Origin of the sequence: Mycobacterium sp. P7213, from assembly GCF_900604305.1 — a bacterium.
GTDB lineage: Bacteria > Actinomycetota > Actinomycetes > Mycobacteriales > Mycobacteriaceae > Mycobacterium.
Window position 1 is genome coordinate 1 of the sequence record NZ_UWOA01000007.1, and the last position, 99,601, is coordinate 99,601.

The following is a 99,601-nucleotide window of genomic DNA, read 5'->3' on the forward strand; positions in this document are numbered from 1 at the left end:
TGACCCGCGGCTGCGCTATGAACGATGTCGCTGCCCTGCAACGCATTACGCTCGACCTTAGATAGCGGCCAACTCCGACTCGAAAGTCCCGTCCTGCGGTAACCAACCCGCGAATATCAGACTTGATACGCGTCGATACGACACGCTCGACAACCCACATTCACCTGGTCACGAAGCGGCGGCCATGACGACGGTCGTGGCCGCCGCTTCACCCTGGGACTTGACAAACATCCCTACATATCAGCGCAGTACCGTGCCGTACGGCGTTCCGAACCGGGCCGCAACAGGCTGAGTTTTTGGCCGCCCCGCCATGCCCAGCCGCCAGCTGCCTCGACTCCCCGAGCGAACCGGGCGGTGAGGTGGTCTTCCAGCTCGCACAACTGCCCGCTGTCGAGGGCTCGGTCGAACAGCAGCGGGACGTGCAGGTGCACATTCCAGCCGCGGTCCAGATGGTGGACCACCTCCGTGATCCGGACGTAGCCGCGAAGGCCGAAAGCCTCCCGGTCGGTCCGCCAGCCCGAGCCCCGCACCAGTGCAGCCCAACCGGCCTCCAGGCGGCCCCAGAGCACTCCTAACCCATCGCCGGCCGTGTGCTGCTGGGTCAAGGTCAGAAGGCCGATTGAGCCGCCCTGAGACGCCCACCGACTGAGCGTGTCGGCCAGGCTTCGCGACTTCGCGCTGGCATCCCGATACCCGCAGACCGGGCACAACCAGGCACGGCCGCAGGAGAGGACCGTGTCGAGGACCTCGTCGGCGGCACCGACGCTGCCACGTCTGATCTTTCGCCCGCATCCGCGTAAGCGTTCATCGTCACTCAGGGCCTGCCCGAACTTCCGCAACTCGATGAGTCCGGCGAGGTTGGCACTGCCTGAGAGCGCCAGTCCGGAACCCTTGCCTACCGACACGAGCATGGGTTCGGCTAATCATGGCCGCGGTGGCGCGTACCGGATTCGATGTCGCCCGATCCCCGTGAACACCTCGACCGCCGCGGCGGCCACCTAAACGCCTGCAATGTTTCGACGGCTGGTGGGGGTCAAACCGGTCACCGGGCTGAACGCGGGCTCGCCGGGGTCGGACGGGTTGAACCGGCATACTTCAAGCGCCGCGATCACGTCCTCTTCGGTCAGCCGCCAGTTCCGACCGATCTTCCTTCCGGGGAACCGACCGGAGCGCAGCTGCTCGATCACCCAGCGCTGACTCGGCGCACCGATTTGTTCGGCGACTTCGGCGGCGGAGTAGGTGGTGATGCTCATGCCGATTCCTCGCTGGAGGCCAAGAGGCCCATGATCCGGTTCAGCAGTGCAGAATTGAGCGGCATGGCGTTGGTGAGCGCCTTGGCCACAGCATCGACCAAGACCTCCTCGCGCATGCGCGTGCGCGCAGCTATCAACTCGGGGTCACTGGGGTCGCGGTAGCGACTGAGCACGGCGACGCGGGCACGTTCGTGGCGAAACTTCGCAGACAAGGCGAGGCCTCCGGTGGCAGTAGGCGTGAACTACGCGAGACAGATGCGTTGGTTATGCACATGAATCGGCGCTGAGCTGAGTGCGCCGGTCTCGTAATCACGCCACCCGGTACCCCGCTGCGCTCCTCGGCCCGGATGATCTGGTGCTCCCGCCGATGTCTGACGCATCCGCACGGTTTCCCACTTGCCACCTTAAGCGTCAATGCTCGGTAGGTCAAGAATGTAGAACTGAATTAGTCACTGCCCCAACTGATTACAGCCTATAGTCGTCCTCTAGTCGATATCTGGGATCCCGCACCGTTGAAGGTCGAGCAGAACCAGTCCGATCTGCCGCGACGCCGCTCAGTCGTCCAGCTCGCTTCGGCGAGATCGCATTTCACTACAGCTCCACTACACGTCGCGCGCCGAGTGGCTTCGCCTCACACCGCCAGGGCCGCCGCGATCGCTTCCGCCGCCACCTCACCGCTGCGCCGGTCGAGGTGGGTATACAGGCCGACGGTGGTGTTGATCGACTCGTGGCCCAGGTGCGCCTGGATAACCGGCAGAGGCACTCCAGCGACAACCATCCACGACGCGCAGGTGTGCCTCAAGTCGTGGATACGGGGGCGGGGCGGCATCTTGGACTTGTCGATGGGCTCACCTTCGGCGTTCGTCGACGGCCACAGCCGCTCGACGGCGGGCTGCCAGACGCGGTCGTGGAAACCGTTTCCCCGCACGGGCTTGCCAGCCCGATTGGTGAACAGCCACTCCCCGGAGTAGTCCAGCTTGTCCAAGACCGCCTTGGGGACGTTGATGGTGCGCACGGACCGCTTGGTCTTCGGCGGCCCGATCTCGTAGCCCCCGCGGTCGTAGGTGCGCTTCCACGCCCGTGTGATGCGCACGGTGCCCATGTCGCGGTCGATGTCGGAGGGCCGCAGCGCGGTGGCTTCACCCCAACGGCACCCGGACGCGACCAGGAACTCGACCAGTGGCCGCCAGTGCTCGGTGACGGCACCGATCAGCCGGACGACATCCTCTCGGCTGAGGCACACCATGTCTGCCCGTTCGGAGGTCGGCAGCCGCTGCCCAGCGGCGGGGTTCGACGGGATATGCCCTGCCCGCACCGCCGAGTTGAGTGCCGAAGACAGGAAGCCGTGCTTGTTGGCGATGGTCTTGCCCGATGCGCCGCTCGCCGACATCGCCTGGGTCCACCGGGCGACATCATCGCGGGACAGTCCCGTCAGCGGCAGTTCGCCGAGCACCGGCGCGATGTCGTTCTTCAAGTAGGACCGGTAGTCGTAGAGGGTGGACTTGCGCAGCCCCGTGAGGTGGTCGATGTGATGCTGCAACCACTCAGCGACCGTTATCACGTTCGGCCCCGGTTCGACGGCGGTGGACTCCAGCGCCCTGGCCGGGCCGAACTGATCCACCAGCTTTTTGAACTTGCTCGCCGACTCAAAGTCCTCGAAGGAGGTCGAGGTCTGCCTGCCGTCGAGTCGGTAGAGCACGGAGAAATACTCGGTCCCGTTAGCGCGGGTGCGGGAGCGCAGCGATGCCATGTCCGCCGATGGTAGCGCGATTGTTGACGAGAGTGTTGACGGGAAACAAAACAGGCCAGGGCTTATAGCCTCTGACCTGCTTTGATACTGGTGGAGCTGCCGGGAATCGAACCCGGGTCCTACGGCATTCCCTCAAGACTTCTCCGTGCGCAGTTCGCTATGCCTCTACTTGGATCTCCCGGTCACGCGAACCAGCCGAGATGACGATCCCAGTCGCTGTTGGTGTCCCGATAAATCCCGCGACCGGACGTATCGGTGGATCCCTCTAGTCGATGCCAGGGTCCGGGCCGAGGGAGGTCCCGGTCTGACAGGCCCGCTATCGCTTAGGCAGCGAGAGCGAAGTCGCTCTGAAGAGCGACCTTAGCCGGAGTAAGTGCAACCTTGGCGCTTACTTGGTTACAGCGACGCTTAACGGTGGTCTCCTGCCTGCACCGGCACGCTTCCCTTGATTCGACACACGCAGTCGAAACCTTTCAGCCCCCTGTCTTGGGTGATTGCCGCCGACCGTCGGCGGACACTTCATGGTACGCGGTTCCAACGACTGACCGACGCCCGTTCATTCCATCGGCGCCGCACCGTCACCGCGCGGTGATCATTGCCACCGCCACCGCCGCCAGCACCATGCCGAGCACCTGTCCGCGGTGCACCCGCTCGCGCAGCACCACGATGGCCAGCACCACCGTCACCGCGGGGAACAGCGAAATCAGCACGCTGGCCAACGCCAGATCCGAACCGCGCAGCGCGAGCAGCATCGCGACATTGGCTGCGGTGTCCGACAGCCCCGCCACCAGCGCCAGCCTCAACGGCCTGCCCGTGGGCAACCGCAACTCACGCGCCCCGGTCGCCGCGGTGAACACCAGCACCGCGGCGCCACCCGCGCGAACGCCAACGGCCACAGCCCGGAGTCGTCCGGCGCCTCGTGGATGAACACGAAGTCCAACCCGAACGCCATACCGGCGCCCACGGTCAGCCAAGCCACCTTGCAGGTGAAGCGGTGCGGCCGGACGTCCTCGTCGGTGGCCTGCCGGCTCACCAGGGCCACCGCCAGCAGTGCCAGCACGATCCCGCCGTCGGCCACCGTGCCGGGCCGCTCCCCCTGGATCAAGCCGATCCCCACCGGAACCCCGGCCGTCAGCACCGCTGAAATCGGAGACACCACCGCGATGGGCCCGGCACCCAGCGCGGCGTAGAACCACCAGCCGCCTAGCCCCAGCGCGACTCCGGAGGCCAGTCCCCAGCCGATCGCGCCCGGCGGAATCGGTCCGCCCACCGCGATGGCGAGCGTGCCCAGCAACACCAGCGCCACCGGGTAGGACACCAACACCACCCGCAGGGCGGGTACGCGACGCGCGGCGAGGCCACCGGCGAAATCGCTGACCCCGAAACCGGCCGCTGACAACAGCGCCAGGACGGCGCCGGTCACATGCCCTTGGCGCGCCGGCCCAGCGCACGGGTCACTTCGCGCTGCGCATCACGCTTGGCGAGGTCCTGCCGCTTGTCGTGGGCCTGCTTACCGCGTGCCAATGCCAATTCGACCTTGACCTTGCCTTCGGTGAAGTACACCGACAGCGGCACCAGGGTCAGGTTGCCGTCGCGGATCTTGCCGATCAGCATGTCGATCTGGCGTCGATGCAACAGCAACTTGCGCGTGCGTCGCGGCTCGTGATTGGTCCACGTCCCGTGGTGGTATTCGGGAATGTGCATGTTGCGCAGCCACACTTCGCCGTCATCGACGGTGGCGAACGCATCAACGAGTGAAGCCTGCCCGGCCCGCAGGCTCTTCACCTCGGTGCCCACCAGCGACACGCCCGCCTCGTACACGTCGAGAATCGAGTAGTTGTGGCGCGCTTTGCGATTCGACGCAACGATCTGCTTGTCCGGCTTCTTCTTGCTGCCCTTGTCCGCCGCTTTCTTAGCCATCGCTACCGCCGCACGTACAGCCGAAGCGTCACGTACGCGGTCGCTCCGGCCATCGCCGCGCCTAACAGCAGCAGGATGGGCGAGATGTAGAGGATGTCGGCGTAATCGATCCGCGCGATCAGATGCGCTTGATAGAACTGGCTGAGCGCATTGTCGAGGAACGCCGCTCGCACGATGATCAACCCGATGATCGCGATGATCACCCCCACCGTCGCGGCCAGTACCGCCTCCACCAGGAATGGCAGCTGCGTGTACCAGCGGCTGGCACCCACCAGACGCATGATGGAGACCTCGGTGCGCCGGGTATAGGCGGCGACCTGAACCATGTTGGCGATCAACAGCACCGCCCCCACCGCCTGCACCAGGGCGACCGCGAACGCAGCACTGCTCAGGCCGTCGAGCACGGCGAACAGCCGGTCGATCAACTTCTTCTGATTGAGCACGCTGAGCACACCCGGCTGGCCCTGCATCGCGGCGTCGAAATCCTTGCTCTGCTCCGGATTCTCCAGCTTGACGATGAACGACGCCGGGAAGGAATCCTTGCTCGCCACGTCCTTGAACTCGGGGAACTTACGGATCGCGTCGGCATAAGCGTCGTCGGAGTTGAGGTAGCGCACCGACTTCACGTCATCGCGGGTCTCGATCTGCTCGCGCAGCGCCTTGCACTCCTGGCCTTCGCAGTTCGGGTCGTCGGCAGCGACGTCGGGGTTCAGAAATACCTGCGATTCCACCCGGTCCAGGTAGATGTTGCGGGACTGGTCTGCCAGGCGCAMCACCAGCAGGCCGCCGCCGAACAACCCGATCGAGATCGCCGTGGTGAGGATCATCGCCACCGTCATGGTGACGTTGCGGCGCAGGCCGGTGAGGACTTCGTTGAACAGGAATCCAAAGCGCACGTCAGCGGTCCATCCCGTAAACACCGCGCTGTTCGTCACGCACCAGCCGACCCAGTGACAGTTCGACGACGCGCTGGCGCATCGAGTCGACGATGTGGTGGTCGTGGGTCGCCATCAGCACCGTGGTTCCGGTGCGGTTGATCCGCTCCAGCAGATCCATGATGTCCTCACTCGTCTCCGGGTCCAGGTTTCCGGTCGGCTCGTCGGCTAGCAGCACCAGGGGCCGGTTGACGAAGGCCCGGGCGATCGCCACCCGCTGTTGCTCACCACCGGACAGCTCACCGGGCAGCCGGTTCGCTTTGCCGGACAACCCGACCATCTCCAGAACCTCGGGAACGACCCGGTTGATCATCTCCGGCTTCTTGCCGATCACCTCGAGCGCGAACGCGACGTTCTCGAACACGGTCTTCTGCTGCAGCAACCGGAAGTCCTGGAACACGCATCCGAGCACCTGCCGCAGGCTGGGGATGTGGCGGCCGGGCAGCTTGTTGACGTGAAACTTCGACACCTGAATGTCACCCGAGGTGGGTGTCTCCTCGGCCAGCAGCAGCCGCATGAACGTCGACTTGCCGGAGCCGGACGGCCCGATCAAGAACACGAACTCGCCCTTGTCGATCTTGACATTGACATTGTCCAGCGCCGGACGGGCCGACGATTTGTACTGCTTGGTGACATGGTCGAGCGTGATCATCACGGCACGAAGTTTAGCCGGGTGAGGCGCCCGGACCGGGCGGGGACGCGGGTGTGGGCGGCACAGGCACGGGCTGGCGAACATCCGGCGGCGCCTCGGGAGCCGGTGGGACCGGTCCGGCTTCCTCCGGCGGCGCCGGGGCGGGCGGCGGACACAGCGGCGGACAGAACGGGAATCCCGGCACCGGCGCCGGCGGCGGTGCACCGGCCGGCGGCTCCGTCGGGGCGGGCGCCTCGGTGGTGGTTGGTGTCGGTGTGACGGTCTCGGTGACCGTCACCGGCGGCTGTTGCAGCTTGGTGCGCGGCACCCACGTGTAGGCCGGGTCGGGGATGAATCCCGGCGGCACCACCTGCGGGGCGGGCGGCGGCGTCGGCTCCGGCCGGTAGGTCTCGTAGACCCACCACACCGCGACGAAGGCGATGATCAGCGCCGCCGTGGACGTGCGGACCCGGCCGCCGAACAGATGCGCCGGCAGTTTCAGTCGCCTGCCGTCTGCCACCTCTGGCTTCTCCGGAACGTCGTCGGGCCTTCTGATGCTGAGTTTCACAGTGTCTCCACCGGCTTCACATCGCCGGCGGTGACCACGCCGGCCGCCGCCAGAGCCCGCACCACCTGGATGCGCAGCCGGCGACCCACCTCGAATTGTTTCCCGGGAAGGGTGCGAGCCACCATCCGCAGATTGACGACGCCGAGCTCGATGCTCTCCACGCCCATGATCGACGGCTGGTCCAACAGCAGGTCCCGCAGCGGAGCGTCGGCCTCGCGTGCGTTCTCACACACCTGGTGCAGCACCTCGTTGACGCGGGTCAGGTCGGCGGTGGTGGGTACCGGGATGTCGACGACGGCGCGCGCCCAGTCCTTGGACAAGTTCAGCGACCGGACGATGTTGCCGTTCGGCACGTTGTAGACCTCGCCGTTGGGGGTGCGCAGCTTCGTCACCCGCAGCGTGACTTCCTCGACCGTCCCCAGCGCTTCGGTCGGTGCTCCCACCATGGACAGCTGCACCAGATCGCCGAAGCCATACTGCTTTTCGGTGATGATGAAGAATCCGCTCAGCAGGTCCTGCACCAGCTTTTGGGCGCCGAAACCGATCGCGCCACCGAGCACCGCGGCCGGCCCCACCAGGGAGCCGACCGGAACGTCGAGGATGCTGGTGATCTGGACGGCGACCATCACGCACAGCAGCACCACCGACAGCCACGAGATCACCGAGGCAACGGCCTGGCGGTGCTTGGAGGCTTCAGACCGCACCAGCGCGTCGCTGGCCGCGAAGCCGCGTTCCAGCCGCCGGGTGACGCGGCGCGCCGCCCAGGTGATGAACCGCGATGCCAGCGCCGCCCCGATCAGCAGCAGGACGATTCGCAAGCCCTTGGTGATGACCCACTCGCCGATCTCACCGCGCCACAAGTCATGCCAGCGCTGCCCCGGAGAGAAAGCCAAGACCATCCGCTTAGTCGCCTTCCGGCCTGTTGCGCCACCGGATTCCGGCTTCGAGGAATCCGTCGATGTCACCGTCGAGCACCGCGGCCGGGTTGCCGACTTCGTACTCGGTACGCAGGTCCTTGACCATCTGGTAGGGGTGCAACACGTAGGAGCGCATCTGGTTGCCCCACGAACTGCCACCATCGCCTTTGAGCGCGTCCATCTCGGCTCGCTCTTCGGATCGCTTGCGTTCCATCAGCTTGGCCTGCAGCACCCGCATCGCCGAAACCTTGTTCTGCAACTGCGATTTTTCGTTCTGGCAGGTGACCACGATCCCGGTGGGGATGTGGGTGAGCCGCACCGCCGAGTCGGTGGTGTTCACCGACTGTCCGCCCGGCCCGCTGGAGCGGTACACGTCGACCCGCACATCGCCCTCGGGGATGTCGATGTGGTCGGTGGTCGCCACCACCGGCAACACCTCGACCTCGGCGAACGACGTCTGCCGGCGCCCCTGGTTGTCGAACGGGCTGATCCGCACCAGACGGTGGGTGCCCTGCTCCACGGAGAGGGTGCCGTAGGCGAAGGGGGCGTGCACCGCGAAGGTGGCGCTCTTGATCCCGGCCTCTTCGGCGTAGGAGGTGTCGAACACCTCGACGCCGTACTTGTGCTGCTCGGCCCAGCGGATGTACATCCGCATCAGCATCTCGGCCCAGTCCGCGGCGTCCACGCCGCCCGCCCCGGAGCGGATCGTGACCAGCGCCTCGCGCTCGTCGTACTCCCCCGAGAGCAGGGTGCGGACTTCCATCGCGTCGATGTCCTCGCGCAGCCGGGCCAGTTCGGCGTCAGCCTCGGCGACCTCGTCAGCACCGCCTTCTTCAGCCGCCAACTCGTAGAGCACGGGAAGGTCGTCGACGCGCTGGCGCAACTCCTCCACCCGGCGCAGCTCGGCCTGAGCATGCGACAACTCGCTGGTCACCTTCTGGGCGCGGGCTTGGTCGTCCCACAGGTTCGGGTCGGATGCATCGCGTTCGAGATCGCTGATACGGCGGCGCAGGCCGTCGACATCGAGCACCCGCTCCACCGTGGTCAAGGTGGCGTCGAGGGCATCGATATCGGGCTGGCGGTCTGGTTCCACGTTTATCGAGGTTACCGGCGGCCATTGGCGTGCGACCTCTAGCATCGGGGTTACGCGGGTGCATGAACGACTTCCGACTCCGAAAGAAGGTTCGAGGATGCGGCCCTACCACGTGGCCATCGTCGGCTCCGGTCCCTCCGGCTACTTCGCTGCGGCATCGCTGCTCAAGCTTGCTGCCGGCGGTGAGGTCGACGTGCGCGTCGACATGCTGGAGATGCTGCCGACGCCGTGGGGCCTGGTGCGCTCGGGTGTGGCGCCGGATCACCCGAAGATCAAGTCGATCAGCGCCCAGTTCGAGAAGACCGCCGCCGATCCACGATTCCGGTTCTACGGCAACGTCACCGTGGGCGAGCACGTCATGCCCGAGGAACTGGCCGAGCGCTACGACGCGGTGATCTACGCAATCGGAGCGCAGTCGAATCGGCAGTTGGGCATTCCCGGGGAGGACCTTCCCGGCAGCGTCGCCGCGGTCGACTTCGTCGGCTGGTACAACGCCCACCCGCACTTCGCCGACCATGCACCCGACTTGACGTGCAAGCGCGCCATCGTGGTCGGCAACGGCAATGTGGCCCTGGACGTGGCCCGCATTCTGGTCAGTCAACCCGACGAACTGCGCCGCACCGACATCGCCGACCACGCGCTGGATCTGCTCGGCCCGCGCGGTGTCGAGGAGGTCGTGATCGTCGGTCGGCGCGGCCCGCTGCAGGCCACGTTCACCAGCCCCGAGCTACGCGAACTCGGCGACCTGAAGGGTCTCGACGACGTCGACGTGGTGATCGACGCCGCCGAGTTCGCCGGGATCACCGACGAGGACATCGAGGCGGCCGCCAAGCATCCCCGGCAGAACGTCAAAGTGCTGCGCACCTACGTCGGGCGCGAAACCCGTCCTGATCACCGCCGGATCGTCTTCCGGTTCTGCACGTCACCGATCGAGATCCGCGGCAACGGCCGGGTTGAGGAAATCGTGTTGGGACGCAACGAGCTGACGACCGACGAGAACGGTTGGGTCAGCGCCAATGACACCGGTGAGCGCGAGGTTCTGCCGGCCCAGTTGGTGGTGCGCTCCGTCGGGTATCGCGGGGTTCCGATGCCGGGATTGCCGTTCGACGATCGCAGCTGCACCATTCCGCACACCGACGGCCGCATCGAAGGCACCAGCAATCAGTACGTGGTCGGATGGATCAAGCGTGGACCTTCCGGGGTGATCGGTTCCAACAAGAGCGATTCGCAGGCCACCGTCGACACGCTCGCCGCAGATCTGGCCTCCCGGGCAGCGCAAGGCGGCCTACCCGACGTCGACGCCGACTATGAAGCGCAACTGCACCGTTGGTTGCTGTCTCGCCAGCCGGAACTGGTCACCGCCGAGCACTGGCAGCTGATCGATACCCACGAGCGCTCCACCGGCGAGCCGCACGGCCGCCCCCGGGTCAAGCTGACCAACGTCGCCGAGATGCTGCGGGTCGGGCACGGACCGGGCGCGACCGACTCCTGCCCGGATTGTGATGACGCGGGCCTGACGTCCTACCCGGTGGCATTGCCGGAGTCGCAGTCGCACTGACCGGGAACGTCAGTCGCCGATCGGCCCGATCAGATTCCAGTTGTCCGGATTGCGCGGCGAGTAGCGCACCGGCAGTAGATCGCCCACGCTCGGCCATTTGCTGACATCGACGGCGTAGCGCTGGTAGACCTCGTGCTCATCGACGGTGGGCCCATGCAGGACACCGGTGATGGTGACGTATTGCGGGCCGGTGGCCTCGGGCCGCGGGCTGACGCCGGTGACCAGCACGGTGCCGTCTTGGGCGCCCGAGCCCGGCCCCGAGCGCAGAAAACGCGGCGCGAGGAACACCGCCAGAACCGCCAGTAGCAACAGCAGTGCCCCAAACTCCCACATGTGGTCATGGTAGGACTTTCGCCATGGCGCAGATCAACGACAATCGCGACTCGCAGCTTCATCAAGACCTGACCCTGGCCCTGGGCCTGGCCGACCGGGCGGACGAAATCACCTTGGCGCGGTTCGGTGCGCTTGACCTGCGGGTCGACACCAAGCCCGACCTGACCCCGGTGACCGACGCCGACCAAGCGGTGGAAACCGCCCTGCGCGAGGTCCTGGTCGCCGAGCGTGCCGACGACCAGATCCTCGGCGAGGAATTCGGTGGCACCGCCACTTTCACTGGGCGCCAATGGATTATCGACCCGATCGACGGCACCAAGAACTTCGTGCGCGGGGTGCCGGTGTGGGCCACTCTGATCGCGTTGCTTGAAGACGGCGTCCCGATTCTGGGGGTGGTCAGCGCCCCGGCGTTGCACCGGCGGTGGTGGGCGACGCGCGGTCAGGGCGCGTTCGGGTCCGTCGCCGGCGGCCCGGCCCGGCCGCTGTCGGTCTCCTCGGTGGCCGATTTGGGCTCCTCCAGCCTGACGTTCGCCGGGCTGCCCTACTGGGCCGCGCGCGGCCTGCGGGAGCAGTTCCTGGGGCTGACCGAGGCGGTGTGGCGGGCACGCTCCTACGGCGACTTCTGGGCGTACTGCTTGGTCGCCGAGGGAGCTGTGGACGCAGCCATCGAGCCGGCAGTGTCGGTCTGGGATCTGGCGGCCGTCGACATCCTGGTGCGCGAAGCGGGCGGGGTGTTTACCGACCTGGCCGGTAACCCGGGCCCGCACGGCAACTGCGCGGTGGCCGCCAACCCCGCCCTGCACCAGCAGGTTTTGGCGGCTTTGGCCCCGGAATAGGCGGGCGTCCGGCGGGGGCCGTTGGCGACTTGGTCACACCTTACTTCTGAGTCATCTTACTTCGGAGTAAGGTGGTCTCATCGATACCTTCCCATCGAGTGAGGCCCTGACATGACTGATATCGCTCCCGCCACCAACGGCTCAAAGGTTCGGTTGAACAGCCGCGCCAGCGGCGTCGGGTCGGTTCCGCACAAGCGCAGCCCGATCGCAACCGCACTGTCATTCGTCACGCCACTGGTCAGCCAGGAATTTCTGGACCGCTACGGTTTGCGGCAACCGCTCAACCGAGGCCTGAACTACGGCGTCAAGACGGTGTTCTCCGTCGCCGGAGCCTCCMCCCGCCAGTTCAAGAAGGTCCAGGGCCTGGGCAAGGCCCCGGCCCGGCTCGGCGCCCCCGCCCGGAGCAAGGGTGGCGACTACTTCGACCTGACCCCCGATGATGACCAGCAGATGATCATCGACACGGTCGAGGAGTTCGCGGCCGAGCTGCTGCGCCCGGCCGCCCACGACGCCGACGAAGCCCTCGACTACCCGCGCGAGCTGCTCGGCAAGGCGGCCGAGTTGGGCATCACGGCGATCAACATCCCGGAGGACTTCGACGGGATCGCCGCACACCGTTCCGCGGTCACCAACGTGCTGGTCGCCGAGGCGCTGGGCTACGGCGACATGGGCCTGGCGCTGCCGATCCTGGCCCCCGGCGGGGTGGCTTCGGCGTTGACTCACTGGGGCAGCGCCGACCAACAGGCCACCTACCTGCCCGAGTTCGCCGGCGAGAAGGTCCCGCAGGCCTGTGTCGCGATCGTCGAGCCACAGCCGTTGTTCGACCCGACCAACCTCAAGACGACCGCGGTGCGCACCCCCAGCGGCTACCGGCTCGACGGCGTGAAGTCGTTGGTGGTGGCCGCCGCCGACGCCGAGTTGTTCATCGTGGCCGCCCAGCTCAACGGCAAGCCCGCGCTGTTCATCGTCGAGTCCTCGACGCCGGGCCTGACGGTGAAGGCCGACCCCAGCATGGGCCTGCGCGCCGCCGCCTTGGGCCAGCTCGAGCTGAACCAGGTGTCGGTGCCGCTGAGCGCCCGCCTCGGCGAGGAAGCCGCAACCGATTCCGACTACTCGCAGGCCATCGCGCTGTCCCGACTGGGCTGGGCCGCACTGGCGGTCGGCACCAGCCACGCGGTGCTCGACCATGTGATGCCCTACATCAAGGAGCGTGAGGCGTTCGGAGAGCCGATCGCCAACCGCCAGTCGGTGGCGTTCATGTGCGCCAATATCGCCATCGAACTCGACGGCCTGCGGCTGCTGACCTGGCGCGGTGCCTCGCGCTGCGAGCAGGGCCTGCCCTTCATCCGGGAGGCCGCGCTGGCCAAGCGCATCGCAACCGACAAGGGCATGCAGATCGGCCTGGACGGTGTGCAACTGCTCGGCGGCCACGGCTACACCAAGGAACACCCGGTCGAGCGCTGGTACCGCGATCTGCGGGCACTCGGTGTCGCCGAGGGCGTCCTGGTCATCTGAGTCATCGAAGACATCAAGCAAACTCCGCTGCGAACACGAAAGTCTGATCATGGCAATCAATCTGGAACTGCCCCGCAAGCTGCAGGAAGTCATTGAGATGACCCATGCCGGGGCCGCCGAGATGCTGCGCCCCATCTCGCGCAAGTACGACGAGCGCGAGCACGCTTACCCGGTCGAGCTGGACACCCTGGAAACCCTGTTCGACGGGGTCTCCGGGGCCGGCGGCAATGCGATGGCCGGCGCCGAGGCCTTCCGCGACACCGGCGAGCAGACCGGTAACCGCAACGCGGCCAACATGGCGGCGATGCTGCAGGTGCTCGAGATGAGCTGGGGCGATGTGGCTTTGATGCTGTCGGTGCCCTATCAGGGCCTCGGCAACGCGGCGATCTCCGGTGTGGCCACCGATGAACAGCTCGCCCGACTGGGCAAGGTGTGGGCCGCCATGGCCATCACCGAGCCGAGCTTCGGCTCCGACTCGGCCGCGGTCACCACGACGGCCACCCTCGACGGCGACGAGTACGTGATCAACGGCGAGAAGATCTTCGTCACCGCCGGATCGCGCTGCACCCACATCGTGGTGTGGGCCACCCTGGACAAGGCGCTGGGGCGGGCGGCCATCAAGTCGTTCATCGTGCCGCGCGAGCACCCCGGCGTCATCGTCGAGCGCCTTGAACACAAACTCGGCATCAAGGCCTCCGACACCGCGGTGATCCGGTTCGACAATGCCCGCATCCCCAAGGACAACCTGCTGGGCAGCCCGGAGATCAACACCGAGAAGAGCTTCTCCGGGGTTATGGAGACCTTCGACAACACCCGGCCGATCGTGGCCGCGATGGCCGTCGGGGTCGCGCGCGCCGCACTCGAAGAGCTGCGCAAGATGCTCACCGCCGCGGGCATCGAGATCTCCTACGACAAGCCGGCCCACGCCCAGAGCGCACCGGCCGCGGAATTCCTGCGCATGGAGGCCGACTGGGAGTCGGCGAACCTGCTGACGCTGCGCTCGGCGTGGCAGGCCGACAACAACATCCCCAACTCCAAAGAGGCGTCGATGGGCAAGGCCAAGGCCGGCCGGGTGGCCAGCGACATCACCCTCAAGGCCGTCGAAATGGCCGGCACCCTGGGCTACTCCGAGCAGATGCTGCTGGAGAAGTGGAGCCGCGACTCGAAGATCCTCGACATCTTCGAAGGCACCCAGCAGATTCAGCTGCTGGTGGTGGCCCGCCGGCTGCTGGGCCTGACTTCGGCCGAGCTGAAGTAGCGCACCCGCCCCCTTCCCGCCGAGCAGACGCACAGGCCCCCATCTCCCGCCCGGAATGGGGGCTTTTGCGTCTGCTCGCGCACTTGCCCCGGAGATAAACAAAAAGTAATATTACTTTTACTTTCTTGCGCCTATCCCCGGGAGTCGCCGATGGAATCCTTCGTCCACCTGCGCAAAGGCACCACTCCGCATCGCCTGCACGCCGACCTCGACGGCCTCAAGGACGATGAACTCGGCCGCGGTGGCTTCATCGGCCGCACCGCCAACATGTACCGGCGCAACGACCCGACCGCCTACCGTGCCGAAGGACCACTGCGGCCCGTCGATGTGCTGGCCGCGCTCCTGCAGCCGACCGACGCCACCGACGCCGCCGGCGATCCGCTGCTGCTGTTCAGCAACGCCGACTGCCGCATCCGGCTGTCGCGGCGCTCGGTCCCGATGCCGTTTCACATCCGCTACGTCGACGGCGACCTGCTCTGCTTCGTCCATGCCGGGTCCGGACAGCTGGAAACCGAGTTCGGCCCACTGGACTACCGCGAGGGCGACTGGCTCTACCTGCCCAAAGCGACCACCTGGCGACAACTACCCGCGGCCGAAACGACGCTGCTCATGATCGAGGCCACCGACGAGTTCCGGGTTCCACCGCCCGGTCCGCTGGGCCGGCACTTCCCGTTCGACCCTTCCCTGATCGTCATCCCGGATCCAGCCCCCATCGACGACGATGGGCAGGACAGCTACGAGGTCCGGCTGATCCATGACGGCGGCCCGACAACGCTTCACTACCAACACAATCCGATTGACGTCGAGGGCTGGCGCGGCGACAACTTCGCGTTCTCGTTCAACATCGCCGACTACAACGTGGTGACGTCTGACAGCGTGCATCTGCCACCGACGGTGCACCTGTTCATGCAGGCCACCGGGGTCTACGTGATGAACTTCCTGCCCAAACCCGCCGAAGGGGTGGCGGGCACCGAACGCACACCGTGGTATCACCGCAACGTCGACTACGACGAAATCGCCTTCTTCCACGGCGGTTCGCTCTACGGGATTCCGATGCCACCCGGACTGATCAGCCACGCCCCGCAGGGCGTGCATCACGGTGCACCGGAGAAGGCCCGCGAGCGCGCGCGCCGGAAGTTCGACGACTATCAGCGGGTGGACTGGCAGGTCATCGCCATCGACACCCGGCGCCGCCTCATCCCCTCCCCCGAAGTTTTGGCCGCCGACCTAGGACAGCACGCATGACCGCCAAGCACGACTACGACCGAATCCCCTACCTGATCGCCTACCAGAACAACTCGGGCGTCCGTGACGTCTACGGCGGAGTCGCCGAGCTGGTGGTGTTGGAGAGCTACCTGCTGAAGCCGAAGGATGCGCCGAGCGACACCGTGCTGGTGTTCATGCACCCGATCGGCGGCGGCGCCTACCTTCCGATGGTCAATGCGCTGGCCCGCGCCGGTCACCACGTCATCTACTGCAACAGCCGATTCCGCGGCACCGACTCGGCGTTGCTGATGGAGAAGGTGGTCGAAGACCTCGGTCAGTGCATCTCCGACGCCAAGAACCGGCTCGGCTACGCCAAGGTGGTGCTGGCCGGATGGAGCGGCGGAGGTTCGCTGTCACTGTTCTACCAACAGCAGGCACAGCACCCGACGGTCACGGCCAGCCCGTCCGGTGACGGCCCCGACCTCACCAAACTGAACCTGATCCCGGCCGACGGCGTGATGCTGCTGGCCGCCCACATCAGCCGCCACGGCACGCTGACCGAATGGCTGGACGCGTCCATCCTCGATGAGTCCGACCCGACCAAACGCGACCCGGAACTGGACCTCTACAACCCGGACAATCCCAACCAGCCGCCCTACAGCACGGAGTTCCTGGACCGCTACCGGGCGGCCCAGATCGCCCGCAACCGCCGGATCACCGCTTGGGTCAAGGAGAAGCTGGCCGAGTACACCGAGGCCGGCCCGCCCGATCAGGAGTTCGGGTTCGTCGTACACGGCACCATGGCCGACCCGCGCTGGCTGGATCCCACCGTCGATCCCAACGATCGCACCCCCGGCAGCTGCTATCTGGGCGAGCCCGCGGTGGTGAACATGAGCCCGGTCGGATTGGCGCGATTCTGCACGCTGCGCAGCTGGCTGTCGCAGTGGAGCTATGACGACGCCCACGGCGACGGACTGGACTGCGGAGCAGACATCGCGGTGCCCACCCTGGTGATCGGCAACCTGGCCGACGACGCCTGCACCCCGAGTCACACCCGCCGGCTCTTCGAGGCGATCGGCACCAGCGACAAGGCGATGCACGAGATCCCCGGAGCCAACCACTATTACGCCGGGCCGGATCAGCGTGACGCGCTGCGACAGGCCGTAACGATCGTCACTGATTGGCTGGCCCAGCATGATTTCGTAGGCTCGTCGGCATGAACACCGCTGGTGCGCTCGACGGCATCCGGGTGCTGGAGCTCGGCACGCTGATCTCCGGGCCGTTCGCCGGGCGGCTGCTGGGCGACATGGGTGCCGAGGTCATCAAGATCGAGCTGCCCGGCAAACCCGACCCGCTGCGCACCTGGGGACAGGCCGAGCTCGACGGGCACCACTTCTTCTGGACCGTGCACGCCCGCAACAAGAAGGCCGTCACCCTCGACCTGCGTACCGAGCGCGGCCGCGAGCTGTTCCTGGAGCTCATCGACAAGTCCGACATCGTCGTGGAGAACTTCCGGCCCGGCACGCTGGAGCGCTGGGGGCTGGGCTTCGACATCCTGTGTCAACGCAATAAGGGCATCATCCTGGTGCGGGTCTCCGGCTACGGACAGACCGGACCGGATGCACACAAGGCCGGTTACGCCTCGGTCGCTGAGGCGGCCAGCGGGCTGCGGCACATGAACGGCTTTCCCGGCGGCCCGCCACCGAGGCTGGCCCTGTCTCTCGGTGACAGCCTCGCGGGCATGTTCGCCGCCCAAGGTGCGTTGGCCGCCCTCTACCGTCGCACGGTCACCGGCCAAGGCCAGGTGGTCGACGTCGCCCTCACCGAATCCTGCTTGGCCATCCAGGAATCCACCATCCCCGATTACGACGTCGGCGGCGTGGTCCGCGGACCGTCGGGCACCCGGCTGGAAGGGATCGCCCCGTCGAATATCTACCAGTCGGCCGACGGCAGCTGGGTGGTGATCGCCGCCAACCAGGACAGCGTGTTCGCCCGGCTGTGTCAGGCCATGGGGCGCCCCGAGCTGACAACCGACCCGCGGTTCACCGATCACGGGGCCCGCGGCCGCAATCAGGATGAGTTGGACGCGATCATCGGCGAGTGGGCGGCGCAGCGGGCGCCCGATGCCATCATCGCGACGCTCAGCGACGCCGGCGTGATCTCCGGGCCCATCAACACCGTTGCCGAGGTCGTCAAAGACCCGCAACTGTGGGCGCGCGGCATGCTCGCCGAACACTGGGACGAAGGCGCCGAGCGCACCGTGCTGGGACCCGGCGTCATGCCCGTGCTCTCGGAGAGCCCCGGCACCATCCGCAACGCCGGATCGGCCCGGCCCGGCCAGCACAATGACGAGGTCTACGCCGGCCTGCTCGGCAAGACCAGCGCGCAGATCGAAGCCCTACGCACCGAGGGGGTGCTGTGAGCACACTGCCCGCCCAGGTCGCGATCCGCGAAGTCGCGCTGCGCGACGGTCTGCAGATCGAAGCACCGATCCCGTTGAGCGCCAAGCTCGAACTGCTGGCCGCCATCGCCGCCACCGGCGTTCGCGAAGTCGAGGTGACCTCCTTCGTCTCCCCGACCAAAGTCCCGGCCCTCGCCGATGCCGCCGAGCTGGCCGCCGAGCTGTGGCGCTACCCACAACTCGAGTTCTCCGCACTGGTCGCCAGCCCCGGTGGCGCCGCCCGGGCGGTCGCCGCCGGCCTGAAGTCCATCGAGTACGTGGTGTGCGCCTCGGATGCCTTCAGCACCGCCAACGTCGGGCGCCCCACCGCAGCGGCTGTCGCGGCCATCACCGAGATCGCCGGCATCGCCCACGACGCCGGCGCCTCGGTGGAGGTCATCGTCGCCACGGCCTGGGACTGCCCGTTCGACGGTCCGACCGATCCCGGCCGCGTCACCGACATCGTCGTCTCGGCGACCGCTTTCGGAATCGACCGGCTGGCCATCGCCGACACCATTGGCACCGCCACTCCCCGGCGCGTCACCGACCTGATCGCGGCGGTGCAGCCGATCATCGGCGACATCCCCCTGGGAGCACACTTCCACAACACCCGCGGCTCCGGGCTGGCCTGCGCCTACGCGGCGATTCAGGCGGGAATCACCCGACTCGACGCCTCAGCCGGTGGCCTGGGCGGCTGTCCGTTCGCCCCCGGCGCCACCGGCAACATCGCCACCGAAGACCTCGTGTACCTGCTCGGTGACTGCGGCATCGACACCGGAATCGATCTGGATGCCGCCATCACCGCGGCCGGCGTGGCCAGCACCGTCGTCGGCCACGGGCTACCCAGCGCCCTGCTGGCCGCCGGAGACCGGAAGCGGGTCTGAGAGCCTCGATGTCGACCCAGCGTGAGCTCAGTTCCAAGGGGCGCCTGACGCGTGGTGCGATCGAGCAAGCCGCCCGAGAACTGTTCGCCGAACGTGGGTTTCACGGCACCACACTGGCCGACATCACGTCGGCCGCCGGAAAGTCGACGGCCGTGTTGTACCGGTACTTCCGCGACAAGGAAGAGCTGCTGGCCGCGCTGGCCGAGTCGTTTCTCACCCAGGTGGTCGAGTCCTCCGGCCTCAAGATGCGACTGCCGGAATCTCCGGAGGACACCGAGTTCTTCTCGTCGGTGGTCAGCGCCTACTGGGCCATGTTCAAGCCGAACATCGGCGTCATGATCGCAGTCGCGCAGCTGGCCGCGACCAGCGAGCGATTCGCCGCGCTGCAGAACGAGTTCCGCCGGTTCGGCATGGAGATCGTCGCCGCCTCGGTGCGGCGGGCACAGCAGCAGGGCTATGGAGTCGAGCTCCATCCCGACCACATCGCGGCGGCCATCGCGCTACTGTTCGAGAATTTCACCGTCGTGTTCGTCGGCCCGTCCGGGCCGGGATGGCGGATCAGTGACAGCGAGGCAATCGAGACGCTGTCGACCATCTGGAGAAAGACCCTGTACGGCCGTGATCACTGACAACTGAAGGAATCGCCATGGATTTCACACTGCCCGAACATCTTCCCGGTGTGCTCGCCGAGATGGACGACTTCATCGAACGCGAGATCGCACCGCTGCAGGCCGAGAACATGCAGTATTTCGACCACCGGCGCGAGTTCGCCCGCACCGACGTGGAACGTGGCGGCATCCCGCGACGTGAGTGGGAAGAACTGCTCGATGAGATGCGCCGCCGCGCCGACGCCGCCGGCTGGCTGCGGTACGGGTTGCCCTCCTCGCTGGGCGGGCGAAACGGAACCAACGTCGACATGGCAGTGATCCGGGAACATCTGGCGCACAAAGGTCTCGGCCTGCACAACGATCTGCAGGACGAGTCCTCGATCGTCGGGAACTTCCCGCAGGTGATCATGATGGAGCGGTTCGGCACCGACGAGCAGCGCCGCGAGTTCTCCGAGGCGATGATCACCGGCGAGCGGTCGATGGCCTTCGGCTTGACCGAACCCGACCATGGTTCGGATGCGACGTGGCTGGAAACCCGCGCCGAACTCGACGGCAACACCTGGGTGATCAACGGTGCCAAGCGGTTCAACACCGGAGTGCATCGGGCCACCCACGATCTGGTGTTCGCCCGCACGTCCGGCGAGGCGGGTTCGGCGCGGGGCATCACCGCATTCCTGGTGCCCACCGACACCCCGGGCTTCACCATCCCGTTCTACTGGTGGACCTTCAACATGCCCACCGACCATGGCGAGGTCGAACTGCGCAACGTGCGAGTTCCGGCCGAAGCGGTGCTCGGCGAAGTCGACGGCGGGTTGGACGTGGCACAGACTTTCCTGCACGAAAACCGGATCCGCCAGGCCGCCTCCAGCCTGGGCGCCGCGCAGTACTGCATCGACCGCGCCGCCGAGTACGCCCGGCAACGCATCGTGTTCGGCAAGCCGCTGTCGGTCAACCAGGCGGTGCAGTGGCCGCTGGCCGAATTGCAGACCGAGGCCCAGATGGTGCGACTGCTGGTCAACTATGCGGCCTGGCACCTGGACCGTGACCACCACCTGGAGGTCTCCGACAAGGTGTCGATGGCCAACTACCGCGCCAACCGGCTGGTGTGCGAAGCCGCCGACCGCGCCATTCAGATCCACGGCGGAATCGGCTACACCCGCCACGAGCAGTTCGAGCACATCTACCGGCATCACCGCCGATACCGGATCACCGAGGGCGCCGAGGAGATCCAGATCCGTCGGGTCGCCCAGCGCCTGTTCGGGTTCGACCGCCGGCGATGACCGCCGACCAGCTCGCCGATCGGCTGGCCGATGTGCTGACGCCGGTGATGGGCCCCGTCGCGGTCGAGGGCCTGCGCGCCCTGACCGGCGGCGCCAGCCGCATCACCTGGGCTTTCGATGCCGTCGCCGACAACCAGGAACGCCGGTCACTGATTCTGCGCACCGGGCCGCTCGAGGAGCTCTACGCCAGCATGGAACTCGAGGCGCAGGCCCAGCACGCCGCAGGCGAGGCCGGCGCTCCCGTTCCGCACGTGTTACTCGCCGATAATTCCCCTGCAGCACTGGGGAATCCGTACCTCATCTGCGACCTGATCGACGGCGAGACGGTGGTTCGCCGCATCGAGCGCCAGCTCGATGACGCCGGACGCGAACACCTGCTGCGCCAGTGTGCGCGCGCGCTGAGCGCCATCCACCGGGCCGATCCGAGTGGCATCGCACTGAGCACCGACGATCAGCTGGCCGCGTGCCGCGCCCAGCTCGACACCATGCCCGATACCACCGCTGCCTTCGAATGGGCGTTTCGGCGGCTGGCCGCCGATCGTCCATCGCCGGTGCCGAAGCAGCTGGTCCACGGCGATTTCCGGATGGGCAATCTGATGGTCTCCGGCAACGGTGACCTGGCCGCCGTGCTGGACTGGGAGCTGGTGCACCTCGGCGACGGGTGTGAGGACTTGGCCTGGTTCTGTCTCCGGGCCTGGCGGTTCGGTGCGCCCCTGGAGCGCGCCGCCGGTGGGCTCGGCCATATCGACGCCTTCCTGGCCGCCTATGAGCAGGCCGGCGGCGACTGTGCCGTCGACCCGGATCGGTTCGACTGGTGGCTACTGCTGGGCACGCTGCGATGGGGCATCATCTGCCGCTACCAGGCACAGCGTCACCTCAGTGGCCAAACCCGTTCGGTGGAACTGGCGACCATCGGTCGGCGGGTCTCCGAATCCGAATGGGACGTGCTGCGCCTGCTCGATGGAGTGCGGCCATGAGCGCCGGACGCCGCCCCACCGCGGCCGAACTCGTCGCAGCTGTCACCGAATTCCTGGACACCGCGCTGGTGAACCGCGACGGCGATGCCGCCAACGACGGCCAGGTCAGGTTCCACGCCCGGGTGGCGGCCAACGCACTGCGTATCGTCGAACGGGAGTTGCGCGATACCGCCGGTGGCGTCGTGGTCGAGGCCTTGGCCGGGCTGGGTTTCGCCGACGAGGCCGAGCTGGCCGCCGCCATCCGGGCCGGCGACCTCGACGACCGGCCTGAGGCGCTCACCGCCTGCCTGTACACCCTGGTGGAGCATCGGTTGGCGATCGACCATCCGGGATACGCCCAGTAACCGCTAGAGTTCCTGCGCGACAATCACTTCGACGGCGCTGCTCCAAACCTGGTGTATCGACAGGACCTGCGCAGTAGCATCTGGTGCGTGTCCGACTCCAATGCCGCGCTGCGAATCCTTGTCTACAGTGACGACGCCGCGACCCGCGCACGGGTTATGACCGCGTTGGGCAAGCAGCTGCACCCGGACCTACCGGAGCTGACTTATGTCGAGGTCGCGACCGAGCCGGTGGTGATCCGGCAGATGGATGCCGGCGGAATCGACCTGGCGATCCTGGACGGGGAGGCAACCCCGGCCGGCGGGATGGGCATCTGCAAACAGCTCAAAGACGAGATCACGCCCTGCCCGCCGATCCTGGTGCTGACCGGCCGCGCCGACGACGTCTGGCTCGCCAAATGGTCACATGCCGACACCGCGGTGGCCCACCCGATCGACCCGATGGAACTGAGCCGCGCGGTGCTGGGTCTGCTGCGCACGCCGACCCCTGGTTGATACCGCGGTCCCAGCCTCACCTCTCCTGCGTCGAGCCTCGCTGAACCGGCGGGGTTAGGGCAGCCTCAGGACCGAATTCCCCTGTCGCCGTTACCGCTACAGGTGATACCCGTCACAGTTGTCGGCAATTTCGGATTCTTCCCAACCGCCTCGTGGCAGCAGACTAGGCTGTGCCTGAAGTCACATCGGTGCCCGGAAGGGAACTACGTCACTGAGCATGAACCTCTACCTGCCGATCCTGGTCCTCGCCGCGCTCGCCGCCGGTTTCGCCGTATTTTCCGTGGTCGCCACCGCTCTGGTAGGCCCCTCGCGCTACAACCGGTCGAAACTAGAAGCCTACGAGTGCGGCATCGAGCCCACAGACCAGCCGGTCAGCGGTCCGCACGCCCCATCCGGGCAGCGGTTCCCGGTGAAGTACTACCTGACGGCGATGCTGTTCATCGTCTTCGACATCGAGATCGTTTTTCTCTACCCCTGGGCAGTGGCCTTCGACGGGCTTGGAATGTTCGCCCTCATCGAAATGGTGCTGTTCGCCGTCATCGTGTTCGTCGCCTACGCCTACGTCTGGCGGCGCGGCGGCCTGAATTGGGATTGAGCGGGAGTAGGCGGGCTTAGACATGGGATTAGAAGAGCAACTGCCGAGCGGGCTCCTACTGTCCACGGTGGAAGACCTGGCCGGGTACTTCCGCACCGGGTCGCTGTGGCCGGCCACCTTCGGCCTGGCCTGTTGCGCGATCGAGATGATGTCGACGATGGCACCCGACTACGACCTGTCCCGGTTCGGGATGGAGGTTTTCCGGGCCTCACCGCGGCAGGCCGATCTGATGATCGTGGCGGGCCGGGTCAGCCAGAAGATGGCACCGGTGCTGCGCCAGATCTACGACCAGATGGTGGAGCCCAAGTGGGTGCTGTCGATGGGCGTGTGTGCGTCGTCGGGCGGAATGTTCAACAACTACGCGATCGTGCAGGGCGTGGACCATGTCGTCCCGGTCGATATCTACCTGCCTGGGTGTCCGCCCCGGCCGGAGATGCTGATGTACGCAATCCTCAAGCTGCACGAGAAGATTCGCTCAATGCCTTTGGGTGCCAACCGAGAACAGGTGATCACCGCGACCGAGGAGGCCGCCTTGTCGGCGCCGTCCACCTGGCAGATGAGGGGGTTGCTGCGGTGAGCGAGGCAGGCGGCGGGGACCGCGACCGCAACGGGCCCGAAGACCTAATCAAGGTCCGCCACGGCCTGTTCGGCGCGACGGGCACCGGCGACACATCCGGATACGGAGGTCTTGTCACCGAGGCCACGCTCCCCGGCGAGACCCCGCGGCCCTACGGCGGATACTTCGACGAACTTGTCGACACCCTCAGCGTCGCGCTGCAGCGCAACGGAATCGAGTTCACCGACGCCATTGAGAAAGTTGTCGTCTACCGCGATGAACTGACCCTCTACGTTGCACGCGCGCAGCTGCCGGCGGTCGCCCGGCTGCTGCGCGACGAGCCGGAACTGCGCTTCGAGCTGAGCCTCGGAGTCTCCGGTGTGCACTACCCCAGCGACGCCGACCGCGAGTTGCACGCGGTGTATCCGCTGCGATCCATCACCCACAACCGCCGCGTCCGTCTGGAAGTCGTTGCCCCCGACGCGGATCCGCACATTCCTTCGCTCTTCGCCATCTACCCGACCACCGACTGGCATGAGCGGGAGACCTACGACTTTTTCGGGATCATCTTCGACGGCCACCCCTCACTGACCCGAATCGAGATGCCCGACGACTGGCACGGTCACCCGCAGCGCAAGGACTACCCATTGGGCGGCATCCCGGTCGAGTACAAGGGCGCACAGATACCGCCGCCGGACCAGCGGAGGGCTTACAAGTAATGAGCACCGATACACCGCACACCGTTCTCAATGTCGGCGGGCAGGAATGGGATCAGGTGGTCGACGCCGCCAAGGCCGCTGACCCCGGCGAACGCATCGTCGTGAACATGGGGCCCCAGCACCCGTCGACGCACGGCGTGCTGCGGCTGATCCTGGAACTCGAGGGTGAGACCGTCACCGAAGCCCGCTGCGGCATCGGTTATCTGCACACCGGCATCGAGAAGAACCTGGAAAGCCGCTACTGGACCCAGGGCGTCACATTCGTGACCCGGATGGACTACCTGTCGCCGTTCTTCAACGAGACCGCCTACTGCCTCGGGGTAGAGAAACTGCTGGGCATCACCGAAGACATCCCCGAACGCGCCAGCGTCATCCGGGTATTGATGATGGAGCTCAACCGGATGTCCTCGCATCTGGTCGCACTCGCGACCGGTGGCATGGAGCTCGGCGCGCTCTCGGTGATGCTGTTCGGTTTCCGGGAACGCGAGCTGGTACTCGACATCTTCGAGGCGATCACCGGTCTGCGGATGAACCATCAGTACGTCCGGCCCGGCGGGGTGTCGGTGGACCTTCCCGGCGACGCGATCCCCATGATTCGCGACTTCCTCAAGCTGATGCCCAAGCGGCTCAAGGATATCGAGGACCTGCTGACCGAGAACTACATCTGGAAGGCCCGCACCAAAGGCGTGGGCTACCTGGACCTGACCGGGTGCATGGCGCTGGGCATCACCGGACCGGTACTGCGCTCGACGGGCCTGCCCTATGACGTGCGACGTGCGGAACCCTACTGCGGCTACCAGGACTACGAGTTCGAGGTGATCACCGACGACGGCTGTGATGCGTACGGCCGCTACCTGATCCGCATCGCAGAGATCAAGGAGTCCCTGAAAATCGTCGAACAGTGTCTGGACAAGCTGCAGCCCGGCCCGGTGATGGTCTCCGACCGCAAGATCGCCTGGCCGGCCGACCTGACCATCGGCCCGGACGGGCAGGGCAACTCCCGCGAGCACATCGGCTGGATCATGGGCCACTCGATGGAAGGTCTGATCCACCACTTCAAGCGAGTCACCGAGGATCTGTGGGTGCCGCCGGGGCAGGTGTTCGTCTCGGTCGAGTCACCGCGCGGCGAACTGGGGGTGCACATGGTCAGCGACGGCGGTACTCGCCCCTACCGGGTGCACTATCGGGACCCGTCGTTCACCAACCTGCAGGCAGTGGCCGCCATGAGCGAGGGCGGGCTGATCGCCGACGTGATCGCCGCGGTCGCCAGCATCGACCCGGTCATGGGCGGGGTGGACCGGTGAGCGCGCCAGGAGGCGAGATCGACAAGGTCGGCGTCAACAAGACCGGGCGTGGCCGGTTGATGCCGCCGACCGCCGGGACCGACGGCAACCGAGTCTTTCTGCAGCTGGGCCGACAGCCCGAAGAACCCAATCAGTTCAACCACCCCGGCGCCCCGACCGCCTACTCCCCCGACGTGCGAGCCCGGCTGGAGGCCGACGCCAAGGAGATCATCGGCCGATACCCGCAGCCGCGCTCGGCGATCCTGCCGCTGCTGCATCTGGTGCAGTCGGAGGACACCTACATCACACCGGCCGGCATGTCGTTCGTCGCGGAACTGTTGGGGTTGACCAGCGCCGACGTCGCCGGGGTCGCGTCGTTCTATTCGATGTACCGGCGTGATCCCACCGGTAAGTACCTGGTCGGCGTCTGCACCAACACCCTGTGTGCGGTGATGGGCGGCGACGCCATCTACTCCGAGCTCAAGGAACACCTGGGCGTCAGCAACGATCAGACCACTGCGGACGGCTCGGTCACCTTGGCGCACATCGAGTGCAACGCCGCCTGCGACTACGCGCCGGTGGTGATGGTCAACTGGGAGTTCTTCGACAATCAGACCCCGGAATCGGCGCGTGAACTGGTCGACAAGTTGCGCGCCGATGCCGAAGTGCGGCCCACCCGAGGAATGCCGCTGTGCAGTTTCGCCGCCACCGAGCGGATTCTCGCCGGCTTCCCGGACGAACGCTCCGACGACGGCCAAGGAGGTGCCGGCGCGGCGACGCTGGCCGGCCTGCAGGTGGCCCGTGAGCGCGGGATGACGGCACCGGAGCCCGGCAGCAAAACCGATAGGGGTGCGAAATGACCCTTACCAAAGGAACACCGCCCGAGGGCACACCGCTGACCCCGGTGCTCAGCAGCTACTGGGACGAGCCCGAGTCCTGGACGCTAGAGACCTACCGCCGCCACGACGGCTACGTCGGCATGAAGCGCGCGCTGGCGATGACACCCGACGAGGTCATCGAACTGGTCAAGGACTCCGGGTTGCGGGGCCGAGGCGGCGCCGGATTCTCCACCGGAACCAAGTGGTCCTTTGTCCCCCAAGGCAGTGAGGGTCCTGGGGCGCGTCCTCACTACCTGCTGGTCAATGCCGACGAATCCGAGCCCGGCACCTGCAAGGACATGCCGCTGCTGATGGCGACACCGCATGTCCTCATCGAGGGCATGATCGTGTGTTGCTACGCAATCCGCGCCCGCAACGCCTTCATCTACATCCGCGGCGAAGTGCTGCCGGTGGTGCGCCGAATGCAGGCCGCGGTCGCCGAGGCGTATGCGGCGGGATTGCTGGGCACCAACATCGGCGGCAGCGGCTTCGACCTGGACATCACTGTGCACGCCGGAGCAGGCGCCTACATCTGCGGCGAGGAGACCGCGCTGATCGAGTCGCTGGAGGGCTATCGGGGCCAGCCGCGGCTGCGCCCGCCGTTCCCCGCCGTGGCCGGGTTGTACGCCTCGCCGACGGTGGTCAACAACGTCGAATCGATCGCCAGCGTGCCGTCGATCCTGCGCAACGGTGCGGAGTGGTTCCGCTCCATGGGCACCGAGAAATCGCGCGGGTTCACCCTGTATTCGCTGTCCGGGCACGTCAACCGGCCCGGCCAATACGAGGCGCCGCTGGGCATCACGCTGCGCGAACTGCTCGCCTACGCCGGCGGCATACGCGACGGACACCGGTTGAAGTTCTGGACGCCGGGCGGATCGTCGACCCCGATTCTGACCGAGGAGCACCTCGATATCCCGTTGGACTACGAGGGCATGGCATCGGTGGGATCGATGCTGGGCACCAAGGCATTACAGATCTTTGACGAGACCACCTGCGTGGTACGCGCCGCCGGACGCTGGTCGGAGTTCTACAAGCATGAGTCCTGCGGGAAATGCACGCCGTGTCGTGAGGGCACCTACTGGCTGGTGCCCATCTACGAACGGCTGGAAGCCGGCCGCGGTACCCCCGAAGACCTCGACACCCTGCTGGACATCGCCGACGTCCTGTTCGGAAAGTCTTTCTGCGCCTTGGGCGACGGCGCGGCCATGCCGGTGAAGTCGTCGATCCAGTACTTCCGTGACGAATACATCGCCCACCTCGAGGGCGGCTGCCCGTTCGACCCGAAAGCGAGCATGTTCGTGCCAGGTGGAGCAGCAGGCGGTGTGGCGTGACCCAAACTTCTCAGCCGGACGGCCAGGAGTCGGTGACCCTCACCATCGACGACCAACAGATCACGGTCCCCAAGGGCACTTTGATCATTCGGGCCGCTGAACAGTTGGGCATCGAGGTCCCGCGGTTCTGTGATCACCCGCTGCTGGACCCGGTGGCCTGGTGCCGGCAGTGCATGGTCGAGGTGGAGGGCCAGCGCAAGCCACAGCCGTCGTGTGCGGTGGCCGCCGCCGACGGCATGGTGGTACGTACCCAGCACACCTCCGCCGAGGCCGATCGGGCCCAGCACCTGGTGATGGAGCTGTTGCTGATCAATCACCCGCTGGACTGCCCGACCTGCGACAAGGGCGGTGAGTGCCCGCTGCAGAACCAGGCGATGACGCACGGGCGCACCGAGACCCGCTTCGAGGAGACCAAGCGTCACTACCCCAAGCCGATCAACATCTCCTCGCAGGTGCTGCTGGACCGCGACCGCTGCATCCTGTGTGCACGTTGCACCCGGTTCGCCGATGAGATCGCCGGGGACAAGTTCATCGAAATGATGGATCGCGGCGCCCTGCAACAGGTGGGCATCTACACCGACACGCCGTTCGACTCCTACTTCTCGGGCAACACCGTGCAGATCTGCCCGGTGGGCGCACTCACCGGCGCCTCCTACCGGTTCCGGGCGCGCCCGTTCGACCTGGTGTCCACCCCCACCGTCTGCGAACACTGCTCGTCGGGCTGCGCCCAGCGCACCGACCACCGTCGCGGCAAGGTGATGCGGCGGATGGCCGGCGAAGACCCGGACGTCAACGAGGAATGGAACTGCGACAAGGGCCGCTGGGCGTTCACCTACGCCACCCAGAGCGACCGGATCACCACGCCGCTGGTCCGCGACGACAGCGGGAAACTGGTCCCCACCTCCTGGCCGCACGCGGTGGCAGTGGCGGCGCGTGGCCTGGCCGCCGCACGTGGGCGCACCGGCGTACTGGTCGGCGGCCGGGTATCGGCCGAGGACGCCTACGGCTACGCCAAGTTCGCCCGGGTGGCGCTGCACAGCGATGACATCGACTTCCGGGCGCGTGCCCAGTCCGCCGAAGAGGCCGCGTTCCTGGCCGCCCGGGTGGCAGGCCGCGGCATCGAGGTCAGCTATGCCGATCTGCAAGCCGCCCCGGTGGTGCTGCTGGCCGGTCTGGAACCCGAGGAAGAATCGCCGATCGTCTTTTTGCGACTGCGCAAGGCGGCCCGCAAGAACGCCACCAAGGTGTTCAGCCTGGCGCCGTTCGCCGTTCGCGGGCTGACCAAGATGTTCGGCACCCTGCTGGCAGTGGTTCCCGGCGGTGAGGCGGCGGCGCTGGACGGCCTGCACACCGGGAACGAATCCGATCTGGGGCAAGCGCTTCGCCAACCGGGCGCGGTGGTGCTGGTCGGCGAGCGGTTGGCGGCCTCACCGGGAGCACTGTCGGCGGCGATCCGGCTGGTCGAAGCCACCGGCGCGAAGCTGGCCTGGGTGCCCCGCCGAGCCGGAGAACGCGGAGCACTGGACGGCGGGGCGCTGGCCGGCCTGCTCCCGGGCGGACGTCCGCTGGGGGATCCGGCGGCGCGGGCCGAGGTGGCGCGGGCGTGGGGTCTCGAGGGCTCCGACGACCTGCCGGCGCAGACGGGTCGCGATACCGACGCCATCCTGGCGGCCGCGGCCGACGGAACGTTGGGGGCACTGGTGGTCGGCGGGCTGGAGCCGACCGACCTGGTCGACCCGGCAGCGGCGCTGGCCGCCCTGGATGCGGTCGGATTCCTGGTCAGTCTCGAGTTGCGGCACAGCGATGTCACCGAACGCGCCGACGTGGTGCTGCCGGTGGCCGCCGCCGCCGAAAAGTCCGGCACCTATGTCAACTGGGAAGGCCGCCATCGGCGGTTCGGTGTCGCGCTCGGTGACACCGGCGCCCTGCCCGACCGGCGGGTGCTCGACGTCCTCGCCGAGGAGATGGGCGTCGCGCTGGGGCTGGGCACGCTGGAAGCTGCCCGCGAGGAACTGGCGGGGCTGGGCGCCTGGTCCGGTGAGCGAGTCGCCGGCCCCGACGTCGCCGCCGGGTCACCACCGCAGCCCGGCACCGGCGAAGCCGTGCTGGCCGGCTGGCGCATGCTGCTCGACGAGGGCCGGATGCAAGCCGGCGAACCGAATCTGGCCGGCACCGCCCGCAAACCGGTGGCGCGTCTGTCGGCGACCACGGCCGCCGATATCGGTGTGGCCGATGACGAGCCGGTCACGGTCAGCACCGCGCACGGCAGCATCACCCTGCCGCTGGTGATCACCGAGATGCCCGACAACGTGGTGTGGCTGCCGATGAATTCGCACGGCTGCGCGGTGCATCGGGATCTGGGAGTCACCCCCGGCGCGACGGTACAGATAGGACGCAGCTCATGACCGATCCCTGGTGGTTGATGCTGGTCAAGGTCCTCGGCGTCTTCGTGTTTCTGATTCTGACGGTGGTCCTGGCAATCGTCATCGAACGAAAAGTCGTGGGCCGCATGCAGATGCGCCCCGGACCCAACCGCGTCGGGCCGAAGGGCTGGCTGCAGAGCCTGGCCGATGCGATCAAACTGGCGCTCAAGGAGGACATCACCCCCTTCAACGTCGACCGGGTGATATATACGTTGGCGCCGATCATCTCGACGGTGCCGGCGATCACCGCATTCGCCGTGATCCCGCTCGGTCCCGAGGTCAGCATTTTCGGCCACCGCACCGCGCTGCAGCTGGCCGACCTGCCGATCGCAGTGCTGTTCGTGCTGGCGATGTCCTCGATCGGGGTGTACGGGATCATCCTGGCCGGCTGGTCGTCCGGATCCGTCTATCCCCTGCTCGGCGGAATCCGCTCCACCGCCCAGGTGATCTCCTACGAGGTCGCCATGGGTCTGGCGTTCGCGTCGGTGTTCCTCTACGCCGGGACCATGGCGACCTCGGGCATCGTGGCGGCCCAGGATCGGGCATGGTTCGCATTCCTGCTTATGCCGGCCTTCCTGGTGTATTTGACCGCGATGGTCGGTGAGACCAACCGCGCGCCGTTCGACCTGCCCGAGGCCGAAGGCGAACTGGTCGGCGGCTTCCACACCGAATACTCGTCGCTGAAGTTCGCGCTGTTCTTCCTCGCCGAATACATCAACATGGCCACGGTTTCGGCCGTCGCCGTCACCTTGTTCCTCGGCGGCTGGCACGCGCCGTTCCCGTTCAACATGTGGCCGGCCGCCAACACCGGCTGGTGGCCGCTGCTGTGGTTCACCCTCAAGCTGTGGTGCTTCATCTTCATCTACATCTGGCTGCGGGGGACCCTGCCCCGGCTGCGTTACGACCAGTTCATGGCGCTGGGCTGGAAGATCCTGATCCCGGTGGCATTGTCGTGGGTAATGCTCGCCGCGGTGCTGCGCAGCATGCGCAACGACGGCTACCAGCACTGGCAACTGGCACTGGCCGGTATCAGCACGCTGACCACGGTGGTGCTGCTGGTGGCGCTGCATCGCAAGTTCAGCGCGCTCAACAGCCGCCTCGACGAATCGCCGCCGCCAGCCGTCGCAGTGCCTTCGTCCGAGGGGGCATTTCCGACACCACCGCTGCCGCAACGCAATCCATCGCGGGTCAAGGAGGACGTCAATGGCTAGCTTGAGAGACGCCCTGGCCGGGTTCGGCGTCACCTGGAAGACGATGTTCAAGCGGCCGATCAACGATGGCTACCCCGAGCGCAAGAAGCCCACGGCGCCGCGCTATCACGGCCGTCACCAACTCAACCGGCACCCGGACGGGCTGGAGAAGTGCATCGGCTGCGAATTGTGCGCGTGGGCCTGCCCAGCCGACGCCATCTACGTGGAAGCCGCGGACAACACCGACGAGGAACGCTTCTCCCCCGGCGAACGCTACGGGCGCGTCTACCAGATCAACTACCTGCGCTGCATCGGCTGCGGACTGTGCATCGAGGCCTGCCCCACCCGCGCGCTGACCATGACCAACAACTACGAGATGGCCGCCGACAACCGCGCCGACCTGATCTGGGAACGCGACCAGCTACTGGCGCCCCTGGAACCGGGCATGGTCGCGCCGCCGCACGCGATGCCGCCCGGCGCCACCGAGAAGGACTACTACTTGGGCCGGGTCAGCCCGGCCGGGCTCGATGCCGAGCCAGACCTGTTCGTGATGCTGAACCGAGTCAAGCAGGGTAAAGCCTGATGGGCACCACACTGCTCGCCGCCGATATCGTCGTCCGCACCTCGACCGGGGAAGCGGTCGTGTTCTGGGTCCTGGGCGTCATCGCCGTCATCGGTGCCATCGGCGTCGTCACCGCCGCGAAGGCGGTCTACTCGGCGCTGTTTCTGGCGATGACGATGTTGATCCTGGCGGTGTTCTACTTCGTGCAAGACGCCATGTTCCTGGGCGTGGTGCAGATCGTCGTCTACACCGGCGCGGTGATGATGCTGTTCCTGTTCGTGATGATGCTGATCGGTGTCGACTCCGCCGAGTCTCTGGTGGAAACCCTGCGTGGCCAGCGAGTCGGCGCCACGCTCGCCGGCATCGGTTTCGGAATGCTGCTGATCGCCGGAATCGGCAGCGCCACAACGCACCTGCGAAGCATCGGCACGCCCGCCGCGACGGGCACCGGCTCGGCGGACCTGGGCCAGCACAATGTCGAGGGACTGGCGGCGCTGATCTTCACCCGCTACCTGTGGGCGTTCGAGCTCACCAGTGCGTTGCTGATCACCGCGGTGCTCGCCGCCATGGTGCTGACGCACCGCGAACGACTGCAGCCGCGAATGACGCAGCGGGAGCTGTCCATCCAGCGTTTCCAATCCGGCCGGCGGGCCACCCCGCTGCCGACGCCCGGGGTGTACGCCCGCCACAACGCTGTCGACATCGCCGCGCGACTACCCGACGGGACCTACTCCGAGCTGTCGGTGTCGGACGCCTTGACGCACCGCTGGGTCGGTTCCACCGGCAACGCGGCCGCCGCCGACGGTTCAGAGCGGAGCGATGCCGAGGAGCGGCGCATCAGCACCGCCGCGGCCAACGGGGAGGAATCGGACCAGTGAATCCGGAGAACTACCTGTACCTGTCGGCGATGCTGTTCACCATCGGCGCCACCGGAGTGCTGTTGCGGCGCAACGCGCTGGTGATGTTCATGTGCGTCGAGCTGATGCTCAACGCCGCCAACCTGGCGTTCGTCACCTTCGCTCGGCTGCACTCCCAGCTCGACGGACAGATGGTCGCGTTCTTCACCATGGTCGTCGCCGCCTGCGAGGTGGTGATCGGCCTGGCCATCATCATGACGATCTTCCGGGCCCGGCGATCCGCCTCGGTCGACGACGCGAACCTACTGCGCGGCTAGGAGTTGGGGAGCTCTATGACGAATCTGAGCCAGCTGAGCTGGCTGCTGGTGGCCCTTCCGACGGCCGGTGCCCTGATCCTGTTACTCGGCGGGCGCCGCACCGATCGGTGGGGCCACCTACTGGCCTGTGCCACGGTGCTCGGCTCGTTCGGGATCGGCCTGGCCCTGTTGGCCGACATGCTCGGCCGCGACGGCGAAGACCGGGCGATTCACACGCACCTGTTCAGCTGGGTGCCGGTCGGTGCCCTGCACGTCGATTTCGGGATACTGATCGACCAGCTGTCGATCTGCTTCGTGCTGCTGATCAGCGGCGTCGGCGCACTGATCCACATCTACTCAACCGGCTACATGAAGCACGACCCGGACCGGCGACGGTTTTTCGCCTACCTCAACCTGTTCGTCGCGGCGATGCTGTTGCTGGTCGTGGCCGACAACTACCTGGGCCTCTACGTCGGCTGGGAAGGCGTCGGCCTGGCGTCCTACCTGCTGATCGGCTTCTGGTACGCCAAGCCGGTGGCGGCCGCGGCCGGCAAGAAGGCGTTCGTGTCCAACCGGGTCGGCGACATCGGATTGTCGCTGGCCATGTTCGTGATGTTCGCCGGATTCGGCACGCTGTCCTACGACGGGCTGTTCGGCGCGGTCGGCGACGCCGGCCCCAGCGGCCTGACCACCGCGATCGGCCTGCTGCTATTAGTGGGTGCCTGCGCCAAATCCGCGCAGGTCCCGCTGCAGGCCTGGTTGTTCGACGCCATGGAAGGCCCGACCCCGGTGTCGGCCCTGATCCACGCCGCCACCATGGTGACCGCCGGTGTCTACCTGATCGTGCGGTCCGGACCGGTGTTCGATCTGTCCCCCGACGCCCGACTGGCGGTGGTCGTGGTCGGTGCCCTCACGCTGCTGTTCGGCGCGATCATCGGCTGCGCCAACGACGACATCAAGCGGGCACTGGCCGCCTCCACGGTCAGCCAGATCGGCTACATGGTGCTGGCCGCCGGCCTGGGCCCGGCCGGCTATGCGGTGGCGATCATGCACCTGCTTACCCACGGCTTCTTCAAGGCCGGGCTGTTCCTGGGCTCGGGGTCGGTGATGCACGGGATGAACGACGAACAGGACATGCGCCGCTACGGCGCCCTGCGCAGCTTCATGCCGGTGACGTTCGCGACGTTCGGACTGTGTTATCTCGCGATCATCGGGGTGCCGCCGTTCGCCGGCTACTGGTCCAAGGACGCCATCATCGAGGCCGCGTTGGCATCCGGCGGCACCCGCGGCTGGGTGCTGGGGGCGGTCACCATCCTGGGCGCCGGCATCACCGCCTTCTACATGACCCGGGTGATGCTGATGACGTTCGGTGGCGAGCGCCGCTGGGCCGCCGATGAGAGCGAGGTGAGTGCGGACCGCGTGCTGCAGCACCCGCACGAATCCCCGCGGGTGATGACCTGGCCGATGATCGTGCTGGCTCTGGGCGCTGTGTTCGCCGGCGCCGCGCTGGCCATCGGCGGGCGCCTGGAGCACTGGCTGGAGCCGGTGGTCACCCGGGTAGCGCCGGTTGCCGAGCACGCGCACGCCATCCCGGCCTGGCTCACCGGCGCGATCACCCTCGGAGTTGTCCTACTCGGTGTCGCCGTGGCCTTCAACATGTACGGCCGCAAGCCGATACCGATCACCGCGCCCACCGACGTGTCGGCGCTGACGGTGGCGGCCCGCAAGTATCTCTACGGCGATGCCTTCAACGAGGAGGTGCTCATGCGTCCGGGTAACCGACTGGCACAAGGCCTGGTCGGCGTCGACGACCGGGTGGTTGATGGCTCGGTCAACATGACAGCCGGCCTGGTTGCGATCGCGTCATACCTGGTGCGGCGCCTGCAGACCGGTTTCGTGCGCTCCTACGCGCTGACCATGCTGGCCGGTACGGTCCTGGTCGTCGCACTCGTGCTGGCGGTGCAGCTGTGAACAACAACGTGCCCTGGCTGAGCCTGCTGTGGTTGGTACCGCTGGTCGGCGCCGGATTGGTCATCGTGTTGCCGGCCCGAGCGGCAGCACTGGCGAAGTGGACCGCCCTGCTGGTGAGCCTGGCGACGCTGGCGATCGCGATCGTGGTCACCGTCGGCTTCGACACGACCCCGGTGGCAGCCCCCTACCAGTTCGTCGAGTCGCACTCCTGGATACCGGCATTCGGCGCGAGCTACACGCTCGGAGTGGACGGTATCGCGGTGATCCTGGCGTTGTTGACCGCCGGACTGGTGCCGTTGCTGATGTTGGCCGGCTGGAACGACGGCGAACGGGCCGATCAGAACGGTGCCGATGCCAACGACTCCCAGCGCCCGGCTGCGCTGCGCTTGCGCTCGTCAGCCCGCGGCCCGCACGCGTTCGCCGCGCTGACCCTGACCGTCGAGGCGATGGTGTTGATCTCGCTGGTCTCGCTGGATGTGCTGCTGTTCTACGTGTTCTTCGAAGCGATGCTCATCCCGATGTACTTCATGATCGGCGGTTTCGGGAATGGCGCCAAGCGTTCCCAAGCGGCCCTGAAGTTCCTGCTGTACAACCTGTTCGGCGGTCTGATCATGCTGGCCGCGGTGATCGGGGTGTACGTGGTGAGTTCCGGCGACGGCGCCTCCGGCGGCACCTTCGACTTCCGTGAACTGGTCTCGATCTTCTCCCCGGCGACCACGACGGTGGATCCGGGTGTACTCAAGCTGCTCTTCGCCGGCTTCATGTTCGCCTTCGCGGTCAAAGCCCCGCTGTGGCCACTGCACCGGTGGCTGCCCGATGCCGCCGTGGAATCCACCCCGGCCACTGCCGTGCTGATGATGGCGGTGATGGACAAGGTGGGGACCTTCGGGATGTTGCGGTACTGCCTGCAGCTCTTCCCCGACGCCTCAACATATTTCCGTCCGGTCATCATCGTGCTGGCGGTCATCGGCGTGGTCTACGGGGCCATGGTGGCGATCGGCCAGCGCGACATGATGCGCTTGATCGCCTACACCTCGATCTCGCACTTCGGCTTCATCATCTTGGGCATCTTCGTCATGACCAGCCAGGGGCAGAGCGGTTCGACGTTGTACATGCTCAACCACGGCTTGTCGACGGCGGCACTGTTCCTGATCGCCGGGTTCCTGGTGTCCCGGCGCGACGGTGCCCGGGCGATTTCGGACTACGGCGGCGTGCAGAAGGTGGCGCCGGTGATGGCCGGCACCTTCATGGTCGCCGCGATGGCCACCCTGTCGCTGCCCGGTCTGGCCCCGTTCATCAGCGAGTTCCTGGTCTTGGTCGGCACGTTCAACCGGTACTGGGTGGCGGCGGCGGTCGGCTCCACGGCGCTGGTGTTGTCCTCGATCTACATGTTGTGGCTGTATCAGCGGGTGATGACCGGCCCGGTCACGGCGGGCAATGAGCGCATCCGCGATCTGGTGCCGCGGGAGTTGCTGGTCGTCACGCCGTTGATCGCGCTGCTGCTGTTCCTCGGCTTCTACCCCAAACCCGCGCTGGACATCATCAATCCGGGTGTCGCGCACACCTTGACCACGATCGGTGAGACCGATCCGGCACCACTGACCGCTGAGGGGGCGCACTGACCATGGCGGGCATGCCTATCCCATCCGTCGAATACAGCCTTGTCCTGCCCCTGCTGATCGTTTTCGGCACTGCGGTGACGGGTGTGCTCTTCGAGGCGTTCATTGCGCGCCGAGCGCGCTACGTAATGCAGGTCCTGCTCGCTGTCGGCGGTTTAGTCGCGACGTTCGCCGCGATCGTCGTGGTGGGCCGTGATCTGCCGACCGGTGGCCGCATCGCGGTCCTGGGCGCGCTGGCCGTCGACGCGCCCGCACTGGTGCTGCAGGGCACCATCGTGCTGGTCGGGATCATGGCCGTGCTGTTTATCTCCGAGCGCAACATCGGTGCCGGAGTTCCCGAAGGTCCGGGAGCGGCGACAGCCCCCGCAGCCCCGGCACGTGCGGGCCTGGACGCGTTCACTCCGCAGGCGTCGGCAGTGCCGGACAGCGTCGCCGAACTCGACGCGGCGCGAGCCGGGGTGGCTCAGACCGAGGTATTCCCGCTGACCGTGCTTGCCGCCGGCGGCATGATGGTGTTCACCGCCGCCAACGACCTGGTCACCATGTTCGTGGCGCTGGAAGTGCTCTCACTGCCCCTCTACCTGCTGTGCGGGCTGGCCCGCTACCGCCGTCTGCTCTCGCAGGAAGCGGCGCTGAAGTACTTTCTGCTGGGCGCCTTCTCTTCGGCGCTGTTCCTGTTCGGCGCCGCGCTGCTCTACGGCGCCACCGGGGTGCTGACGCTGCCGGACATCGGTGAGCAGTTGTTCGCCCACAGCAGCGACCCGCTGGCGCTGATCGGGGCTGGGCTGCTGCTGGTGGGCTTGTTCTTCAAAGTCGGCGCGGTGCCATTCCATTCGTGGGTTCCCGACGTCTACGTCGGGGCGCCGACGCCGATCACCGGCTTCATGGCGGCGGCCACCAAGGTCGCCGCGTTCGGGGCGATGCTGCGGATCCTCTACGTCGCACTGCCTGCGCTGCATGACCACTGGCGGCCGCTGCTGTGGCTGATCGCGGTGCTGACCATGGTGGTCGCTACCATCGCGGCGATCACCCAGACCGAGGTCAAGCGGATGCTGGCCTACTCCTCGGTCGCCCACGCGGGCTTTGTGCTGACCGGTGTGCTGTCGGCGATCCCGGCCGGCATCTCCGCCACGCTGTTCTATCTGGTCGCCTACAGCTTCTCCACGGTGGGTGCCTTCGCGGTGGTGAACCTGATCCGCGGCTCCAGCGGCGAGGAAGAGCTCGACATGTCTCGGTGGGCCGGTTTGGGCCGGCGCTACCCCGTTGTGGGCCTACTGTTTTCGATGTTCCTGCTGGCGTTCGCCGGCATCCCGCTGACCAGTGGTTTCATCAGCAAGTTCGCGGTGTTCAAGGCCGCTGCCGAGGGCGGTGCGGCACCACTGGTGGTGGTCGGCGTGATCGCCAGCGGTGTCGCCGCCTACTTCTACGTCCGGGTGATCGTGTTGATGTTCTTCACCGACTCCCCCGCCGACCCACCGCAACTGGTGCTGCCCAGCGTGTGGAGCAAGGCAGCCATCGCGCTGTGTGCCGCGATCACCGTGCTGCTAGGGGTGCTGCCGCAGCCGCTGCTCGACCTGGTGGACGCCGCAACCCAATTCGCGCAGTAAGCGCAACATGCCCGCCGTGCAGGGGGTACACATGGAGAGATGCCAGACGAGTCATTCCAGCAGCTGGTCGCCATGCTGGACTACACGATGTTCGTGGTGACCACGGCGACCGATCAGCGCGCCTCGGGGTGTCTGGTCGGGTTCGCCACCCAGGCCAGCATCGAGCCGCCGCGATTTCTGGTCGGCATGTCCAAGCGCAACCACACCTTCGAGGTGGCTGCCGAGTCCGAGCACTTGGCCGTTCACGTCCTGGCACGCCGCGACATCGAGCTGGCCCGGCTGTTCGGCGGTCAGACCGGCGACGACATCGACAAGTTCGAGCGCTGCGCCTGGCACAGCGGTCCCGCGGGAATGCCAATCCTCGACCATGCGCCGGCCTGGTTCGTCGGCAAGACGCTGCGCCGGATCGACCTCGGCGACCACATGGGCTACCTGCTGGACCCGGTGGCCGGATATGCCGCCCAGAGCGACGATGACCTGCTGACGCTTTCCGACGTCAACGATCTCGAACCGGGCCACAAAGCCTGACTGAACGGCCCGAGCAGCGCTTAGCCCGGCTCTCGCAGCGGAAGACCGGAAGCCTGATAGATCGCGTCGATGACGGTCATGTTCTCGATCGCGTCCTCGGGAGTGGTGCGCACCGGCACGCCGCGCAACACCGCGTCGGCGAACGCGTCGAGCTGGTAGGCGTAGGACGCCCGGTGGGTGAATCGCTCGACGCGCCTGCCCTTTGGCGAGCTGACCCGCAAGCGGTGGAAGTACTGCGGCATCAGCGGGTTGAGCGCTCGCAGCTCGCCGTGCTCGCCGATCACCCGGGCGCTGATCTGCAGCAGGTTCGATGACCACAGCGAGCAGCGGATGGTGCCGGTGTGCCCGGCCGGAAACCGCAGCTGTGCCGTCATGGCCCGGTCGACAAGCGGGTCGCGCAACTTCGCCTGCGCGGAAACGACTTCCGGGGTAGCTCCGCCGAAGGTGCGGGCCATGTGCACCGCATAACAGCCCGCGTCCATCAACGCCCCGCCGGCCAGCGCGTAGTGATAGCGGATGTCGGAGAACCGGGGCAGCGGAAAGCTCAGCGCGGTGTCGACCTGCCGCAGCTCGCCCAACTCCCCCGAGTCGATGATCTCTTCGATGCGCGCGGTCATCGGGTGGTAGCGGTAGTGGAAGGCCTCCATGACCACCCGATCAGAGCCCGCGGCCGCCGCGGCCACCTCGCGGGCTTCCTCGGCATTGGCGGTGAACGGCTTCTCGCACAGCACATGCTTGCCGGCGTCCAGTGCGGCGCGTGTCCACCTGCCGTGCAGGTGGTTCGGCAACGGGTTGTAGATGGCGTCGACCTCGGGGTCGGCGATCAGTGCGTTGTAGCTGTCATGCACCCGGGCGATGCCGTGTTTCGCGGCGAACGCCCGAGCCCGGCCGATGTCGCGCGCGGCCACTGCGCTCACCACGACCTCAGGGTTGGCGGCGGCCGGTTTGAGCAGTGCGTCCGGGGTGATCCGCGCTGCTCCGAGCACGCCGATACGCAGCACCGTCCTGGTGCCGGTCATGCGACGGAGCTCCGCTGCAGCAAGAACCCGGCCAGCCGGCGACCGGGTTGCGCCGAGGTCGTCATGTCGACCACCCGGCGTGCCTGCTCGGCTACCGGCGTGGCGGGGTCGAGGACCGATAGGTAGACCTCGTGGGCGGCCAGGGAGTCCACCGCGATGTCGAGGTAGTTACCCACATCCTCGACGTGGGTGGGTCCCGGGCCCCCTTGGAACAGCCAGCGCGGCGGGTCCTCGCAACTGTCCCAGGCGTCGGTGACCGCGGCGGCGAATTCGATGTGGTCGCGCTGGTTGGGCGCCCCCGGCCCGAACTCCGCACCGCCGTAGATCGTCACCACCACGTCGGGGCGCACCTCACCGATCACCGAGGCGATCTTGGCGCGCAACTCCGGCGTATTGCGGATGTTGCTGTCCGGGAAGCCCCAGAAGTCGACGTCAGGAACCCCCACGATGGCCGCCGCCCGCCGTTGCTCATCCTCGCGCAGCGGCCCGGCCTGCGCCGGCTCCATGCCGGCGATGCCTGCTTCCCCGCTGCTGGCCAACGCATAGCGGACGGTCTTGCCGGCGGCAGTCCATTTGGCCACCGCGGCGGCGATGCCGTACTCGGGGTCGTCGGGATGCGGCACCAACACCAGCAGCGACGCCCAGTCTTGCGGGAAGGGCTGCGGCCCGCTGGGCCCGATCGGCTGAGCCATGGGTCTATGCCATCACGCCGTGGGCGATGATGTCCGCGATCCGTTGCACCCAGTCGTCGTCGAGGTCGTCGTCGGGACGAAGCATCATCGCCAGCAACGTCGCACCGCCGATAATCTCGACGAGCCGGTCGGGGTCCACATCGGCTCGTGCATCGCCGCGGCTCACCGAATCGGCCACCCAGTGGCGCATCACCTCGAACAGGCCCTGAAAGCGGTCCAGGATCCGCGCGGTCAGCTCGGCGTTGGTCGCCATGTCGCCGATCAAGCCGGGCAGCGCCGCCCGCACCACAGGGTTGGTGAACGCGTCGCGCGCGCCGGCCATCATCGCCTTGAGGTCGCCGGACACGTCGCCCGGCGGCGCAGTCACCGCGCTCGGGGGCACCGAGAACGCGGCCTCGTGCACCAGTTCGGCCTTGCTGGGCCACCGGCGGTACAACGCGGTCTTGGTGGTGCCGGCGCGCTCGGCGACGGCCGCCAGGCTCAGATTCGAATATCCGACTTCGACAACCAGTTCCGCGGCGGCCTGCAATATGGCACCGTCGATGCGGGGATCACGAGGGCGTCCGGCGCCGGACCCCTTGTCAACGGCCGAACGTTCTGCTTTCATAACGCTACCTGTCGTATCGTAATTACCTTGACGGAGGATACAACCGTGGTCGACCAACCGACTGTGGAAAAGGACGTCGGCCGGATCCAACGTTCTAGCCGCGATGTCACCACACTGCCCACGGTAATGTCTCGCTGGCTTGCCACCCAGTTGCCCGGCGCGGCCACGCCGGAGATCACCGTGGAAAGCGGCGTCGACACCAACGGCATGTCGTCGGAGACCATCATGCTCACCGGCCGCTGGACGGCCGACGGCGCCCCGATTGAGCAGCGCTGGGTGATGCGTGTGGGACCGGCCGCCGAAGACGTCCCGGTGTTTCCGACCTACCGGCTGGATCACCAGTTCGAGGTGATGCGACTGGTGGGTGAACTCACCGATGTCCCAGTGCCGAAGGTCCGCTGGCTCGAACCGACCGGAGACGTGCTGGGCCGACCGTTCTTCCTGATGGACCGCATCGACGGCGAGGTGCCTCCCGACGTCATGCCCTATACCTTCGGCAGCAACTGGTTCTCTGACGCGACAGCCGAGCAGCAGCGGACCCTGCAGGACTCCACCGTCGAAGTGCTCGCCAAGCTGCACGCCATTCCGAATGCCGAACAGACCTTCGCGTTCCTCGACGATGGGCCGGATGGGGCTACCGCGCTGCACCGACACTTCGAGGGAGTGCGGCAGTGGTACGAATTCGCGGTGCCCGACATGGGATGTTCGCCGCTGTTGGACCGCGCCCTGGGCTGGCTGGAGGAGAACTGGCCGGACGGCGCGGCCGCCGGCGAGACGGTGTTGTGCTGGGGCGACTCGCGGGTCGGCAACGTGCTCTACCGCGACTTCCAGCCCGTTGCCGTGCTGGACTGGGAGATGGTGACCCTGGGGCCGCGCGAGCTCGATGTGTCGTGGATTATCTTCGCGCACTTGGTTTTCGAGGAACTCGCTGGACTGGCTGGACTCCCCGGGCTCCCGCAGGTGCTACGCGGAGAGGACGTGCGGGCCACCTACCAGAAGCTCACCGGCGTCGAACTCGGTGACCTGCACTGGTTCTACGTCTATGCCGGCGTGATGTGGGCGATCGTGTTCATGCGCACCGGGGCCCGTCGGGTGCACTTCGGGGAGATGGAAAAGCCCGAGAATCCCGAATCGTTGTTCTATCACGCCGGATTGCTCAAGAAGTTGATCGGAGAACAGAGCTGATGCTGGGGCCACTCGACGAATTCCCGATCCACCAATTGCCACAGCCGCTCGCCTGGCCGGGCTCCTCGGATCGCAACTTCTACGACCGGTGCTATCTCAACGCCCACGACCGCACCGGGGACATCTTTTTGATCACCGGGTGCGGCTACTACCCCAACCTCGGTGTCAAGGACGCCTACGTGCTCCTACGCCGCGGCGACACCCAGACCGCGGTGCACCTGTCCGACGCCATCGACCAAGATCGGCTCAATCAGCGGATCGGCGCTTACCGCATCGAGGTCACCGATCCGCTGCGCTCTCTGCGGGTGGTGATGGAGGAGACCGAGGGCATCGCGCTGGATCTGCGCTGGGAGGGGCTGTTCGACCCGGTGCAGGAGCAGCGGCACATCCTGCGGACCGGCAACCGGGTGACCCTGGACGCGCAGCGCTTCGCTCAATTGGGCTCGTGGAGTGGGCAGATCGTGATCGATGGCGAGGAGATCGCCGTCGACCCCGCGATCTGGATCGGCTCACGCGACCGCTCCTGGGGAATTCGCCCGGTCGGTGAACGCGAACCGGCGGGCCGGCCCGCCGACCCGCCGTTCGATGGCATGTGGTGGCTGTATCTGCCAATGGCGTTCCAGGACTTCGCGGTGGTGATGATCATCCAGGAGGAGCCCAACGGTTTCCGTTCACTCAACGACTGCAGCCGGGTCTGGCGCGATGGCCGTGTCGAACAGTTGGGGTGGCCACGGATCTCCACGCGCTACCGCGCCGGCACCCGCATCGCCACCGGGGCCACCATCGAGGCCACGCGCCCGGATGGCACTCCAGTGGTGTTCGAGGTGGAATCCAAACTGCCGGTGCCCATTCACGTCGGCGGCGGCTACGGCGGCGACATCGACTGGCTGCACGGCGAGTGGAAGGGTGAGAAGTTCACCGAGCGCCTGACCTATGACATGACCGATCCGGGCATCCTGGGGCGCACCAGCTTCGGGATGATCGACCACGTGGGGCGCGCGGTGTGCCGCGACGGCGACGCCGCCCCGGTCGAGGGTTGGGGACTCTACGAGCACGGTGTGCTGGGCCGGCATGACCCGACGGGATTCCCCGACTGGATCACCATGGCGCCCTAGCGCTCAGCGCTAAGCGGGTTGTCTCGTCAGCCCAGCTCGCTGACGATCGCCCCGACGGCCGCCGGGGCGATGGGCGAAGCCTGGTAAACGCAGACGGTGTCGGCGATTCCGTCGACCCGGTCGCGGATTCGCGCGGCCACCTGCGCCGGAGTACCGCATGCGGCGATGGTGTGCAGGATCTCGTCGGTGATCCGTGCACCCATCTGCGCCCAGTGGCCCTGCTTGGACAGCGCGTTGAGCTCGGGCTGCAGATCCTGCCAGCCGTGCGCGGCCAGCACCGGCGCATACGCCGGAGTCGATGCGTAGAAGCCGAGCAACATCCGGGTAGCGGCTTCGGCGGCTTCCCGCTCGGCGTCGGTGGCGCCGGTGGCCACGATGATTTCCGGCACGACCGCAAAATCCTCGGCGCGACGTCCGGATTGGGCAAGCCCTGCGCGCACCGCGGACATGGTGCTCTCATGCAGGAATCGCTTGGTGGAGAACGGCATCACCAGCAGGCCGTCGGCGTGCGTCGCGGCCGCACGGGTCAGCCGTGGTCCCAGCGCGCCGACGTAGATCGGTGGCGGGCCGTACGGGTTCGGTCCGGGGCTGAACGTCGGCGTCATCAGCGTGTGCCGATAGTAGTCACCCCGAAAGTCCAAGCGGGCGCCGGTGTTCCAGGCTTCGAAGATCGCCCGCAGCGCCGCGACCAGCTCGACCATGCGGTCCACCGGGTGGTCGAAGTCCGCACCGAAGCGCTTCTCGATCTGCGCACGCACTTGGGTACCCAGCCCCAGGACGAATCGCCCGCCACTGAGCAGCTGATGATCGTTGGCCTGGTGCGCCAAATGGATCGGATTGCGTGGGAAGGCGATCGCGACGTTGGTCATCAGGTCCAGGCCGCCCACACCGGCGGCCAACGTCAACGGTGCGAACACATCGTGCGGACCTTCGAAGGTGAAGACCCCGCCGACGCCGGCGTCGCGCAGCTCGCGTGCCTGATCGACGACACCGGTCAGCCCGCTGAGGGCCGTGAGAACTCTCAACGCGGCTCCGAAGCCCTATGAACTGATTTCGGACCCGACGGCCAAGCCGCCGGTGGATCCGGTGGCCAGGTCCACCAGGTCGCGAAGCTCACGGTTGACCGCGACAGGGTGCTCCAGGATCGAGCAGTGGCCCCCGCTGACCTCGACGAATCGGGCGAGATTGGGTGCGGCGTCAGCGATTCGCTGCGAAGCCGCCAGCGGCAACAATCGGTCGCGGGTGCTGCCGATGACCAGGGTGGGCACGGTCAGACCGTCGAGGTTGATGAAGGACGCCGGACCGAGCGCGTCGACGAGCGCCCGCACCCAGTGGCCGCGGCTTGCGGCCGGCGTCTTGGCGAACAGGTCGCAGATCAACGAGGTGACCCACGGATCGGCCTCGCCGCCGACGGCAAGCATGTGTACGAATCGCCGAGCCGCCAGGTTCGCCGGGCCGACGATCGGCACGTTGCCAAAGGCCAGCAACCCGCGACGGGCTGCCTGCACCCGGGCCCGCTGCAGTGGCGGTGGCACCTGGAACAGTTCGACTTCGGCCAGCAGGTTGCCGAGGGTGGTATTGATCAGCGCTACCGCATCGGCACGCTGCTGCACGCGGTGCCGGTAGCGGTCTGACCAGGCGCTGATCGCCATACCGCCCATCGAGTGTCCGGCGATGACGGCACGCTCTCCCGGCGCCAGGGTGGCCTCCAGCACCGCATCGAGATCGGATGCCAGGTGCGTCAGGCTGTATCCGCCGCGCTTGGGCACCCCGCTTCGTCCGTGGCCGCGGTGGTCGTAGGCGATCACCCGGTGATCGGCGCTCAGGTCGGCAATCTGAGGTCCCCACACCCGGATGGCGCAGGTGATGCCGTGCGCCAGCACGATCGGATACCCGTCGGCCGGCCCGAAGACCTGGGTGTGCAGCTTGGTTCCGTCGGCTGCCCGGACCGCCATGGTGCGGGCCGGCGGCAACTCCACCGGGAACATGCCGGCACTTCGCCGCCGACCGGACCGTTGAGCACTCATCGCCACCTCATCGGAAATGCGGCAACGCTGCCGCATCGCGAGCATACGCCTGCGTGGACTAGGTTTTCGGAAAAGCACTTCTGACGAAGGGTTCGCCCATGCGCGCGGTACAGATTTCCCGACTCGACGGACCGGCAGCTGCCCAGGTAGTCGACCTAGACGAACCGGCCGGTGCCGGCCTGGTGGTCATCGACATCCACGCCGCCGGAGTGGCGTTTCCCGATGTGTTGCAGTCCCGCGGGCTCTATCAGCACAAGCCGGAGCCGCCGTTCGTGCCAGGCGGCGAGGCTGCCGGCGTGGTGCGCAGCGCCCCGGCCGACGCGCATGTGCGCCCCGGCGACCGCGTGGCGGTATTGACCATGCTCAACGGCGGCATGGCGCAGGTGATCGCGGTGCCCGCCGCGCAGGTGTTCAAGCTGCCGGACACGGTGTCGTTCGAGGCCGGTGCCGGGCTGCTGTTCAACGACCTGACGGTGCTCTTCGCGCTGACCACCCGCGGCCGGCTGGCCGAAGGCGCCACCGTGCTGGTGCACGGCGCCGCCGGCGGGATCGGCACCTCCACGCTGCGGCTGGCCGCACCGCTGGGGGCCTCCCGGGTGATCGCGGTGGTCTCCACGGAGGCTAAAGCCGAGGTGGCCCGGGCTGCGGGCGCTACCGACACCGTGCTCGCCGACGGGTTCCGAGAGGCGGTGGCCGAGCTGACCGGCGGGCGCGGCGTGGACCTGGTGCTCGACCCGGTGGGCGGTGACCGTGTCACCGACTCGCTGCGCTCGCTGGCCCCCGGCGGAAAGCTGTTAGTGGTGGGCTTCACCGGTGGCGACATTCCGACTGTCAAGGTGAACCGGCTGCTGCTCAACAACATCGACGTGGTGGGCGTCGGTTGGGGCGCGTGGGTGATGTCGCATCCGGGTGAGCTGGAGCGCCAATGGGAGACGTTGGAGCCGTTGCTGGCCTCCGGGAAGGTGGCCGCGCCGCAACCGGATGTGTTCGGCCTCGACCGGGCCGCTGATGCGTTGGCGGCACTGGAGAATCGCACCGCGGCCGGCAAGGTCGTGCTGCGGATGCGTGACTGAGCGGCGTTAATTCTCAGCGGTCTTCGAAACGAGAGGAATTCCGATGTCGGACCAGCGTTCTTCGCACAGTGCCAGTGCACTGCTCGACGCCGTAGAGCGGTCCCCGAAAGCTGTTGCGGTGCACGATAAGTCGGCGTGGGTCGGAATTTTCACCGCCGACGGCCAGGTGAATGATCCGGTCGGTTCGAGGCCCCATGTCGGCACGGCCGCCATCGGACGTTTCTTCGACACCTTCATCGCGCCTAACACGATCGCATTTGAGGTGCAGAACGACGTGGTCGCCGGCATGTCGGTGCTCCGAGACCTGACGGTGCACACCACGATGTCGACGGGTGTCACCATGCATATCCCGATGCACCTGCGCTATGACCTGGTCTCGCAGGGGCCGGACAGCTCGCTGAAGATCCAGCGGTTGTTCGCGCACTGGGAGCTGCAGAAGATGGTCGGGCAGCTCCTTACCTCCGGTGGCCGTGGCCTGCTGGCGTCGGTGATCCTGGGCCCGCAGCTGATTCGGCACCAAGGCCTTTCTGGCTGCGCTGGATTCCTGCGCGGCCTTTCCGGGGTGGGAAAGCGCGGTAAGCGTCGGGTCGAAGACCTTGTCGCGGCGCTGGCGCACGGTGATGCGGCGGCGGTTTCGGCGCAGCTGACTCCCCATGCCACGCTGAGTCCGGACGGTGTTTCGGAGACCTCGGTCGCCGAGTTCGTCGCAACGGCGCGGCACCTGGCCGTCGAAAAGCTCTTGGCCGCAGGGCACACCGTCACTGCGACGGTGCACCTGGACGGCCGCCGCGGGGTGGGGTTGTTCGAGTTCTCCACAGCGGGCGCGGACCGGGGCGCGATTTCCGCTGTCCGCCTCTATATCTGAGGCGGACACCTACAGTACGCCGGGAATGATCGCCTTACGGTTGGGCGGGTAGTTGGGGAATTTCTGCTGATACCACTTGTGGGTGGCCATCGCCCTGGGCCCCAGGTTGGCGATGGAGAAGAGCAGGAAGATCAGGCCCGGAAGAGTCCAGGCCATGATCGCCCAGCCCGCCCACAGGACGAGCTCACCGAAGTAGTTGCCCGAAGACACCCAGCGGTATACCCCGCCGTAGGGAATGCTGTACCCGCTGCTGCCGTCCGCGCGCAGGCCGATCAGGATGCGGTCCGCTTGGAAGTTGATCCCCCACCCGACCACCGCCACGGCGAGGCCCAGGATGAAGCGGGGGTCGACAAACCAACGCTCCTGCTGCAAGTGCGGAGCCAGGGCCACGGCGTAACCGTTGGCGAATCCGTTGACGGCGTTGAAGACGAAGCCGAAGGCGATACCGGAGATCGGGAAACGTTTGTCATCGCCCTTGCGGCTCAGCGGATAGATCAACCCGCGGTAGAGATAGTGGCACTGCCACAGTGCGTACAACACGATCGCCGGTGCCCCATGCGAGTGCGCCACCAGCCAGAACGTCACGGTAAAAGCCCACCATTGGGGGCATTCGAACGTCAGCCAGCTGATCTTTCCCGGCAGCGTGAAGCGGTCGTCCGGACTGGCGAAGCGGCCATAGGGGTTGGTGAACCAGAAGCTGCTGGCGAAGGTGACGATCGTCAAGACGATCAGGAAGACGACAGCGGCGTGATAAAGACCGGCCATGGGCGGAACCTCTCATCCAGGATGCTAGGCAGTAGTAGCACATCAAACGGTCCCTACAACCGACGAGCTGCTAGGACTCGCTGATGCGCGCCTTGAACTCCGGGCACTCGACCAGTGGGGTATGGGTGCAGGTCACCGCGTGAGTGAGGCTGTCGCGCATGCGGGTGAGGCGGGCGATTTCGTCGTCGACTTGGCGAGCCTTCTCAGCCATTCGTGCACGTAGTTCGGTGTCACTGGGCGTGGCCCGCAGAAAGCGCTCGATCTGAGCAAGCGTGAATCCGGCCGCTTTGGCACAGCCGATCAAGGCGAGCCGGTCAAGCACCGCCGGCTCGTAGGTGCGGCGCAGGCCGTTGCGTTCACCGGAGCTGATCAGCCCGCGCCGCTCGTAGAACCGCAGCGCCGATGACGCCAGACCGGATCGACTCGCCACCTCAGCAATGTCCAGCATCACCATCCCCTTGACTTGAAGCGTGGTTCAAGTCAGAGACTAGCGACGAAGCGCCGCTTAAGAAAGGACACCCAGCGCCATGCCACTACATCCGCAGGTCCAAGCCCATTTGGAACGCCTGGCCGGCAGTAACTTTGCCGACCTGCACACGTTCGCCCCGGAGCAGGTCCGGCAGGCCATGCGTCTGATGACCGAAAGCCTGGGCACCGGGGAAGCCGTCGCAAGCGTTTGCGACCACATCATCTCCACGCAAGCCGGCGATTTGCCGGTTCGGATCTACCACCCGCAACCAGAGGAACGGCGTTCGGCGATCGTCTTCTTCCACGGCGGCGGCTTTGTGCTCGGCGACCTCGACACCCACGACGGGCTGGCCCGGGCGCTGGCGAACCGCACCGGCCGCGTCGTCGTCTCGGTCGACTATCCCCTGGCCCCCGAGCACAAGTACCCGGCAGCGATCAACGCCGGCTTCGCCGCCACGCAGTGGGTGGGCCGGCACGCGGGCGAAATCGGCGCCAACGGCACAAACATCGCTGTCGCCGGTGACAGTGCCGGCGGAAATCTCGCAGCTGTGGTCGCGCTGATGGCTCGCGACGCCGGTGCCCCGGCCATCACACACCAGGTATTGATCTACCCGGACTTGGATTTTCGGCGATCGAATGTTTCCATCCAAGAATTCGCGGGACGGTACGGGAACATCAGTCGAGCGACCCAGCAGTGGTTCATGAACCACTACCTCAACGGCGATCACGAAAAGCTCGATGCTCACGTCTCGCCGCTGCTGGCCCCCAGCCTCGAGCAGCTTCCTCCGGCGTTCATCGTCACCGCCGAATTCGACGCCCTGCGCGACGAGGGCGAACAGTACGGCGCCCGACTCCAACAAGCGGGTGTCCCCACCACCATCAATCGCTACGACGGGATGATCCACGAGTTCATGCGCTGGCCGTTCGACGACGCGGCCCGGGCCCTCGAGGACATCGCCGCCGCTCTCCCAGCTCGGCGCTGACGGCCGCCGAATTGAGCCCAAGGAATATACGTTGCGTCTGGCCAGCTATCGCCTAGTCTATTCACTGGACATTATGTCCAGTGAGATCTCGATGACGCAAGGAGCACGAGGCGATGCCCCCCACGGCCAGCTCCCTGGGACCGCAGCCAGCGGAGTACGACCCCGAATGGGTCCGGGCGAAGTACGCACTCGAACGCGACAAACGGCTGCGTCCCGACGCCGTGGGCCAGTTCATCGAGGTCACCGCCGATTTCTCGCACTACGCCGACGACCCGTGGACCGAACGCGTCGAGCGCGACCCGGTGCACGACCACGTCCAGGTGGCGATCATCGGCGCCGGCCTGGGCAGCCTGATCGCCGCCGCGCGGCTCCAGGAGTCCGGTATCGACGACATCAGGATGATCGACACCGCCGGCGACTTCGGCGGCACCTGGTACTGGAACCGCTACCCCGGCGTGCAGTGCGATGTCGAGTCCTACATCTATCTGCCACTGCTCGAAGAGCTGAATTACGTGCCCACCGAGCGTTATGCGCACGGCCCGGAGATCCGCGAGCACCTGCAGAACATCGCCAAGCACTACCGCCTCTACGACAACGCGTTGCTGGGCACCACGGTCACCGGGCTGCACTGGGACGACGCCGCCAAACGGTGGCAGATCAGCACCGATCGCGGCGACGCGTTCACCGCGACGCTGGTCGCGGTCTCGCCCGGATCACTCACCCGCCCGAAACTGCCCGGCATTGCGGGCATCAACGCGTTCCGCGGCCACACCTTCCACACCAGCCGCTGGGACTTCGGTTACACCGGTGGCGACGAATCCGGTGGGCTGACCAAACTTGCCGACAAGCGCGTCGGCGTGATCGGTACCGGTTCGACCGGGCTGCAATGCATCCCACACCTCGGCGAATGGGCGCAGCAGCTCTACGTCTTCCAGCGCACCCCCAGCACCGTCTCGGTGCGGGGCAATCGGCCCACCGACCCGGCGTGGGCGGCGAGCCTGCAGCCTGGTTGGCAACGCGAACGCATGGAGAACTTCACCCGGGTCACCTGCGGGGTGGAGATGGACCTCGATCTCACCGACGACGGCTGGACGCAGAAGGCCCTGGAACTCAGTGAGCCCGCCGTGATCCGCGAGACTCAGCGCCTCGGCCGGCAGATGACCCCCGAGGAGATCGCCGACTTCCTGTTTCACGCCGACTACGTAGCGATGCAACGGCTGCGCGCCCGCATCGACGAGACCGTCCGCGACCGCAAGACCGCCGAAGCGCTCAAGCCCTGGTACCGGCTGAACTGCAAGCGCCCCGGCTACCACGACCGGTACCTCGATACGTTCAACCGGGACAATGTCACGTTGGTCGACACCGATGGGCGTGGTGTCGATCGGTTCACCGAGACCGCCGTCGTGGTCGACGGCATCGAATACGAACTCGACGCGCTGGTCTTCGCGACCGGCTTCGAGGTGGGTACCGAGTTCACCCGCCGGCTCGGCTTCGAGATCATCGGCCGCGACGACGTGCGGCTGAGCGACAAGTGGGCCAAAGGCATGCGGACACTGCACGGCCTGCAGACCCACGGCTTTCCCAACTGCTTCTTCCTGGGCTACACCCAATCCGGGGTCTCCCCCAACTACACCCACACCGCCGAAGAACGGGCCCGCCATTTCGCCTACCTGGTCAGCACGTTCGTCCAGCGGGGTGCGAACACCATCGAGGCCACCAAAGCCGCCGAGGACCGGTGGCTGGCCGCGATGGACGAAGCGTCAGAAAAGCCCAAGGCCTTCTACGCCGAGTGCACACCGAGTTACCTCAGTTCCGAGGGTGATCGGGAGAATCCGCACGGCATGCTGTCGACCAATTTCGGAGGCAAGCCTGTCGAGTTCTTCGCGATGCTGAACGCGTGGCGATCCACCGGCCAGCTGGAGGGGGTGATCCTGAAATGACTTCCACTGCACCGAAACTCACGATGCGTGACCGGCACCGCGCCATGACCCGCGACCAGATCATGGCCGCCGCGTTGGAGGCGTTTGCCGACCGCGGCTATGTCGCAGTGACCATCGACGACATCGTTCGCCGGGCCGGGATCGGGCGGGCGACGTTCTATCTGCACTTCGACTCCAAAGCTGCCGTGCTGCGCGAACTGCGCAATACCCGCATGACCGTCTGGTCCCAGCAGGACGCCCCGCGTGGCGGCAGATCGGGACGGCCCTCGATCAGAGCGTTCTTCGAGAAGGTGGTCGACTTCTACACCTCCGCGCCGCAGCTCTATATGGCACTGCATCAGGCGCGGGCGGCCGACCCGGAGTTCGCCGCGGCGCATCGAGCCACCATGGAGGACAACGTCACCGAGTGGATCGAGGCCGATGCCATGCCCGATGCCACCGAGGCCCAGCTGCGGCTGGCCATCGCGATGATGTACACCATGGTCGATTCCTTCATGCACCTGTGGCTGGTCGACGGCTGGCCACTGGAGCGCGAGGCTGCCATTGAAGCGATGACCGACGCGCTGCACGCCACCATGCGCTGAAAACCCCCGGCCCGAGCGCCGGCGGGATTTATCGTGGCACAGCACGAGCGACCGCAATGCGAGCGGTTTTCCGACGAGAGGCTGCGCAATGACCGAGCTACGGGCAGACGGCGCGATGACTGAGCAGCCGACGCAACGCCGAGGCGTCATGCAATCGCTCACCGGGCTCAGTGTCCGTTACGTCGAGCGCCTGATGCCCGACCCGTACCTGTTCGCCGTGATCCTCACGCTGATCGTCGCCGGGACGGTCGCCGCTCTGGTGCGCGGCGCATCGGCCAGCGGCATGCTGACGGCCTGGTACGCCGGGGTCTGGGGGCCGCAGAACATCTTCACGTTCGCCTTCCAGATGGCCCTGATCCTGGTGACCGGCTACACGCTGGCCGAAGCCCCCGTGCTGAAGCGGGCGATCGTCCGCGTCGCGGCTGTGCCGCGCAACCAGGTGCAGGGGGCGCTGCTGTGCTTTACCGTCAGTGCCGCTGCGTCCCTATTGAACTGGGGCCTGGGCCTGGTGGCCGGTGCGCTGGTGGCCCGGCAGGTCGCGCGACGTTTCCCCGACTCGCATTTCGGCTACCTGATCGCCGCGGCGTTCATGGGCTTCATCGTCTGGACGCAGGGACTCTCGTCGTCGATCGCGCTGGCGAACACCGATGCCGGCAGCCCCATCAACGTGATCCACAAGATCGCCGGATTCACCGTGCCGTTGAGCCAGACCATTTTCCAGCCGTACAGCTGGCTCTCGGCGCTCATCGTGTTGGGGGTGCTCGCGCTCGCGGTGTGGCGGATGGAGCCGTCGGAAAGCCTGCCCCCCGATTCCGCGGTGTTCGAAGACGACACAGCGGCCGTTGAGATCCCGGCCGGCAAGACATTTGCCGAATGGCTGGAGAATCAGTGGATCCTCAACGTGCTGCTGTTCGCGGCGGGGATCACGTATTTCGTGACCAGTGGTTTCGCGCTGAACATCTCGTCGATGATCATGCTGTTCACGATCACCGCCGCCCTGCTGCACCGCACGCCGATTCGCTTCATCCGGGCATTCACCGGTGCCGCGAAGGTCTCTGGCCCGCTGCTGCTGCAATATCCGCTCTACGGGGGCCTGGTCGGACTGCTGGCGTACCAGGGCGCCGAGGGGTCCAAGCCGCTGCAGACGCTACTGGCCCAGACGCTGGTCAACGGCGCGACGGAGTACACGTTGCCGTTCCTGACCTTCATCGGCTCGGTGATCATCAGCCTGTTCGTGCCGTCCGGCGGCGGGCACTGGGCCGTGCAGGGCCCGATCGCCGTCGACTCTGCGCTGGCGATCGGCCAGCAGTCACCGGCCTATCTCGGCCTGGTATCCATGGCCGTTGCTGTCGGCGAGGGCGTGGCGAACATGATTCAGCCCTTCTGGCTGCTGCCACTGCTGGCGATCGCGAAGCTCAATGTCCGTCAGGTGATGGGCTTTACGATCGTGGCGTTCGTCATCGGGTTGGTGGTCCTGGGGGCGATGACGATCATTGCGCCGTGGGTGATCTGAGGACACCCAGCGTTCGCCATTCCTTGATATCTGCTCGTGCTTGTCGGATGCTCGTGACGGACGTGAAGGAGAATGGCTTTGAACACACCAGAAGCCGGCAGCGTGGGCAGAATCTCCGCCGCCCTGCGGGACTGCTACGCCGCGATAGAAGCCCTCTGCACCGATCTCAGCGACGCCGAGTGGGGCGCTCAGTCACTGTGCCCGGACTGGACGGTTCGCGACGTGATCAACCACGTCACCAGCATCGAGGCGGCAATGGCGGGGTGGCTGCCCGACGACGATCACACCCCGCCGCCGTTCGACAAGGCCGCGGACTTCCTGCGCGACGCCGACGCGGACGGTGCCGCGTACCGCGAACTGGTGTGCGCGATCTACGACCGGCGCCGACGCGACCTGGCCGCGTTGTCCGACGCGGATCTGATGCGGCCATCGTGGACCCCGGTCGGTCCCGCCACCTACGGGAGATTCCTGGAGATCCGGGTCTTCGACTTCTGGGTGCACGAACGAGACATCACCACGCCGCTGGGCCGCGCCACCGATGACACCGGACTCGGGGCCGAGATCGCGCTGGCCGAGGTAGCCGGCTCCTTGGGCTACATCATCGGCAAGAAGGTGGGCCTACCCGACGGGAAGAGCATCACCTTCGATCTCACCGGACCCATCACCCGCCAGCTGCACGTCGTCGTGGACGGACGAGCCAAAGCCGTTGACCACCTGGATAAACCGGATGTCACAGTGGCAACCGATTCCACGACCTTCATCCAACTGGCCTGCGGACGTATCGACCCACAGGCCCAGATCGACTCCGGCGCCATCACCTGGAAAGGCGACACCGACCTCGGCGACCGCGCCGCCCGCAACCTGAGGTTCACGATGTGACCAGTCGCCCGGATTTCATCGACTTCCACTTCGACGTCATGTGCCCGTACGCGTACCAGACGTCGCGGTGGATCCGGGAAGTCCGCGACCGCACCGGCCTCACGGTGAACTGGCGCTTCTTCAGCCTGGAGGAGATCAACCGCCAAGAAGGCAAGAAGCATCCCTGGGAACGCGAGTGGTCCTACGGCTGGTCGATGATGCGCATCGGCGCACTGATGCGTCGCCGATCGATGGCCGACGTTGATGCCTGGTACGAGCGCGCTGGCCGCGCTCTGCACGTCGAGGGCCGCAAGCCGCACGAGACGGCGGTCGCCCGCCGGTTGCTCGAAGAGCTCGGATTCGATCCCGCACTCGCCGACCAGGCGATCGCTGACCCTACAACCAGCGACGAAGTACTGACCGACCATCAACGCGTGGTCGCCGCCAGCGGCTACGGGGTACCCACGCTGTTCTTTCCCGACGGGCAGTGCCTCTTCGGGCCGGTGCTCATCGATCCGCCCACCGGCGACGCTGCCGTGCGCCTGTGGGACGCCGTGGTGGGCTGGACCGAGTTTCCGCAGCTGTACGAGCTGCAGCGACCGAAGACTCCTGCCGACGAACAGCGCATTGCCGAGACCTTCCGGCCCTATCTGGAGGCCCGCGACTGGGTGTCGATCGACCGCGGACAGGTGGTCACCTTCGCCGACCGGGAACATGGGAGATCCGCGGCAGATGAACCCTAGGTCAATGATCGCCATTGCGCCGGAACAGAATCCGGTAGCGGCCTAGGCTGCCCGATATGGCCGACTTCACCGCGTCGCTGCCCCCGGAACTGGACAACGTTCCGTCCGCCCAGGGACCGCTGCCACCGTCGTCTGATCTCGTCGGCCGTCCCTATGCCCTGCCCATCGACATCCTCGGCGAGCTGCACGGGCCGCTGTTCTACGCCGACTTCAGCGGGGTGCGAAAGCTGTACGCGTGCTCACGGGCGCTGGTCGAAGAACTGTGCGACGAGAACCGGTTCGCCAAGAACCCGATGCGCCCCTTGGAGCGAGTCCGCCAACTCGCCGGCGACGGCCTGTTCACCGCCTACCACGTTGAACCGAATTGGCAGAAGGCCCACGATGTCCTGATGCCCGGCTTCAGCTATGCCGGGCTGCGCAACTACCACGGTGCCATGCTCGACATCGGCACCCAGCTGATCCAGCGCTGGGATGACTGCGTCGGGCATCGGGCGGCGGACGCGTCGACCGACCTGCAGAAGCTCGCGATGGACACCGTCGGCCTTGCCGGTTTCGGAGCGCGATTCGACTCGTTCAGCCACGAGGGCCTTGCCCCCATCCCGCAGAGCTTCACCGCGGCGTTGGCCAAGCTCGCCGAGACCGAGGGCACCGCCGACCTCGATCACGAACTGGAGCATCTGCATCGCAGTTTCGACGAGCTGATCGAGCAACACCGAGCGACTGCCACAGCCGAACTCGGCGACCTGCTCTACGTCATGCTCGCCAGCGACTCCGACGGCGCGCCACTCCTGAGTCAGGACAACATCCGCAACCAGATCATGACGTTTCTCATCGCCGGCCAGTTGACCACATCGGAGCTGATGCCCACCGCGCTCTACAACCTGCTGCGTCATCCGGCAGTACTGTCGCGCGCAGTGGCCGAAGTCGATGCCGTGTTCGGGGTAGACGACGACTATCTGCCGACCTACGACGACATCGGAAAGCTCGGGTATCTGCGGCAGGCGATCAACGAAACACTGAGACTGTCCCCACCGGTAGTCGGCTTCGACCGAACGGCCTTGGCGGACACAACTATCGGCGATAGCTACCCGATCAGGCGGGGCGAGGCGGTTTCCGTACTCACGGGTGCGCTTCATCGTCAGCCCGAATGGGGTGACAACGTCGAACTCTTCGATCCGGACAGGTTCGACGCCACCCACTCCGCCGGCAGGCCCGGTGCGGTGTTCAAGCCCTTCGGCACCGGAGCGCGATCCTGCATCGGCCGCCAGTTCGCCCTGCACGAGGCCACCATGACGATCGCCCGGGTGGTCCACCGCTATCGCCTGATCGACTCGCAACACTATGTCCTGCAGTTCGACAGCGAGCGCAGCCGGCGTCCGACGGGCTTCCATCTCGACCTGATCCGGCGAACACCTGACGACCGCCGCACCGCCACAGCCGTGGCCGCCCCGATGCCAGAGCGGAGCGCGGCGGGTGCCAGCTCCGCGGTCAAAGCCGGCACCAAATTGGCGGTACTGCACGGCTCGAATCTTGGAACGTGTCGCGCACTGGCCAAGCAGCTTGCCGAAGAGGCCACCGACCTTGGCTGCATCGCCACGGTGGCGCCCCTGGACGACTTCGCCGGAAACCTGCCGGACACCGATGCGATCGTGATCGTCGCCGCGTCCTATAACGGTCAGCCGACCGATGACGCACGCGCCTTTTTCGCCTGGCTACTCGGCGCGGACGCCGCTCTCGACGACGCCCCGCACTTCTCGGTACTCGGTGTCGGGGATCGCAACTGGGCCGACACGTATCAGGCGGTACCCAAGCGCATCGATGAACGCCTGACCGAACTGGGCGCCCGGCCGTTGATCCCGCTGACCTCCGCCGATACCTCAGGGGATCTCAACGGCACGGTCGAAGAATTCTCGGTGGCGTTGCACGCAGCGCTGTGCGAGCACTTCGGCGATCCGGACGCGGCGCCGGTCACCGACACCGATGAACCGCTCTACGACATGCATCCCATCATCGGCCCGGTCACCGCGGCGCTCGACGCCCGCTTCGCAGTGACACCGATGACCGTCCTGGACAACACCGCCTTGGTGGGCGACGACGCGATCCTGGGCGGAGCAAAACACTTTGTCCGCGTTGTCCTTCCCGAGGGAATTGAGTACCAGACGGGTGATCACCTGACAGTCCTCGCGGACAATCCGCCAGATCTGGTCGCCACGGTGCTCGAGCTTCTCGGCATCGAAGCCGAACGGCGGCTGTCGATCAATCCTCGGCGCACTTCGCGGCGGTTGATCGCACTCGATCGGGAGGTGAGCGCGCGCGAACTGCTCACCCACTTCGTGGAGCTGCGAAAGCCGGTTACGCCGAGCCAATTGCGGCGTCTGGCCGCATCCAACCCGTGCCCGCCGGAGCGTGAACGTCTCGAGCAGCTGGCCGCATCGGCCGATCCCTGCCCACTGAGTCCATTTGAGTGCCTGGTGGAGTTCCCGGCGTGCGAATTGACGGGCGCCGAGCTGCTCGAACTGCTGGAGCCGATGACACCCCGCCACTACTCCATCGCGTCGTCCTCGCGCCTGACACCGGGGCTGGTCGGGCTGGTGGTCAGCGTGCTCGATGCGCCGGCGCGGTCCGGACATGGACTGTTTCAGGGCGTGGCATCCAATCATCTGGCCGCCGCCGCACCTGGTGCGCAGATTCGGGCACGGGTCGACCCGGCCCGCCAGGCGTTCCGTGCCGGTGCCGACCCGGCGAAGAATGTGATCCTGGTCAGCGCGGGTACAGGTGTCGCCCCGTTCCGGGGTTTCCTCGGCGATCGCTTGGCGGCCAAGCAGGAAGGGGCGCCCTATTCGCCGGCCTTGTGTTTCTTCGGCGTCCGAATTCCCGACGTTGACTATATCTTCCGCGAGCAGTTCGAGGCCGCGGAAGCGGCAGGGGTAGTCCGGATGCGCCCCGCCTTCTCCCGCGCACCGCAGGACGGTGTGCGCTACGTACAGGACCGGATCGCCGCCGACGCCGACGAAGTGTGGGAGCTGCTCGGCGATCCCGCCAAGCACACTCACGTCTACGTGTGTGGTGACGGCGCCCAGATGGCGCCGGCGGTGCGGCAGGCCTTCATCGACATCTACCGCGCGCGCACCGGCGACGACGAGGGCGAAGCCCGCGACTGGCTTATCGGCCTGGTGGAGTCCGACCGCTATGTCGAGGACGTGTGGGCTGGGTGACGCCTTCGCGAAACTCTGACCTCATCGGCATGAACGAGAACGGCCGCGGGGTGGGCAATGCACCACATGCCTACCAAGCTCTGCGCAGATCGGTCATGGGCGACCTCATGGAACCCCACAACAGAAGCGTCATACCTGCTGCCGTACTTGATATCCCGATACCCGATGCCGATGTTGAGCGCGGCGAGAGCGACGACGAAGCCGTCCAATGCTCCCGGACTGGTCCCCCGGAGACGAAGCAAGCGCATTCGCTCTCTGCTTGTTGCACAGTAGAAGGCCGCGATTAGGCCATCCGTGCTACCGTCGATGACGCACATCTTTCTTGATGGGCTTGGAAAAATGAGAGAAGTTAAGTAATGGCACAGGGCACTGTGAAATGGTTCAACGGCGAAAAGGGCTTCGGCTTCATCGCCCCCGATGGCGGAGCGCCTGACGTCTTCGTTCACTACTCCGAGATCAGTGGCGGCGGATTCCGCACGCTCGAAGAGAACGCTCGGGTTCAGTTTGAGGTAGAACAGGGCACGAAAGGTCCGCAGGCTGTGGGCGTTTCGGTAGTCTGATCGACCGTACAGACTTCAAAAGGCTGTCGCAGCGCAAGCTGCGGCAGCCTTTTTGTGATCGGTACCCTGGACGTCCAGCTGTGACACCCGTGCACGACGGGTGCCGCCGAGAATCTCGGTCAAGTCCACGACGCAGCAGATTGAGCCACCGCCGCTAGTGGCGGAGAACTCCCGGTTTGAGACACCGTCCACTGCTTCGTTGGCGAACACCCGGTCGCGGACCGCACCAATCCTTGCCGGACGGGTCCACCAGGCGACGCTCTGCGTCCCGATGCCTCAGCAACTGCCCGGTCCGGCCGCCGGCGCCCCAAAGGCACAGACGAAAAGACCGCGAACCTAAGGTAGGTCCGCGGCCATTCCGATGTCCCGAGACATCAGGTTAGTAGCGGGGACAGGATTCGAACCTGCGACCTCTGGGTTATGAGCCCAGCGAGCTACCGAGCTGCTCCACCCCGCGTCGGTATGTACGACACTACCGAACGGGTGCCCACGCCGCCAAATCGCCTGGTCTGGCGTCGCCGCCGTCACCCGACCAGCGCCGAGTCACCTCCTCCTTGTCGGCCCAACCCCGCTATGCCATGCTGCATTCCGGGGCCAGAACAGCGGGAGGGGCAACCGATGCCCGGATTTCTCGACGGCGTCGGCCGCCTGCTCAATTACCGGATGCCCGTCGGTGAGTTGATCGGCCTGGGCCTGATCCTCGGGACGCCGTACCTGACCGTCGGATTGATCTGGACGCTGACCCACACCGGCGCGCTGCACGGTCTGCGAGGGTTGGACCTCGTGGTGTCCCTTCTCGGATCGATCGTGGCGTGGCCGGTGCTGCTGATCGCTAACGTCTGTATGCAGTGACGGCAAGGCGTAACCCCGCCCGCAACATCGGAGGCCGCTCGGATGATGTTTTTGGTACGGATCATCGATCTGGCCATGAGAATGCTCGGCGTCTCCCCCAAGTCACCTTCCCTGCACGCGGGCGAAACCCGGATCCACATAGGCCAATACACCCCACGCTTCGACGATGGTCCCGTCGATCTGACTGAGGCGCTGGATTTTTGGTCTGCGGCCGCAGCAGCCGCCAACGTCGTCATGCAGTTGAGCATGCCCGGGGTCGGCCACGGCGTCGTGGAGAGCCGAGTGGAATCCGGCGCGCTGATGGAGCATCCCTGGAAGCGGCTGCGCACCACCGCCCAGTACATGGCCGTCGCCGTATTGGGCAACGATCAGGAACGCACCGCCTACCGCGACGCGGTCAACGTCGCACACCGGCAGGTGCGCTCGACCGGAGACAGTCCGGTGCAGTACAACGCCTTCGATCAGGATCTGCAACTGTGGGTCGCCGCATGCCTGTTCGTCTTCTACGAGGACACCTATCAGCTGCTGCGCGGCAAGATGTCTCAGACCCAGGCGGAGGGCTTTTATCGCCACGCCTGGCCGCTCGGCACCACCTTGCAGGTCACCGCCGACCAATGGCCGTCCACCCGCGCCGAATTCGACACCTACTGGAACACCACCTGCCAGACCCTGGCGATGGACGACGTCGTCCGCGACTACCTCATGCGGCTGGTCGACCTGAAAATGATCAGCCCGATCTTGCGGGTGCCCCTGGCGCCCCTGCTGCGGTTCCTGACAATCGGCTTTCTGCCTCCGCACTTTCGTGAGCTACTCGGCGTGCCCTGGTCGCCGACTGAGCAACGCCAGTTCGAAAACCTGTTCCTGTTCGTATCATTCGTGAACCGCTTCATTCCCCGATTCATCCGAACCGTCAACTACACCGTGCTGATGGCCGACGTTCGCTATCGCATCCGCCGAGACAAGGCACTGATCTGATCATGGCTGACCACAACGACGACGGCCTGGGGCCCAACAGCATGCTGTGGCACTTCCTGGCCGACCGGCGCTACCTTTTCGTGCTCCCCAGGGCGGTGTGTCTGTTGCTGTTGCATCCCGGCATTGCCGCCGGCATCAACGAGCACGCCCTCATGCGCAAACGCATTTGGCTACACAAGAAACGCACCTTCACCCAGGCCGTCAACTACGCCTACACCGACGTGGACATGCGGCCCCAGATGCGGTTCTCCCACGAGCATGTCAAGGGCGTCGACAGTCTCGGGCACAAGTACCACGCACTGAATCCCGACACGTTCCATTTTCAGCACAGCGCTTATGTCGAGTCCCTCGTCGTCATGGTGAACACCTTCATTCGTCGGCTCGACACCGACGAACATGAGCAGCTCTACCAGGAGTGCTGCGCGTGGTATCGCCGATATGGCGTATCGACGCGGCCGATGCCCGCGACCTGGCCAGAATTCGTCGAATACTTCGAAGATTACTGCCGCTCGCACCTGGTGGCCGGCGAACACTTCGAGCCGTTCCGCGAGCAGATTTTCGCCCCCACCGACTGGTGGATGCGCACCGTCCCCCACCCGGCCATCCGCGCCCTGCAGCACCCCCGCGCCGTGGAACTCACCGGGATCACCGTCAGCGCCGCCGACCGATGGTCACTGCGACAGTTCGTCCGATTGGCCCAGCTGTCCGCACTGACCCCTAGACACCACTGGAACGCCAAGGCACGCGCCGCACTCAGCACGGCGGCACAACACAAGCCGACAATGCCGCTGGGCGCCACGCGTCGCTGACACCACGCGGCGCCTGAGCGCCGCGCACGCTTACTTGGCGCTGTTGAACTTGGCCATCGCGTCGTCGAGGCGTTGCAGCGCTGCACCGTAAGCGGCGAAGTCACCGCGGTGCTGGGTATCGCGCACTGCGTTGAGCGCCGATTCGACCTCGCGCAGCGCCGCGGCTTTGGCCGGAGACAACGCGACCTCGGCAGCCGGGGGCGTCGGCACCGCCGCAACAGGCGGGGTCGCCGATGGCGGCGTCCCCTGCGTGGCAGCGCCGCCGTCGGTGGGTGCGATATCCGTGGCCGCTGCACTGGCACCCGGCCCGAACAGCCCGGTCAGCGCATCGGAGACTGTCGGCCCATAGCCGATCTTGTCGTTGTACATCATCGCCACCCGGATGAGCCGTGGGTACGACGACGAGGCATCGCTGGAACCGGGTGAGGCATAGACCGGTTCGACGTAGAGCAGTCCGCCCTGCGCCACCGGCAGGGTCAGCAGGTTGCCCCACCGGATGCGGTTCTGATTGTCGCGCCCGATCACACCGAGGTCTTGGCTGACCGTGGTATCGGTGGTGATCGCGTTATTGGCCAGCTTGGGCCCGTTGACCTGGCCAGGAATGGTCAGCACGGTGATCTTGCCGTAGGTGTCTGGATCCGAGCTGGCGCTGATGTAGGCGGCCAAATAGTCGCGCTTGAACCGGTTCATCGCACTGGTCAGCTGGAACGACGCCGAATTGTCGCCCTTGGCAAGGTTTTTCGCGACGATGTAGTACGGCGGCTGGAAGCTGCTGGCGGTCGGGTTGGGGTCCAGCGGCACATCCCAGAAGTCGGATGTGGAGAAGAACGTCACCGGGTCGTTGACGTGGTACTTGGCCAACAGCATGCGCTGCACCTTGAACAGGTCCTCGGGGTAGCGCAGGTGATCGGCGAGCTCGGGTGAGATCTCGGCCTTCGGTTTGACCGTGCCGGGGAACACCCTCATCCATGCCTGCAGTACCGGATCTTGCTCGTCCTGGGCGTACAGGCTCACCGTGCCGTCGTAGGCGTCGACCGTTGCCTTGACCGAGTTACGGATGTAGGACACCCGCCGGTCCGGCAGCAGCCGGTTGAACTCCACCTCTTTGGAATCCGCGGTGGCCGACGACAGCGACGTCAGCTCCGAGTAGGGGTAGTTGTCCAGCGTGGTGTAGCCGTCGATGATCCACACCAGGCGCTTGTTCACGATCGCCGGATACACCGTGGAGTCGGTGGTCAGCCAGGGCGCCACCGCCTGCACCCGGCTGGCCGGGTCGCGGTTGAACAGGATCTTGCTGTCCGCGCCGATCACGTTGGAGAACAAGAAGTTGCGCTCAGCGAACTTCGCGGCGAACACGCTGCGGGCCAACCAGTTTCCGACGCCTACCCCGCCGGCACCGGTGTAGGTGTAGTTCTTGGTCTCGGTGTTGGTTTCGTAGTCGTACTCACGGTCGGCGCCGTTGCGGCCGACGATCGCGTAGTCGGCGGCGGTGTCGGCGATCACCGGCCCGTAGTAGACGCGCGGCTGGTCGAGGCGGGCCGGTCCGTCGGAGACGACGCCACCGTTGGCTCCGACGACGTTGACCAAGAACTCCGGGTATCCGCCGTTCTGGTTGGGGTCGTTGGCGATACCGCGCACGGTGTTGGCCGGCGAGGCGATGAGCCCATTGCCGTGGGTGAACACGGTGTGCCGGTTGATCCAGTCGCGCTGATTGTCGATCAGTCGATCCGGGTTGAGCTCGCGGGCGGCGACCACATAGTCACGCAGCTGGCCCTCGTCGTCGCGATAGCGATCGATGGTGAGCTGGTCGGGGAAGAAATAGAAGTTCTTGCCCTGCTGAAACTGGGTGAACGCGGGGCTGACGATGGTGGGGTCCAGCAGCCGGATGTTGGAGGTGGTGGCCGCATCGGCGCCCACCTGCGCGGCCGTGGCGCGTGCGTCACCGCGGTAGTCGCGGTAGGTGACCACATCCTCGGTCAGACCGTAGGCCTGCCGGGTCGCCGTGATCGAGCGGGAGATGTACTCGCTCTCCTTCTGCGCCGCGTTCGGCTTGACGCTGAACTGTTCGACGATCAGTGGCCAGCCCGCGCCGACCACGACCGATGACAGCAGCAATAGCACCAGCCCGATCGCTGGAATCTGCAAGTCGCGCAGCACGATCGCCGAGAACACTGCGACCGCGCAGATCAGCGCGATCGCCAGCAGGATCATCTTGGCCGGCAGCACCGCATTGATGTCGGTGTAACCGGCTCCGGTGAACGGCTTGCCGGTGCGGGTGTGGCTGAGCAACTCGTAGCGGTCCAGCCAGTAGGCGCCGGCCTTGAGCAGCACCAGGGTGCCGATCAGACTGACCACCTGGATGCGGGCCGGACGACTCAGCGCGCCGGCCCGGCCGGACAACCGGATGCCACCGAAGACGTAGTGCGTCGTGATGTTCGCGATGGTGGCCAGCAGCAACGTGGCCAGCAACAGCCCGACCACCAGCCGGTAGAACGGCAGGTCGAAGGCATAGAAACCGAGGTCCTTGCCGAACTGCGGATCGGTGATCCCGAAGTCACCGCCGCGCAGGAACAGCTGGATGCGGACCCAGTAGCTCTGCGCGACGATGCCGGCCAGCACACCGATGCCGACCGGAATTCCGAACCCGAACAGCCGCAGCCGCGACAGCACCGTGGTGCGATAACGGGCCACCGGGTCGTTGACACCGTTACTGGGGACGAAGACCGGCCGGACCCGGAAGGCGGTGGCCATCGCGGCGAACACCATCCCGCCGACCAGCAGTGTCACCACCACGAACGTGATCAGGCGGGTCAGCAACGTCGTGACGAACACCGAGCGGTAGCCCAGCTCGCCGAACCACAACCAGTCGACATAGCCGTCGATCAGCCGCGGCCCCAACAGCAGCAGCGCGATCACGACGAAGGCGCTGCCGACCATGATCCGGCTGCGCGCGGTCAATTTCGGCATCCTCGCAGTGGGCCGCATCCCCACGTGCCACGCTCCCTAGCTCAGTTGTCCCTGACGGCCCCACTGTAGCCAACGAACACTCAGCAAGACGGCGGCTGACCTCCGTCGGTGATGGTTCGCAGCGCACCCACCGCCTGGGCGAGGCTGTCGACTTTGACCAGTTGCAGACCCTTGTCGTCGTTTCTGGCCTCGTAGCAGTTGTCGGCCGGGACCAGAAACACCGTCGCGCCGGCCTCGCGGGCCGCCATCATCTTGTGCGTGATCCCGCCGATCGCGTCGACCTGGCCGTTGGCCTTGATGACCCCGGTACCGGCCACGAAGTTCGGTCCGGCCAGGGTGCCGGTGGTGAGCTTGTCGACGACGGCCAGCGAGAACATCAGCCCCGCCGACGGGCCGCCGATGTTGGCCAGGTTGAAGTCGATGGTGAACGGCGCCCACGGGGCATCGAGGACGGACACCCCCAGGAATCCGTTGGGGCGGTCCTTGTTCTCTCCGAGCGTAATCCGCGCCGTACCGGGTGCGGCGTTCTTGCGCCGGTAGTCGATGGCAACCGTCTCGCCGGCCTTGGTGTCGGCCAGTCGCGCGGTGAACTGCTGCACGGTGTACACCGGTTCGCCGTTGACGGCGTCCACAGCGTCGCCGCGCTGCAGCGCGCCGGCTGACGGCCCCGGGTCCTGGACGTCGGCGAGGGTGACCGCCGACGGGTAGCGCAGGTAGCCCAGCGCGGCGTACTCGGCACTCTGCTCGGACGCGCGGAAGTCGGCGTCGTTGCTCTCGTCGACTTCCTGGCGGGACTTGCCGGGCGGATAGACCAGGTCACGCGGCATGAGCTGCTCGCGTCCGGACAACCACAGCGCCAGCGCCTCCCCCAGCGTCAGACCGTCGCGCTGGGAGACCGTGGTCATGTTGAGGTGGCCGGTCGTCGGGTGCGTGGTGGTCCCCTCGATATCGACCACCTGCTTGCCGTCGATCATGCCGAGGGTGTCGAACGTGGGACCCGGCCCCAACGACACGAAGGGCACCGTCACCGCCGTCAGCAGCACGCCGAACGCGACCACCGGCAGCACAGCCGCCAACAGCGTCAGAATCCGCCTGTTCACCCCGGGTATGGTAAACGGCCATTGCCCAGGCGGTAACGGCCCGACCACTGGCGGCCGTGTGTCGTACCGCCGGACGTTGCCGGTGGGTACGGTTGTGTCTATGGCTGATCTGCCCTTCGGTTTTTCTTCCGGGGACGACCCCGACCGCGAGCGAGGCTCCGGGCCCTCCGACCCGTTCGGGATGGGTGCTGGTTTCAACATGGCCGATCTGGGCCAGGTTTTTACCCAGCTCGGGCAGATGTTCAGCGGTGCCGGCCGGGTGAGCGCTGACGGCCGACCGGCCGGGCCGGTGAACTACGACCTGGCCCGACAGGTCGCGATCAAGTCGATCGGTTCGGTCGCGCCCGTCACCTCCTCGACCGCGACCGCCATCGGCGATGCGGTGCACCTGGCTGACACCTGGCTTGATGGGGCGACTTCGTTGCCGGCCGGCACCACCAGTGGGGTCGCCTGGACGCCGGTGGACTGGGTCGAGCACACCATGACCACCTGGCAGCGCCTGTGTGACCCGATGGCCGAACAGGTTTCGTCGGTGTGGGCGTCAGCGCTTCCGGAAGAGGCCAAGAGTATGGCCGGCCCGTTGTTGTCGGTGATGTCGCAGATGGGTGGGTTGGCGTTCGGTTCTCAATTGGGCCAGGCGCTGGGACGGTTGTCCGGAGAGGTGCTGACCTCGACCGACATCGGCCTGCCGCTGGGGCCCAGCGGAGTGGCCGCGCTGCTGCCCGGCGCGATCGAGGAATTGGCCGGCGGATTGGATCAGCCGCGCAGTGAGATCGTCACCTTCCTGGCCGCCCGTGAGGCCGCCCACCACCGGCTGTTCACCCATGTGCCGTGGCTGTCCAACCAGTTGCTCAGCGCGGTGGAGGCGTACGCCCGGGGCATGAAGATCGACATCCGGGGTATCGAGGAACTGGCCCAGGGGTTCGATCCGGCGGCGCTGACCGATCCCTCGGCCATGAATGAACTGCTCAACCAGGGCGTGTTCGAGCCCAAGTCGACCCCCGAGCAACTCATCGCACTGGAACGGCTGGAGACCCTGCTGGCTCTGATCGAGGGCTGGGTACAGACCGTGGTCAATGCGGCGCTGGGCGACCGGATCCCGGGCACCGCCGCGCTCTCGGAGACGCTGCGCCGGCGGCGCGCCACCGGTGGCCCGGCCGAGCAGACGTTCGCCACGCTGGTCGGTCTGGAACTGCGCCCGCGCAAGTTACGCGAGGCCGCGGTGCTCTGGGAGCGGTTGACCACGGCGGTCGGGTCTGACGCCCGCGACAAGGTGTGGCAACATCCCGATCTGCTGCCCGAGTCCGCCGACCTTGACGAGCCGGCGGCGTTCATCGACCGGATCATCGGCGGCTCCAGCGACCTCGACTCGGCCATCGACCAGGCGATCGCGGAGTTTCAGCGCGAGGCCGGTAAGCCCGACGACACCGACAGCTGACGCACCCTGGCGGCGGCGGGTGGCGAGGTCGCCTGCCGCCACGCCAACGGATTGAGGTGGCGGTAGGGGTCCTTCGCGCGAACGTCGAGCAGGTCGGCCAGGATCCGCTCGAGCGACTGCTGCGCCCTGTCCCGCACCGTGGCAACCCATTTCTCGTTGGCGATGCGGGCGGGTTTGGTGGTCTCGATGGGTGCGCCGAAGCGCAGGTACATCCGCTGCGGTCGCGGGATGAGGGTTGGGCCGATGCCGTGCTGCAGGGGCCAGGCCATCTCCGGCGGACCTGAAAGGCGTCGCGACAGCGCCACACTGAAGCGCTCCCAGCTGCCACCGCGCGGGCTCAGGCTCCGGTAGACGTCGTCGCCCCCCACCAGGCCGACCGGCACGATCGGATAGTCGTGTTCTATTGCGAGGCGGGCGAATCCGGTGCGGCCCTGCCAGCGCAGGGAGTACTCCTCCCCCTTGAACTTGGGAATCTCGCGACCGCCGCCGGGGAATACCAGAATGGGTTCGTTGCGGCGCATCAGTTCGCGGACCGGCTCCGGGGCGCCCACCAGAGCCCCCGCAGCGGCGAGCAGATCTCGGGCCGGGCCCCGCATGCGCCCGAACTGCCGATCGGTCAATGGTCGTACGCGTTGGCCGATCGCCCGCCGGACGTGGAACGGAATCAGCAGCGCTTCCACACTGGTCTGAGTGTGGTTGCCCACCAAGAGAAATCGGCCGTCACGGGGAAGGTTGTCGAGCCCTTCGACGTAGGGGCGGTACGCCTCGACAACGGGCGTGACCGCGTCGGCGACGGCCTCCACAGCGCGCCGCATGGCCTCGACTCGCGGCGGCTGGTTCAGGATCGCGGGGGTGTCTTGGAGGACGTGCATGCCCTCACATTACAGAACGAACTAGTTCGTATGGTTATGATCTTGATGTGCGAAGGAGCACTTCCCAGCTGCGCGGCCAGATCCTCGACGCTGCCCGCGCCGAGTTCGCTCGCCATGGTCTTGCCGGATCGCGCATCGATCGCATTGCCCGCGCGGCGCAGGCCAGCAAAGAACGCCTCTACGCCCACTTCGGCGACAAGGAGGCACTGTTTCGGGAAGTGGTGGCCACCGACGTGGCGGCCTTCTACCGGTCGGTCACCCTTCGCCCCGACGCGGTGCCCGAATTCGCGGGCGATGTCTACGATTTGGGCAGAAACAGCCCCCAACACCTGCGCATGATCACCTGGGCCCGCCTGGAGGGGCTGATCCTCGACGAACCCCACGCCGACGGACAGCCGATCTTCGAGCACGCGGTCACCGCCATCGAAACCGCCCAGGCCGGTGGACACGTGGACAGCTCCTGGGAACCCCTCGACCTGCTCGCCCTGCTGTTCGGCATCGGTCTGGCCTGGGCCCACTCCCCCGAGCCGTACGAGACCCTCACCGACCCCGCCGTCATCGCACGCCAACGCCGCGCCGCCGTGGAGGCCGCGCGGCGCATCGCTTCGCGCCCCTGTGGATGACGGGAGGATCGCCGCCGGCCGGCATGGCAGGGTCACCCGCGTGAACAGGGTTGGTTCCGAGACCTCCACCTACACCCTCGATCCGGCGCTGCCGGTGTTACTGCGCCCCGACGGTGCTGTCCAGGTCGGCTGGGATCCGCGGCGTGCCGTACTCGTGCGGCCACCCCGCGGGATGAGCACCGCTGCACTGGCCGCCGTCTTACGGACGATGCAGATCCCTACCACGGTCGCGGCGCTGCGCCATGAGGCCGCCCAACACGGCCCGGTGGACGCCGCCGAGCTGGACGACCTGCTGGTCGAGCTGGTGGCGGCACGTGTCGCCGTCCGCGGCGCCGGGCCGCGCCGTCAGTGCCGCACCGTCTCGCTGCGGGTGCACGGACGCGGTCCCCTGTCGGACCTGTTGGTCGAATCGCTGCGCTGCTCGAGCGCCGTGGTCCGGCACAGCAGTCATCCGCACGCCGCAGTCAGTGCCGCCGGGACCGATCTGGTGGTGCTGGCCGACTTCCTGGTTCCCGATCCACGGCTGGTACGTGAGCTGCACGCCGCGCGGGTGCCGCACCTACCGGTGCGGGTGCGCGATGGCACCGGAATGGTCGGCCCGCTGGTCCTGCCGGGAGTCACCAGCTGTCTGCGCTGCGCTGACCTGCACCGGCGAGACCGGGACTCGGCATGGCCTGCGGTGGCCGCGCAGCTTCGCCACACCGTCACCCACGCCGACCGGGCAACCGTACTGGCGACCGCGGCGCTGGCACTGAGCCAAGTCGAACGGGTGATCGCAGCGGTGCGCGGAGCCGCAACCGGCCCGGACCTGGCTGCTCCGCCGACCCTCGACTCCACCCTGGAGCTGGATTTGGCCACCGGATCGATGCTGACCCGGCGCTGGGTCCGCCACCCGTTATGTGATTGCTGACGTCACGATCGCCACTGAGAATTGTCACCGCGGTGACCGGCACCACAACAACGTCATGGATGATGGACGCGTGTCAGAAATCAAACGCGGAAGCGCAGCGCGCAATGCGAAGCTGGCCAGCCTGCCGGTCGGCATCGCCGGCCGGGCAGCACTCGGGTTCGGGAAGCGGCTGACCGGCAAGTCCAAGGACGAGGTCACCGCCGAGCTCATGGAGAAGGCGGCCGACCAGTTGTTCACCGTGCTCGGTGAACTCAAAGGCGGCGCCATGAAGGTGGGCCAAGCCCTGTCGGTGATGGAAGCGGCCATCCCCGAGCAGTTCGGCGAGCCCTACCGGGAGGCGCTGACCAAGCTGCAGAAGGACGCCCCGCCGCTGCCTGCCGACAAGGTGCACCGGGTGCTTGACGCACAACTGGGCACCAAATGGCGGGAGCGCTTCACCGAGTTCGACGACACCCCCATCGCCTCGGCCAGCATCGGGCAGGTGCATAAGGCGGTGTGGGCCGACGGCCGTCCCGTCGCGGTCAAGATCCAATACCCTGGCGCCGATGAAGCGCTGCGCGCCGATCTCAAGACCATCCGGCGGTTGACCGGCATCTTCAAGCAGCTGGCACCCGGTGTCGACGTGAAGGGCGTCGTCGACGAGCTCATCGAGCGCACCGAGATGGAGCTCGACTACCGGCTCGAGGCCGACAACCAGCGCATCTTCGCCAAGGCCTACGCCGGGCACCCGCACTTCCTGATTCCGAACGTGGTGGCAAGCGCCCCCAAGACGGTCATCCAGGAGTGGATCGACGGCGTCGGAATGGCCGAGATCATCCGCAACGGCACCGTCGAACAGCGTGACCTGATGGGCACCCGTCTGGCCGAATTCACCTGGGACGCGGCGCGCCGGCTGGAACTGATCCATGGCGACGCCCACCCGGGCAACTTCATGCTGATGCCGGACGGCCGGATGGGCGTGATCGACTTCGGTGCAGTGGCGCCGATGCCCGGCGGGTTCCCGCCGGAACTGGGTGCCTCCGTGCGCTACGCCCGGGACAAGGACTACGACAAGGTCATCGAGACCATGCGCCGGGGCGGCTTCATCCAGAAGGGCCAGACCGTCTCGGTGCGCGAGATCGACGAGATGCTGCGCCAGCATGTCGAGCCGGTGCAAGTCGAGGTTTTCCACTACACCCGCAAGTGGCTGATGCGGATGGCCGGCAAGCAGCTGGAACGCCCGGTCGAGCAGCTCAAGACCGCCCGCCAGCTAGACCTGCCGCCCAAGCTCGCGATGCCGATGCGAGTCCTCGGGTCCACCACGGCGATCATGTGTCAGCTCGACGCCCACGTCCCGATCAAGCGTCTCTCCGAGGAATTGGTGCCGGGCTTCGCCGATCCCGAAGACGTCGCGGTCGGCCCGTCGGCCTGATGCTGCGGCCGCTCACGCGGCCACCGGCTCCCTACGCGGACGGCCCCGCGGCCGCTTACGGCCGATGACGTTGCCCCGGTCGAGGATCTCGCCGCCCCACACACCCCACGGCTCGGCGCGCTGCAACGCCGCCGCCAGGCACTGCTGGCGGATCGGGCACTGAGCACACCGTGCCTTGGCCCGCTCCAGATCGGCCGGGTCGTCGGCGAACCACAGGTCGGGATCGCTGTGACACGGCAACTTCAGGGTTCTCGACATGGTGTGTACCTGCTTTCCGGTCGGTTCGTGAGGGTCGGATCCGGGCCGGTCGGCGGGCTGCCGAGCAAAAAATAATGGCCACGGATCCTGGTTGGGTCCGTGGCCATCGGGGGCGGGGGCTGCTGTTAGGGCGAACCCCGATGCACGGACGCGTCTACGGCGGCGGCGGCATGGCGCACCGCCGCCTCGGCAGCGGCGGCATGGCGCGCGCCGGCTACCCACAGGACGCTGATCGTGGTCATGGGGTCCGAGGCTAGCCGCTCGACCCACCGACCCACAACCGAATTACGACCGGCAGTGGCCGGACCCCGGTTTCAACCCCGGTTGCGGACCAGCTCCAGCACATCGGAGCCGAACTGTTCCAACTTGCGCGCTCCGATGCCCGGGATGGCCACCAGGGCGGCCTCGTCGCCGGGCAGCATCTCGGCGATCGCGGTCAGGGTGTTGTCGGAAAAGACGATGTAGGCGGGCACTTTCAGTTCGGTGGCAGTGCGCAGACGCCAGTCTTTGAGCGCCACCAGCAACTCGGTGTCGACATCGGCGGCGCAGGTCTCGCAGCGGCTGAGCATGATGGCCGCCGGGGTGGCCAGTGCCTTGTTGCAGATGCGGCAATGCTTCGGGGCGCCGCGGGCCCGGCGCTTGGTGGGGGTGGTGGCGGCGTCGGCCTGCGGGGCGATACCGCTGAGGAACCGCGACGGCTTGCGGCCGGCCCGCCCGCCCGGCGCGCGGGCCAGCGCCCAGCTCAGCGTGAGGTGGATCCGGGCCCGGGTGACGCCGACATAGAGCAGCCGGCGCTCCTCTTCGACGGCCTCGCTGTCCGCGCCGTGCGCCAGGGCGTGCGAGATGGGCAGGGTGCCATCGGCAAGGCCCACCAGAAACACCGCGTCCCACTCCAGGCCTTTGGCGGCGTGCAGGGATGCCAGCGTCACACCCTGCACGGTCGGCGGATGCCGGGAGTCGGCGCGCATCCGCAGTTCGGTCAGCAGCGCGGGCAGGTCGAGATCGGGGCGTTGGGCCCCCTCGTCGTCGGCCAGTTCCGCCAGCGCGCCGAGCGCCTCCCAGCGCTCCCGGGCCTTGGCCCCGCTCGGCGGTTCGGCGGTCAGACCGAGCGGTTCCAGAACGGCCCGCACGGTTAGCGACAGCGGCCCGTCGACGCCGCGTTCGGAGGCCCGCTGCAAGGCGACCAGCGCCTGACGGATCTCCTGGCGGGTGAAGAACCCCTCACCGCCGCGCACCTGATAGGCGATGCCGGCCTCGGTGAGCGCCTCCTCGTAGACCTCCGACTGTGCGTTGATCCGGTACAGCACGGCGATCTCGGCCGGTGAGGTGCCGTCGTGGATCAGCCGGGCGATGGACTTGGCGACTGCCGCGGCCTCGGCGACCTCGTCGGGATGCTCGCGGAAGATCGGCGTCGGGCCGGACTCGCGCTGGCCGATCAGCTTCAGCTTGCTGCCGGCCACCCGCCCACGTGCGGCGGCGATCACCCGGTTGGCCAACGACACCACCTCGGGCGTGGACCGGTAGTCCCGCTCCAGGCGCACCAGGGCGGCGTCGGGGAACCGGCGGGTGAAGTCCAGCAGATAGCGCGGCGAGGCGCCGGTGAACGAGTAGATGGTCTGGTTGGCGTCGCCGACCACGGTCAAATCGTCGCGCTGGCCCAGCCAGGCCGTCAGCACCCGCTGCTGCAGCGGGGTGACGTCCTGGTATTCGTCGACCACGAAGCAGCGGTAGCGGTCCCGGAACTCGGCGGCCACCGCCGCGTCGTTCTCGATCGCGGCGGCGGTGTGCAACAGCAGATCGTCGAAGTCGAGCATCGCCACTTCGCCGCGGGCCTTCAGCGCCTCGTAGCCGGCGTAGACATCGGCGAGCTTGGCGGCCTCGATCGGGGTGTCGCGCCCGGCAGCTGCCGCCGCCTCCGGGTACTGCTCCGGCCCGATCAGGGACGCCTTGGCCCACTCGATCTCCCCGGACACGTCGCGCACGTCATCGTTGCTCAGCCGCAGCCCGGCATGGCCGGCGGCCCGCGCGACCACCCCGAACTTGCGGTCCAGCAGTTCCCAGGCGGTGTCGCCGACCACCCGCGGCCAGAAGTAGCGCAGCTGCCGGCGCGCGGCGGCGTGGAACGTCAGCGCCTGCACCGCGCCTACTCCGGCGGCAGCACCCGCGCCGGCCGCTGAACCCAATGCGCGTAGCCGCGAGCGCATCTCCCCGGCCGCACGCTGGGTGAACGTCACCGCCAGCACCTGCCCGGGCGCAACATGACCGGCCGCCACCAGCTGGGCGATCCGGTGGGTGATGGTGCGGGTCTTGCCGGTCCCTGCGCCGGCGAGCACGCACACCGGGCCGCGCGGCGCCAGTACCGCAGCACGCTGCTCCTCGTCCAGCCCGGCGATGAGCGCATCCATGGCGTCCATCTTGGCAGGCACCCCCGACGGGCCCAGACGCCGATTCGGGAATCATCGGGCGACCTACTAGGTTTGGGGAGTTATGAACCAGCTCGTCATGTACACGACCCAGTGGTGCGGCTACTGTCGGCAGCTCAAAGCGTCGTTGAAGAAGCTCGAGATCGACTACGAAGAGATCGACATCGAGCTGGACCCCACCGCTGCTGAGTTCGTCAGCTCAGCCAACGGCGGCAACCGCACGGTGCCGACGCTGCGTTTCGCCGACGGCTCGACGCTGACGAACCCCACCGGGCGTGAGGTCAAGGCGAAGCTGGAGCGGCTCGGCGGGTAGCGCCGTCAGCTCGATTCGGCCCAGGACTCGATGATCGTCCGGGCGATCGAGATCGAGCCGGGCAGCAGCAGTTTGGCATCCGGGTCGCCGCGGTTCCACGCCCCGGCGGACAGCGCAGCCCGCACTTCCTCGCGGGTGAACCAGTTCGCCTCGGTGATCTCACCGTCGCTGAACACGAATGTCTGCCCCGGGTCGGCGACGGCGTGGAAGCCGACCATCAGCGAGCGCGGGAACGGCCACGGCTGACTGCCGAGATAGGTCACGTCACGCACGGCCAGCCCCACCTCTTCGTGGACCTCGCGGATCACACAGGTCTCGAACGACTCGCCGGCTTCGACGAACCCGGCCAGCAGCGAGAACATCCGGACCGGCCAGTTGTGCTGACGGGCCAGCACCACCCGGTCGCCGCCGTCGTGCACCAGGCAGATCACTGCCGGGTCGATGCGCGGGAACTCCTCCACACCGGTGGCCGGGTTGGCGCGCGCCCAGCCGCCGCGCACCGGCTTGGTCGGTGTACCGTCGACGGCCGAAAACCTGGCGTTGTCATGCCAATTCAGCAGCGCGATGGCCGACGACACCAACTGGGCGCTGACGTCGTCGAAGACGTCGCCGGTGGCACGGATGTCCACCACCGAGACGTCGGCGCTGCTCGGGGCCTGCAGCGCGCCGCGGACCGCCCAGACGTGCCGACCGTCCTCGACACGGCCCAGGAACACCGCATCCGGGGGCGGTGTTTCGCCCAGTTCGCCGGCCTCGTGCAGCACCACCTTGCCGCCGGCGACCAATACCTGGTTACGGGGATCGACGCGCAGCAGCGCTGCCGATGACCAGCCGGCGACGGCCGCGTCCGTGTCAGTGCGCAACTGATCGGCTCGATCCGCCCCGACCCGCGACAGCAGGGGCACCTGGCGCAGCTGGAAGTTGCCCATCATTCCTCCCCGTGCCGACGCGCCGCGATCGTCATTAGTTGGTCACCGTACGCACGTAAAGCAGCCGGTCGCCGGCCTCGATCACATCGACCTCCGGTGCATCCAGTCGCAGCAGCCGGCCCTCGCGCACCAGGGCCAGGACTATCTCATTGAGATGCTTGGCCGATCCGCCGACTTCCTGTTGCTCCACCTCACGCTCAGCAATGGCATAGCCGGCGTCGGGGGTGAGCAAGTCCTCGATGATCTCGACCACCCGGGGCGTGGTGGTGGCGATGCCGAGCAACCGTCCGGCGGTCTCCGAGGACACCACGACGGAGTTGGCACCGGACTGTTCCAGCAGATGCTGGTTCTCGGCTTCCCGGATGGACGCCACGATGGTGGCCTGCGGCGCGATCTCGCGGGCGGTCAAGGTGACCAGTGCGGCGGTGGCGTCGGAGCCGGTGGCCACCACGATCGCGGACGCGCGCTGAGCGCTGGCCAGCCGCAGCACATCCGAGCGGGTCGCATCACCGTCGACGGTCACCAGCCCGGCGGTCTTCGCCCGTTCGAGCACGGCTCGGTCGTTGTCCACCACGACGATGTCGCTCGGGGTGGTCTCGTCGTCGCCGAGCATCGCCGCGATCGCGGTCTTGCCCTTGGTTCCGTACCCGATGACGATGGTGTGGTCTTTCACTCTCTTCCTCCAACGCTGAATGCGAAACGCCTGCTGGGACGTCTCGGTGAACGCCTCGACGGTCGTTCCGACCAGCAAGATCAGGAAGGCGATCCGCAGCGGGGTGATGACCAGCACGTTGATCATGCGGGCGAACTCGGTGACCGGCGTGATGTCGCCGTATCCGGTGGTCGACAGCGTCACCGCCGAGTAGTAAAGGCAGTCCAGGAAGCTCAACCGGTCGCCTTGCACGTCCTGGTAGCCGTCACGGTCGACGTAGACGAACAGCGTGGACACCAGCAGTGCCGCCAGTGCGATCAGGCTTCGGCGGTAGACGGTGCGGCCGGGGCTGGACTGTCCGTGTGGCATGCGCAGCACGCCGACGAGCGCATAACTGGGTTGGGCGGTCAGCGTCTCGTCAAGACGCCGCAACCGCCGCCAGCTAGCTCCTGCCACGACGGGCGGTCATCGGTCAGCCTGACGCACGGACCCACTGTAACCACACCCGTCGTCAGGTGTTGAGCAGCGCGGCCAGGTCAGCCAGTTCGGGCAGCTCCTCGGCGACGACGGTGGTGCCGGACCGCACGTAGTGGAAGGCGGCGTGCACCTGTGCGGGCGGGCAGCCGGTCAATGCTGCCCAGGCCAGCCGGTAAACGCCGAGCTGGACGACGGCGTGCCGGCGCGCCTCGGGTCCGTCGGGCGGCGCCCCGGTCTTCCAGTCCACCACGGTGACGCTGCCGTCGCGCTCGGCGAACACCGCGTCGATCCGGCCGCGCACCACCCGGCTGCCGATGGCCATCTCGAACGGCACCTCGACGGCGGTGGGAGTACGGGCGGCCCATGGCGATTCCAGGAACGCGGCCTGCAGACGGGCCAGCTCCTGCGCATCGGCGCGGGCGGTGTCAGCGTCGGCCGCGCCGGGCAGATCTTCAAGCTCGAAGAGTCGCTCGGCCCCATAGAGCCGCTGAACCCAGTCGTGAAATGCAGTGCCCAACAATGCATGCGGGTCTGGCCTGGCCGGTAGCCGGCGGCTCAGACGCTGCCCCGCGCCGGCGGGGTCGCGGCTCAACTCGACCAGGCCGCTCACCGAGAGCTGGTTGGGCAGGGCGCGGGTCTGCTGCGTTGCGGCCGTGGCGCGCTCGGCCAGCAAGGCGTCCACGTCGGCGGCCCACGCGCTGTCCGAGGGCTGGCCGGTCTGGGGTTCGCCGGCCTGCAGTTCCGCGACGACCAGTGCCGCGCCGCGTTCGACATCACCGCGCCGGCCGCCCAGCGGGTCAGCCGGCCATACTCCTTCGGTTGCGGTGTCGGACAACGGGTTTTTCTCTCCGCCGGCCGGCGCCGGCACCCAGTGCTCGACCACCCCGCAGGGCGTCCCCTCGTCGGCTGCGCTGTCGATCACCGCCTTGATCTCGGCGAGGAAATCCGACGGCCCGCGCGGCTTGGCCTCGCCGTGCCCCCAGTGGTGGCCAGAGATCAGCAGGGTGTCCTCGGCGCGGGTGACGGCGACGTAGAGCAACCTGCGCTCTTCGTCGACGCGCCGCTGGTCCAAGCGGCGCTGATGTTCAGAGATGGTGTCGGACAGCTGCTTTCGGTTGGTGACCGCATCGGTATCGAGCAGCGGGACGCCGTGATCGCCCAAGTCGGCGCGGTCGCCGCGCAGCAGCGGCGGCAGCTCGCCGACGTCGGAGAGCCAGGTGCGTCGCGACGCGGTCGACGGGAAAACCCGCGCCACCAGGTGCGGTATCGCGACCACCTGCCACTCCAGTCCCTTGGCGGCATGCACGGTGAGGATCTGGACGCGGTCGGCAGCGACCGCCAGTGCCGCGGGGGCCAACCCGTTCTCCACCGCGGCGGCGGCATCGAGGTAGCCCAGCAGACCCGGCAGCGCGGCCCGGGCCCCTGCCCCCTCGGCATAACCGGCCACCACGTCGGCGAAGGCGTCCAGTTGTTCGTTGCCGGCCGCCGTTGCCACCACCGGCTGCGCGGCGAGCATCTCGCAGTCCAAGCCCAGCACCCGGCGTACCTCGGAAACCAGGTCGGGCAGCGGATGCCACAGATGGCCGCGCAGCAGGGTCAGTTCCTCGGCGACGGCGAGGATGCGGCGGTATCCGACGGCCGAATAGCGCTCCGCCGGTCCGGGATCGGCCAGCGCGTCGGCCAGACACGGCGTCTCGGAATCCGGCCCGGCCGTGGCAGCGATCTCGGCGGCCGATACCGGCGCACTGGGTTGATCGGGCCGGGCCAGCTCGGCGGCGCGTCGCCACAGCGCGGCCAGGTCGGCGGCGCCGAGCCGCCACCGCGGGCCAGTCAGCACGCGCATCGCCGCCGCGCCGGCGGTCGGCTCTTGGAGCAGCCGCAACACCGCCACCAGGTCGGCCACCTCCGGCACCGACAGCAGCCCGGCCAGACCCACCACTTCCACCGGGAGGCCGCGGGCACGGATCGCCTCGGCCAGGGGCGCGGCGTCGGCGTTGCGCCGCACCAGCACCGCGGTGGTGGGCGGGGCCACCCCGTCGGCCTCGGCTTGCCGGTAGCGCCGCTGCAATTCCTCGGCGACCCACTCGTCTTCGGTGACCACGTCGGGTAGCAGCGCGACCCGCACGTCGCCGGGGGGCGCGGCCGGGCGTGGCCGGAGCGGTTGCACCGCGACCGAGCGCTGGCGTGCCTCCGCGGAGATCTCGTTGGCCAGGTGTAACACCTCTGGCGGGTTGCGCCAGCTGGTCCGCAGCTCCAGGGTGGGCGCCGGGCTGCCGTCGGAGAGCGGGAAGTCGGTGGCGAATCGGGGCAGGTTGGTCGCCGAGGCACCGCGCCAGCCGTAGATCGACTGGATCGGGTCCCCGACCGCGGTCAGCGCCAGGCCGTCGTCGGCACCGCCGCCGAACAGCGACGACAAGGCGATGCGCTGGGCGTGCCCGGTGTCTTGGTACTCGTCGAGCAGCACCACCCGGTAGGTGGCGCGCAACCGGGCGCCGACCGCCTCGTTTGACTGCGCCAGTCGAGCGGCCGTCGCCATCTGCGCGCCGAAATCCATTGCCCGTTCCGTGCGCATGCGCTGGTGTAGGGCCTCGATCAGCGGGACCAGTTCGGCACGTTCGGTCTGGGTGTCGAGCATCTTCAGCAGCAACTGGTTGGGTTCGGCACGCTGGCGCGGGCCCGGCGGCAGGGTGTGCACCAACCGCTCCAACTCCAGATGGGTGTGGCGCAGGGCGTCGGTGTCCACCAGGTGCTCGGCCAGCTGCCCCGCCAGCCGCACCACCATCGCGGTGACCGCTGCGGGATCCCGGTCGGTGTGCAGCTCCCCGGGGTAACCGCTGACCACGTCGAATGCCAGCTGCCACAGCCCGGTCTCGGTGAGCAGGCGGGTGTCGGGCTCGATGCCCAGCAGCAGCCCGTGCTCGCGCAGCAGTGCGCCGGCGAACGCGTGGTAGGTGCTCACCACAGGCGTCGTCGCCGGGGCACCGTCGATCCCATTCGAGCCGGATCTGTTCGGTTCAGCTGTCATCAGTCCGGCACCGGCCAATCGCGCCAGCCGGGACCGAACCCGGCGCAGCAGTTGACCGGCCGCCTTGCGGGTGAAGGTCAGTCCCAAGACCTGGCCGGGCTCGGCGTAGCCGTTGGCAACCAGCCACACCACCCGGGCGGCCATCGTCTCGGTCTTGCCGGCGCCCGCGCCGGCGATCACCACCAGCGGTCCCGGCGGCGCGGCGATGACCGCGGCCTGCTCGTCGGTGGGCTGGTGCAACCCGAGCGCGTCCGCCAGCTCGGCGGGGTCGTAGTGGTATCTCATGCGCCACACCCATCGTTGTGGGCCGGGCAGATCGGCCGGACCGGACAGTGCCGGCAGCCGTCATTGACTCGGGCGGTGAACTGCGGGCCGGCGGTGGCCACGGCCGCCTGCGCGACCCGCTCCCGCCAGTGCCCACCGGCGTCAGGGGTGAGGGGGTCCTGTTCGCGCTCGGTGGCCCCGGCGGTTCCGGGTTTGGCGGGATAGACCAGCCGGCCCCCGCCGGGCTGCTCGTCGGGCCCAACGAGCCCGGCTTCCACCGCCAGCTGGTAGACCGCCAACTGGGCGTGCTGTTGTGCGTCGTCCTTGCTGGCCGGCGTCTTCGCGGTCTTGACGTCGACGACTACCAGCCGGCCGGCCGCGTCGCGTTCGACTCGGTCGATCCGACCGCGCAGCCGAACCCCGTCCTCGCCAGCGTCGATCACGCCGTCGAAACCGACCTCGATGCCGACTTCGGTGAGTTCGCCCCGGGTTTGGGCGCGCCATGCCAGAAACGTCTCGAGGATGGCGCGATGGCGGTCGAGTTCGTTGGCCGAGTACCACTGCGACGTGAACGGCAACTGCTCCCATGCCCGGTCCAACTCGGCCTGCAGTTCTTGCGGGTTGCCCGCCGATTCGGCGACCAGTGCGTGCATCACCGATCCGATCGTCGAGCGCAGGTCGCGACCGTCGGTTCCGCCGTGGCGTTCGGCCAGCCAGCGCAGCGGACAGTCCAGCAGGCTTTGCAGAGCCGACGGCGACAGAGTGACCGGTCCGTCGCCGGGTTGTCGAAGTGGCTTCTCGGTGCTCAACGGCACCACGCCATGCCAGCTCCGCGGATCGGCACCCGGCACCCCGGCTCGGGCAAGTCGCGCCAATTGCGTTGCCGCGTCGGCGCGTTCGGAATCGCCTACCGCGTTCTCCGGTGCACAGACCACAGCGCGCAGTCGACCCACCAGCCCGGCCGCGGACAGCACCGGCGGAGCCACCACCGGTGGAGACGGCGCCGTTGCCCCCTCGCCGGTGGCGCAGGCTGCGAGTTCGACGAAGAACTCCGACGGGATCTGTTCTTCGGCGCTGCCGTCCCCCTCGCCATCGACGGCGGTGATCACCAGCCGGCGTCGTGCCCGGCCCAGCGCCGCCACCAGCAGCCGCCGCTCTTCGGCAAGCAGCGGGGCCCGAGCCGAGACCTCTTCCCCGAAGCCATGCAGGGTGTCCAGGAGCCGCTGGGTTCCCAGCACGCCGCCGCGCGGAACGGTGTTGGGCCACAACCCCTCCTGGACTCCGGCGACCACCACCAGATCCCACTCGCGCCCGAGCGCGGCGTGTGCGCTCAGCACACCGACCGCCTCCGTGCCCGTCACCGACTCGGTGCGGGGCGCCGCCAGCTGCATCGCGGTGACGTATTCGACCAGACCGGTCAGGGTGGCACCGGCAGTGCGCGCCACATACTGCTCGGCGAGATCGAACAGCGCGGTCACCGCGTCCAGGTCCCGGCCGGCTTGAGCGCCGGCGGTACCACCGCGCTCGGCGGCTGACAGCCAGCGTTGTTGCAGACCGGACCGGTTCCAGGCCTGCCACAGCGTGTGGTGCGGATCGCGGCCGTCGGCGTGACTGCGAGCAGCGGCCTGCAGCACCCCGCGGACCCGGCGCAGTGCGCGGGCGTGCGCGGCCGGCAGCGCACCGGGAACACCGGTGAGCACTGCGGCGAGCCTCGTTGAACCGCCGGGTTCAAGCGGCGATTCCAACTTCGCCTCTCCTGCGTCGAGCCTCGTTGAACCGCCCGGTTCAAGCGGCGATTCCAACTTCGCCTCTCCTGCGTCGAGCCTCGTTGAACCGCCGGGTTCAAGCGGGATCTCCGGGCTGGCCGTACCGCGGCGCAGTGTGCGTTGCAGTTGCCGCAGCGAGATCGGGTCCACTCGCCCGATCGGCCCACTGAGCAAGGCCAGCGCCCGGGGCCCGTCCACGGCGTCTGCGGTGCACTCCAGCACCGTGAGCAGGGCGGCCACCGCGGGCTGTTCGGCCAGCAACCCCCCGCTGGCCGGCAAAGTGACCGGGATGCCGGCAGCGGCCAGGGCGCGGGGCAGCCGCGCGGCCGCTCGCGGCACCGAACGGACGATCACCGCCATCTGCGACCACGGCACCCCGTCGATCAGGTGGGCGCGCCGCAAAGTGTCCACGATCAGGGCCGCTTCAGCGTGGCTGCTGGCTGCGGTACGCACGCTCACCGCGCCGGCGTCGGGTCCGGTGCCCTCGATGCGACGCGTGGCGCTGGTCCCGGGCAGCCGCCCGGTGACGGCGCTGATGGCGTTGGCCACCGCCGGGGCGCAACGGTGCGACGTCGTCAGCGTCACCACCGGCACCGCGGCTCCGCCGGGTTGGGCGTCGTCGGTCAGCAGGACGGTGGGTTCGGCTCCGCGGAAGCCGAACACCGCCTGATCAGGGTCGCCCGCGATCACCGTGCGGTGCACGCCGGCGGCGAGAACCCGCACCAACCGGGCCGCCTGCGGGTCGAGTTGCTGGGCGTCGTCGACCAGCAGCAGCCGGATTCGGCTGCGTTCGTCGTTGAGCAGGTCCGGGTCAGTCGCGAACGCCTCCAGCGCGGCCCCGACCAACTCGGCCGCGCCCAACGCCGGCGTGGTCGCCTGGGGTGCCGCGGTACCGACCGCGGCGCGCAGCAGCATCACCTGCTCGTACTGCCGGGCGAAGCGGCCGGCGGCGGCCCACTCCGGGCGGCGGCACCGCTTGCCGAGCCGGACCAGCTCGGCCGGGTCGACGCCGCGTTCGGCGCAGCGCGCCATCAGGTCCCGCAGTTCGGTGGCGAAACCGTCGGTGGCCAGCGCCGCATGCAACGACGGCGGCCAGGCTGCGGCTCCGTCACCGGCGAGCAGTTCGCGGATGACGCTGTCCTGCTCAGCCCCGGTGACCAGCCGCGGCGGCGCGGCCTCGGCCCGCCGCGCGGCGCGCTGCAGCACCGCGAAGGCGTAGCCGTGCACGGTGCGCACGACAGATTCCCGGATCGCCTGGCCGGCGTCGGGTCCGGCGGCAGCCAGCAACGTCGCAGTCAGGGCTCCGCGGTCCGCAGCGGGAAGCCGGCCCGAACCCGTGAGCAGCAGCACCGAGTTCGCGTCCACGCCGGCGGCGACGTGGGCGACCGCCGTAGCGAGCAGCAGACTGGTCTTGCCGGTCCCGGGTCCGCCGAGCACCCGCACGACGCCGCGCGCCGCCGGGTCCAGCACGGCGCCCGCTTCGGGTGTCCAGCGCTCATTCACCCCGCCATCACATCACCGGGGTCTGACAACTCCGGCCAGATGCGGGCTGTGTCGGCGCGGCGCGACCGGCCAACGCCATAGCAGCACCGGCAGCGACGACTCCAGCGATCACCCCCCTAGTACTCACCCTGTTCAAACTCGTCCTCTAGCAGCGACATTGCGGCTCCGCCGCCAACGGCGACACAGGTGAGCGACCCGGGGCTCTCCCTGCACTAGGGGACATTCAGCACAGGGTTACCCAGGCCGACCCGCCGACCGAATGCCCCGGCTGGCAGCATCAGCGACGTGAGCGATCTCCTGCATGTGCACCGCTACGGACCGTCCGGGCCGGTCCAGATGCTGGCGGTCCACGGGCTGACCGGTCACGGGGCCCGCTGGCGCTACGTGGCCGACCAGCTGCCCGACATCGCCGTCGCCGCACCAGACCTGATCGGCCACGGCCACTCGTCGTGGGCGGCCCCGTGGAGCATCGACGCCAACGTCGCAGCGCTGGCGGCGCTGCTGGAGGACACCGCGGACGGCCCGGTTCCGGTGGTCGCGCATTCCTTCGGCGGTGCGATTGCGCTGCATCTGGCCGCAGCACGCCCCGACCTCGTCGACGCGCTGATCCTGCTCGACCCGGCGATCGGCCTGGACGGCGAGTGGATGGCCACGATCGCCGCCGCGATGCTGGCCTCCCCCGACTACCCCGATCCCGCGGAGGCGCGCGCCGAGAAAGAGAACGGTGCCTGGTCCGACGTGGATCCCGACCTGCTCGACAACGAACTCGAGGAGCATCTGGTCGCGCTGCCCACGGGCCGCTTCGGTTGGCGTATCAGCGTGCCCGCGGTGATGTCGTACTGGAGCGAGTTGGCCCGCGCGGTCGTGCTGCCGCAGTCCACGCCGACCACCGTCGTGCGGGCCACCCGCACCTCGCCGCCGTATGTGACAGCGACGCTCACCGACGGTTTGCGGGATCGGCTGGGCGCGAACTTCCAGCTGGTCGACTTCGACTGCAATCACATGGTCGACCAGGCCCGTCCCGCCGAGGCTGCCGCGGTGATCCGGGCGCAGCTGGCCCGGCGCTAAGGGCGCAGTCCGTGGCGGCCGTCACCGACGAACAGGTCGAGGTGGTGCGTGCGCTGATCATCAGTGTGCCCGCCGGCCGGGTCACCACATATGGCGATGTCGCTTCCGCGGCAGGGCTTTCCAGTCCCCGCATCGTGGGCTGGATTCTGCGGATCGACGGGGCGGATCTGCCCTGGCACCGGGTGCTCCCAGCGTCGGGACGGCCGGCGGATCACTTGCGCACCGAGCAACTGGAACGTCTTCGCGCCGAAGGAGTCCTGGCCGTCGGCGGGAAGGTGGATCTGCGCACGCTGCGACACCGGTTCTGACGGATCCGCATTCGGCGCCAAAGCCGAGAAAGCTAGAGCGCCAGGCGGACCAGCGCCGCAGTGCGGGCCAGACCGGGGAACGCCTCCTCGGTGGAGCGCGGATGCAGCGCATGTACGGCAAGACGGAACATCAACGCGCGCAGCAACATCTGCGGCCACTCGGGCAGCGTCTCCCACCGTTCGATCAGCCCGTCGTCGGCGTCACCCCACGACAGGGCGTCGACCACCACTACCCCGGCAGCCCACGAGGCGGGCCGCCAGTAGGGCGTGATGTCGGTGATGCCGGGCGCCGCGGCGCCGGAGAACAGCACCGTGCCGTATAGGTCGCCGTGCACCAACTGGCTGGGACTCCTGGTGGGCTTGCGCAAAGTGGCCAGCTGGTTGATCAGGTCGATCGACCGCTGACCGTCCACCGAGCCCGGAGCCAATCGTGCACCGGCCTGCAGCGAGGCGAACGGCCGTTCCTCCCAGGCCGCCCGGTCCGCGGCGATGAACACGTCGACGTCGGCCCACGGCGCCACCGGTGCCTGGGTCAAGAATCGGGGCCGCTCCAACTTGGAGGTGGCCTCGTGCAGCCGAACCGCCGCCGACACCACCTCGTCGTGGCGCGGCTCGGGGCTGCCACCGACGAAGGTGTCCGCGCGCCAGCCCGACACCACATAACGTCCGTCGGTGGACCGCACGGGGCGGGCCAGGCGGATGCCGTCGGCGAACAGGGTCTCGCGGACTTTAGCCGACCACGCGGCCCTGGCATGGTCGGCGACCATCGACAGGACCACTTCCCCGCACTTCCAGCCGTCTTCCCAGCCGGCACCAAGCGGTGTGGGCGAAACGTTGCGAATACCGAACGTCGCCAGCACATGTTCGGGCGGCGGCTCGATGGTCACGCGATAAGACTAACCGCGGTGATCGCGAGCGCGGCGGAGCCGGGCGCGGCGGGTCACCGCCAAAAGCACCGGTGATCGCGAGCGCGGCGGAGCCGGGCGCGGCGGGTCACCGCCAAAAGCACCGGTGATCGCGAGCGCGGCGGAGCCGGGCGCGGCGGGTCACCGCCAAAAGCACCGGTGATCGCGAGCGCGGCGGAGCCGGGCGCGGCGGGTCACCGCCAAAAGCACCGTGCACCGGGTCTATAGCGCTAATACATGACCATATCGGGCTGCATCTGCTTGGCCCACGCCACAATTCCGCCCTGCAGGTGGACCGCGTTGGCAAAGCCGGCCTTCTTCAGGGTGGCTAGGGCTTGCGCCGAACGGATCCCGGTCTTGCAGTACAGCACCGACATTCGGTCCTGCGGGAGTTTTGCCAGCCCCTCACCGGTGTTGATCGTCGACTGCGGGACCAACTGGGCGCCCTCGATGCGGTTGATCGCCCATTCTCCCGGCTCGCGCACATCGATCAGCGCCAGCAGTTGCCCGGAGTCCAGCAGCTCGCGCAGCTCGGCGGGAGTGATCGTGGACCCGGCGGCCGCAGCGGCGTCATCCTCGGGAACTACGCCGCAGAACGCGTCGTAGTCGACCAATTCGGTGATCGCCGGTGTGGCGGGATCCTTGCGGATCGCAATGGTGCGGTAGCTCATCTCCAAGGCGTCGTAGATCATCAGCCGTCCCAGCAGCGATTCTCCGATACCGGTGATCAACTTGATCGCCTCGGTGCCCATCACCGACCCGATCGAGGCGCACAACACACCGAGCACTCCGCCCTCGGCGCACGACGGCACCATGCCTGGCGGCGGGGGCTCGGGATACAGGTCGCGGTAGTTGAGACCGCGCTCATTGCCGGCCTCATCGGCCGGGGCGTCCTCCCAGAACACCGACACCTGGCCCTCGAAGCGATAGATCGAGCCCCAGATGTAGGGCCTGTGCGCCAACACCGCGGCGTCATTGACCAGGTAGCGGGTGGCGAAGTTGTCGGTGCCGTCCAGGATCAGGTCGTACTGGCTGAACAGGTCGACGGCGTTGGAGCGGTCCAGCCGTACCTGGTGCAGCTGCACCCGTACGAGCGGGTTGACCTCGGCAATCGAGTCCCGGGCGCTTTCGGCCTTGGTGCGGCCGATGTCAGAGACACCGTGGATGACCTGGCGCTGCAGGTTCGACTCTTCGACGATGTCGAAGTCGACAATCCCCAGGGTTCCGACGCCGGCGGCGGCCAGATACAGCAGTGTCGGCGCACCCAATCCACCGGCACCGATCACCAGCACCCGAGCGTTCTTGAGTCGCTTCTGCCCCTGCACGCCGACATCGGGAATGATCAAGTGGCGGCTGTAGCGCGCTACTTCCTCCCTGGTCAGCTCGCCGGCCGGCTCCACCAGCGGCGGCAGTGATCTCGGCACCTGGCAATCTCCTCAACGTCGCGTCCGCCCACCCATCACAGCAGCTGGTGGGGGCAACGACAAACCGCGCGCGAAGCTTCCCGAAGGCAGCCCGACCGGCTCAGGCAATCGGAGCCGGCCAGGGGTTGAAGCGGCAGGTCTTCCCGTCGGGCTTGACCCAGTCCGGGTCGAACTTCGCCGCGTCGTCGTTGGAGGTGCCGAAAGTCTGCTGCATCATCACCGGCGCCAGCCCGTCCTGCTTGTCGCACGGTTCGTGGTGCTGGTAGCCGATGGCGTGGCCGACCTCATGGTTGATCAGGTACTGCCGGTAGGACCCGATGTCACCCTGAAAGGGCACGGCACCGCGAACCCAGCGGGCTTCGTTGATGAATACCCGCGGCTCCGACTTGGCCCCGTATGCCGGGTTATAGCAGGACGCCTCCAGCGGAATCTCGTAGCCGCAGCCCTCCCGGACCGTGATCGGCGACGTCAACGAGATCCGGAAATCGGGGGTGATCGGGCTGCTGGCGTCGACCCGTACGAACCCGATCTGCGGGGTATGCGTCCATCCCTTGGGGTTCCGCAGGGTTTGGTCGACCATCCGGGCGAACGCCTCGTCGCCGCCGAACGCGGTGGTGTCGATGCCGTTCTCCACTTCGATGGTGTAGGCGAACACCTTCTCGGTGCCCTGCCCGAATTCCGGCTCGATGCCCGGGATGACGTGCCAGGACATGTCGCCGGCTTCGGTGAACGGGCCGCCGTTGGGCAGCACACCGGTGGGCAGGTTGACGTCGAACTCGGTGAGGCCGCGCGGGGGTGCGCCGATGATCGAGGTGCCCGCCGATCCGATCGTCGGCGGCCCCTGGACCGTGTCATCGGCGGACTGGGTGCGCACTCCAGTGCCGGTCACCGTCTGATACACCACCACGACGGTCAGAGCCATGAGCACCGGCAGCGCGTACGCGCGCCACCCGTAGGTGGAGACGAACCTGCCCAGCCAGGTCTGCTTGCGCCACTGGCGGTGCACATCACGGTCAGACCGCAGTCGCCCGGCACCGGCGGCGAGCGGATCACGCTGGGCGCGCAATGGCTCGCGGAAGCGATCCCGCAGCACCGGGGCTCGACCGCCGCCGCTCCGCCCCGGGTCGTAGGTCACGGTCCCAGAATGGCACAAGGTCTGCGAGCTGGGACTCTGCGGCACGCCAGGAGGTGTGCCGCGACGAGTTCGAAATGGCGATCGACAGCCGATTGTCGGATGTCGCTGGTGGAAGTGACGGGTGCAGCGCGTAGTCTCGCTCTCACCCACCGGCCGTCGCGGACCCAGGGTCCCAGGCGCCGGCCGAACGAGATTGAGGAGTCGATGAGCAAACCGATCGACACGGCAGAGCGGGACGGCGCACAGCCGACCGGCCGTCGCTCGAGCGGCGCCAAAGCGGCGACTACCGGCGGCCGTCGCGGCAGCCGGCTCCCGCGCGACGAGCGCCGGGGACAGCTGCTGATCGCCGCCAGCGATGTATTCGTCGACCGCGGCTACCACGCAGCCGGCATGGATGAGATCGCCGAGCGGGCCGGTGTCAGCAAACCGATCCTCTACCAGCACTTCGCGTCGAAACTGGAGCTGTACCTGGCGGTATTGGCCCGCCACGTGGAGAACCTGGTCTCCGGCGTCCGTCAGGCATTGCGGACCACCACCGACAACCGTCAGCGGCTGCGGTCCGCGGTGCAGGCTTTCTTCGACTTCATCGAGCACGACAGCCAGGGCTATCGGCTGATCTTCGAGAACGACAATGTCGCCGAGCCGCAGGTCGCGGTCCAGGTGCGGGTGGCCACCGAGTCGTGCATCGACGCGATTTTCGACCTGGTCAGCCATGACTCCGGCTTGGACCCGCACCGCGCCCGGATGGTCGCGGTCGGGTTGGTCGCGATCAGCGTCGACTGCGCCCGGTACTGGCTGGACAGTGACCGCCCTATCTCCAAGGATGACGCCGTCGACGGTACGGTGGCGTTCGCCTGGGGCGGGCTGTCACACGTGCCGCTGACCCGTTAAGCGGAACTGGCCCCGGCAGCGACGTCGGCACCGATCCCGAAACCGACCCGCCGACTGTCGGCGACACCGATCTCCACGTAAGCGATCTTGGCGGCCTGCACCAGGAAGCGGCGGCCTTTCTCGTCGGTGAGGGCGAGCAGTCCAGCACCGTCTGCGCCCTTGCCCAACGCGGCGCCGACCAGCTTCTCGACCTCATCGGGCGTCTGCGCACTGTTGATGACCAGTTCGCGCGCGCTATCGGTGACCCCGATCTTGACCTCCACGCCTGCCCCTTTCGTTTGCGTTGGGCGTTGCTAAGCAGGCTAGTGGACGGCGGCCCGGTTGGTGCGCACCGGCCGTTCGCCCTCGGCGATAACGCGCTGCGTGGCGGCGGGCTAAGCCAGACCCAGCTCGCGCATGCGCTCGTCGTGGGTGTGTTGCAGGCGATCGAAGAACCCGGCCAGCTGGGCCAGTCCGGCCGCCCCCGACACCACCAGGTCGGCGAGTTCGTCGCGGTCGGCCAACACGTACTGGGCCTGGGTGATCGCCTCACCGAGCAGCCGACGCGACCACAACGCCAGCCGGCTGCGCTGCTTGTTGCTGGCCGTGACCGCGCCGCGTACCTCCTCGACGACGAACTGCGAATGCTTGGTCTCGGCGAGCACCGCACGCACCACGTCGCCCACCTCGTCGGGGAGTCCGTCGGCGATCTGCAGGTAGAAGTCGGCGGCCATCGCGTCGCCGATGTAGGTCTTGACCAATGCCTCCAGCCACGTGCTGGGCATCGTCAGACGATGGTAATTATCAAGGGCAGTAGCGTATTTCGACATTGCCGCGACCACGTCGACACTGCGGCGCTCGAGAGCTTCACGGAGCAGTTCGAAGTGGCCCATCTCCGCGGCGGCCATCGCCGCCATCGAGATCCGGCCACGCAGATCGGGCGCCATCCGGGCTTCGTCGGTGAGCCGGTAGAACGCGGCCACCTCGCCATAGGCCAGTACCGCGAAAAGCTCGTTGACCCCAGGATGATCGGCGGACAGCCGCGGCGGGGAAGACTGCGCTTCCGCGTCGGCGGAGGGAACCGAATTCATCACCACACTGTATGCGTTCCGCGGCAATGGACCGATGCCCGGCCCGACCAGGTAGGATCATGCTCAGGCAGTGCCTATTCGGTGCTGCCGCGCAATGTGCGTACACGTGGTTGGCCCGCCTCCTCGGCGAGTGCAGGGCCCCCGGCGGTGCCTCCGAATATGGGCAAAGTATCGACCGTCTCCAGTGTGTGCGCCCCGACCCGCACCGCGATCGACTGACATACCGCGCCGACTTCGAAAGGCATCTGCCCGCGCATGACCCCATTGATCTCAACCACCGTTCCCACTACCCCTCCGAGCTTCGCCGAGCTGGGCGTCCGCGACGAGATCGTCCGCGCACTCGCCGAGGACGGCATCGAGCACGCCTTCGCGATCCAGGAGCTGACGTTGCCGCTGGCCCTGGCCGGCGACGACCTGATCGGCCAGGCCCGCACCGGCATGGGCAAGACCTACGGCTTCGGCATCCCGCTGCTACAGCGGGTCAGCACCAGCCCGGACCGGCCGCTGACCGGCGCACCGCGAGCGTTGGTCGTGGTGCCGACCCGTGAGCTGTGCATCCAGGTCTCCGGCGACCTGGCCGACGCGGCCAAATACCTGACCGCCGGGGACCGCCCGCTGTCGGTGCAGGCCATCTACGGCGGCCGGCCCTACGAACCGCAGATCGAGGCGCTGCAGGCCGGTGCCGACGTGGTGGTGGGCACCCCGGGCCGGCTACTCGACCTGGCCCAGCAGGGGCACCTGCAGCTGGGCGGCCTGTCGGTGCTGGTGCTCGACGAGGCCGACGAGATGCTGGACCTGGGCTTCCTGCCCGACATCGAGCGCATCTTGTCTCGTATCCCCGACGACCGGCAGTCGATGCTGTTCTCGGCCACCATGCCCGGCCCGATCATCACGCTGGCCCGCAGCTTCATGAACCAGCCCACCCACATCCGGGCCGAGGCGCCGCACTCTTCGGCGGTGCACGACGCCACCGAGCAGTTCGTCTACCGGGCCCACGCCCTGGACAAGGCCGAATTGGTGGCGCGGGTGCTGCAGGCCCGTGGCCGCGGAGCCACGATGATCTTCACCCGCACCAAGCGCACCGCCCAGAAGGTCGCCGACGACCTCAATGAGCGCGGGTTCAAAGTGGGCGCGGTGCATGGCGACCTCAACCAGGTAGCTCGCGAGAAAGCACTCAAGGCGTTCCGCACCGGCGACATCGATGTGCTGGTGGCCACCGATGTGGCCGCCCGGGGCATCGACATCGACGACGTCACGCACGTCATCAACTACCAGTGCCCCGACGATGAGAAGACCTACGTGCACCGCATCGGCCGCACCGGACGCGCCGGAAAGACCGGCGTCGCCGTCACCCTGGTCGACTGGGACGAGCTGGCCCGCTGGACGCTGATCGACAAGGCCCTCAACCTGTGCTGCCCGGACCCGGCGGAGACCTACTCCAGCTCGCCGCACCTGTTCACCGAGCTCAACATTCCCACCGACGTCAGCGGCTCCATCGGCCAGACGCGTCGGTCACCGGCCAAGCGGTCCGAGGACGAAACCCGCGAGACCGCAGCGGACCGCCAGCGGGCGCCCCGCAACCCGACCCGGTCTCGTCGGCGCACCCGCGGTGGTAGCCAGGCGAGCGCCACCGACGGCGCCCCGCAGAACGCCGAGGCGGGTGAGTCCGGCACCGCCGCGAACTCCGAGGCCACCGGGCCCAGTGCGCCGCGGCGCCGTCGCCGCCGTCGCCCGAACAAGACCGCGGCCGCTGCCGCTAACGGCGGCTGAGCTGGACCGCTGAGATGGTACGACCCGAGCGCCGCACCTCCGGTGATCTGGTCGCGGCGGCCTTGATCGCGGTCGTGATCGTTGTCGTCGGAGTGGTCATCTGGTGGACCAGCGATGCCCGCGCCACGATCAGCCGGTCGGCGTCGGACTCGGCGACCAATCCCCCGTCGGCGGCGATGGTGCCCGCGGCGCTGTCGCAGCTGTGGACAGCGGCCAGCCCGGCAACTTGGGCACCCGTGGTGGTCTCCGGCACGGTGATCACCGGTGACGGTCCGCGGATGAGTGGTCGTGACCCGGCCACCGGCGAAGAGCGCTGGAGCTACTCCCGCGACGTCGACCTGTGCGCGGTGTCGTGGATCTACCGTTACGCCGTCGCGGTCTACCCCGATTCCCGCGGGTGTGGCCAGGTCAGCGCGGTCGTCGCTGCCGACGGCCTGCGGGGACCGGCCCGCACCAGCTACGCCGACCGGGCCGTACGGGTCTCCTCTGAGGGCAGCGCGGTGCTCTCAGCCGGCGCCACCCGCCTGGAACTGTGGCGTTCAGATCTGGTGCGAGTGATGTCTTACGGGGAGATCGACGCTCGGGTGAAACCTTCGGCGCGCGGCCGAGGGCAGGGCTGCGCCCTGGTCTCGGCAGCGGCGGCCTCCTCGGCGGTATCGGTGCTGGAGTCCTGCGCGGGCCAGTCCGATGTGCAACTGACGCTGCTGCGCGCGGGCAAGGAAGAAGACGAGCCGGAGACCCAGCACGTCGCCGAACGCGGAGTGACCGCGGACTCCGGCGCCCGGGTGCTCGCGGTGACCGACTCCGACGCCGGCACCAACACCGCGCTCTATCTGCCCACTCCGCAGCCTCGTATCGAGGTCGTCGACCAGACCGGCACCACTATCGCCAAGACCATGCTGCCGGCCAAACCCAGCCCCGCCAGCGCCGCACTGCCGGTATCGCGGCCCACCGGGTTGATCTGCTGGTGGACCGGCGATGCGGTGATGGTGTTCGACTCCGGAACGCTGACCTACCGCTACACCATTCCGGCGTCGGGTGCCGCGGTTCCGTTGGGGCCGGCAGTACGGATGGCCGATCGCCTCCTGATACCGGTGACCGACGGGGTCGGCGTCTTCGACCAGAACACCGGCGCGCCGGAACGCATCATCCCGGTGAGCCGCCCGCCCGGGGTCTCGACCGTGTTCCCGGCGGTGTCGGGCCCGACGGTATTGGAGCAGCGCGGCGACGCCGTCGTCGCGCTGGGCTGATGGCGGCGGCTCCGCCGCGCTTGCGATCACCGCTGGGTTAATGGCGGCGGCCCGCGGCGCCGGGCTCCGCCGCGCTTGCGATCACCGCTGGGCTGATGGCCCCGCTAGACCTCGGGAGTAAACGTGGGCAGCGACTTGCCGTTCTTCCAGTACTTGAGCAAGGCCTCGGCCAGCTGACGGTAGGCCTGCGCGCCCTTGTTCTTGCGCCCGGCGATCACCGAGGCACCCGATGCACTGGCCTCGGCGAAACGCACGGTCCGCGGGATCGGCGGAGCCAGCACCGGCAGGTCGTAGCGGTCGGCGATGTCGAGTAACACATCGCGACTGTGGGTGGTGCGCGAGTCGTAGAGCGTCGGCAGGGCACCCAGCAGACGCAGCTCGGGGTTGGTGATCTGCTGGACGTCGGAGACCGTGCGCAGAAATTGGCCGACGCCTCGATGCGCGAGGGTCTCGCATTGCAGGGGCACGATCACCTCGCCGGCCGCGGTAAGGCCGTTGAGGGTCAGCACACCCAAGGACGGCGGGCAGTCGATGACCACCACATCGAACTCGTCTTCGAGCTTGGCCAGCGCCCGCTGCAGAACGTACTCGCGGCCGGCCCGCATCAGCAGCATCGCCTCAGCGCCGGCCAGGTCGATGTTGGCCGGCAGCAGGGTCATCCCCTCGTCGGTCGGCACCAATGCCGTATTGGGTTCCACCTCGCCGAGCAGCACTTCGTGCACCGACACCGGCAGCTTGTCGGGGTCGTGGCCCAGGGAGAAGGTTAGGCAGCCCTGCGGGTCGAGGTCGACCAATAACACCCGCCGACCCAGCTCGGCCATCGCCGCACCCAGCGAAGCCACCGTCGTGGTCTTGGCCACGCCGCCCTTCTGATTGGCAACCGCCAAGATCCGCATCCCCGTCACACCGACATACTGGCACGGCTTAGCCCTCGGAGCACCAAACGCGGGTCGGTGTCCGCCGTCGGGCAGAATCGACTGACGTGGGGATCGAGGAGCGCCGACTTCTGCTGCTGCGCCACGGGGAAACCGAGTGGTCCCAAAGCGGCCGGCACACCGGGCGCACCGATCTGGAGTTGACTGAGGTGGGCCGGCGTCAAGCCGTCGCCGCCCGGGCAACGCTGACAAAGCTGACGCTGGACAACCCGCTGGTGATCTGCAGCCCGCGCCGCCGCGCCCGGGTGACCGCCGAGCTGGCAGGGCTGCACGTCGATGAGATCTTCGACGACCTCGCCGAGTGGGACTACGGCCGCTACGAAGGGCTGACCACCGCGCAGATCCGCGAATCCGAACCCGACTGGCTGATCTGGACACACGGCAGTGCCGGCGGTGAGACGGTGGCGCAGGTCAGCGACCGCGCCGACCGCATGGTTGCGTTGGCGCTGCGACAGCTCCCCTCGCGTGATGTGGTGTTCGTCGGACACGGCCACTTCTCCCGGGCTGTGATCACGCGGTGGCTGGAGCTGCCGTTAGCCGATGGCGCACGAGTCGCGATGGCGGCGGCCTCGATGGCCGTGTGTGGCTTCGAGCACGGAGTGCGCCAGCTCATCGCGCTCGGCCTGACCGGACCTCAGGCCGCAGGGCTGTGACAACACTGCCACCGAAGTTCGTCCTTTCCGGACCCTCCGGGACGCTGTCGGCCGACGCGATGACCGCCGGGTTCACCGATGTCACCGCCGCGCAGGCCGCATTGTCGCGCGGTGATGCACCAATAGTGTTGGGGGCGCTGCCTTTCCGGCCCGATTCCGCCGCGGCCCTGTTCGTCCCGCGCGAGGTGCGACGCGAAGAGGCGCTGCCGCCCGCACGCGATGCGGCGCTTCCCGCGGTCCACGTGGTCGCGCAGATTCCGCAGCCCGACGAGCATCGAGCCCGGATCCGCCGGGCCCTGGACGAACTGACCGCACCACGAAGCGCCCTGCGCAAGGTGGTGCTGGCCCGCGGGCTGCGCCTGGCCGCCGATGCCCCGCTGGACGCCGATACCCTCCTGCACCGGTTGGTCGCCGCGGACCCGAGCGGCTACGGCTACCTGGTCGACCTGAGCGCGGCCGGGCAGGCCTACGCCGGCACGGTCCTGGTCGGCGCCAGTCCTGAACTGTTGGTCGCCCGCGAAGGCGACCGAATCACCTGCCGGCCCTTCGCCGGTTCGGCGCCGCGCTCCCCCGATGCGGTAGTCGATGCCGCCAACGGAGCCGCGCTGGCCGAGTCCGGCAAGAACCGCCACGAGCATCAACTGGTCGTCGATCAGTTGCGTGCGGCCCTCGAGCCACTGTGCGTGGAACTCGACATAGCGCCGGAACCACAGCTCAGCAGGACCTCTGCGGTGTGGCACCTGAACACCCCGATCACCGGTCGGCTGCGCGACTGCTCCACCACTGCACTGGATTTGGCGCTGGCACTGCATCCGACGGCCGCGGTCGGCGGGGTTCCGACCGCCGCCGCGGTGGATCTCATCACCGAACTGGAGGGCGACCGGGGCTTTTACGCCGGCGCGGTCGGCTGGTGCGACGCCGCCGGTGACGGCCGCTGGGTGGTCTCGATCCGCTGCGCGCAACTGTCCGCCGACCGCCGATCCGCGCTGGCCCATGCCGGCGGCGGGATCGTCGCCGAATCCGACCCGGACGAGGAACTGGCCGAAACGGTGACGAAGTTCGGCACGATCTTGTCGGCTATGGGCGTCGTTCCGCCCAGCGCAGCGCAGCTGGACTGAACAACGCCGCCAGCACCGCCACCGCCGCCACGCCGACCGCCACGCCGTAGCCCCAGCGGTGCGAGCCCACCCCCAGATACCAGGCGACCGGCAACAGCAGCAGATTGGCGAACACTGCTATGCCGCGCCCGAAGCGCCGGCCTCGCAGCAGCGCCCACCCGGCCGCCGACACCGCAACACCGACGAAGGCGAACCATGCCGCAGTGCCGTAGCCATTGGCGTCATGCTGATCCGCGCCGGCCAATGCCCGCAGTACCAGCACCACCGCGACAACAAGGGCGGCCGCGCCCTGCACAGCCACAATCAGGCCGGCGCCGAGCACAGCGCGCGGTGAGTCAGCGACGGCTTTCACGCCGCCAGCGTAACCACCCGAACCCATCGCCTCCGATGCCCATAGACTCGTATTTCGTGCGCGCCGTGCTGATCGTGAACCCCAATGCCACATCCACTACGCCGGCGGGGCGCGATCTGCTCGCCCACGCGCTCAAGAGCCGCCTCGACCTGACCGTGGTGCACACCGACTATCGCGGCCATGCCATCGAGATCAGTCAGGCCGCGAGCCGAGACGGCATCGACCTGGTCATCGCGCACGGCGGCGACGGGACCGTGCACGGAGTGGTCAACGGCCTGCTCGGGGCACCTGGTTCACCGCCACCGGCACACCTGCCGGCGGTGGCGGTGGTGCCCGGCGGGTCGGCGAACGTGTTCGCGCGTTCGCTGGGCATCGCGGCCGACCCGATCGCCGCCACCAATCAGCTCATCGAATTGATCAACCCCCCAACCGGCCGGCCCGCGTGGCGCCGGATCGGGCTTATCGACTGCGGCGAGCGGTGGTCGGTTCTCAACGCCGGCATGGGAGTCGACGGCGAAGTGGTGGCCGCGGTGGAGGCCGAACGCGAGAAGGGCCACACCGTCACCCCACTGCGCTACATCCGCGCGGCGGTCCCCGCGGTACTGGCCACCACCCGCCGGGCGCCGACATTGACCTTGCAACTGGGCGACGACCAACCGGTCGAAGGGGTGCACTTCGTGTTCGTCTCGAACTGCGCTCCGTGGACCTATGCCGACGAGCGGTGCGTGTGGACCAACCCCGACACCACCTTCGAGTCGGGAATGGGCGTGTTCGCGACCACCAGCATGAAAGTTCTGCCCACGCTGAGGCTGGTTCGGCAGATGCTGTCGAAACGGCCCAAATTGCGCGCCAAACAGCTCATCCGCGACGACGATGTGGCCGCGCTGCGGGTGGATGCCGGCGACACACCGATAGCGACTCAGATCGATGGCGAATATCTCGGGCTGCGTACCGCGATGACGTTCCGGGCGGTTCCCGACGCGCTGGACGTCGTCGCCCCTCCGCTAGAGAAAGCCCGCTGATCTGCGAAGATAGCGCTCCAATCGCTCACTGAGCGCACAGTTGATCCCAATGTAGTACACCTGCACAGGAACGCCGTCAGCAGCCCCGCGAAAACGTGACCTTGACCACGTGATAAAGCGCACCCTTGACATCTGTCCAAGCTGTGAAACGATCGAGCGATCGGATGCAAGCCGTAATCATTTCTTGCGCCGCTTATACACAGTCGAAAAGCACTAGCGCACCCCGCTGCGCCCAAAGTAAGGAGTTGGAGACCTATGGATTGGCGCCACAAGGCGGTCTGTCGCGACGAGGACCCGGAGCTGTTCTTCCCGGTGGGAAACAGCGGCCCGGCTCTCGCCCAGATTGCTTCCGCTAAGCAGGTCTGCACCCGTTGCTCGGTGGTCACCGAGTGCCTGACCTGGGCGCTGGAGACCGGCCAGGACGCCGGCGTGTGGGGCGGCATGAGCGAAGACGAGCGACGTGCGCTCAAGCGCCGCAACGCTCGGACGCGGGCGCGCAGCGGGGTCTGACCCCAGACAAAGCGACGCGGCCCCGACTCAGTCGGGGCCGCGTCGTTTTGTGTCGAGACCTGCCTCACAACGCCTGACGGAGCCGGCGACCGCCGACCGGGATGCGCAGCACCATCTCGGTTCCGCCGCCCGGCGCGTCTTGCGCGGTCAGCGAGCCGTTGAGCTCCGCCGAGACCAGCGTGTTGACGATCTGCAGGCCGAGCCGGTCGGAAGTCTCCAGTCGGAACCCGTCGGGAAGCCCGTGGCCGTCGTCGTGGACCACGACGTCGAGCCAACGCGCCGAACGTTCGGCCCGGATGGTCACCGCTCGCCGGTCGGCCTCTGCCTCAAAGGCGTGCTCGATCGCGTTCTGCACCAGTTCGGTGATCACCATGATCAAGGCGGTGGCCCGGTCGGCGTCCAGCGACCCGATCGACCCGATCCGGGCGACATGAATCGGGATATCCACGCTGGCAACGTCGTTCATCATCGGCAGGATGCGGTCGATCACCTTGTCGAGGTTCACCACCTCGTCGACCGACATCGACAGCGCTTCGTGGACCAGTGCGATCGACGACACCCGCCGCACCGACTCCAGCAGCGCCTCGCGGCCTTCGGTACTGGTTGTGCGGCGGGCCTGCAGGCGCAGCAGCGCCGCCACGGTCTGCAGATTGTTCTTCACTCGATGATGGATCTCTCGAATGGTCGCGTCCTTGGAGAGCAGCGCGCGGTCGCGGCGCTTCACCTCGGTGACGTCGCGAACCAGCACCGCCGCCCCCGCCGGCCGGCCGTGCACGATCAGCGGCAGGGTGCGCAACAGAACGACCGCTCCGGCCGCGTCGACCTCGAACCGCATGCTCGAGCCACCGGACAGCGACTCACGCACATGTTCGGCCAGTTCGTGAGCCTCGAATGGGTCGGAGATCAGCGGCCGGGTGATGGCGACCAGGTCGTGGCCGGCCAGTTCGGCGGCCAGGCCCATGCGGTGGTAGGCCGACACCGCATTCGGGCTGGCGTAACGGACCGTGCCGTCGACGGCCAGCCGGATGAACCCGTCTCCCACGCGCGGACTCGAGCGCGACACCGCGATGTCGCCGACGTCTGGGAAGGTGCCCTCGGAGATCATGTGCACCAAGTCGGCCGCGCAATCCAAGTAGGCCGCTTCCAGCCGGCTGGACTCCCGTCGGCCCGTCAACGCGGTCTGGTGGGTCAGCACGGCCACGATCCGGTCGCCGTGGCGCACCGGTACCGCTTCCATATTGCGTTGTCCGGCAATACCTTCTCGACCGATGACGCCCGATTCGAAGGCGGCGACCGCCAGCGGCATCCACTCCGGCACGACGATGGTGCCGACGGCGTCACTCAGCAGTACGGTGGGCGCGGTGTTGGGCCGGCATTGCGCCACGCACACCAGGGCACCGTCGGCGTCGGGGTCGCGGCGCACCCACATCAGGTAGTCGGCGAACGACAGGTCCGCCAGCAGCTGCCACTCCCCGACCACCGCATGCAGGTGGTCCACCGCACTGCCGGGCAGAACGGTGTGTTCGGCGAGCAGATCACCGAGGGTCGACATCGGCTAGCTCGCGCCGGTCACAGCGGCAGCGATCAGCTGATCACGGCGATCAGATCGCCGGCCTGAATCACGTCACCGACCTGCACGGCCACCTTGCTGATGGTGCCCGCGGTCTCGGCCAGCACCGGGATCTCCATCTTCATCGACTCCAGCAGCACCACGGTGTCGCCCTCGTTGATCTGGTCGCCCTCGTGGACCACGACCTCGAGCACGCTGGCCACGATCTCCGCGCGAACGTCCTCGGCCATCTTCACCTCGTTCATCACCCAGTCAACGATTGCGTACATCAAAAAGCTAGGCCCTATCGAACCACAACCCCCTCACGGCATCGGGCAGGGCGGCTCGGGTAAGCGAACTCCAAGATAATTAAGAGGACATAGAGAGTTCGATCCGTGATCGTGTCGTGTTTCTCCTGTGACAATTGCATAGCACCGTTACTCGAGTGTTTTGAACGCGTGACGAAATCGCCGTGACGCGGCACAAGTCGACACCGAACTTGAGGAGTAGCGCGTTGTCTGTAAACCGTCTTGCCCAGCCGCGAGTGCGGCTGACACTGATCTGCGCCGGCGCCATGACGCTGGCCACATTGGGATTCGGTGTCGCGTCCGCCAAAGCCGCCCCGGCCCTGGTTGATGACCCCATGCCG

At 67.4% G+C, this 99,601-nt stretch carries 92 protein-coding genes, 1 tRNA gene, 1 other RNA gene and 2 pseudogenes; 57 read left to right on the forward strand and 39 right to left on the reverse strand.

All coding sequences use genetic code 11. The features are described 5' to 3' along the window. Positions 1–233: 233 nt before the first annotated feature. The 12 genes and pseudogenes from EJK91_RS03865 to prfB form a co-directional block, all read right to left on the reverse strand. A complete protein-coding gene (locus EJK91_RS03865; RefSeq protein WP_125078303.1) occupies positions 234–911 on the reverse strand; it encodes a protein rep in 678 nt (225 codons plus the stop codon). Positions 912–998: 87 nt separating this feature from the next. Beyond that, positions 999–1,253, reverse strand: coding sequence for a helix-turn-helix domain-containing protein (locus EJK91_RS03870; protein WP_125078304.1), 255 nt, complete (start codon positions 1,251–1,253; stop codon positions 999–1,001). After that, complete coding sequence (locus tag EJK91_RS03875; RefSeq protein ID WP_125078305.1) at positions 1,250–1,465, reverse strand: hypothetical protein; 216 nt, start codon at positions 1,463–1,465, stop codon at positions 1,250–1,252. Before EJK91_RS03875 ends, EJK91_RS03870 begins: the two co-directional genes overlap by 4 nt. A gap of 419 nt (positions 1,466–1,884) precedes the next feature. Beyond that, positions 1,885–3,003 (reverse strand): tyrosine-type recombinase/integrase, encoded by a 1,119-nt coding sequence (locus EJK91_RS03880; RefSeq protein ID WP_125078306.1) that lies wholly within the window; start codon positions 3,001–3,003, stop codon positions 1,885–1,887. A gap of 88 nt (positions 3,004–3,091) precedes the next feature. After that, positions 3,092–3,484, reverse strand: a transfer-messenger RNA (tmRNA) gene (gene ssrA, locus EJK91_RS03885). A gap of 97 nt (positions 3,485–3,581) precedes the next feature. Then, a pseudogene (locus tag EJK91_RS03890) lies at positions 3,582–4,426 on the reverse strand (EamA family transporter). Next, a complete protein-coding gene (gene smpB / locus EJK91_RS03895; RefSeq protein ID WP_024442487.1) occupies positions 4,423–4,923 on the reverse strand; it encodes an SsrA-binding protein SmpB in 501 nt (166 codons plus the stop codon). The pseudogene EJK91_RS03890 and the gene smpB overlap by 4 nt, the downstream one beginning before the upstream one ends. A 2-nt stretch (positions 4,924–4,925) precedes the next feature. Continuing rightward, positions 4,926–5,819, reverse strand: coding sequence for a permease-like cell division protein FtsX (gene ftsX, locus EJK91_RS03900; protein ID WP_125078307.1), 894 nt, complete (start codon positions 5,817–5,819; stop codon positions 4,926–4,928). A 1-nt stretch (position 5,820) separates the two neighbouring features. Further along, positions 5,821–6,510, reverse strand: a complete 690-nt coding sequence (ftsE, locus tag EJK91_RS03905; RefSeq protein ID WP_024442485.1) for a cell division ATP-binding protein FtsE — start codon at positions 6,508–6,510, stop codon at positions 5,821–5,823. A gap of 13 nt (positions 6,511–6,523) precedes the next feature. Further along, complete coding sequence (locus tag EJK91_RS03910) at positions 6,524–7,009, reverse strand: hypothetical protein (protein WP_051190256.1); 486 nt, start codon at positions 7,007–7,009, stop codon at positions 6,524–6,526. Positions 7,010–7,053: 44 nt separating this feature from the next. Further along, positions 7,054–7,956 (reverse strand): mechanosensitive ion channel family protein, encoded by a 903-nt coding sequence (locus tag EJK91_RS03915; RefSeq protein WP_024442483.1) that lies wholly within the window; start codon positions 7,954–7,956, stop codon positions 7,054–7,056. Positions 7,957–7,960: 4 nt separating this feature from the next. Further along, positions 7,961–9,067 carry a peptide chain release factor 2 gene (gene prfB, locus EJK91_RS03920; protein ID WP_125078308.1) on the reverse strand — a complete coding sequence of 369 codons (1,107 nt, stop codon included), beginning with the start codon at positions 9,065–9,067 and terminating at the stop codon, positions 7,961–7,963. Between the two features lie 97 nt (positions 9,068–9,164). On the opposite strand from prfB, the pseudogene EJK91_RS03925 reads away from it, so the two are divergent. Next, a pseudogene (locus EJK91_RS03925) lies at positions 9,165–10,535 on the forward strand (FAD-dependent oxidoreductase); the annotation flags it as partial. A gap of 99 nt (positions 10,536–10,634) precedes the next feature. Here the strand turns inward: EJK91_RS03925 and EJK91_RS03930 are convergent. Further along, the gene (locus tag EJK91_RS03930) at positions 10,635–10,958 is read right to left on the reverse strand and encodes a hypothetical protein (protein ID WP_024442480.1); all 324 of its coding nucleotides are present in this window, start codon (positions 10,956–10,958) and stop codon (positions 10,635–10,637) included. Positions 10,959–10,981: 23 nt separating this feature from the next. Here EJK91_RS03930 and hisN point away from each other — a divergent pair, with 23 nt between their 5' ends. The 27 genes from hisN to EJK91_RS04065 all read left to right on the forward strand — a co-directional run bounded on the left by hisN (position 10,982) and on the right by EJK91_RS04065 (position 39,213). Then, positions 10,982–11,794: a histidinol-phosphatase gene (gene hisN, locus EJK91_RS03935; protein WP_046300082.1), complete on the forward strand. Its 813-nt coding sequence runs from the start codon at positions 10,982–10,984 to the stop codon at positions 11,792–11,794. Between the two features lie 111 nt (positions 11,795–11,905). Then, positions 11,906–13,309 carry an acyl-CoA dehydrogenase family protein gene (locus EJK91_RS03940; protein ID WP_125078309.1) on the forward strand — a complete coding sequence of 468 codons (1,404 nt, stop codon included), beginning with the start codon at positions 11,906–11,908 and terminating at the stop codon, positions 13,307–13,309. Positions 13,310–13,358: 49 nt separating this feature from the next. After that, entirely contained in the window at positions 13,359–14,567 is a 1,209-nt protein-coding gene (locus EJK91_RS03945) for an acyl-CoA dehydrogenase family protein (RefSeq protein ID WP_046300084.1), read from the forward strand. Between the two features lie 150 nt (positions 14,568–14,717). After that, positions 14,718–15,812, forward strand: a complete 1,095-nt coding sequence (locus EJK91_RS03950; protein WP_125078310.1) for a homogentisate 1,2-dioxygenase — start codon at positions 14,718–14,720, stop codon at positions 15,810–15,812. Then, positions 15,809–16,993, forward strand: a complete 1,185-nt coding sequence (locus EJK91_RS03955; RefSeq protein ID WP_125078311.1) for an alpha/beta hydrolase family protein — start codon at positions 15,809–15,811, stop codon at positions 16,991–16,993. Before EJK91_RS03950 ends, EJK91_RS03955 begins: the two co-directional genes overlap by 4 nt. Continuing rightward, a complete protein-coding gene (locus tag EJK91_RS03960) occupies positions 16,990–18,195 on the forward strand; it encodes a CaiB/BaiF CoA transferase family protein (protein WP_125078312.1) in 1,206 nt (401 codons plus the stop codon). Before EJK91_RS03955 ends, EJK91_RS03960 begins: the two co-directional genes overlap by 4 nt. Then, positions 18,192–19,097, forward strand: a complete 906-nt coding sequence (locus EJK91_RS03965) for a hydroxymethylglutaryl-CoA lyase (RefSeq protein WP_125078313.1) — start codon at positions 18,192–18,194, stop codon at positions 19,095–19,097. Before EJK91_RS03960 ends, EJK91_RS03965 begins: the two co-directional genes overlap by 4 nt. Positions 19,098–19,105: 8 nt before the next feature. Further along, positions 19,106–19,726: a TetR/AcrR family transcriptional regulator gene (locus EJK91_RS03970; protein ID WP_024442472.1), complete on the forward strand. Its 621-nt coding sequence runs from the start codon at positions 19,106–19,108 to the stop codon at positions 19,724–19,726. Positions 19,727–19,743: 17 nt separating this feature from the next. Continuing rightward, positions 19,744–20,985: an acyl-CoA dehydrogenase family protein gene (locus EJK91_RS03975; protein WP_024442471.1), complete on the forward strand. Its 1,242-nt coding sequence runs from the start codon at positions 19,744–19,746 to the stop codon at positions 20,983–20,985. Further along, positions 20,982–21,962 (forward strand): phosphotransferase family protein, encoded by a 981-nt coding sequence (locus EJK91_RS03980; RefSeq protein WP_125078314.1) that lies wholly within the window; start codon positions 20,982–20,984, stop codon positions 21,960–21,962. The genes EJK91_RS03975 and EJK91_RS03980 overlap by 4 nt, the downstream gene beginning before the upstream one ends. Then, on the forward strand, positions 21,959–22,306 hold the full coding sequence (locus EJK91_RS03985; protein ID WP_024442469.1) for a DUF6285 domain-containing protein: 348 nt from the start codon (positions 21,959–21,961) through the stop codon (positions 22,304–22,306). Before EJK91_RS03980 ends, EJK91_RS03985 begins: the two co-directional genes overlap by 4 nt. Before the next feature lie 87 nt (positions 22,307–22,393). Further along, positions 22,394–22,798, forward strand: a complete 405-nt coding sequence (locus EJK91_RS03990; RefSeq protein ID WP_024442468.1) for an Rv3143 family two-component system response regulator — start codon at positions 22,394–22,396, stop codon at positions 22,796–22,798. Between the two features lie 217 nt (positions 22,799–23,015). Then, positions 23,016–23,393: an NADH-quinone oxidoreductase subunit A gene (locus EJK91_RS03995; protein WP_024442467.1), complete on the forward strand. Its 378-nt coding sequence runs from the start codon at positions 23,016–23,018 to the stop codon at positions 23,391–23,393. Between the two features lie 22 nt (positions 23,394–23,415). Continuing rightward, a complete protein-coding gene (locus tag EJK91_RS04000) occupies positions 23,416–23,970 on the forward strand; it encodes a NuoB/complex I 20 kDa subunit family protein (RefSeq protein ID WP_024442466.1) in 555 nt (184 codons plus the stop codon). Continuing rightward, complete coding sequence (locus EJK91_RS04005; protein WP_051190254.1) at positions 23,967–24,668, forward strand: NADH-quinone oxidoreductase subunit C; 702 nt, start codon at positions 23,967–23,969, stop codon at positions 24,666–24,668. Before EJK91_RS04000 ends, EJK91_RS04005 begins: the two co-directional genes overlap by 4 nt. Beyond that, positions 24,668–25,972: an NADH dehydrogenase (quinone) subunit D gene (gene nuoD, locus EJK91_RS04010; RefSeq protein ID WP_024442464.1), complete on the forward strand. Its 1,305-nt coding sequence runs from the start codon at positions 24,668–24,670 to the stop codon at positions 25,970–25,972. The genes EJK91_RS04005 and nuoD overlap by 1 nt, the downstream gene beginning before the upstream one ends. Before the next feature lie 59 nt (positions 25,973–26,031). Next, positions 26,032–26,811 carry an NADH-quinone oxidoreductase subunit NuoE gene (gene nuoE / locus EJK91_RS04015; protein ID WP_036457865.1) on the forward strand — a complete coding sequence of 260 codons (780 nt, stop codon included), beginning with the start codon at positions 26,032–26,034 and terminating at the stop codon, positions 26,809–26,811. Beyond that, positions 26,808–28,160: an NADH-quinone oxidoreductase subunit NuoF gene (nuoF, locus tag EJK91_RS04020; RefSeq protein ID WP_024442462.1), complete on the forward strand. Its 1,353-nt coding sequence runs from the start codon at positions 26,808–26,810 to the stop codon at positions 28,158–28,160. Before nuoE ends, nuoF begins: the two co-directional genes overlap by 4 nt. Then, positions 28,157–30,565, forward strand: a complete 2,409-nt coding sequence (locus EJK91_RS04025) for an NADH-quinone oxidoreductase subunit G (protein ID WP_125078315.1) — start codon at positions 28,157–28,159, stop codon at positions 30,563–30,565. The genes nuoF and EJK91_RS04025 overlap by 4 nt, the downstream gene beginning before the upstream one ends. After that, positions 30,562–31,794: an NADH-quinone oxidoreductase subunit NuoH gene (gene nuoH / locus EJK91_RS04030; RefSeq protein ID WP_125078316.1), complete on the forward strand. Its 1,233-nt coding sequence runs from the start codon at positions 30,562–30,564 to the stop codon at positions 31,792–31,794. Before EJK91_RS04025 ends, nuoH begins: the two co-directional genes overlap by 4 nt. After that, a complete protein-coding gene (gene nuoI / locus EJK91_RS04035) occupies positions 31,787–32,356 on the forward strand; it encodes an NADH-quinone oxidoreductase subunit NuoI (RefSeq protein WP_024442459.1) in 570 nt (189 codons plus the stop codon). The genes nuoH and nuoI overlap by 8 nt, the downstream gene beginning before the upstream one ends. Continuing rightward, entirely contained in the window at positions 32,356–33,213 is an 858-nt protein-coding gene (locus tag EJK91_RS04040) for an NADH-quinone oxidoreductase subunit J (RefSeq protein ID WP_125078317.1), read from the forward strand. Before nuoI ends, EJK91_RS04040 begins: the two co-directional genes overlap by 1 nt. Continuing rightward, positions 33,210–33,509 (forward strand): NADH-quinone oxidoreductase subunit NuoK, encoded by a 300-nt coding sequence (gene nuoK, locus EJK91_RS04045; RefSeq protein WP_024442457.1) that lies wholly within the window; start codon positions 33,210–33,212, stop codon positions 33,507–33,509. Before EJK91_RS04040 ends, nuoK begins: the two co-directional genes overlap by 4 nt. A gap of 15 nt (positions 33,510–33,524) precedes the next feature. Continuing rightward, positions 33,525–35,459, forward strand: a complete 1,935-nt coding sequence (nuoL, locus tag EJK91_RS04050; protein WP_125078318.1) for an NADH-quinone oxidoreductase subunit L — start codon at positions 33,525–33,527, stop codon at positions 35,457–35,459. After that, complete coding sequence (locus EJK91_RS04055) at positions 35,456–37,081, forward strand: NADH-quinone oxidoreductase subunit M (RefSeq protein WP_125078319.1); 1,626 nt, start codon at positions 35,456–35,458, stop codon at positions 37,079–37,081. The genes nuoL and EJK91_RS04055 overlap by 4 nt, the downstream gene beginning before the upstream one ends. A 2-nt stretch (positions 37,082–37,083) precedes the next feature. Then, a complete protein-coding gene (nuoN, locus tag EJK91_RS04060; protein WP_024442454.1) occupies positions 37,084–38,685 on the forward strand; it encodes an NADH-quinone oxidoreductase subunit NuoN in 1,602 nt (533 codons plus the stop codon). Positions 38,686–38,724: 39 nt separating this feature from the next. Then, positions 38,725–39,213, forward strand: a complete 489-nt coding sequence (locus EJK91_RS04065; RefSeq protein WP_024442453.1) for a flavin reductase family protein — start codon at positions 38,725–38,727, stop codon at positions 39,211–39,213. A 20-nt stretch (positions 39,214–39,233) separates the two neighbouring features. Here the strand turns inward: EJK91_RS04065 and EJK91_RS04070 are convergent, their stop codons facing one another. Genes EJK91_RS04070 through EJK91_RS04080 form a run of 3 tightly spaced genes read right to left on the reverse strand, consistent with a single transcriptional unit; the run spans position 39,234 to position 41,531 of the window. Beyond that, positions 39,234–40,232 (reverse strand): Gfo/Idh/MocA family protein, encoded by a 999-nt coding sequence (locus EJK91_RS04070; protein ID WP_024442452.1) that lies wholly within the window; start codon positions 40,230–40,232, stop codon positions 39,234–39,236. After that, positions 40,229–40,924 (reverse strand): PIG-L deacetylase family protein, encoded by a 696-nt coding sequence (locus EJK91_RS04075; RefSeq protein WP_125078320.1) that lies wholly within the window; start codon positions 40,922–40,924, stop codon positions 40,229–40,231. The genes EJK91_RS04070 and EJK91_RS04075 overlap by 4 nt, the downstream gene beginning before the upstream one ends. A gap of 4 nt (positions 40,925–40,928) precedes the next feature. Next, complete coding sequence (locus EJK91_RS04080) at positions 40,929–41,531, reverse strand: TetR/AcrR family transcriptional regulator (protein ID WP_024442450.1); 603 nt, start codon at positions 41,529–41,531, stop codon at positions 40,929–40,931. Positions 41,532–41,576: 45 nt separating this feature from the next. Between EJK91_RS04080 and EJK91_RS04085 the strand changes: the two genes are divergently transcribed. Continuing rightward, positions 41,577–42,716 carry a phosphotransferase family protein gene (locus EJK91_RS04085; protein WP_125078342.1) on the forward strand — a complete coding sequence of 380 codons (1,140 nt, stop codon included), beginning with the start codon at positions 41,577–41,579 and terminating at the stop codon, positions 42,714–42,716. After that, positions 42,716–43,831: a hypothetical protein gene (locus EJK91_RS04090; protein ID WP_125078321.1), complete on the forward strand. Its 1,116-nt coding sequence runs from the start codon at positions 42,716–42,718 to the stop codon at positions 43,829–43,831. The genes EJK91_RS04085 and EJK91_RS04090 overlap by 1 nt, the downstream gene beginning before the upstream one ends. A 26-nt stretch (positions 43,832–43,857) precedes the next feature. Here the strand turns inward: EJK91_RS04090 and EJK91_RS04095 are convergent, their stop codons facing one another. Both EJK91_RS04095 and EJK91_RS04100 read right to left on the reverse strand, forming a co-directional pair. Beyond that, complete coding sequence (locus EJK91_RS04095) at positions 43,858–44,856, reverse strand: TIGR03617 family F420-dependent LLM class oxidoreductase (protein ID WP_125078322.1); 999 nt, start codon at positions 44,854–44,856, stop codon at positions 43,858–43,860. 15 nt (positions 44,857–44,871) lie between these two features. Further along, the gene (locus EJK91_RS04100) at positions 44,872–45,858 is read right to left on the reverse strand and encodes an alpha/beta fold hydrolase (protein ID WP_024442446.1); all 987 of its coding nucleotides are present in this window, start codon (positions 45,856–45,858) and stop codon (positions 44,872–44,874) included. A 98-nt stretch (positions 45,859–45,956) separates the two neighbouring features. Here EJK91_RS04100 and EJK91_RS04105 point away from each other — a divergent pair, with 98 nt between their 5' ends. Continuing rightward, positions 45,957–46,931: an NADPH:quinone oxidoreductase family protein gene (locus tag EJK91_RS04105; protein WP_024442445.1), complete on the forward strand. Its 975-nt coding sequence runs from the start codon at positions 45,957–45,959 to the stop codon at positions 46,929–46,931. 43 nt (positions 46,932–46,974) lie between these two features. Beyond that, entirely contained in the window at positions 46,975–47,796 is an 822-nt protein-coding gene (locus EJK91_RS04110; RefSeq protein WP_125078323.1) for a nuclear transport factor 2 family protein, read from the forward strand. A 9-nt stretch (positions 47,797–47,805) separates the two neighbouring features. Here the strand turns inward: EJK91_RS04110 and EJK91_RS04115 are convergent, their stop codons facing one another. Next, positions 47,806–48,561 carry a DUF1295 domain-containing protein gene (locus tag EJK91_RS04115; RefSeq protein WP_125078324.1) on the reverse strand — a complete coding sequence of 252 codons (756 nt, stop codon included), beginning with the start codon at positions 48,559–48,561 and terminating at the stop codon, positions 47,806–47,808. 70 nt (positions 48,562–48,631) lie between these two features. Next, positions 48,632–49,009 (reverse strand): MerR family transcriptional regulator, encoded by a 378-nt coding sequence (locus EJK91_RS04120; RefSeq protein ID WP_024442442.1) that lies wholly within the window; start codon positions 49,007–49,009, stop codon positions 48,632–48,634. A 79-nt stretch (positions 49,010–49,088) separates the two neighbouring features. Here EJK91_RS04120 and EJK91_RS04125 point away from each other — a divergent pair, with 79 nt between their 5' ends. The 8 genes from EJK91_RS04125 to EJK91_RS04160 all read left to right on the forward strand — a co-directional run bounded on the left by EJK91_RS04125 (position 49,089) and on the right by EJK91_RS04160 (position 59,425). Continuing rightward, complete coding sequence (locus EJK91_RS04125) at positions 49,089–50,012, forward strand: alpha/beta hydrolase (RefSeq protein ID WP_125078325.1); 924 nt, start codon at positions 49,089–49,091, stop codon at positions 50,010–50,012. 113 nt (positions 50,013–50,125) lie between these two features. Further along, positions 50,126–51,952, forward strand: coding sequence for a flavin-containing monooxygenase (locus EJK91_RS04130; RefSeq protein WP_125078326.1), 1,827 nt, complete (start codon positions 50,126–50,128; stop codon positions 51,950–51,952). After that, entirely contained in the window at positions 51,949–52,536 is a 588-nt protein-coding gene (locus EJK91_RS04135; RefSeq protein WP_024442439.1) for a TetR/AcrR family transcriptional regulator, read from the forward strand. Before EJK91_RS04130 ends, EJK91_RS04135 begins: the two co-directional genes overlap by 4 nt. A 148-nt stretch (positions 52,537–52,684) precedes the next feature. After that, entirely contained in the window at positions 52,685–54,049 is a 1,365-nt protein-coding gene (locus tag EJK91_RS04140; protein ID WP_241178618.1) for a TIGR00366 family protein, read from the forward strand. Positions 54,050–54,127: 78 nt separating this feature from the next. Next, positions 54,128–54,928 carry a maleylpyruvate isomerase family mycothiol-dependent enzyme gene (locus EJK91_RS04145; protein WP_241178619.1) on the forward strand — a complete coding sequence of 267 codons (801 nt, stop codon included), beginning with the start codon at positions 54,128–54,130 and terminating at the stop codon, positions 54,926–54,928. Continuing rightward, positions 54,925–55,650 (forward strand): mycothiol-dependent nitroreductase Rv2466c family protein, encoded by a 726-nt coding sequence (locus EJK91_RS04150; RefSeq protein ID WP_125078328.1) that lies wholly within the window; start codon positions 54,925–54,927, stop codon positions 55,648–55,650. The genes EJK91_RS04145 and EJK91_RS04150 overlap by 4 nt, the downstream gene beginning before the upstream one ends. Positions 55,651–55,706: 56 nt before the next feature. Then, entirely contained in the window at positions 55,707–58,865 is a 3,159-nt protein-coding gene (locus EJK91_RS04155) for a bifunctional cytochrome P450/NADPH--P450 reductase (RefSeq protein WP_125078329.1), read from the forward strand. A 356-nt stretch (positions 58,866–59,221) separates the two neighbouring features. Continuing rightward, positions 59,222–59,425, forward strand: a complete 204-nt coding sequence (locus tag EJK91_RS04160; protein WP_125078330.1) for a cold-shock protein — start codon at positions 59,222–59,224, stop codon at positions 59,423–59,425. A gap of 383 nt (positions 59,426–59,808) precedes the next feature. Here EJK91_RS04160 and EJK91_RS04165 read toward each other — a convergent pair. Further along, a tRNA-Met gene (locus tag EJK91_RS04165) sits at positions 59,809–59,882 on the reverse strand. 161 nt (positions 59,883–60,043) lie between these two features. On the opposite strand from EJK91_RS04165, the gene EJK91_RS04170 reads away from it, so the two are divergent. The 3 genes from EJK91_RS04170 to EJK91_RS04180 all read left to right on the forward strand — a co-directional run bounded on the left by EJK91_RS04170 (position 60,044) and on the right by EJK91_RS04180 (position 62,061). Beyond that, positions 60,044–60,277, forward strand: a complete 234-nt coding sequence (locus EJK91_RS04170) for a hypothetical protein (protein ID WP_046300103.1) — start codon at positions 60,044–60,046, stop codon at positions 60,275–60,277. A gap of 75 nt (positions 60,278–60,352) precedes the next feature. Continuing rightward, complete coding sequence (locus tag EJK91_RS04175) at positions 60,353–61,252, forward strand: oxygenase MpaB family protein (protein ID WP_192830888.1); 900 nt, start codon at positions 60,353–60,355, stop codon at positions 61,250–61,252. 2 nt (positions 61,253–61,254) lie between these two features. Continuing rightward, on the forward strand, positions 61,255–62,061 hold the full coding sequence (locus tag EJK91_RS04180; protein WP_241178620.1) for an oxygenase MpaB family protein: 807 nt from the start codon (positions 61,255–61,257) through the stop codon (positions 62,059–62,061). 30 nt (positions 62,062–62,091) lie between these two features. On the opposite strand, the gene EJK91_RS04185 is transcribed toward EJK91_RS04180, so the two are convergent. Beyond that, positions 62,092–65,052 carry a UPF0182 family protein gene (locus tag EJK91_RS04185; RefSeq protein ID WP_024443687.1) on the reverse strand — a complete coding sequence of 987 codons (2,961 nt, stop codon included), beginning with the start codon at positions 65,050–65,052 and terminating at the stop codon, positions 62,092–62,094. Between the two features lie 56 nt (positions 65,053–65,108). After that, a complete protein-coding gene (locus tag EJK91_RS04190) occupies positions 65,109–66,128 on the reverse strand; it encodes a YlbL family protein (protein WP_024443686.1) in 1,020 nt (339 codons plus the stop codon). Between the two features lie 82 nt (positions 66,129–66,210). Between EJK91_RS04190 and EJK91_RS04195 the strand changes: the two genes are divergently transcribed. Continuing rightward, positions 66,211–67,566 carry a zinc-dependent metalloprotease gene (locus EJK91_RS04195; protein ID WP_444850794.1) on the forward strand — a complete coding sequence of 452 codons (1,356 nt, stop codon included), beginning with the start codon at positions 66,211–66,213 and terminating at the stop codon, positions 67,564–67,566. Here EJK91_RS04195 and EJK91_RS04200 read toward each other — a convergent pair. Beyond that, a complete protein-coding gene (locus tag EJK91_RS04200) occupies positions 67,527–68,438 on the reverse strand; it encodes a lysophospholipid acyltransferase family protein (protein WP_125078332.1) in 912 nt (303 codons plus the stop codon). The two genes, EJK91_RS04195 and EJK91_RS04200, sit on opposite strands and share 40 nt — an antisense overlap. A gap of 47 nt (positions 68,439–68,485) precedes the next feature. Here EJK91_RS04200 and EJK91_RS04205 point away from each other — a divergent pair, with 47 nt between their 5' ends. From EJK91_RS04205 to EJK91_RS04215, 3 genes are read left to right on the forward strand one after another with little or no spacing between them, the layout of a single operon-like run. Beyond that, positions 68,486–69,061 (forward strand): TetR family transcriptional regulator, encoded by a 576-nt coding sequence (locus EJK91_RS04205; protein WP_125078333.1) that lies wholly within the window; start codon positions 68,486–68,488, stop codon positions 69,059–69,061. 40 nt (positions 69,062–69,101) lie between these two features. After that, on the forward strand, positions 69,102–69,971 hold the full coding sequence (locus EJK91_RS04210) for a TOMM precursor leader peptide-binding protein (protein WP_036458589.1): 870 nt from the start codon (positions 69,102–69,104) through the stop codon (positions 69,969–69,971). 55 nt (positions 69,972–70,026) lie between these two features. Continuing rightward, the gene (locus EJK91_RS04215; RefSeq protein ID WP_024443681.1) at positions 70,027–71,382 is read left to right on the forward strand and encodes a macrolide-binding ATPase MABP-1; all 1,356 of its coding nucleotides are present in this window, start codon (positions 70,027–70,029) and stop codon (positions 71,380–71,382) included. Positions 71,383–71,394: 12 nt separating this feature from the next. On the opposite strand, the gene EJK91_RS04220 is transcribed toward EJK91_RS04215, so the two are convergent. Together EJK91_RS04220 and EJK91_RS04225 are read right to left on the reverse strand one after the other, a co-directional pair. Beyond that, positions 71,395–71,640 carry a WhiB family transcriptional regulator gene (locus EJK91_RS04220; RefSeq protein ID WP_024443680.1) on the reverse strand — a complete coding sequence of 82 codons (246 nt, stop codon included), beginning with the start codon at positions 71,638–71,640 and terminating at the stop codon, positions 71,395–71,397. 314 nt (positions 71,641–71,954) lie between these two features. Next, on the reverse strand, positions 71,955–74,054 hold the full coding sequence (locus EJK91_RS04225) for an ATP-dependent DNA helicase UvrD2 (protein WP_125078334.1): 2,100 nt from the start codon (positions 74,052–74,054) through the stop codon (positions 71,955–71,957). A gap of 73 nt (positions 74,055–74,127) precedes the next feature. Between EJK91_RS04225 and EJK91_RS04230 the strand changes: the two genes are divergently transcribed. Then, positions 74,128–74,376, forward strand: coding sequence for a mycoredoxin (locus EJK91_RS04230; protein WP_024443678.1), 249 nt, complete (start codon positions 74,128–74,130; stop codon positions 74,374–74,376). Positions 74,377–74,381: 5 nt separating this feature from the next. Here the strand turns inward: EJK91_RS04230 and nudC are convergent, their stop codons facing one another. Genes nudC through EJK91_RS04250 form a run of 4 tightly spaced genes read right to left on the reverse strand, consistent with a single transcriptional unit; the run spans position 74,382 to position 82,992 of the window. Beyond that, positions 74,382–75,308: an NAD(+) diphosphatase gene (gene nudC, locus EJK91_RS04235; protein WP_125078335.1), complete on the reverse strand. Its 927-nt coding sequence runs from the start codon at positions 75,306–75,308 to the stop codon at positions 74,382–74,384. Positions 75,309–75,339: 31 nt separating this feature from the next. After that, entirely contained in the window at positions 75,340–76,413 is a 1,074-nt protein-coding gene (locus EJK91_RS04240) for a potassium channel family protein (RefSeq protein ID WP_125078336.1), read from the reverse strand. Positions 76,414–76,468: 55 nt separating this feature from the next. Then, positions 76,469–79,744: an ATP-dependent helicase gene (locus tag EJK91_RS04245; protein ID WP_125078337.1), complete on the reverse strand. Its 3,276-nt coding sequence runs from the start codon at positions 79,742–79,744 to the stop codon at positions 76,469–76,471. Then, positions 79,741–82,992: an ATP-dependent helicase gene (locus EJK91_RS04250; RefSeq protein WP_125078338.1), complete on the reverse strand. Its 3,252-nt coding sequence runs from the start codon at positions 82,990–82,992 to the stop codon at positions 79,741–79,743. Before EJK91_RS04250 ends, EJK91_RS04245 begins: the two co-directional genes overlap by 4 nt. A 285-nt stretch (positions 82,993–83,277) precedes the next feature. Here EJK91_RS04250 and EJK91_RS04255 point away from each other — a divergent pair, with 285 nt between their 5' ends. Together EJK91_RS04255 and EJK91_RS04260 are read left to right on the forward strand one after the other, a co-directional pair. Further along, complete coding sequence (locus EJK91_RS04255; protein WP_024443673.1) at positions 83,278–84,060, forward strand: alpha/beta fold hydrolase; 783 nt, start codon at positions 83,278–83,280, stop codon at positions 84,058–84,060. An 11-nt stretch (positions 84,061–84,071) separates the two neighbouring features. Next, entirely contained in the window at positions 84,072–84,368 is a 297-nt protein-coding gene (locus tag EJK91_RS04260) for an MGMT family protein (RefSeq protein WP_024443672.1), read from the forward strand. 32 nt (positions 84,369–84,400) lie between these two features. On the opposite strand, the gene EJK91_RS04265 is transcribed toward EJK91_RS04260, so the two are convergent. The 3 genes from EJK91_RS04265 to EJK91_RS04280 all read right to left on the reverse strand — a co-directional run bounded on the left by EJK91_RS04265 (position 84,401) and on the right by EJK91_RS04280 (position 87,832). After that, positions 84,401–85,255: a TIGR02569 family protein gene (locus EJK91_RS04265; RefSeq protein ID WP_024443671.1), complete on the reverse strand. Its 855-nt coding sequence runs from the start codon at positions 85,253–85,255 to the stop codon at positions 84,401–84,403. A gap of 248 nt (positions 85,256–85,503) precedes the next feature. After that, positions 85,504–86,697 carry an adenylyltransferase/sulfurtransferase MoeZ gene (moeZ, locus tag EJK91_RS04275; protein ID WP_125078339.1) on the reverse strand — a complete coding sequence of 398 codons (1,194 nt, stop codon included), beginning with the start codon at positions 86,695–86,697 and terminating at the stop codon, positions 85,504–85,506. 100 nt (positions 86,698–86,797) lie between these two features. Then, a complete protein-coding gene (locus tag EJK91_RS04280; protein ID WP_024443669.1) occupies positions 86,798–87,832 on the reverse strand; it encodes a DUF3152 domain-containing protein in 1,035 nt (344 codons plus the stop codon). 204 nt (positions 87,833–88,036) lie between these two features. On the opposite strand from EJK91_RS04280, the gene EJK91_RS04285 reads away from it, so the two are divergent. After that, complete coding sequence (locus EJK91_RS04285) at positions 88,037–88,723, forward strand: TetR/AcrR family transcriptional regulator (protein ID WP_046285552.1); 687 nt, start codon at positions 88,037–88,039, stop codon at positions 88,721–88,723. Here EJK91_RS04285 and EJK91_RS04290 read toward each other — a convergent pair. Both EJK91_RS04290 and EJK91_RS04295 read right to left on the reverse strand, forming a co-directional pair. Beyond that, on the reverse strand, positions 88,720–88,986 hold the full coding sequence (locus EJK91_RS04290; protein ID WP_024443667.1) for a DUF3107 domain-containing protein: 267 nt from the start codon (positions 88,984–88,986) through the stop codon (positions 88,720–88,722). The two genes, EJK91_RS04285 and EJK91_RS04290, sit on opposite strands and share 4 nt — an antisense overlap. Positions 88,987–89,097: 111 nt before the next feature. Next, a complete protein-coding gene (locus EJK91_RS04295; protein ID WP_046300073.1) occupies positions 89,098–89,793 on the reverse strand; it encodes a ferritin-like fold-containing protein in 696 nt (231 codons plus the stop codon). Positions 89,794–90,060: 267 nt separating this feature from the next. Between EJK91_RS04295 and EJK91_RS04300 the strand changes: the two genes are divergently transcribed. Then, a complete protein-coding gene (locus EJK91_RS04300; protein ID WP_444850795.1) occupies positions 90,061–91,563 on the forward strand; it encodes a DEAD/DEAH box helicase in 1,503 nt (500 codons plus the stop codon). 14 nt (positions 91,564–91,577) lie between these two features. Beyond that, positions 91,578–92,813, forward strand: a complete 1,236-nt coding sequence (locus EJK91_RS04305) for an Rv3212 family protein (RefSeq protein WP_046300048.1) — start codon at positions 91,578–91,580, stop codon at positions 92,811–92,813. Positions 92,814–92,917: 104 nt separating this feature from the next. Here the strand turns inward: EJK91_RS04305 and EJK91_RS04310 are convergent, their stop codons facing one another. Then, a complete protein-coding gene (locus EJK91_RS04310; protein ID WP_024443663.1) occupies positions 92,918–93,718 on the reverse strand; it encodes a ParA family protein in 801 nt (266 codons plus the stop codon). A 77-nt stretch (positions 93,719–93,795) separates the two neighbouring features. Between EJK91_RS04310 and EJK91_RS04315 the strand changes: the two genes are divergently transcribed. Further along, positions 93,796–94,401 (forward strand): acid phosphatase, encoded by a 606-nt coding sequence (locus EJK91_RS04315; protein ID WP_125078340.1) that lies wholly within the window; start codon positions 93,796–93,798, stop codon positions 94,399–94,401. Positions 94,402–94,460: 59 nt separating this feature from the next. Further along, positions 94,461–95,519, forward strand: coding sequence for an isochorismate synthase (locus tag EJK91_RS04320; RefSeq protein ID WP_125078348.1), 1,059 nt, complete (start codon positions 94,461–94,463; stop codon positions 95,517–95,519). On the opposite strand, the gene EJK91_RS04325 is transcribed toward EJK91_RS04320, so the two are convergent. Next, the gene (locus EJK91_RS04325; RefSeq protein ID WP_046300051.1) at positions 95,479–95,898 is read right to left on the reverse strand and encodes a hypothetical protein; all 420 of its coding nucleotides are present in this window, start codon (positions 95,896–95,898) and stop codon (positions 95,479–95,481) included. The genes EJK91_RS04320 and EJK91_RS04325 overlap by 41 nt on opposite strands. 29 nt (positions 95,899–95,927) lie before the next feature. Here EJK91_RS04325 and EJK91_RS04330 point away from each other — a divergent pair, with 29 nt between their 5' ends. Beyond that, positions 95,928–96,893 (forward strand): diacylglycerol/lipid kinase family protein, encoded by a 966-nt coding sequence (locus tag EJK91_RS04330; protein WP_046300074.1) that lies wholly within the window; start codon positions 95,928–95,930, stop codon positions 96,891–96,893. A gap of 255 nt (positions 96,894–97,148) precedes the next feature. After that, on the forward strand, positions 97,149–97,403 hold the full coding sequence (locus EJK91_RS04335) for a WhiB family transcriptional regulator (RefSeq protein ID WP_024443658.1): 255 nt from the start codon (positions 97,149–97,151) through the stop codon (positions 97,401–97,403). Between the two features lie 64 nt (positions 97,404–97,467). On the opposite strand, the gene EJK91_RS04340 is transcribed toward EJK91_RS04335, so the two are convergent. Next, complete coding sequence (locus tag EJK91_RS04340) at positions 97,468–98,955, reverse strand: sensor histidine kinase (protein ID WP_024443657.1); 1,488 nt, start codon at positions 98,953–98,955, stop codon at positions 97,468–97,470. 32 nt (positions 98,956–98,987) lie between these two features. After that, positions 98,988–99,203, reverse strand: a complete 216-nt coding sequence (locus EJK91_RS04345; RefSeq protein ID WP_036458599.1) for a biotin/lipoyl-binding carrier protein — start codon at positions 99,201–99,203, stop codon at positions 98,988–98,990. Between the last annotated feature and the right edge of the window lie 398 nt (positions 99,204–99,601).

Coding starts and splice junctions, on each gene's coding strand:
- EJK91_RS04305 (WP_046300048.1), top strand. CDS start 91,578: ATGGTACGACCCGAGCGCCGCACCTCCGGTGATCTGGTCGCGGCGGCC.
- EJK91_RS04200 (WP_125078332.1), bottom strand. CDS start 68,438: ATGCACGTCCTCCAAGACACCCCCGCGATCCTGAACCAGCCGCCGCGA.
- EJK91_RS04125 (WP_125078325.1), top strand. CDS start 49,089: ATGCCACTACATCCGCAGGTCCAAGCCCATTTGGAACGCCTGGCCGGC.
- EJK91_RS04065 (WP_024442453.1), top strand. CDS start 38,725: ATGCCAGACGAGTCATTCCAGCAGCTGGTCGCCATGCTGGACTACACG.
- EJK91_RS04285 (WP_046285552.1), top strand. CDS start 88,037: ATGAGCAAACCGATCGACACGGCAGAGCGGGACGGCGCACAGCCGACC.
- EJK91_RS03975 (WP_024442471.1), top strand. CDS start 19,744: ATGGATTTCACACTGCCCGAACATCTTCCCGGTGTGCTCGCCGAGATG.
- EJK91_RS03970 (WP_024442472.1), top strand. CDS start 19,106: ATGTCGACCCAGCGTGAGCTCAGTTCCAAGGGGCGCCTGACGCGTGGT.
- nuoL (WP_125078318.1), top strand. CDS start 33,525: ATGACGAATCTGAGCCAGCTGAGCTGGCTGCTGGTGGCCCTTCCGACG.
- EJK91_RS04120 (WP_024442442.1), bottom strand. CDS start 49,009: ATGCTGGACATTGCTGAGGTGGCGAGTCGATCCGGTCTGGCGTCATCG.
- EJK91_RS04320 (WP_125078348.1), top strand. CDS start 94,461: ATGACCGCCGGGTTCACCGATGTCACCGCCGCGCAGGCCGCATTGTCG.
- EJK91_RS04160 (WP_125078330.1), top strand. CDS start 59,222: ATGGCACAGGGCACTGTGAAATGGTTCAACGGCGAAAAGGGCTTCGGC.
- hisN (WP_046300082.1), top strand. CDS start 10,982: ATGGCGCAGATCAACGACAATCGCGACTCGCAGCTTCATCAAGACCTG.
- EJK91_RS04080 (WP_024442450.1), bottom strand. CDS start 41,531: ATGAAAGCAGAACGTTCGGCCGTTGACAAGGGGTCCGGCGCCGGACGC.
- EJK91_RS04340 (WP_024443657.1), bottom strand. CDS start 98,955: ATGTCGACCCTCGGTGATCTGCTCGCCGAACACACCGTTCTGCCCGGC.
- EJK91_RS03955 (WP_125078311.1), top strand. CDS start 15,809: ATGACCGCCAAGCACGACTACGACCGAATCCCCTACCTGATCGCCTAC.
- nuoN (WP_024442454.1), top strand. CDS start 37,084: ATGGCGGGCATGCCTATCCCATCCGTCGAATACAGCCTTGTCCTGCCC.
- EJK91_RS04215 (WP_024443681.1), top strand. CDS start 70,027: ATGGATGATGGACGCGTGTCAGAAATCAAACGCGGAAGCGCAGCGCGC.
- EJK91_RS03930 (WP_024442480.1), bottom strand. CDS start 10,958: ATGTGGGAGTTTGGGGCACTGCTGTTGCTACTGGCGGTTCTGGCGGTG.
- EJK91_RS04295 (WP_046300073.1), bottom strand. CDS start 89,793: ATGAATTCGGTTCCCTCCGCCGACGCGGAAGCGCAGTCTTCCCCGCCG.
- EJK91_RS04140 (WP_241178618.1), top strand. CDS start 52,685: ATGCAATCGCTCACCGGGCTCAGTGTCCGTTACGTCGAGCGCCTGATG.
- EJK91_RS04335 (WP_024443658.1), top strand. CDS start 97,149: ATGGATTGGCGCCACAAGGCGGTCTGTCGCGACGAGGACCCGGAGCTG.
- EJK91_RS04115 (WP_125078324.1), bottom strand. CDS start 48,561: ATGGCCGGTCTTTATCACGCCGCTGTCGTCTTCCTGATCGTCTTGACG.
- EJK91_RS04245 (WP_125078337.1), bottom strand. CDS start 79,744: ATGAGATACCACTACGACCCCGCCGAGCTGGCGGACGCGCTCGGGTTG.
- EJK91_RS04075 (WP_125078320.1), bottom strand. CDS start 40,924: ATGGCTCAGCCGATCGGGCCCAGCGGGCCGCAGCCCTTCCCGCAAGAC.
- EJK91_RS03880 (WP_125078306.1), bottom strand. CDS start 3,003: ATGGCATCGCTGCGCTCCCGCACCCGCGCTAACGGGACCGAGTATTTC.
- EJK91_RS03995 (WP_024442467.1), top strand. CDS start 23,016: ATGAACCTCTACCTGCCGATCCTGGTCCTCGCCGCGCTCGCCGCCGGT.
- EJK91_RS04130 (WP_125078326.1), top strand. CDS start 50,126: ATGCCCCCCACGGCCAGCTCCCTGGGACCGCAGCCAGCGGAGTACGAC.
- EJK91_RS04000 (WP_024442466.1), top strand. CDS start 23,416: ATGGGATTAGAAGAGCAACTGCCGAGCGGGCTCCTACTGTCCACGGTG.
- EJK91_RS03865 (WP_125078303.1), bottom strand. CDS start 911: ATGCTCGTGTCGGTAGGCAAGGGTTCCGGACTGGCGCTCTCAGGCAGT.
- EJK91_RS03980 (WP_125078314.1), top strand. CDS start 20,982: ATGACCGCCGACCAGCTCGCCGATCGGCTGGCCGATGTGCTGACGCCG.
- nuoH (WP_125078316.1), top strand. CDS start 30,562: ATGACCGATCCCTGGTGGTTGATGCTGGTCAAGGTCCTCGGCGTCTTC.
- EJK91_RS03985 (WP_024442469.1), top strand. CDS start 21,959: ATGAGCGCCGGACGCCGCCCCACCGCGGCCGAACTCGTCGCAGCTGTC.
- EJK91_RS04090 (WP_125078321.1), top strand. CDS start 42,716: ATGCTGGGGCCACTCGACGAATTCCCGATCCACCAATTGCCACAGCCG.
- EJK91_RS04100 (WP_024442446.1), bottom strand. CDS start 45,858: ATGAGTGCTCAACGGTCCGGTCGGCGGCGAAGTGCCGGCATGTTCCCG.
- EJK91_RS03870 (WP_125078304.1), bottom strand. CDS start 1,253: ATGAGCATCACCACCTACTCCGCCGCCGAAGTCGCCGAACAAATCGGT.
- EJK91_RS03950 (WP_125078310.1), top strand. CDS start 14,718: ATGGAATCCTTCGTCCACCTGCGCAAAGGCACCACTCCGCATCGCCTG.
- EJK91_RS03915 (WP_024442483.1), bottom strand. CDS start 7,956: ATGGTCTTGGCTTTCTCTCCGGGGCAGCGCTGGCATGACTTGTGGCGC.
- EJK91_RS04155 (WP_125078329.1), top strand. CDS start 55,707: ATGGCCGACTTCACCGCGTCGCTGCCCCCGGAACTGGACAACGTTCCG.
- EJK91_RS04225 (WP_125078334.1), bottom strand. CDS start 74,054: ATGGACGCCATGGATGCGCTCATCGCCGGGCTGGACGAGGAGCAGCGT.
- nudC (WP_125078335.1), bottom strand. CDS start 75,308: ATGATGGGCAACTTCCAGCTGCGCCAGGTGCCCCTGCTGTCGCGGGTC.
- EJK91_RS04040 (WP_125078317.1), top strand. CDS start 32,356: ATGGGCACCACACTGCTCGCCGCCGATATCGTCGTCCGCACCTCGACC.
- nuoE (WP_036457865.1), top strand. CDS start 26,032: ATGCCGCCGACCGCCGGGACCGACGGCAACCGAGTCTTTCTGCAGCTG.
- EJK91_RS04180 (WP_241178620.1), top strand. CDS start 61,255: ATGGCTGACCACAACGACGACGGCCTGGGGCCCAACAGCATGCTGTGG.
- EJK91_RS04135 (WP_024442439.1), top strand. CDS start 51,949: ATGACTTCCACTGCACCGAAACTCACGATGCGTGACCGGCACCGCGCC.
- EJK91_RS04110 (WP_125078323.1), top strand. CDS start 46,975: ATGTCGGACCAGCGTTCTTCGCACAGTGCCAGTGCACTGCTCGACGCC.
- EJK91_RS04345 (WP_036458599.1), bottom strand. CDS start 99,203: ATGGCCGAGGACGTTCGCGCGGAGATCGTGGCCAGCGTGCTCGAGGTC.
- EJK91_RS04230 (WP_024443678.1), top strand. CDS start 74,128: ATGAACCAGCTCGTCATGTACACGACCCAGTGGTGCGGCTACTGTCGG.
- EJK91_RS04170 (WP_046300103.1), top strand. CDS start 60,044: ATGCCCGGATTTCTCGACGGCGTCGGCCGCCTGCTCAATTACCGGATG.
- EJK91_RS04105 (WP_024442445.1), top strand. CDS start 45,957: ATGCGCGCGGTACAGATTTCCCGACTCGACGGACCGGCAGCTGCCCAG.
- ftsE (WP_024442485.1), bottom strand. CDS start 6,510: ATGATCACGCTCGACCATGTCACCAAGCAGTACAAATCGTCGGCCCGT.
- smpB (WP_024442487.1), bottom strand. CDS start 4,923: ATGGCTAAGAAAGCGGCGGACAAGGGCAGCAAGAAGAAGCCGGACAAG.
- EJK91_RS04070 (WP_024442452.1), bottom strand. CDS start 40,232: ATGACCGGCACCAGGACGGTGCTGCGTATCGGCGTGCTCGGAGCAGCG.
- EJK91_RS04325 (WP_046300051.1), bottom strand. CDS start 95,898: ATGGGTTCGGGTGGTTACGCTGGCGGCGTGAAAGCCGTCGCTGACTCA.
- EJK91_RS04220 (WP_024443680.1), bottom strand. CDS start 71,640: ATGTCGAGAACCCTGAAGTTGCCGTGTCACAGCGATCCCGACCTGTGG.
- nuoD (WP_024442464.1), top strand. CDS start 24,668: ATGAGCACCGATACACCGCACACCGTTCTCAATGTCGGCGGGCAGGAA.
- EJK91_RS03945 (WP_046300084.1), top strand. CDS start 13,359: ATGGCAATCAATCTGGAACTGCCCCGCAAGCTGCAGGAAGTCATTGAG.
- EJK91_RS03960 (WP_125078312.1), top strand. CDS start 16,990: ATGAACACCGCTGGTGCGCTCGACGGCATCCGGGTGCTGGAGCTCGGC.
- nuoI (WP_024442459.1), top strand. CDS start 31,787: ATGGCTAGCTTGAGAGACGCCCTGGCCGGGTTCGGCGTCACCTGGAAG.
- nuoF (WP_024442462.1), top strand. CDS start 26,808: ATGACCCTTACCAAAGGAACACCGCCCGAGGGCACACCGCTGACCCCG.
- EJK91_RS04175 (WP_192830888.1), top strand. CDS start 60,353: ATGAGAATGCTCGGCGTCTCCCCCAAGTCACCTTCCCTGCACGCGGGC.